The organism is Oceanimonas sp. MB9 (assembly GCF_011319775.1).
GTDB lineage: Bacteria > Pseudomonadota > Gammaproteobacteria > Enterobacterales > Aeromonadaceae > Oceanimonas > Oceanimonas doudoroffii.
Window position 1 is genome coordinate 791073 of sequence record NZ_VFBE01000009.1, and the last position, 113673, is coordinate 904745.

Sequence of the window (113673 nt, forward strand, 5' to 3'; positions counted from 1 at the left end):
CACAGACCCGGTCAGCTCTCCGGCGGCGAGCGCCAGCGGGTGGCCATTGCCCGGGCCCTGGTGAACAACCCTCGGCTGGTGCTGGCCGATGAGCCCACCGGCAACCTGGATGCCCACAGCGCGGCGGATGTGTTTGAACTGCTGGCGGAGCTGCAGAGCGAGCTGGGCACCGGCCTGGTGGTGGTCACCCATGATCTGGCGCTGGCCGGGCGGCTGAATCGGCAGACCCGGCTGGTGGATGGCCACCTGGAGGAGCAGTGATGTTTCGGCCGTTACCGGTTTACCTGGGCTGGCGTTTTAGCCGGGCGCGGCGGCGCAACCGCTTTATTTCCTTTATTTCGGTGGCGTCCATTCTTGGCATTGCCATTGGCGTGAGCGCGCTGATCCTGGGGCTGTCGGCCATGAACGGCTTTCAGCGTGAGCTGGAAAGCCGCATTCTGTCGGTGTTGCCCCATGGCCAGCTGTATGCCGCCGATGGCCCACTGACCGGCTGGCAAGGCATGCAGTCCAGCCTTGAAGCCGCCCCCGGTGTGCAGGCAGTGGCACCCTTTGTGCCGCTGGAAGGCCTGTTGAGCCGGGGCTCTACCCTAAAGGCGGTGCAGCTGCAGGGCGTGGATCCCGAGCGGGAGATGCGCATTTCGGCGCTGGGGCCCTATCTGGACGGCGGCAACCTGGACGCACTCAAACCCGGCGAACGGGGCATTATTCTGGGGCAGGCCATAGCCGACAAGCTCAGCCTGCAGGTGGGGGATACGGTGTCACTGCTGTTGCCGTCGCCCGGCGAGCAGGGCTTTGGTTCGCCCCGCCGTCATGCCTTTACCCTGGTGGGAGTGTTGCGCCTGGGCGGCCAGCTCGACACCGTGCTGGGTTACACCCACATTCGGGACGCCCAGGAGCTGCGCGAGCTGGACGACAGGGTCAGTGGCTTTCATTTAAAGGTCGATGACGTGCTGCGTGCCGACCGCATCAGCTTTGATGCGGCCATGCCGTTGCCGGCGGGCTTTTACGTGAACAGCTGGATGAACAGTCAGGGCAATATCTACCGGGACATTCAGCTGGTGCGCACCCTGATGATAGTGGTGCTGCTGCTGGTGATGGCGGTGGCCAGCTTTAATATCGTCTCTACCCTGGTGATGGCGGTGAACGAGAAGAAGGGTGACATCGCTATTCTCAAGACCATGGGGGCCGGCCCCTGGCAGATCCGTGGCGCCTTTGTGGTGCAGGGCATGCTGAACGGCGTGGTGGGCGTGTTGGCGGGCGGCCTGCTTGGCGCGCTGCTGGCCAACCGGCTGTCGGGGCTGGTGGCAGGCTTTGAGCGCCTCACCGGCCACCGCGTGCTCAATCCCGAGGTGTATTTTATCGACTTTATTCCCACCGAGTTCCACTGGGCGGATCTCTGGCTGGTGACCGGCTCGGCCCTGGTGCTGATCTTTATCGCCACCCTTTACCCCGCCTGGCGCGCAGGACGACTGCTGCCCCGCCAACTGCTGGGTGAGGCGTAACACATAGGACGTAGGTTGGAATGAGCGGAGCGAATTCCAACATGCCGCAGCCGCCTTTGTGTTGGGATTCGCTGCGCTCATCGCCAACCTAAGGCACTCCAGAGCTCCGTTCACGGCTCTCGCCGTTATCTCGCTCCCACGCTTCGGCGTGGGAGTGTATACCTGAGCAGAAAGGTTCAGATCAGATAGGCATTCCCACGCAGCATGGGAACGAGTGGCTCTTGGGCAACATGAAGCCCGGGCAGCTCGTCTGCATTAGCGCCAAAGACATCTGCGTCATCCAAAGCAGCACCTATGCACTGACCTTTTACTCCAACACCTCACGGCTCGCGCCGCTGATGACGCCTTAGCCACGCCAGTTGTACCTTCCAGCGCCAGCCCAGCCGGGTGATCACCCAGCCCAGGGCGGCGGACGCCAGGGCCAGCAGCAGGCATCCGGTGAACAGCGGCAGGGCCACGGCCAGGGCTTCCTGCTCCAGCGACAGGGCGTCGGAAAGCTCCACATCGGGCTGGCCCAGCAACTGCAGGCCGAGCCGGTAGGCAAAATAAAACATGGGGGCAATGGTGAGCGGGTTGTTGACCCACACCATGGCAATGGCCAGTGGCAGGTAGCCACGCATCAGCAGGGCCAGGGCAATGGCCACCAGGGTATGCATGGGCAGCGGCAGCCAGGCGGCAAAGAGGCCGGCGGCCACCGCCACGGCGGCGGAATGGCGGTTACAGAACCAGTAGTCGGGGTCGAGCAGGCGCTCGCCAAACAGTCGCAGCATTCGATGCTGGCGCAGGGTCTCCTGACTGGGCATTTTGCCCCGAACCCATTGGCGCAGCATCAGCGCCCCTGACGCCGTCGTTTCCACTGGCGCGATACCGACCAGCGCCACAGCGCGTGGATCAGCATATAGCCAATGGCCGAACTCACCAGTCCCAGCACCAGGCTGCCCACCAGAAAAGGGGGACCGGCGGTGGTCATGGCATCGGCCAGCCAGCTCAGGCTGACTTCAAAATGTTCGTAATGGGGCGGCCGGTTGAGCAGGAAGGAGCCCAGCCGGTAGGCGAAATAAAACATGGGGGGCATGGTCAGCGGGTTGGTAAACCACACCAGCACCGCCGACAGCGGCAGGTTCACTCTGAACAGCATGGCACCGCCGGCGGCCACCACCATCTGAAAGGGAATGGGCAGCCAGGCACAAAACAGGCCCACCGCAAAGGCGCCGGCGGCCGAATGGCGGTTCAGGTGCCAGAGGTTGGTGTCGTGCAGCCGGTTGCCAAACAGGCTCAGGTATTTGTGGTTTCTGATGGCCCCGTGTTCGGGCATCAGGCGTTTCAGGATCTTTCTTGGCATCTGCTCCAGGTCCGCAATACTTACCGGATGGACAAGCGGCTGTTCTTCTTCTGCGCCGGTGTCTCCAGCACCCTGTTGTGGCCCTGGTTACCGGCCCGGGATGCGTGGTTACCGCTGGCGATAATCGGTGTTATCTGCTGGCACTCCCGACCCGCACTGGCCGGCTGGTTGCTGGGATTTGTCTGGGTATTGTGTGTCAGTCACTGGCAGTTGGCCTGGCTTCAGTTACCTGGGGTGGGCGAACGCAGTCAGATCATCATGGGCAGTGTAGTCGAGGTTCAGCCCCGGCACGACGGCACCAGCCGGCTGATTGTCGGCCTGACCCACCTCGATGGTCAAGCACTTTTGCCCGCGCCGCGGGTATTGCTGAGCTGGTACGGCAGTGCGCCGGCACCGTCCCGGGGCGACGGTTTGAGTGCCGTCACCCATCTGTATGTGCCCCATGCCCTGTCCAATCCGGGCAGTTTCAATAGTGCCCGCTGGCTGTTGGGGCAGGGCATTACCGCGCGGGGTTATCTTACCGGCACCCTCACTCACCAGCCGGCCGCCATCGGTGCCCGGGATCGCCTGCTGGCCCGTTTTGACAAGGCCACTCAGGGGCTGTCGGCCCGGCCCTGGCTGCGAGCCCTGAGCTTTGGCGAGCGTGGTGAGCTACGCCCGAGCGACTGGAACATGCTGCGGGACCTTGGGGTCAGCCATTTGTTTGCCATTTCCGGGCTACACATTGGTCTGGTGGCGGGGTTGGGCTGGTTGGCCGCGCGTTGGTGCGGCCATACCACCGCCGGCCTGCTGGTCGCCCTGATGCTGGCCACGGGCTATGCCTGGCTGGCCGGGTTTGGCGTGGCCACCCAGCGGGCCCTGCTGATGCTGGTGATCTGGCTGGGATTGATGGCCTGGGGGCGATTGTGGAGTGGCCGGCGCATTTTGTTGCTGACCATGACCCTGTTGTTGCTGGTGAACCCCTGGCTGGCCCTGAATCAGGGCTTCTGGTTGTCGGCGGGGGCGGTGGCGGCCCTGTTGTTGTTGGCGGCGGGCCTGCGCCGCCAAGGGTTATTCCGGCTGCAAATCGGGCTGGGACTGGTGTTGCTGCCCCTGGTGATGGGACTGTTTGGCGGCCTGAGCTGGCTGTCGGTGCCGGTGAACGTGGTGCTGATTCCGCTGTTTTCACTGCTGTTGATTCCGCTGTTATTGCTGGGCTGTGGCCTGCTGTTATTGAGTCCTGTGGTGGCGGCGCCGGTATTCGGCGTGCTGAACGGGCTCTTTGGGCCGCTGATGGGCGGGTTGCACTGGCTGGCCGCCCAGGCGTCGCCCTGGATGGTGCTGCCGGCCTTTGCTCAGGCCGTGGTGTGGCTGGCGTTGTTGCTGCCCCTGCTGGCGTTGCTGCCTCAAGCCCGTTCCCTCGGGCTGGCCCTGGGCTGGCTGGCGCTGTTGTGGCTCTGGCCCGGGCCGGCCTGGCAGGTGCGGGTACTGGATGTGGGGCAGGGGTTGTCGGTGCTGGTGACCCAGGGCCAGCGGGCGTTGTTGTATGACACCGGCAACCGTTTTCGCTCGGGGTTCAACATGGCGGACGGGGTGATTTTGCCGTTGTTTCACCGGCTGGGCATCGATGCGCTGGACTACCTGGTGATCAGCCATGACGACAGTGATCACAGCGCCAACCGCGATTACCTGGCCACACAAATGCCGGTGCGCCACCGCTGGGGAGCCTGGCCCCGGGGCATGCCCTGCCGGGCCGGCCAACAGCGGCAGTGGGGCCGGCTCACCCTGCGCATGCTGTGGCCGGTCACGCCGGGCGGGCACCGCAATAACGACTCCTGCGTGCTGCATATTTCCGACGGCGTGCTGTCGGTGCTGCTCACCGGCGATATTGAACAGGCCGCCGAGCACGGCTTGCTGGCCCGCCGTGTGCCGCTCAAGGCTCAACTGTTGCTGAGCCCTCATCACGGCAGCCGCAGCTCGTCGCACCAGGGGTTTATTACGGCGGTGGCGCCGGACTGGGTGGTGCATACCGCCGGTTTCGCCAATCGCTGGGGCTTTCCGGCCCCGGAGGTGGTGGCCCGCTATCGGCAGGCGGGCGTGACCCAAGTGGTGACCGGCGAACAGGGGCTGATCCACCTGGTTGCAAATGGGCCCAGCTGGCGGCGAGTGGGCCATGACCGGCCCGGTCCCTGGTATCATCGGCTGGCCGCCTGGCGTGAAACTGGCGGGATCCAACCCAAGCCGTTAGAATAGCGCCTCGTTTTTTACGGCAGAGACCTTATGTCCCAAGACGCACACTCCTCATCCTGGCCGGTGCTCAAGCGCCTGCTGGCCTATGTAAAGGAGCGCAAGCTCGGCCTGGTGGCGGCCATTATCGGCATGGCCGGCTATGCCGCCGTCGATACCACCTTTGTCTATTCCATCAAGCCGCTGATCGACGATGGCCTGACCGGTGACAATCCGGCGGTGCTCAAGTGGATGCCGTTTTTCGTGATTGGCATCGTATTCCTGCGTGGCCTCTGTACCTTTCTCTCGGGATACTGCATGGCCTGGGTGGGCAACCATGTGGTGATGTCCCTGCAGCAGCAGGTGTTCGACAAGCTGATGGCCATGCCGGTGGCGTTTTTTGACAAGCACAACACCGGCAACCTGCTGTCCAAGGTGACCTACGACGCTTCCCAGGTGTCGTCGGCGGCCAGCTCCACCCTGGTTACCCTGGTGCGTGAAGGCGCCACCGTTATCGGCCTGCTGGGCCTGATGTTCTATCACTCCTGGCAGCTGTCGCTGATTTTCTTTGTGGTCGGCCCCGTGGTGGGCGTCATGATAGCGGTGATCAGCCGTCGTTTTCGCCGCATCAGCAAGGGCATGCAGGCGGCCATGGGCAACATCACCAGCAGCACCGAGCAGATGCTCAAGGGCCACAAGGAAGTGCTGATGTTCAACGGCCAGCAAGTGGAAAGCGGCCGCTTCTTCAAGGTGAGCAACAAGGTACGCCAGCAGAACATGAAAATGGTGGCCGCCGATGCCGTGGGCACCCCCCTGGTGCAGGTGATCGCCTCCACCGCCCTGGCCATTCTGCTGTATGTGGCCAGCTTTGACGGCATGCAGGAGCAGTTGACCCCGGGCACCTTTACCGTGATCGTCACCTCCATGATGATGCTGATGCGTCCGCTCAAGAGCCTGACTCAGATCAACGGCCCCTATCAGCGCGGCATTGCCGCCTGCCAGAGCCTGTTTGAGCTGCTCGACAGCGACGCCGAGCCCGATAACGGCACTCGGCCACTGCAGCGGGCCCAGGGCCAAATAGAGTTCGACAAGGTCACCTTCCGTTACCCCACCAAGGAAGCGGCGGCACTCAAGGACGTCAGCTTCATCCTGGAGCCGGGCAAGACCATTGCCCTGGTGGGCCGCTCCGGCTCGGGCAAGAGCACCATTGCCAGCCTGCTCACCCGTTTCTACGACATTCATGACGGCGAAATTCGCCTCGACGGCGTCAATATTCAGGATTACAAGCTGAGTGATCTGCGTCGCCAGTTCGCCCTGGTGTCCCAGCATGTGCACCTGTTCAACGACACCATTGCCAATAACATCGCCTATGCCGCCCAGGGGCAGTACAGCCGCGAGCAAATCGAGGCGGCGGCGAAGGTGGCCTACGCCGATGAGTTCATCAGCAAGCTGGAGCAGGGGTATGACACCGTGATTGGTGAAAACGGCGCCAGCCTGTCCGGCGGCCAGCGCCAGCGCATCGCCATTGCCCGGGCGTTGCTGCGCAATGCGCCCCTGCTGATCCTGGATGAAGCCACTTCGGCGCTGGATACCGAGTCCGAGCGCCACATTCAGGCGGCGCTGGATGAGCTGCGCAAGGACAGGACCGCCCTGGTGATTGCCCACCGGCTGTCCACCATCGAAAATGCCGACGAGATCCTGGTGATCGACGAAGGCCGTATCGTGGAGCGCGGCAACCATGCCGAGCTGATGGCGCGCAATGGTGCCTACGCCCAGCTCAGAAGCATTCAGTTCGGCGACGCCTGATGCAGGCCTGGTACCGGGGGGCGACTTGGTTGTGGTTGCTGTGGCCGTTCAGCCTGTTGTTCGGGCTGGTAAGCGCCCTGCGCCGGCGGCTGTTTGCCCTTGGCATCAAGCGTGCCTGGCGGGCGCCGGTGCCGGTGATCGTGGTGGGCAACCTGACCGTGGGCGGCAACGGCAAGACCCCCATGGTGATCTGGCTGGTGGAATGGCTGCGGAAGCAGGGTTATAACCCCGGTGTGATCAGCCGGGGTTATGGCGGCAACAGTGACCACTATCCGCTGGTGCTGAGCAACACGACCAGGGCAGAGCAGGCCGGGGACGAGCCGGTGCTTATCTTCAAACGGACCGGCTGCCCCGTGGTGGTGGGGCCGAAACGGGCCGAGGCGGCGGCAACCCTTGCCGGCCTGGGGGCCGACATCATCATCAGCGACGACGGCCTGCAGCACTATGCGCTGGCCCGCGATATCGAGCTGGTGGTGGTGGACGGCAAGCGTCGCTTTGGCAATGGCAGGCTGCTGCCCATGGGGCCGCTGCGAGAAGGAAAATGGCGCCTCGCTAGCGTGGATGCGGTGATCAATAACGGCGGTCCCGGTGACGCCGGCGAATATGCCATGACCCTGGCTCCCGGCGAATTGCAGCCGGTGAGCGCAACCGGCGAGCCGCCGGCGCCGGGGACGCGGGTGCACGCCATGGCCGGCATTGGTCATCCCCCCCGTTTTTTTACCACCCTGAATGAGCAGGGTTTTATACTGGACAAACAGCTGGCGCTGGCCGACCACAAGGCGGTCAGCCCGGCGCAGCTGGCGGGGCTTGCAGATGCCCCCCTGCTGATGACCGAGAAGGACGCGGTCAAGTGGCCCGGTGGCCACGACAACGGCTGGTATTTGCCGGTAAATGCGTGCCTGCCAACCGAATTTGAACACATGCTGTCAAGCAGACTGAAGGAGCTGAATCATGGCGATTGACGCCAAACTGGTGGAAATCATTGCCTGCCCGGTGTGCAAGGGCAAGCTGCAACTGGATCGGGAGCACAACGAGCTGGTGTGTCGTTTTGACCGTCTGGCCTACCCGATCACCGAAAACATACCGGTGCTGCTGGAAAACCGCGCCCGCAAGCTGGATCTGGACGAGCTGCCGGGATGAGTTTTATCGTCGTTATTCCCGCCCGCATGCAGTCTACCCGGCTGCCGGGCAAGCCCCTGGCCGACATTCACGGCAAGCCGATGATTCGCTGGGTGGCCGAGCAGGCGCTGAAAAGCGGTGCACACAGAGTGGTGGTGGCCACCGATGATCGGCGCATTCAGGACGCCCTGGCCGAGTGCAAGGTGGAGGTGTGCCTGACCGGCACTCACCACGAGTCGGGCACCGAACGGCTGGCGGAAGTGGTGGAGCAGCTGCAACTTGCGGCCGATGACATCGTGGTTAACGTGCAGGGTGACGAGCCCTTGCTGCCGCCGGCGCTGGTGGATCAGGTGGCCGGCCTGCTGGCCGCCAGCGATGCGCCCATGGCCACCCTGGCCACGCCGCTGCAGAATGCCGAAGAGCTTACTGATCCCAATGTGGTCAAGGTGGTGCACAGCCTGCACGGTCAGGCGCTGTACTTCAGTCGGGCGGCCATTCCCTTTGACCGGGACGGTATGGGTGAAGACAAGCCCAGCCTGGATCACTGCCTGCGCCATATCGGCATCTATGCTTATCGGGCGGGCTTTATTCGCCGCTACGTCGCGCTGCCGGCGGGGCCGCTGGAGCAGCTGGAAAAGCTGGAGCAGCTCAGGGTGCTCTGGCATGGCGAGCGCATCGCCCTGGGCGTGGCCGGTGAAGTGCCCCCGGCGGGTGTTGATACCCCGGCGGATCTGGAGGCGGTACGCCGGCGGCTGGCTCGAGGCTGATTTCGTCAGCTTGCTTTGCACACTAAATTAACTGCAAAAAAAAAGTTAAACGGGTACATTGCCCCGTAAACGGGACGGCGATGCCGTCCTCACAAGGAAACGTTCGAGGAAAAGTATGATTACCCTGGGTGAATACATCGTCAAGACACAGTCCGAACACCCCAGCGCCACCGGTGAGCTGACATCGCTGCTGTCATCCATTCGTCGCGCCGCCAAAATCGTTAACCGCGAAATCAACCGGGCCGGCCTGGTCACCGACATTATCGGTGGCAGCAACGGCAGCGAAAACGTGCAGGGGGAAGTGCAGCAGAAGCTGGATGTGTTCGCCAATGACAAGTTCAAGGCGGCCCTGGAAGCCCGGGGAGAGGTGTGCGGCATTGCCTCGGAAGAGGAAGATTACTTCGTCTGCTTCGACAGCGCCAAGCGCAGCGACGCCAAATACGTGGTGCTGATGGACCCGCTCGACGGCTCCTCCAATATCGACGTGAACGTGTCCGTGGGCACCATTTTCTCCATCTACCGTCGCGTCAGCGAGCCGGGCACTCCCGTGGTTATGGAAGACTTTCTGCAGCCGGGGGTAAACCAGGTGGCCGCCGGCTACGTAGTGTACGGCTCTTCCACCATGCTGGTGTACACCACCGGTAACGGCGTGCACGGTTTCACCTATGATCCGTCCCTGGGCTCCTTCTGTCTGTCCCACGAGAACATTCGTATTCCCGAGGAAGGCAAAATCTACTCCATCAACGAGGGCAACTACATCAAGTTCCCTGAAGGGGTGAAGAAGTACCTCAAGTACTGCCAGGAGCAGGACGAAACCACCAAGCGCCCCTACACCTCGCGCTATATCGGCTCTCTGGTGTCCGACTTTCACCGCAATATGCTCAAGGGCGGCATTTACATCTACCCGTCCGGCACCAGTGCCCCCAACGGCAAGCTGCGCCTGCTGTACGAGTGCAACCCCCTGGCGTTCCTGGCCGAGCAGGCCGGCGGCAAGGCCTCTGACGGTTTTCAGCGCATCATGGAGATAAAGCCCACCGAGCTGCATCAGCGCACCCCGTACTTTGTGGGCTCCACCGCCATGGTGGAAAAGGCCGAAAGCTTTATGACCAAGTTTTCTTCCCCGGCCAAGTAATCACGGCTGAATGAAAAAAGGCGCTTCGGCGCCTTTTTTGTTTTCTTGCATTCATCACCTGGCGGTGAGCAGGCATAAAAAAGGCCGGCATATGCCGGCCTTTTCACAGGGTGCGCAAGGGTTACTTGTCGGCCACCTGGGTCTTGAACTCGCGCTCGGCGGCGCCGGTGTACAGCTGGCGCGGACGGCCGATCTTCTGCTTGGGATCGGACATCATCTCGTTCCAGTGTGACATCCAGCCCACGGTGCGAGCCAGGGCGAAAATCACGGTGAACATGCTGGTGGGAATGCCGATGGCCTTCAGAATGATACCGGAGTAGAAGTCCACGTTCGGGTACAGCTTGCGCTCCACGAAGTATTCGTCGGACAGCGCGATGCGCTCCAGCTCCATGGCCACGTCCAGCAGCGGATCTTCAATCTTGAGATCGTCCAGCACTTCGTGACAGGTTTCACGCATGACCTTGGCACGGGGATCGAAGTTCTTGTATACCCGGTGACCAAAGCCCATCAGACGGAAGGGGTCGTCCTTGTCCTTGGCGCGCTCGATAAACTCGGGGATACGATCCACGGAGCCGATCTCTTCCAGCATGCGCAGGCAGGCCTCGTTGGCGCCGCCGTGAGCCGGTCCCCACAGGGACGCGATGCCCGCCGCAATACAGGCGAACGGGTTGGCACCACTGGAGCCGGACAGACGCACGGTGGAGGTGGAGGCGTTCTGCTCATGATCCGCATGCAGGGTAAAGATGCGGTCCATGGCTTTTTCCACCACGGGGTTGACCTTGTAGTCTTCACAGGGCACGGCAAACATCATTTGCAGGAAGTTGCCGGCGTAGCTCAGCTCGTTGCGCGGATACACGAACGGCTGACCCACGGAGTATTTGTACGCCATGGCGGAAATGGTCGGCAGCTTGGCGATCAGGCGCTGGGCGGCCAGTTCGCGATGCTTAGGATCATTGATATCCATGGGGTCGTGGTAGAAGGCCGACAGGCCGGCGATCACACCACAGACGATGGCCATGGGGTGGGCGTCGCGGCGGTAGCCCTTGAAGAAGGAGGACAGCTGCTCGTGCACCATGGTGTGGCGCATGATGTCGCGGCTGAACTGCTCATACTGTTTGGCGGTAGGGGCTTCGCCGTATAACAGCAGATAGCATACTTCCAGGTAGCTGGCGTCCTGGGCAAGTTGCTCGATGGGGTAACCCCGATGCAGCAACACACCCTTATCACCGTCGATGTAGGTGATCTCGGACTGGCAGGAAGCGGTTGCCAGGAAGCCGGGGTCATAAGTGAAATAACCGTGTGAGCCGAGGGTACTGATATCGATCACATCATAGCCAGCGGTGCCGGAGGCGATAGGAAGCTCGATGGGTTCCTTGCCGGGCAGATGCAGAGTGGCCTTTTGGTCAGCCATAGCACGTCTCCTTTGCTTTTATAATTAGGCCCATGGATTAGGCGCTTATGCAGGGAACAGTCGTCATTTTAACTGTTCCGGCCTCCATGGTGCCGACATATTGAAAACTAAAGCGGTGAGCAATGTCAATTTTACCGCTGGCGGGCAACACTTGGTTAACCCCGTTGTGCGATCAACTTTACAGAATTGGCAATTGATTCAGGTGCTTCGTTGTATTTGTTGATTCCCTCCTTATACTGGCTTCCCGAGGGTATAAGGACGCAGTTGTGGCCAGGCCGCAGTCGTACTGCTTTCGCTGTTTCAGCCTGCCGCGGGCGGAGCAGCAAAAGCAGCTTGTTCTCGGTAGTGACCTCAGTCCGTATATCCGGGTAATGTCTGTCAAAACAATAACTAACGTGCTCAATCGAGCTAGTGGGCAAGACTGTGACTAAAAAACAGAGACCTGTAAACCTCGACCTACGGACTATTCGCCAGCCCGTTGCCGCCATCTCTTCCATTCTCCACCGGGTATCCGGCGTAATCACCCTGTTTGCGCTGGCCATTCTGCTGTGGCTGCTCAGCGAGTCGCTCTCGTCCGAGCAGGGCTTTAACGCCGTGGTGGAAATCATGGATGGCTTCTTTGTCGGCTTCATCCTCTGGGGTGTGCTGACCGCATTGGCCTACCACATTGTAGGCGGCATTCGCCACCTCATTATGGATCTGGGCTATTGCGAGGAGCTTGAATCGGGAGCGCTGAGTGCCAAGGTGGCATTTGGTGTGACCATCGTTCTGTCACTGCTGGCGGGGGTACTGGTATGGTAACCAATTCTGCATCCTTTGGTCGTAGCGGCGTGCATGATTTCCTGCTGCTGCGTGCGACTGCTGTCATCCTGACCCTGTACACCCTGTATCTGGTCGGCTTTATCGCCTTTAACGACATCACATACGCCAGCTGGACCGGCTTTTTTGAAGGCACCTTCACTCGGGTGTTTACCCTGCTGGCCCTGTTCAGCGTGCTGATGCACGGCTGGATTGGCGCCTGGCAGGTGCTGTCGGACTACGTCAAGCCGGCACTGTGGCGGGGCCTCGCCCAGTTCGCCGTGGTGGTATTGCTGCTGTCCTATCTGCTGACCGGTATCGTTGTTTTGTGGGGTGTTTAAGGTGACTATTGCTATTCGAGAATTCGACGCCGTGGTAATCGGCGCCGGCGGTGCCGGCATGCGCGCCGCCCTTCAGATTGCTGAATCGGGCAAGAGCTGTGCGCTGTTGTCCAAGGTATTTCCGACCCGTTCTCATACCGTGTCCGCTCAAGGGGGCATCACGGTTGCGCTGGGCAATGCCCACGACGACAACTGGGAATGGCACATGTACGACACCGTCAAGGGCTCCGACTACATCGGTGACCAGGACGCCATTGAATTTATGTGCCAGACCGGCCCCGAAGCCATTCTGGAGCTGGAAAAAATGGGTCTGCCGTTCTCCCGTTTCGACAACGGCAAGGTCTATCAGCGCCCCTTCGGCGGCCAGTCCAAGGCCTTTGGTGGCGAGCAGGCGGCCCGCACCGCGGCGGCTTCTGACCGTACCGGTCACGCCCTGCTGCACACCCTGTACCAGCAAAACGTCAAGCACAAGACCACGGTATTTTCCGAGTGGTACGCACTGGATCTGGTGAAGAACCAGGACGGCGACGTGGTGGGTTGTACCGCCATCGACATCGAAACCGGTGAAGTGGTCTACTTCAAGGCCAAGGCCACCATTCTGGCTACCGGCGGTGCCGGTCGTATCTTCCAGTCCACCACCAACGCCCACATCAACACCGGTGACGGTGTCGGTATGGCGCTGCGTGCCGGCGTGCCGGTACAGGACATGGAAATGTGGCAGTTCCACCCCACCGGTATCGCCGGCGCCGGCGTACTGGTAACCGAAGGTTGCCGGGGTGAGGGCGGTTACCTGCTGAACAAGGACGGCGAGCGCTTTATGGAGCGTTATGCCCCCAACGCCAAGGACCTGGCCGGTCGTGACGTGGTGGCCCGCTCCATGATGATCGAAATCCGCGAAGGCCGCGGCTGTGATGGCCCCTGGGGTCCGCACATCAAGCTGAAGCTGGATCACCTGGGTCAGGACGTGCTGGAAAGCCGCCTGCCGGGCATCTGCGAGCTGTCTCGCACCTTTGCCCACGTCGATCCGGTGAAAGAGCCGATTCCGGTTATTCCTACCTGTCACTACATGATGGGCGGCATTCCCACCAACGTTCACGGCCAGGCCCTGAAGCAGGATGCCAATGGCAACGACGTGCCGGTGAAAGGCCTGTTCGCTGTGGGTGAGATCGCCTGTGTATCCGTACACGGTGCCAACCGCCTGGGCGGCAACTCGCTGCTCGACCTGGTGGTATTCGGTCGTGCCGTGGGTCGCCACCTGAACGAAGCCCTGAACCAGCTGGGTGACAGCCGTGCGGCTTCCGAGTCCGATCTGGAAGAGTCCCTGTCCCGCTACAACCGCTGGGAAAGCACTCGCAACGGCGAAGACCCGGTACAAATCAAGAAAGACCTGCAGCGCTGCATGCAGAACAACTTCTCCGTATTCCGGGAAGGCGATGCCATGGCGTCCGGTCTGGCTGAACTGAAGGAAATTCGCGAGCGGCTGAAGTCTGCCCGTCTGGATGACACCAGCCGTGACTTCAACACCCAGCGCATCGAGTGTCTGGAGCTCGATAACCTGATGGAAACCGCCTACGCCACCGCCGTGGCCGCGAACTTCCGGACCGAAAGCCGTGGTGCCCATACCCGTTTCGACTTCCCTGACCGGGATGACGCAAACTGGCTGTGCCACTCGTTGTACAACCCCGAGTCCGAGTCCATGAGCCGTCGTGAAGTGAACATGGCGCCGGTGACTCGTGAAGCGTTTCCGCCGAAAGTGCGGACCTACTAAGGGGAGGGGAGTGAAGATGCAAGTAACTGTTTCCGTATATCGTTACAATCCCGAGACCGACGCCAAGCCCTACATGAAAGACTATCGGATGGATATTCCCGAAGGCTCTGACATGATGGTGCTCGATGCCCTGCTGCAGCTCAAGGAGCAGGAGCCAAGCCTGGCGTTCCGTCGCTCCTGCCGTGAAGGTGTGTGCGGCTCGGACGGCCTCAACATGAACGGCAAGAATGGCCTGGCCTGTATCACCCCGTTGTCCGACCTGCTCGGCAAGGACAACAAGGTGGTGATTCGCCCGCTGCCCGGCCTGCCTGTGGTGCGTGATCTGGTGGTCGACATGACCCAGTTCTACACCCAGTGGGAGAAGGTCAAGCCCTTCCTCATTGCCGAAGACAAACAACCGCCGGCGAGGGAGCGCCTGCAGTCACCGGAAGAACGGTCCAAGCTGGATGGGCTGTATGAGTGCATTCTGTGCGCCTGCTGCTCCACCTCTTGCCCGTCCTTCTGGTGGAACCCGGACAAGTTCATCGGCCCGGCCGGCCTGCTGGCCGCCTATCGCTGGCTTATCGACAGCCGCGATACCGCCACCGATGAGCGCTTGTCCAATCTGGATGACGCCTTCAGCGTGTTCCGCTGCCACGGCATCATGAACTGCGTAAACGTGTGTCCCAAGGGCCTGAACCCCACCAAGGCCATTGGTAACATCAAGTCCATGCTGCTGAAACGGGCAGTGTAACCGTCCCGACTAACAGCCCGCCGCCCGCAAGGGCGGCATTTGACTCGACGACCAGAACGACAGTAGCCCTGTCGCGAAGTTAAAAAGGGATAATGATGCACAATGGCGTAATGCAAGCCTGGCTGGACTCTTCTCACCTGGCCGGTGCCAATGCGACCTATGTAGAAGACCTGTACGAGGCCTACCTGGCCGATCCCGACTCCGTATCCGACGAATGGCGCACCGTGTTTGACGGCCTGCCAGCCGCCGAGGCCCCGGTGCAGGATCAGCCCCATTCACAGGTAAGGGACTATTTCCGTCGCCTCGCCAAGGATACCTCCCGCTATGCCACCCCGGTGAGCGATCCGCATACCGATGCCAAACAGGTCAAGGTGTTGCAGCTTATCAACGCCTATCGTTTTCGCGGCCATCAGAACGCCCGGCTCGATCCGCTTGATCTGTGGAACCGTGAAACCGTAGCCGAACTGGATCCGGCTTTTCACAACCTGACCGGTGCCGATCTCGACGCCACCTTCAACGTGGGCTCCTATGCCATCGGCACCGAGACCATGAAGCTGAAGGATCTGGTTACGGCGCTGAAAAAAACCTACTGCGGCTCCGTGGGTGCGGAATACATGCACATCACCAGCACCGAGGAAAAGCGCTGGATTCAGAGCCGGCTTGAGCCTGTGGTGGGTGAACCTCAGTACAGCACCGAAGACAAGCAACGCTTCCTCGACAGCCTGACTGCCGCCGAAGGCCTGGAAAAATACCTGGGTGCCAAGTTCCCAGGCGCCAAGCGTTTCTCCCTGGAAGGCGGCGACGCCCTGATCCCCATGACCAAGGAACTGATTCGCCGTTTCGGTGAAAAGGGCGGTCGTGAAGTGGTGATCGGCATGGCCCACCGGGGCCGTCTGAACATGCTGGTCAACGTGCTGGGTAAACGCCCGCAAGACCTGTTTGATGCCTTTGCCGGCAAGCATGACACCAACAGCTCCGGTGACGTGAAATACCACATGGGCTTCAGCTCCGACTTTGACACCCCGGGTGGTCCGGTTCACCTGGCGCTGGCGTTTAACCCGTCACACCTGGAAATCGTCAACCCTGTGGTCATGGGCTCGGTGCGCGCGCGGATGGATCGGCTTGAGAACCCGGACGGCCGTCAGGTACTGCCGATCACCATTCACGGCGACTCGGCCTTTATCGGCCAGGGCGTGGTGGCTGAAACCTTTAATATGTCGCTGACCCGGGGCTACGGGGTGGGCGGCACCGTGCGTATCGTGATCAACAACCAGGTTGGCTTTACTACCTCCAACCCGCGCGATACCCGTTCTACCGAATACTGTACCGACATCGCCAAGATGGTGCAGGCGCCGATTTTCCACGTGAACGCGGATGATCCGGAAGCCGTGGTACAGGTGACTCAGCTGGCACTGGACTTCCGTAACGAGTTCGGTCGCGACGTGGTGATCGATCTGGTGTGTTACCGTCGTCATGGTCACAACGAGGCCGACGAGCCGAGCGCTACCCAGCCGCTGATGTACCAGAAGATCAAGAAGCACCCCACGCCGCGCAAGATTTACGCGGACAAGCTGATTGACAAGGGCACGGTGTCGGCAGAAGAAGTCACCTCCATGATCAACGAATACCGCGACGCCCTGGATCACGGTGAGTGTGTGGTCAAGGAATGGCGGCCGATGCAGAAGCATTCCGTCGACTGGTCACCCTATCTGGGTCACGAGTGGGACATGGCCTGGGACTCTACCTATGGTATGGACAGGCTCAAGGATCTGGCAGACCGGCTGACCCGTTATCCGGAAACCCACACCCTGCAGCGCCAGGTGTCCAAGATTTATGAAGACCGCAAGCGCATGGCTCGGGGCGAGAAGCTGGCGGACTGGGGTTTTGCCGAGACACTGGCTTACGCCACCCTGTGTGACAACGGTTACGAAGTGCGTCTCACCGGTCAGGATTCCGGCCGGGGTACCTTCTTCCACCGCCATGCGGTATTGCACAACCAGAACGATGCCAGCATCTATACCCCGCTGTGCTACCTGTCGGAAGATCAGGGTCAGTTCCAGGTATACGACTCGGTACTGAGCGAAGAAGCGGTCATGGCCTTTGAATATGGTTACGCCACCGCCGAGCCCGTGGGTCTCACCGTCTGGGAAGCCCAGTTCGGTGACTTCGCCAACGGTGCCCAGGTGGTGATCGACCAGTTCCTCGCCGCCGGCGAGCAGAAATGGGGCCGCATGTGCGGTTTGACCCTGCTGCTGCCTCATGGCTACGAAGGCCAGGGCCCCGAGCACTCCAGTGCCCGCCTTGAGCGCTATCTGCAGCTGTGCGCCGAGCACAACATGCAGGTGTGTGTGCCCACCACGCCGGCCCAGGTGTTCCACATGCTGCGTCGCCAGGTGCTGCGCCCCATGCGTCGCCCGCTGGTGGTGATGACGCCGAAGTCGCTGCTGCGCCATCCGCTGGCCGTTTCCGAGCTGGAAACCCTGGCCAACGGCACCTTCCAGAACGCCATCGGCGAAATTGATGATCTGGATCCCAAAGGCGTCAAGCGTGTGATTCTTTGTGCCGGCAAGGTGTATTACGATTTGCTCGAAGCGCGTCGCAAGAACGAACAGACCGATGTGGCCATCATTCGGATCGAGCAGCTGTACCCGTTCCCTCAGGAAGAGGTTGCCGCAATTCTGGCCGACTACCAGCACGTGCAGGACTTCGTCTGGTGTCAGGAAGAGCCGCAAAACCAGGGCGCCTGGTACTGCAGCCAGCATCATTTCCGGGCTGCCATTCCGGAAGGCGCCAAACTGAGCTACGCCGGCCGTGAAGCCTCTGCTTCTCCGGCAGTGGGTCACCCCTCGGTTCACTTACAACAACAAAAGGCGTTGGTGGAAGACGCACTGACGTTGACCAAAGCTTAATGCACTAAGGACATATTGATGAGCATCGAAATCAAGGTTCCCGACCTCCCCGAATCCGTTGCCGACGCCACTATCGCCACCTGGCACAAGCAGCCTGGCGACAGCGTAGAGCGCGACGAAGTGATCGTCGATATCGAAACCGACAAGGTGGTACTGGAAGTACCGGCCCCCGAGGCCGGTATTCTGGAAGCCATTATGGAAGACGCCGGCGCCACCGTGCTGGGCCAGCAGGTGATTGGCAAGCTCAAGCAGGGCGCCAAGGCCGGCGAAGAGACCAAGGAAAAGCCCGCCGCCACCAATGGTGAAGCCAAGACCGAGGCCAAGGCTGACGCCGCCGACAGCGACGATCTGAGCCCGGCGGTACGCCGCCTGGTGGCCGAGCACAACATTGATGTGAGCAAGCTGTCCGGCTCCGGCAAGGGCGGCCGCATCACCAAGGAAGACGTGGAAGCCTTTATCAAGGGCGCCGGTCAGGCCAAGACCGCCGACAAGCCGGCGGCAGCCAAGGCCGAAGCGCCGCTGGTGCCTGCCGGCGCGCGCGAAGAGAAGCGTGTTCCCATGACCCGTCTGCGCAAGCGCGTGGCCGAGCGTCTGCTGGAAGCCAAGAACACCACCGCCATGCTGACCACCTTCAATGAGGTCAACATGAAGCCGATCATGGAACTGCGCAAGCAGTATCAGGACATCTTTGAGAAACGCCACGGCATTCGCCTGGGCTTTATGTCCTTCTACGTGAAGGCGGTAGTGGAGTCACTCAAGCGTTACCCGGAAGTGAACGCCTCCATCGATGGTAGCGATATCGTTTACCACAACTACTTTGATGTCAGCATCGCCGTGTCCACGCCTCGTGGCCTGGTTACCCCGGTACTGCGCGATTGTGATCGCCTGAGCCTGGCCGACATCGAGAAGAGCATCAAGGATCTGGCCATCAAGGGCCGTGATGGCAAGCTGACCGTGGATGACATGACCGGCGGTAACTTCACCATCACCAATGGTGGTGTGTTCGGCTCCTTGATGTCTACCCCCATCATCAACCCGCCGCAAAGCGCCATTCTGGGTATGCACAAAATCCAGGATCGTCCCATGGCGGTAGACGGCAAGGTGGAAATCCTGCCGATGATGTACCTGGCTCTGTCTTACGATCACCGTCTGATCGACGGCCGCGAGTCGGTTGGCTTCCTGGTGTCCATCAAGGAGCTGTTGGAAGACCCGACCCGTCTGCTGCTGGACGTGTAAGCCAACAATAACTAAAAAAGGGCGGGCTGGTTCCCGCCCTTATTATGCCCTGAACCCAACACAACAACGGAAACACAACATGAATTTGCATGAATATCAGGCAAAACAGCTGTTCGCCGAATACGGTCTGCCCGTATCCGAAGGCTACGCATGTGACAACCCGCAGGAAGCGGTAGAGGCGGCCAGCAAGATCGGCGGCAACATGTGGGTGGTTAAATGTCAGGTCCATGCCGGTGGTCGCGGCAAGGCAGGCGGCGTCAAGCTGGCCAAGAGCAAGGAAGAGATCCGCGAGTTCGCGGAGCATTGGCTGGGCAAGAATCTGGTAACCTACCAGACCGACGCTAAGGGACAACCGGTCGCCAAGATCCTGGTGGAATCCTGTACTGACATCGACAAAGAACTCTACCTGGGCGCGGTTGTTGACCGTGGTACCCGTCGTGTGGTGTTCATGGCATCAACCGAAGGTGGCGTGGAAATTGAGAAGGTGGCCGAAGAGACCCCCGAACTCATCCACAAGGCTGCCATCGATCCTCTGGTGGGCCCGCAGCCCTACCAGGGTCGTGAACTGGCATTCAAACTGGGCCTGAAAGGCGACCAGATCAAGCAGTTCACCAAAATTTTCCTCGGTCTGGGACAGATGTTCCTGGACTACGATTTCGCCCTGCTCGAAATCAACCCCCTGGTGATCACCGAGGCCGGCAACCTGCATTGCCTGGACGGCAAGATCAACATCGACTCCAACGCCCTCTACCGTCAGCCCAAGCTGCGTGAGATGCACGATCCGTCCCAGGACGACGCCCGTGAAGCCCACGCCGCCAAGTGGGAGCTGAACTACGTGGCGCTGGACGGCAACATCGGCTGCATGGTTAACGGCGCCGGTCTGGCCATGGGTACCATGGACATCGTCAACCTGCACGGCGGTTCTCCCGCCAACTTCCTGGACGTGGGCGGTGGCGCCACCAAGGAGCGGGTAACCGAAGCGTTCAAGATTATTCTCTCCGACAGCAATGTCAAAGCGGTGCTGGTGAACATTTTCGGCGGCATTGTACGCTGTGACATGATCGCCGAAGGCATTATCGGTGCGGTGAAGGAAGTGGGCGTGAAAGTGCCCGTGGTGGTGCGTCTGGAAGGCAACAATGCCGAAGCCGGCACCGCCAAGCTGGACGAGTCCGGCCTCAACATCATCGCCGCCACCAGCCTGACCGATGCCGCGGTTCAGGTCGTCAACGCCGCACAGGGGAAATAACAGCATGAGCATTCTGATCAACAAAGACACCAAGGTCATCTGCCAGGGCTTCACTGGCGGTCAGGGTACCTTCCACTCCGAGCAAGCCATTGAGTACGGTACGCAAATGGTCGGCGGCGTGTCCCCGGGCAAGGGCGGCACTACCCATCTGGGTCTGCCGGTGTTCAACACCGTGCGCGAAGCCGTGGAAGCCACCGGCGCCACCGCTACCGTGATCTACGTACCGGCTGCCTTCTGCAAGGACGCCATTCTGGAAGCCATTGACGCCGGCATTGAGCTGATCGTGACCATCACCGAGGGCATTCCTACCCTCGACATGCTGGACGTGAAAGTGAAGCTGGACGAAGCCGGCGTGCGCATGATCGGCCCCAACTGCCCCGGCGTGATCACCCCCGACGAGTGCAAGATCGGCATCATGCCCGGCCATATTCACAAGAAGGGCAAGGTGGGCATCGTGTCCCGCTCCGGCACCCTGACTTATGAAGCGGTCAAGCAGACCACCGACGAAGGCTTTGGCCAGTCCAGCTGTGTGGGCATCGGCGGCGACCCCATTCCTGGCTCCAACTTCATCGATATTCTGAAGCTGTTCCAGGAAGATCCGGAAACCGAAGCCATCGTGATGATCGGTGAAATCGGCGGCACCGCCGAAGAAGAAGCCGCCGCCTTCATCAAGGCCAACGTCACCAAGCCGGTGGTGTCCTACATTGCCGGTGTGACCGCCCCCCCGGGCAAGCGCATGGGCCATGCCGGCGCCATTATCTCCGGCGGCAAGGGCACCGCTGACGAAAAGTTTGTCGCCCTGCAGGACGCCGGTGTGAAAACCGTACGCTCCCTGGCCGACATCGGCTCCGCCCTGCGCGAAGTCACCGGCTGGTAAAATGCCCCCGGCGACAGCGTGAAGCCGAACAAGGAGCCGTAAGGCTCCTTTTTTTTGCCTGCCTGCGAGCGTTGCCTCATTCCTTTATTCTGTTACTTCCCTGAGTCCGTTGCACCTGTCACACAACGGCCGCCGGTCATGGTGGAAACCGCCGGGGCAGTGAGCTTTGGTGAGCTTTCCGGCTGTGTATTTTGTTAGCATCGTCCGCTACCAACCCCAAGGGGGAAAGTGGCCCCGGTGCGGTTCAATATTGCGGAAGACGGTACGGTGAGGTTCTCCAGCTCGCGGCCAGAACCTCCGCCGCCACGGAAGCGGTGGCAGCCATCGTCAGCCGAAACCAGAAAATAACCCAGGACGTGATGACCACCATAGGTGAGATCCAGTCCTGCTTCGATACGGCTGGTTAGCATATTTCGCTGGAAAATGTGAGGTTTGATGCGCTATTGTCCGGAGCAAGGCGGGTTGTCTGCGCGGTTGAACAGGTGGGGTAGCATGCTTCCTGGTTTTTCAGTTATCGCCGACAGCCCATGTTTTAAGCGAGGGGCAAGGCCCTTTCCCCGGCACACAACCTTTTTAGCGGTGGCTGATTAAGATGCTTGCAAGCAGTTACAACCAGATACTGGTGCTGTGCTCCGTGGTCGTCGCCATTTTGGCCTCCTACACCGCATTGAACATGGCCGGCAGGGTATCCAGCTCATCGGGCAGGGGGGCCCGACTGTGGCTGGTGGGTGGCTCTTTTGTCATGGGCTTTGGCATCTGGTCCATGCACTTTATCGGCATGCTCGCATTCCGCCTGCCGATTGCGCTCGGCTATGACGTGGCCATTACCCTGCTGTCACTGGTGATAGCCATCGTGTCTTCCGCGTTTGCGCTGCATTTGGTCAGTCAGGAGTCACTGCCCTGGCCCCGGCTGGTGGTCGGCGGCATCATCATGGGGCTGGGTATTGCCAGCATGCATTATTCCGGCATGGAAGCCATGCTGATGACGCCGCGCATTGTGTATGATCCCTGGATATTTGCGTTGTCGGTGTTGGTGGCCATTCTGGCTTCCCTGGGCGCCCTGTGGCTGGGATTCAGCCTGCGCAAGCAAACCAACGCCAGCTTTACCCGCCTGGGCGCAGCCATGGTGATGGGCTGCGCCATTGTGGGAATGCACTATACCGGGATGGCAGCCTCGCGTTTTCCGCTGAACAGTTTTTGTGGCGCCGCCAACAGTGGCATCGACAACAAATGGCTGGCGGTGCTGGTCATTATTGTCAGCATGGCGGTGTTTGCCATTGCCCTGATCGTGTCCATGCTCGATGTGCGCACCAACAAGCTGGCCAGCTCCCTTGATGAGGCCAATAACGAGCTGATCAAGCTGGCGCTGCATGACAACCTGACCATGTTGCCAAACCGTATTCTGCTCAATGATCGCATTGACCAGGCCATATATCGCGCCGAGCGCAAGAAGGGCGGGTTCGCGATTCTTTTTCTCGACCTGGATGGCTTCAAGGCCGTCAATGACATGCACGGCCATCATGTGGGCGACCTGCTGCTAAGGGAGATTGCCCACCGCCTGAGTGCGATCAAGCGTGAGGAAGACACCATCGCCAGGCTGGGCGGGGACGAGTTTGTCTTGCTGATGGAGCCGGATTCACCGGAAAACTCGGCGGTGCTGGCGCAGCGCCTGATCGACACCATTGAGCAACCCTGTGAAATCGCCAACCTGCTGTTGCATGTGTCGGTCAGCATCGGTATCGCCATTTATCCGCAGGACGGACACAGCGGGCACGAGCTGATGGTTAACGCCGACGCCGCCATGTATCACGTCAAAAAACAGGGCCGCAATGGCTATCGTTTCTTTGAACGCAGAATGAATGCCGAGGTGCACCTGCAGATGCAGCTCAAGCAGGATTTGCGCCTGGCCATTCAGCGTCACGAGTTTGTGCTGCATTATCAACCCAAGGTAAAGGCGCCGGATGGCCCTGTTTCGGGCATGGAGGCCCTGTTGCGCTGGCATCACCCCCAGCACGGTTTGTTGTCTCCGGATCGCTTTCTGCCCCTGGCGGAAAGCTCGGGCATGATCATCGAAATCGGCAACTGGGTACTTGATCAGGCCTGCCGGCAGATAAAAGTCTGGAGTGAGCTTGGCCACGAAGAGCTGACCGTGGCGGTGAACTTGTCGACGGTGCAACTGGGCAGCAGCAGCCTGGTGAATGAGGTACGCCTGGCACTGGAGCGCCATGCACTGCCGCCGTCCCGGCTGGTTCTGGAAATTACCGAGTCCACGGCCATGGGCGATGCGGAGGAGAGCTTCAGCGTGTTGAACCGGTTGTCTGCGCTGGGCGTGTCCATTTCCATCGATGACTTCGGCTCCGGCTATTCCAGCCTGCTCTACCTCAAGCGGTTGCCGGCCAATGAGCTGAAAATAGACAGGGGATTTGTGCGGGAGCTGAAGCGGGGCAGTGATGACGAAGCCATAGTTCGGGCCGTGATTGCCCTGGGAAAAACGCTCAATATGAAGGTGGTGGCCGAAGGAGTGGAAACCCGAGAGCAACAGGCATTGCTGGCCGAGCTCGGCTGTCATTCCCTGCAGGGCTATTTACTGGGCAGGCCTTCGGCCCCCGAGACGCTGGTGCTGGGTAATTCGGGATCAGGGGAGAGTGCCGGGGCGTTAGCGGCACCTTCTCATACCGTAACGGTTGTTAATCGGGAGGAGCAACCGGTTGCTGGATAACGCTTTTCTTTGCCTTTGGTGCTGGTTAGAATTCCTGCCCATTTCCATTCGGCAAGAAAGGATCCTTCATGGCAACGACGCCCTCGGCAGGTCGGCCGGGAAGACAATATTTGCCAGCGATATGGCGGCGAATATTGTTCGTTGTCATGCTGAGCTGCCCCTCTTTTTTTATTCACGCCGAGGCGTCCTTCCACCAGGGTGACTGTGTCAACCTGTGTTACCAGATTGAACAACTCCATGTCGATTATTTGCCGACGGCCCCGCTTACTTTATCCCAAATAAGGGCGCTGCCGGCGTCTCCGCTAACATTGCCATGGTCGGCCGGCTTTACTTCGCAGCCGGCCTTTTTTCTTTTGACCTTGCACACCGAACGGGATCATCTTCAACAGATTATTGAGGTGTCACCGACCTTTCTCGAAAAGGTAACGCTGCGCCCATTGCTTGCAAGGCCAGGGGCAAAGCACGAACAATATATTGAACAAACTCAGGGCCTCGATGTTGCCGCCGGCGGGAATCATCAGGTATTCAGGCACGCCGCCTTTGATGTACGCCTTGCTGGCGCAGGAGAGCACCATTTTTTGCTGACCCTGGACAGCCGTTCCGCCAAGGCCCTGCAGTTGTCGTTCTACACGCAGGAAGCCTATTACCAGAAAGACATTACTTCGGCCATTGGCTTTATGCTGCTGTATGGCTCCCTGGGCATGATGGTACTGATTACGCTGCTGACCGGCCTGGTGCTGCGGGAAAGTGTGTATCTGGTGTATTCGCTTTATGTTCTGGCAAGCAGCTGCATTCATTTTATTGCGCAGGGCTGGGCGAAATACCTGGGATTCTGGTTTGAGTCGGTGCCTCAGCTGGATGTCATGGCATTGATGATGATGCTTACCCTGGTGTCTGGCATTGAGCTGATCCGTATTACCAATCTTCATATTCATTACCCACGGTTATGGCGATGGCTGCGCGCCGGCGGCCTGATAATGGTCGCCGGGCTGCTGTGCCTGCTGTGGGCCGGTCATTACTCCCTGGTGTCGGCCAGTCTGCAGGTTGTCTTTCTGCTGCTAATCCTCTTTATGACCTTGATGACGGCCGTGCTTTCTTTTAAGGGGGAAAGGGCGGCGCAAATATATCTGCTGGCCTTTGTGGCGCACAATGTTTCCTCGGTGATTCGAATTCTGGCCAGTTTTGGTGTGGTGTCACTGGGAGCCTTTTCGCTGTTTGCAATCAATGTCACCATCGTGATCCATGCTTTGCTTATTTATCTGGCGGTACTGGCCCGCGTAAAGCACCTGAAGGCGGACTCCGTCCGCCTTGAAAAAATGGATATCAAACTGAAATTTGAGATGCGGTTGCGAGAACTGCAGGCCCGTTTTTTCAAGCTGCTGACGCATGATTTCAGGATGCCGGTCAGCGTTATCGGGCACGCGCTGGAACAAGACGATGCGGGCAAGCCCGAAAGCATGCGCGTGATTCGGCATCAGTTCTTTCGGCTGGAACAGCTGATCGATCAATATGTCGATATGCATTTCAAACTTGATGTCGCCAGGGATGACGGTGCACCAACGGATATTGCCGATGTCCTTGAGGCCGTGGTTGCCCATTATCAGTTTGCCAGCGACCGTCATGAAATAAGCCTGACGCCGGTTTCCGCGCTGCCCTGTCGCCTCAATGCCGGCATAATGGAAATGATCGTCGGCAACCTGATCAGTAACGTCATCAGGCATGCCCCTGAGGGCACCCATTGCGAGGTCCGTGGCTGGCAGGAAAAGGACCAGTTGTTGATTCAGGTATGTGACGACGGGCCGGGCATTCAACGACTCAACAAGGGGGTGGGCCTGACCCTGACATGGGAAGCGGTGGAGTCTCTTGACGGGCAGATTGAATTTTTTTATTCCCCTGACAGCGGCAATACCTTTGTGCTGCGGTTTTGTGAGGCTATCGTCACAAACAGCCTGTCTCAATCGGAACAGCCAATGATAGGATCCGTTACCTGAATCAGGTCCATTTCGGCGGATACCATGAATATACTGGTTGTTGAAGACGACGCAGACTGGAGCCAGATCCTGAGTGATACGCTGGAAGCGGCCGGCTACGCCGTATCAGTCTGTCATTCCTTGCAGGCTTTGTGGCACAACCTCAATCATGTCACGCCCCATGCCATTGTGCTGGATGCCCGGCTACCCGACGGTTGCGGCATTGAGGCGCTTACGGCGATCAGAAGGCGCTTGCCGTTTACCGGCATCATCATGCTAACCGGCATGGTGCAGCGCCAGTTTCGCGTAAAGGGCTTACTGGACGGGGCGGATTGCTACCTGACCAAACCCGTGATGGCCGATGAAGTGCTGGCCAATTTGTGTGCCGTGCTGCGGCGGTCATCCGTTACTCCGAAGACGGAAAACATGCCGGCGCTGTCCATCGGCCGCCAGTGCCTGTTCGTGCCCGACGGTGGCGAAATCGCCCTCACACCCCAGGAGTTCAGCGTGCTCAGGGAGCTAATACGGCAACCCTTGAATCCGGTCAGCAAGGGACACCTGATAGCTTCGCTTGGCTACAGCGATTACGAATACGACGGCCACCGGCTGGAAACCCTGATGTATCGCCTCAGGCGCAAGCTGAAGCGCATTGGCAGCGAGCTCAGCATCAAGGCCGTTTATGGCAAGGGCTATCATATCAATCTGCCGGTGACCTTGGTGGCCTGAGCACCGCCGTCAGCCCAGCCGCCAGCTGTGGTAGCGGGCCAGCCAGGCCAGCAGCCGCTCGGGGGCATGGGCCCGTTTCCACTCGCCGGCGGCATACTTGTTGGCTTCTGCCAGGGTGGGGTAGACGTGAATGGTACCCAGTATTTTGTTGAGGCCAAGGTTGTGCTTCATGGCGAGCACGTATTCCGCCAGCAGCTCACCGGCGTGTTCGGCCACTATGGTCACGCCCAGAATGCGGTCCCGGCCGGGCTCGGTGAGCACCTTGATAAAGCCCTGCTCGGCGCCGTCGGTAATGGCCCTGTCGAGCTCCTCCAGGTCAAAGCGGGTGACGTCAAAGGCCAGGCCTCGTTGCTTGGCCTCTTGCTCATTCAGGCCCACCCGGGCCACCTCCGGATCGACAAAGGTACACCAGGGAATAACCCGGTAATCCACGGCAAAGCGTTTGAACTGGCCAAACAGGGCGTTCACGCTGGCATACCAGGCCATGTGGGCGGCGGTGTGGGTGAACTGATAGGGGCCGGCCACATCGCCGGCGGCGTAAATATTGGGATACAGGGTTTCCAGGTATTCATTGGTGTCTATGGTGCGCTCGGCGGGAATGCCCAGTTCCTGCAGGCCGTACCCCGCCAGCCGGGCGCGGCGGCCCAGGGCCAGCAGCAGTGTGTCAGCATCAATCTCGATGGCACTGTCGTCCTGCCGAGCATGCAGCCGCATTCCGGTACCGTTGGTTTCAACATGGTCCACATCACATCCGGTCAGCACCTGCACGCCGTCGGCGACAAGGGTACGTTTCACCCATTCGCTCACTTCCGAGTCTTCCTTTGGCATCAGCCGCGCATTGCGCTGCACCAGGACAACCCTTGAGCCCAGCCGGGCAAAGGCCTGGGCCAGTTCGCAGCCGATGGGGCCGCCGCCCAGCACCAGCAGCCGTGCCGGCGGCGTTTCCCGCTCACGCATGGCCTGCCACAGGGTATCGCTGGTGAGGTAGTTCACCTCTTTCAGGCCCGGCAGATTTGGCACCAGCGGCTCGGCGCCGGCGGCGATAATGATGCTGCGGCTGCTGAGCCGCTGCGTCTGGCCTTCGGCGGTGATGATCTCCACCGTCCAGGGATCGACCAGCCTGCCGTAGCCTTTGACCACCTCCACGCCAAGAGCGGTATATCGCTCCACGCTGTCGTGAGGCGCCACCTTGTCGATAATGCGCCCAACGCGGGCCATGACTCGTGTAAAGCTGAAACTGGGCTCGCCGGCGTTCAGGCCGTAACGGTCGGCATGGCGCAGCTGGTGGGCCACTCGTGCGCTTTTTATCAACGCCTTGCTGGGCACGCAGCCGGTGTTGAGGCAATCACCGCCCATGTCGCCGGCTTCAATCAGGGTGACCCTGGCCTTGACCGTGGCGGCGATATAGGAGCTGACCAGGCCGGCGGCACCGGCACCGATGACGATCAGGTTGCGATCGAAGCGCCGGGGTGGGGTATGGCCTTTCAGGGCCCGGTGGCGCCGTACCCGTTGTAGCACCAGACGGGCCAGCCAGGGGAACAGCCCCAGCAGGGCAAAGGATCCCAGCAGCATGGGCGAGAGAATGTCGCCGGGCTGCTCAATGGCGGCCAGCTGGGTCCCGGCATTCACATACACCAGGGTGCCGGGCAACATGCCGAGCTGGCTGACCCAGTAAAAGGTGCGAATGGCCAGGGGGGTGAGCCCCATTACCAGGTTGATCACAAAAAATGGAAACACCGGCACCAGCCTGAGGGTAAAAAGGTAAAAGGCACCGTCTTTTTCAATGCCTCTGTTAATGGCCTGTAGCCGGTTGCCAAAGCGTCCCTGCACCTGTTCACGCAACAGAAAGCGTGCCACCAGAAAAGCCAGGGTGGCGCCGAGGCTGGAGGCGAACGATACCAGCACCAGCCCCTCAACAATACCGAACAGGGCACCGGCAGCCAGGGTCATGACGGCGGCGCCGGGCAGTGATAACGCCGCCATCAGCACATAGAGCAGGAAAAAGCCGCCGGCCATCAGCCAGGGTGATTCGGCACGCACGCCGGCAATGGCGGCCTGGTGTTGCTTGAGCGCATCCAGGGTGAGCCAGCGATCCAGATCCAGGATGAAAAAGGCGAGTATCAGCAGCACAACCAGTGCCAGCAACAGTATTTTTTTCATGGTTGGATTTCCTTAAGCCCGTTTACCGTGCAGTCGAAGCGGAGGGCCGAATTCTTACGGCTAGACTTGATACTAGTCGTTTGTTTTACCGGGGAGAGATCATGCGCACACGCCTAGCCTGGAGTCTGGCCGGCCTGCTGGCGCTGTTGCCCATCGCCGGCCTGCTGGTGCTGATCAAACTCGCCCAGTTCGGTGCCATGGCCGAGGTCGCCGAAAACATGGTGATACCGCCGGAGCGGGTCACCGCCATGGCGGTGCGCGAGCATCAATGGCAGCCGCAGGTAACGGCGGTGGGCACGGTGTCAACGCTGCAGGGGGCGGTGCTGCGCACCGAGGCCGAGGGCGTGGTGGCCGAGGTGGCCTTTGCCCCGGGGGCCAGGGTTGAGGCCGGTGAGGTGTTGCTGCGCCTGAATGACGACATTGAACAGGCGCAGCTGCAGGAGGCCGCCGCAGCCGCCGAGCTGGCGCGACTGTCGTTGCGCCGGGCCCGGGCGCTGCGGCAAAGCGGCAGCCTGGCCCAGGGGGAGCTCGACGAGGCCGAAAGCCGTTACCGCCAGGCCCGCGCCCGCCAACGGCTGATCGAGGCGCAGATTGCCAAAAAAATGCTGCGCGCGCCCTTTGCCGGCCGGCTCGGCATTCGCCGCACCAGCCCCGGCCAGTTTCTCGACAAGGGCACTCCTGTGGTGTCGTTGCAACGCCTGGATTCGGTACTGGTGGACTTTTCCCTGCCGCAGCAGCGTCTGGCGGGGCTGCGCATCGGGCTGCCGGTGGCGATCACCGCCGATGCCTGGCCCGGCATGACCTTTGAAGGCAAGGTCAGCGCCTTTGATCCCGAACTGGATGCCGTCAGTCGCAGCGTGCGGGTGCAGGCCAGCCTGAGCAATCCCGATGAGCGTTTGCGTCCGGGCATGTTCGTGCAGCTGACCATGGCCCAGCCGCCGGTGCAGTCACTCCTGCTGGTGCCGCTTACGGCGGTGATCCACGGTCCCGAGGGCGATGCGGTGCTGGTGATTGAACGCGGCGACGGCGATGGGGCTGTGCTGCGCCACCAGCCGGTGCGGCTGGGACGGCGGCTGGGGGATTTTGTGGCGTTGAGCGAGGGGGTCAGCGCCGGCGAGCGGGTGGTGTCATCCGGTGTGTTCAAGCTGTTCCCCGGCATGGCGGTGGAAGTCGACAACCGGCTGGCGCCGGACTTCTCCCTTGATCCGCAACCGGACAACAGCTGATGCCCGCCTTTACCGACTTGTTCGTGCGACGCCCGGTGCTGGCCCTGGTGGTCAGCCTGATCATCGTGATTGCCGGGGCCCAGGCCTGGTGGTCGCTCAGCGTACGCCAATATCCCGAAAGCGAGAACGCCTCGGTGATCGTGGCCACCCCTTACGTGGGTGCCAGTGCCGAAGTGGTGCGCGGCTTTGTCACCACTGCCATTGAAGGGGCCATCGCGTCTGCCGACGGCATTGATTATGTGGAGTCCAAGAGTCTGCTGGGCCTGTCCCTGGTCACCGCCCGGCTCAAGCTCAACTACCCGCCCACCCAGGCCCTGGCCGACATTACCGCCAAGGTCAACGAGGTACGCAACCAGTTGCCCGCCGAGGCCGAGGTGCCCGCCATCAGCGTGCAGTCGGCAGACTCCGAGTTTGCCGCCGCCTATCTGAGTTTTTCTTCCGAGCGGCTGTCCCAGAGCGAGATTACCGACTATCTGGTGCGCATGGTGCAGCCCAGGCTGGCGGCCTTGCCCGGGGTGCAGCGGGCCGAGATCTTCGGCGCCCGCACCTTTGCCATGCGGGTGTGGCTGCAACCCGAGCGGCTGGCGGCCCTGGGCATCAGCCCCGCCGAGGTGAGCCAGGCCCTGGCCGCCAACAATTTTCTGTCGGCGGTGGGCAGCACCAAGGGCGCCCTGGTGCAGGTCTATCTCACCGCCAACACCGATCTGCACCGCCCCGAGCAATTTCGGCAACTGGTGGTCAGGGCCAGTGGTGACACCCTGGTGCGGCTGGAAGACGTGGCCCGGGTGGAGCTGGGGGCGGAAGACTACGACACCGAGGTTAGCTTCAACGGCCAGACGGCGGTGTTTATGGGGATCTTTCCGCTGCCCAATACCAATGTGATCGAGGTGATTGCCGGGGTGCGCGCCGATCTCGCCAGCCTCAAGGCGGATCTGCCCGCCGGCATGGCGGCGGAAATTGGCTACGATGCCTCGGAATACGTGGACAACGCCATTCGTGAGGTGGTCGGCACCCTGATGGAAACCCTGCTGATTGTGGTGGCGGTGATCTTTGTATTTCTCGGCTCCTGGCGCTCGGTGCTGGTGCCGGTGGTGGCCATTCCGGTGTCCCTTATCGGCGCCGTGTTTCTGATGCAGCTGTTTGGTTTTACCCTCAACCTGCTCACCCTGCTGGCCATCGTGCTGTCGGTAGGACTGGTGGTGGACGACGCCATCGTCATGGTGGAAAACGTGGAGCGGCACTTGCGGGAAGGCCGTACGCCAAAGGAAGCGGCGCTCATCGGCGCTCGGGAGCTGATGGGGCCGGTGATCGCCATGACCATGACCCTGGCGGCGGTGTACATTCCCGTGGGACTGCAGGGTGGGTTGACCGGCTCGCTGTTTCGGGAATTTGCCCTCACCCTGGCGGGGGCGGTGATCATCTCCGGCCTGGTGGCGCTGACCCTGTCGCCCACCATGAGCGCGGCCCTGCTGAAAAGCGCCGAGCGTGAAGAACGGGGCCTCACCGGACGGGTCAACCACGCCTTTGACCGGCTGCGACTGGCCTATGGTCGCTGGCTGGCGCAGGTATTGGCCCGGCGCACGGCGGTGTATGTGCTCTGGGGCGGCCTGGGGCTGCTGGTGGTGCCCATGTACCTGTTTTCTCCCAGGGAGCTGGCGCCGCTGGAGGATCAGGGCTTTATGTTCGGCATCGTCAACAACGCCGCCAACGCTTCGGCGGATCAGAAGGTACATTTTGGTCGGGCGGCAGAGCGCGTGTTTCTCGAGGCGCCGGAGCGGGCGCTGACCTTTCAGATTTTGTTGTCGCCCTCGGATCCCTTTGCCGCCGCCCTGGGGGTGGGCGGCTTCAGCGGCATGGTGGTCAAACCCTGGGATCAGCGCACACGCAGCATTCGCGAGATGGTGCCGGAGATACAATCGGGCATGAACGCCATTCCCGGTTTGCAGGTGTTTGTGGCCCAGCCTCCGGCCTTGCCCGGCGGCAGCAACTTTCCGGTGGAGTTTGTGATCACCTCCACCGACGAGCCCGCCGACATGCTGGTTTATGCCCGGCAATTGCAGCAGGCGGCCATGGAGAGCGGACTGTTTTACTTTCCGCCGGAGATCGATCTGAAAATCGACCAGCCCCAGACCGAGATCGTGCTCGACTACCAGAAGCTGGCGGCACTGGGGCTCACCCAGCGCCAGGTGGGCCTGGATCTGGGGGCGGCCCTGGGGGGCAACTACGTCAACCGTTTCAATATTGACGGTCGCGCCTACAAGGTCATTCCGCAACTGGTGCGGGCCGAGCGGCTCAACCCGGAGCAGCTGGGTGATATTTACCTGCGCGGGCCGGGTGCGCAGCTGGTGCCGTTGTCGGCCATCGCACGGCTTGAAAACAGCACGGTGCCGCGCTCCCTCAATCGCTTTCAGCAGCTTAACGCCATCAAGCTTTCGGGCCTGACCGGGAGGCTGGACGAAGGCCTGGCGGCGCTGGAAAACGCGGCCCGCGAACTGCTGCCGGCGGATTACACCATCAACTACACCGGCGAATCCCGTCAGCTGCGCACCGAAGGGGGCAAGTTTCTGCCGGCGCTGGGGCTGGCCATCGTGATGATTTTTCTGGTGCTGGCGGTGCAGTTCAACTCCTTTCGCGATCCCCTGGTGATCCTGCTGGGCTCGGTGCCCCTGGCGATGTTTGGCGCGCTTATTTTTACGGTGCTGAAAATGCCCAACCCGGATCTGCCGTTCTGGACCGACGGCTGGACCACTACCCTGAACATCTATGCTCAGGTAGGGCTGGTTACCCTGGTGGGACTGGTGGCCAAGAACGGCATTCTGATCGTGGAATTCGCCAACGGCCTGCAGCGCCAGGGCCGGGCCAAGGCCGAGGCCATCGAGCAGGCGGCCATGACCCGACTGCGGCCGGTGCTGATGACCTCGGCCGCCACCGTGGCCGGGCACTTTCCGCTGATCCTGGTGGACGGGCCCGGCGCGGCAGCCCGCAACGCCATCGGCCTGGTGCTGGTGGGGGGCATGGCCATCGGCACCTTCTTCACCCTGTTTGTGGTGCCCTCGCTTTACCTGCTGCTGGCGCGCCGGCACGGCGGCGCCAAGGAGGCATAATGATGGATTTCAAAGGAGCCAGCACGGCCCTGGTGCTGGCCGGTGGCGGCAGTCTGGGCGCGGTACAGGTGGGCATGCTGCAGGCGCTGCTGGAGCACGGTTTTCGCGCCGACATGGTGGTGGGAGCCTCGGTGGGGGCCATTAACGGCGCCTATTTCGCCGCCCGGCCGCACCGGCGCGGGGTTGAAGAGCTGGCCGACATCTGGCTGGCGCTGCGCAGTGAAGACGTGTTTCCCATTCATACCTTCAGCGCGCTCAAGTCATTGCTGCTGGGGCAGAACCACCTGGTGCAGGCCGACGCCCTGGGTCATCTGCTCGAGCGCCGCTTGCCGGTGAGCCGCATTGAGGACACCGAACTGCCCCTGCACATTGTGGCCACCGAGCTGCTTACCGGGCAGGAAACCGTGCTGTCGAACGGACCACTGCTTGAGGCCTTGCTGGCCAGCGCCGCCATTCCGGTGGTGTATCCGCACCGGGAGATCGCGGGCAAGGCACTGGTGGACGGCAGTGTGGCCAGCAACACCCCCATCGCCAGCGCCGTGGCACTGGGGGCGGAGCGGCTGGTGGTGCTGCCCACCGGGTTTGGCTGTGCCTGCCCGGCGGTGCCGGCGACCATGGCCTCGCTGGCCCTGCATACCCTTAACCTGCTCAGCATGTGGCAACTGGTGCGTGACGTGGAGCACTATCAGGACAGGGCCGACATTCATGTGGTGGCGCCGCTGTGCCCGCAGGCGGTGTCGGTGTTTGACTTCTCGGTGACCGCCGGGCTACTGCGCCGGGCCCGGCTGCACACCCAGCGCTGGTTGCGGGAAGGGGGCATGGCTCACCGGGGCGTGCCCGAGAGCCTGCGGCCCCACCAGCATGGCGACGGCATGTAATAAACCCAGGGGCGAAGGCGACTACTGAAGCAGGTGGCCTCGTCGCGACGCCGACCGCCAAATCGGCGTCCAGTTACATGGCAAGCAAGACAAGGAGTCAGTCATGGTTGAATTTCCCGTTATCGCCCTGGTGGTCATGCTGGCTGGCGTAGGCCTGCTGAGCCTGATGCTGGCCCCCAGGGTGCGCACCGCCGAGGGCTTTTTTGCCGGACAGAACGAACAGGGTGGGGCGCCAGGGTTGCTGACCCTGGTGTTTTCCCAGGTTACTACCTGGATCTTTGCCCGCTCCCTGCTCAACGCCGCCATTCTTGGTTATTTCTACGGCGTGGCCGGGGCCCTGGCCTACAGCGCCTATTACGGCTCATTTCTTACCGGCTGGTTGATTGTGGACCGGCTGCGTTATCGCTACGGGGCCCACAACATTCAGGGCTTTCTTGCCGCGCGCTTTGGCCGGGTGGGAGTGAGTTGCTACAACCTGCTGATCTCGTTGCGGCTGCTCAGTGAGGTATTTGCCAACCTGCTGGTGGTGGGCATGGTGTTTGGTCTGGCCGGCAGCCAGGCCCACACCGTCGCCATGGTGGCGGTGGCCGGGCTGACCCTGCTCTATTCCATGAGCGGCGGGCTGCGGGCCTCGCTGCGCACCGATGTGCTGCAAATGGGGTTGTTGCTGGTGCTGATCGCGTTGCTCACCCTGCAAGCGCTTATGCATCCCTTGTTCAGCTGGCCGGCGGTGCTGGCCAGCAGTCCGGAGTGGACCAGCCCGGGCTGGATCTTACTGGCGGTGGCGCTGCTGCAGGTGCTGAGTTACCCGCTGCACGATCCGGTGATGATGGACAGGGGCTTTCTCGCCGACCGAGGCACCACCCGGCGCAGCTTTATTCATGCCTTCTGGCTGTCGGCCCTGTTGATCCTGGCCTTTGGTCTGCTGGGGGTCTTTGCCGGGCTGCAGGCCACCGATGGAGAGGAATTGCTGCCCGCCCTGCAGCGCCTGCTGGGCACCCATGCCATGCTGCTGCTGGGACTGGCGCTGGTGATCTCGGCCGCTTCTACCCTGGACTCTACCCTGGCCAGCGCCGCCAAGCTGATGGTGATGGACATGGGGCTGGGCCGGCCCACCGCCGGCAGTGGCCGGCTGGCCATGGCCGGCTTTGCCCTGGGTGGCCTGGTGCTGGTGTTTACCGGCAGCCAGGACCTGTTTGACGCGGTGGCGGTGAGCGGCACCGCGTCGCTGGCACTGACGCCGCTGATCCTGTTCTGCATTCTGGGTGGACGCGAGGTGGCGCGCTGGAGCTTTGTGCTGACCTTTGTCCTGGCGGTGGCCGGCGCCGCGCTGTATTTCCTGGAAAAAGGCGGCCATGTCAGCCTGATTGGCCCGTGGTTTGGCGTGGAGCACAGCTACGCCAAGTTGCTGGTGATCACCCTGGTGATACTGGCCGCCGGTCTGTTGAGCTTTTTTCTTGGGCTCAAGCCCCGCGCCCCCGCGGCGCACACGGCGGGGAATTCCGAAGATCCCAACACCTGATCCGTCGGGGCGGTCGATCTCTTTGGCGCGGGCTGCTCTGTTCGGTTACCCTGCGGGACTCAGATGCAAGGAGTTCCGCCATGGCCAACCTGTTTCATTCACTGCCCACGAGCCTGCCCGAAGAGCGGTTTGACGAGCTGCTGCGCACCCCTGATGTGCGCATCGAGCGCATTTTGTCCCGTGGTCACAGCTCGCCCGCGGAAGGCTGGTACGATCAAGCCGAAGACGAATGGGTGCTGGTGCTCTCCGGCAGCGGTACCCTGGAGTTTGAGGATGGCCGCCGGCAGCGGCTTGAGCCCGGCGATCACCTGCATATACCCGCCCATCAAAAGCACCGCGTCAGCCATACCGCCCCCGATGAGATCACCCTCTGGCTGGCGGTGTTTTTTCCTGCCAAACACTGAGGAGCCAGGATATGCAACCACAGCAGCCGGTCATTACCCTGGCGCCCATCGCATCACACCAGGATACCGCCATTGCCCAAATCATTCGCACCGTGGGCGCCGAATTCGGCGCCGTGGGCGAAGGGTTCGGCCCCGGGGACGCGGAAGTGCAGTGCATGAGCCGGCATTACACCGCCGAGCGCAACAGCCGCTACCTGGTGGCGGAGATGAACGGTCGAGTGGTGGGCGGGGCCGGACTGGCGCCGCTGAGAAACGACTCGAAAATCTGCGAGCTGAAAAAACTGTTCTTGCTGCCCGAGGCCCGGGGCCACGGCATTGGCCGGCGGCTCGCCGTGGCCTGTCTGGACTTTGCCCGGGAGCGGGGGTTTTCGTCCTGTTATCTCGACACCCTGAGCAGCATGACCGACGCCATTGGCCTTTATGAACGGTTGGGTTTTCGTCACCTCGATCAGCCGCTGCTGGCCTCTGAACACGGTGGCTGCGACGTCTGGATGTTAAAGGCGCTGTAATTGCCCAAGGGCGAGCCGGGGCAGGGATGTGTGGTTTGAGATTCGAATGCCATTGTCTTTCATGGTGGGGCGCTATAGGGTGAACAAGCCCCATATCGAGACGGAAAAGGAAGGCCCATGTCACCACGCCACGCGCTTGTGCACCAGCTTGGAATACCTTACCCCCTAATTCAGGCCCCGATGGCGGGGGTGTCCACGCCCGAGCTTGCCGCCGCCGTGTCCAACGCCGGTGGTCTCGGCTCCCTCGGTATCGGTGCCAGCTCGGTGAGTGAGGCCCGTCGCCAGATTGAACAGACGCAACGACTTACCGACAGGCCATTCAACGTGAATGTCTTCTGCCATGCGCCGGCCCGCCGCAATGCGTCACTCGAAGCCGACTGGCTGGCGTATTTGACGCCGCTTTTTGCCGAGCAGGGGATAGAGCCGCCGGCCCGGCTGGAAGAAATTTATACCAGTTTCAATCACAACCGGCCCATGCAGGATTTGCTGGTGGAGTTGCGTCCGGCCGTGGTGAGTTTTCACTTCGGCCTGCCCGCTGCGCAACTGCTCGACCGGCTGCACGATGCCGGGGTGATCACCCTGGCCAGTGCCACCAGTCTGGAAGAAGCCCGGCAAATTGATGCCGCCGGCATTCACGGCATTGTGGCCCAGGGCATAGAGGCTGGCGGGCACAGGGGCATTTTTGACCCCGATGCTTCCGACTCGCAATGGACGACCGCCGAGCTGGTGGCCTTGCTGGCTGAGAAATGTCGTGGGCCGGTGATCGCCGCCGGCGGCATCATGGATGGCCAGGACATGCAAAGCATGCTGGCCTTGGGCGCCGCGGCGGTGCAGCTGGGTACCGCCTTTGTGGCCTGCCCGGAATCGGCGGCCAGTGCCGCCTACCGGCGGCAATTGCTCGAGGCCAGCGAGAACCAGACCCGGCTGACCCGCACCCTTTCCGGTCGTCCGGCGCGAGGGCTGGCTAACCGCTTTATCCGCTATGCGGAATCGGCCGGGGCGCCAGCTCCGCCCGACTATCCGGTGGCCTATGACGCGGCCAAGCGGCTGCATGGCGCCGCTGTGGTCCGGGGCTGCTATGACTTCGCCGCCCACTGGGCGGGTCAGGGCGCGGCGCGGGCGAGGGCCATGCCGGCGGCCGAACTGGTGGCCAGCCTGGTGCAAGAGGCGCGATGGCAGCCTTGAGCACGCCCGTATTCTGGCGGGATGCGCGCATGCCGCAGGTAGAGCTGCGCCGTAGCGATGACGGGCGCGCTGTCGGTTACGCGGCTCACAGTCACCCCCAATGGTCCCTGGGTGCCATTACTGCAGGTGAAAGCAGCTTTTTGTATCGCCAGGCCCGTTATCGTGTCGCTGCCGGCAATCTGGTATTGATGAACCCGGACTGGGTGCATGCCTGTAATCCCGTTGAGGGCAAGCCCTGGGCCTACTACATGATGTATGTGGATACCGCCTGGCTGACCCGGCTTCGGGCTGACAACGGTCTGCTGCCTGATCGAGACTGGCGGGACATCAGCACCGCCGTGGTGGCCGAGCGTCGCTGGTTTGATGGCTATTTGCGGTTAGCCGCCTGTCTGCAGAGCCCCCGGCTGCCGTTGCTGCAAAAGCAGACGGCGCTGGTGGAATATCTGGAAAGCCTGATGCAGCATCTGGCAGGACATTCGGTGCCGTATCCAGCGCCGGTGCCGAAAAGGCTGCGCCAGTTGGCCGATTACCTTGACGCCCACAGCCTTGAAGAGGTGTCACTCGATGAGCTGTGCTGCCAGTGCGGCTACAGCGCCGGCCATCTGGTGCGTGTGTTCAGGCAGCACTTTGGCATTACGCCCCATGCCTACCTGCTCAACCGACGGGTCCAGCATGGCCAGCGGCAACTGAAGGCGGGTGTGCCTATCGCCGAGGTGGCACTCAATATGGGGTTTTCCGATCAGGCGCATTTTCAGCGTACCTTCAAGCGACTGGTGGCCGCCACGCCGGCTCAGTATCGCAGTAAGTAGAGGCCACTGGCGGCCAGCATCAGGGCCATCAGCCGGTTCAGCACGGTCAGCCAGCGGGCGCTGGAGATATGGCGGCGCAGGCCGCTGCCCAGCCACAGCCAGCACATCAGCGAACACCAGCAGATAGGCAGATAGAGCAGGGCGAACAGCCCGGTTTGCGCCAGGCTGCCATCGGTATAAACGGCGATGCCGGAAGCCGATGCCAGCCAGGCCTTGGGATTGAGCCATTGCATCAGGGCTCCTGTCAGCAAGCCCGGGGCCACCCTGGCATCGCTGGCGGGCAGGTTACTTGAGGCGGTAGCCAGCTTAATGCTCATGTAAAGCAGAAAGCCGACACCGGCCCAGTGCAGCCACTGCATCAGGCCTGGCTGTTCCTGCAACACACCATGCAACCCCAGCCCAATGGCCAGAAACAGCACGACGAACCCCAGGGTGGCGCCGGTAACCAGGAGCAGCCCGCGTGCTAACGGCTGATGCAGGCCGCTGCTCAGACACAGCAGATTGACGGGACCGGGGGAGATGGAGGCGGCCAGTGCGAACAGCGACATGGGCCAAATCAGGGAAAGGGTCATGGATACTCCTGGCATACTGGTTGAAAGCCGGGCCAGTGTGCAGGAGTGCTGCAGGGAAATATTGAACGAAATTGATATGGCAAAGCACCGGGCGGCAGACGCCCGGTGTCTTTACAGATCGTAGGGTTCGACGGTGACGCCTTCCAGCGAATAGGCCGCGTCGGCAATGTCATGGCTGGCACTTACCGTGCTCAGGGTGCCGGTTACCCAGACCGCATCCCACAGGTCGTCCACTTTGGCGCCCTTGGGATAGTTGACGTAGACAATCTGGTTGGTGGGCGGTGGCGGCACGTGAATGCAGGCGCCGAAATAGGGCACCAGAAAGAACTGGGTGATCTTTTCGCTGTCGCCTTCCAGCGGCACCACAAAACCGGGTAACCGAATCTTTTTGCCATTGAGTGCCGGCACCACTTTGCCCACCGGCTGAAGGGGAATGGCGAGTTCGTCGTCGTGATCCACCTCGGGAAAGGGGGGCGGGTTCAGCTGCTCTTCCAGCGGGATCAGATCATCCCACTCGGTCAGCTGGTAGTCATCGGCCAGGGCGGGGCCGGCCAGCAGTGCCAGCCCCATCAGTGCGTGTGTCAGTTTCACTGCTTGATACTCATACCGTCGTTAAGGGAATAGCGAAAGGCCTGGGCCGCCGGCAGCAGGCCGGTAATTATGCCCGCTCCCCAGATGGCCGCCAGCAGGCGCCACTCATCCATGGTTGGCAGCCCCGGCGTCAGCAGCAGCCCGTAATGGGCCTGCAGCAGGGGCGCGGCCGCCAGCAGAATGCCGTAGAGTATCAACAGTCCCAGGCCAATGCCAAGCAGGGTAAGCAGGGCTGCCTCCAGGGTGAGCAGGGCAAACAGATGTCGTGGCCCGGCACCCAGGGCGCGCAAAATGGCCAGTTCCCGGCGCCGGGCAGAGAGCCCGGCCAGCAGGGTGGTGAGCATGCCCAGCAGGCCGGCCACCACCACAAACAGGGCAATAAAGGCAATGGCCTGCTCCGCCAGGCTCATCATGCTCCACAACTCATGCAGGGCGGCGCCGGGCAGAATGGCCGACAGCGGCTCGGCCCGGTAATTGTTGATGCTGCGCTGCAGGCCAAAGGCCAGCACCCGGTTTTCCAGCCCCACCAGAAAGGCGGTGATGGCTTCGGGTTCAAGGCTGGCCTGGCGGGCCTCGGTCGGGGTCAGTTGTTGCGTCTGGCGGCCACTTTGCCACCCCAGGTGAATGGCTTCGAGCCCATCCAGGCGAATATGCACGGTTCTGTCTACCGGCGTGCCGGTGGGAGCGAGAATGCCCACCAGGGTAAAGGGCAGATCGTCGTGCAGGCTGAACGAGGTGTTGCCGGCGCCGTGGGCGATGATCAGCTCGTCGCCCAGTTGGTAGCCGAGCTGTCGTGCCACCTCGGCACCGATCACCGCCTCAAAGGTGTCGGTAAAGGGGCGTCCGTTGGCGAGCTCAAGGGATTGCTGCCGGCCATAGGCGTAATGACGAAAATAGTCTTCACTGGTGCCCAGCACCCGGTAACCCTGGTGGGAGTCGCCCAACGACAGCGGTACCGTCCAGGCCACGCCCTTTTGCTGGCGAATGCGCTGGTAGGACTCCCAGCTGATGTTGTTGGTGGGGTTGCCGATGCGAAACACCGAATACAGCAACAGGTTTATCTGCCCGGAGCGGGCGCCCACGATCAGATCGGTGCCCGAAATGGTGCGGGCAAAGCTGTCTTTCAGCTCGGTGCGCACCTTGTTGACGCCCACCAGCAGCAGCACGCTGATGGCAATGGCCAGCACCGTCAGGCCGGCGGTCAGCCGGCGTGACCACAAACTTTTAAAGGCCAGGCTCAGCATGAGGTTGCTCCGTTCAGTGCCTTGAGGGATTCCACTCGGGAAAACAACGGCTCCAGGCCGGTATCGTGGCTGACAAACACCAGGCCGCTGCCCTGATGGTCGCATTCGGCAAACAGCAGCGCCATAAAGGCGGCGCGACTGTCGGCGTCCAGCGCCGAGGTGGGCTCATCGGCAATGACCAGCTCGGGGCGACCGATCAGGGCCCGGGCGGCGGCCACCCGCTGCTGCTGGCCGATGCTGAGCTGATGCACCGGCTGTTGCCACAGCGCGTCGGGCAGTTGCAGGGCCGCGAGCAGGCGTTTGGCTTCCTGCTCGGCGGGGGCGGTCAGCCGCCGGCGCTTGTACCGTGAAAAGGTCAGCGCGGCGGTCACGTTTTCCACTACAGAGAGAAAGGGCAGCAGGTTGAACTGCTGAAAGATATAACCCAGGTGATCGGCCCGAAAACGGTCCCGCTTGTGTGCCGACAGGGCACCCAGATCCTGCTCGAGAATGTGCAGCGATCCGCGGGGGGCGGCGTGAATGCCCGCCAGCAGGCCAAGCAGGGTGCTCTTGCCGCTGCCGCTTGGGCCCTTGATAAAGAGCCGTTCGCCCGGCGCCAGGGTCAGCTCGCCAATATTGAGCAGGGCGGGCTGGCCGGGCCAGGCGAAATACAGATTGCGAATGGCGATCAACGGAGTCATGTTACCAGCTGGCCTGGGCTTGGTCCGGGGTCAGGGTGGCGGCCACCTGACCGGTTGGCAGAATGCCCTGCAGCTCAATGCGGGTAAAGCTGGGGAACTGTTCAAACAGGCTTACCTCGATGCCGGACAGCGCATCGGGCTGGCTGCACTGGTAGTGATAACTCAGGCTGATGTCCTTGTGGCCATGTTCGCCATCATGTTCATCATCATGGTGATGCTTGTGTTCGCCATCATGGTCGGCATGGTCGTCGTGGTGGTGTTCATCGCCGTTGGCATGGGCGACGTCGGTCAGGGTGCAGCCGGCGGTGGGGGTCAGGCTGAACAGCGCGGCGCCATCCCGGGCCTTGTTTATGGCGTGATCAAAGGCGGCCTTGTCTTCGCTGGTAGTGGGATTATGTTCAAAACCCACAATGTCGGCGGCGGGGGCAAACAGCTCCAGCACCAGGTGATTGCCGTCCTGAGCCAGGTTGAGTTGGCCAAAGCCATGCTCGTGCACACCCAGCTGGGTGTTGGCGGCCAGGGTAAGGGGCAGTACGGCAACGGCCAGGGCCAGGGGTTTAAGATTCATTCGATTCTCCGGTAGGCTAAATTTGTTATGTTATAACGAATCTTCGCCTTGGCTGTAAAGGTGCGCGGGCTGCTCGCGCATAAAGTCGATAAAGGCCTGCTCGGCCCGGGACAGTTGCCGCTCGGCGGGCCAGGCCAGACACAGGTCGAGAAAATAGGGCGTTTCAAAGGAGATGGGCACCAGATCATCGTCGTTTTCCACCGCCATGCGCAAAAACGAGGTCACCGCAAAGCCCTGTCGCACCACCGCCTTGAGCAGGGGGATCAGGTTGCTCTCAAAGCCGATGCGTGGCCGAATATTGCGCTGTCGGGCCATGTCGTCAATGTATTCCCGGTGGTGAAAGCCGTGATGAAACAACGCCAGCTCCTCCTGCAAAAAATCATCGAGGGCAAGGCGTTGGTGCCGGGCAAAGGGGTGATCCTTCGCCACCACCGCCACCATTTCTTCCCGCAGCAGGGGCTGGCTGCACAGGCCGGCGGGCAGATCTGCCGTCAGCGCAATACCGAGCCCGAGCCGACCGGTCAGCAACTTTGCCTGCAGGCTCTGGGTGCCGGCTTCTTCAACCACAATGTTCAGCCCCGCATAGCGATGCTTAAAGGCCATTAGCAGTGGTGGAAAATAAAACGTGCCCAGCATGCTGGGAATGCCAATGGTCACTTCACCGGCGTTGAGATCATGTAGCGCCGTCATATCCTGCTCGGCCAGTGCCAGGGCGCCCAGAATACGCTCGGCATGCTCGTGCAGGCGCTCGCCTTCGGTGGTGAGGTGAAGCCGGCCCTGACGGCGTTCAAACAGGGTTAGTCCCAGCTGGTGCTCCAGCTTCTTGATGGTCATGGTGACCGCCGGCTGAGCCAGGTGCAGCTGCTCGGCGGCCCGCGTGATGTTGCCGGTGTGGGCCACGGCGGCAAACTGACGCAACCAGCGCGGATCAATCATAACGTGACCTTATGAAATTAATAATTTTAATGTATTTAACTTATTTTCTGCTTCGGCGTAAGGTCAATACAGGAATTTTCCCGGAGCCCTGCCATGACCGATCTGAATACCGCCCTCTGGTGGCGAGCCACCCTGGCCCTGGGACTGGGCTCGGTGCTGGTGTTCGTCAACCTCTACGTGGCCCAGCCATTGCTGCCCTGGCTGGCGCGGGACTTTTCGCTGTCGGCGCTGGGGGCTGGCTGGGCACTGTCGGCGTCTACCCTGGGACTGGCGGCAGGCCTGTTGTTCTGGGCGCGCATCGCCGACCGCCTGGGTCGCCGTCGCGTGATGCTGGGTACCCTGCTGGTGGCCCTGTTGCTGGGGTTGAGCCTGGCCTGGGCGCCGGGATTTGTCAGCCTGGTGTTGTTGCGTGGATTGCAGGGATTTTTTCTGGCGGGCCTGCCGGCCACGGCGGTGGCCTACATGGGGGAAGAATTTACCCCCAGGGCGCTGGTGACCAGCATTGGCATTTACATTGCCGCCAACTCCCTCGGCGGTATTGCCGGGCGGGTGTTTGGCGGGCTGGTGGCCGAGCTGGCCGGGCACTGGCAGGCCAGCTTTTTGTTGCTGAGCGGCATCAGCCTGCTGTTGTGGGGACTGTTGCCCCGGCTGTTGCCCCCGTCCCGTTGCTTTGTGCCGGCACCAAAGGGGCAGGGTAGTGCCGCCCTGCTGGCTCATGTGCGAAATCCCCTGCTGTGGCCGGTATATCTGGTGGGCGGGCTCAATTTTATGGTGTTCCTCAATCAGTACACCTATGTGGCCTTTCACTTGTCGGCACCGCCCATTGCCCTGGCGCCGGCGGCCCTGGGGTTGCTGTTCCTGACCTACCTGACCGGCACCCTGGCGTCCGGCGTAAGCGGTGTTCTGGTTCGCAGGTTTGGTTTGTGCAATACCCTGCTGGGGGCCATCGGCATCATGGCGCTGGGCAGCCTGGGGCTGCTCAGCGAACGGTTGCCGGTGATCATCGCTTCGCTGCTGATAGACAGCTTTGCCTTTTTCCTGTCTCATGCCTGTGCCAGCAGCTGGGTAGGGCGCAGCGTGACTCAGGACAGGGCGCTGGCATCCTCCCTTTATCTGGTGTTTTACTACGCCGGTGCCAGCCTGGGCGGTCTTTATCTCTATCCCTTTTGGCTGGCGGCAGGCTTGCCCGGTGTCACCCTGGGCCTGATTGCGGTTATGACGGTGACCGGCTTCCTGGCCTGGCGGCTGAGGGGCCATGAACGGCGAGAGATGGCCAGTACGCTTCAGTAGCCTGGAATGAGCCTTGGCGAATGTCAGCCTGCCGCAGGCTCCTTGGTGGCGGAATTCACATCGTTGATTGCCAACCGATTAGTTATGCCAACATACATATATGTCTCACCCTTCGCGCGTCTGCCGCTGAAAATATCCACTCGGCACGGGCACCACCAGCCCGTTGGTTATTTCATGGGCAATGGTGTCGGCCAGAGACCGGCGGTGAAACTTAACCTGCAACGGAGGCAGGGAAAGGGTGAGCTCATCGGGCAGGCCCTTTTGCTCAAAGGGCACCTGCGGGTAGGTTTCAAGCAGGGCGGTGAGGTTGGGCACCACGATTTCCCCATGTTCCAGTCCGGTTGAGTGGCGTTTACCCGCTTTGGGGGCGGCCAGCTCCAGGCAGGGTACGGGGCCAAAGGGGCTGGCCAGCGGCCGGTGCAGGGCATAGGTGATAATGGGCCGACCGCCGATCATGCCTTCCACCAGCACTTGGCCATGGGCCGATAACCTGTCTTTCAGACTGATATATTCGTCATTGCTGGCGGCGCGGTAGCAGAGGTGATCCATGGGGCCCAGGGTTGCGGGCAGGCCATGGTCGGCCAGGCCGTTGGCCAGCTCGGCAAAGAAGGCGTCGGTATTGCCCAGCAGGGCATGGAGGGAAGGCATGGGGCTTACCATTTGCGTTTGGGCTCAAACAGCATGTCGAGCTCGGACTTTTCGTTTTCCTGCTCTTCCTTTTGCTGAACCGCCTGGAGTTGTTTGGTGTCGAGATCCCTCAGCCATTCCTGCAGGGTTTCTTCTACCTGCATCAGCTGTTCGTCCTTGTCGGGCAGATCCCGCAGTATCTTCTGACCCTTTTCCAGCATCTGCCGGGCGAGGGCGGTCTCGCGATTGCCGATGGCCATGCGAATGCGTTTGAGCAGGTTGGAGAGGTTAATCTTGAGTTGCAGCAGCTCCAGCCGGCGGTCTTCCAGCACAAAGGCCTGGGTGCCTACCTTGCCCCTGTTGTGCTCCAGCCTCACCACGTGGCGCAGGCGCTTGACCAGTTTGAGCATGTGCAGGGCCTGCTGATCCGAGTCGGGCTGCTTGAAAGAGCCCTGCACCGGCGGGTAATTCTCCTTTGCCTCGGTCAGCTGCTGGCGCACGCTGTTCAGGCGGGCCTGATACTGGGCGTTGCCTGGGTCGGCCTCGGCCATGGCGCGCAGGCAATGGTGGATGCGCTGGTACAACAACAGAACCAGGGCCCGGCTGAAGGGCAGCTGGCCGGCATTGAGCAACAGCTCCTCGGTTTCACTGATAATCTGGCTGTTTCGCAGCAGCAGGCTGCGCTTTTCCGCCGTCTGCTTCTGGCGGTATTGCTGCAGTATGTTGTACACGATCACAAGAAACAGCAGGGCGCCTATGGTTATCAGTACCAGGGTCAGGATCATCGGCAAACGGCTCGCTTAAAATGAGTCAGCGTGAATGGAAATGTTACCCCACTGGTGAGGCTTTGGCTAACGCCGTCCGTTAATAAACGGAGTTGATTCAGTTCGTTAGCACCGCATTAATATTCCCGAACGACACCAATGCAGAGGATCTTTTGCCAAGGTCTGATAGTATTTACACAAGTCACCAAGAATCTGGACCACCATGAAACTTCAGCAGTTGCGCTACATCGTCGAAGTTGCCAACCATAATCTCAATGTTTCCGCCACCGCCGAGAGCCTTTACACCTCCCAGCCCGGTATCAGCAAGCAGGTGCGCATGCTTGAAGACGAGCTGGGCATTCAGGTATTTGAACGCAGCGGCAAGCACCTGACCCAAATCACCCCGGCCGGCCGTGATATTATTCGCATCGCCGGCGAGATCCTCGGCAAGGTGGAAAGCATCAAGGCCGTGGCCAGCCAGCACACCCACCCGGATCAGGGCTCGCTCAATATTTCCACCACCCATACCCAGGCCCGTTATGCCCTGCCCGAGGTGATCAAGGGCTTTATTGAACGCTACCCCAGGGTGTCGCTGCACATGCATCAGGGCACACCGGTGCAGATCAGCGAGTCGGTGTCCAAGGGCTCCTCCGACTTTGCCATCGCCACCGAGGCCATGCATTTGTATCAGGACTTGATCATGCTGCCCTGTTACCACTGGAACCGCTGCATTCTGGTGCCCAAGGATCATCCCCTGGCCACCATCAGCAAGCCCAGTATCGCCGACATTGCCGGCTTTCCGCTGGTAACCTATGTGTTTGGTTTTACCGGTCGCTCCCAGCTCGATGTGGCCTTTAATCGGGCCGGCTACGAGCCGCGGGTAGTGTTTACCGCCACCGACGCCGATGTGATCAAGACCTATGTGCGCCTGGGGATTGGCATCGGCGTGCTCGCCAGCATGGCGGTAGATCCGAAGGAAGACAGCGATCTGGTGGCGATCGACGCCGGTCACCTGTTCGCGCCCAGCACCACCAAAATCGGTTTTCGCAAGGGCACCTTCCTGCGCAGCTACATGTACGACTTTATGGAACGCTTTGCTCCCCACCTGACCCGGGAGCGGGTCGACAAGGCCATTACCCTGAAATCCCCCGACGACATCGAAAAGCTGTTTGAGGATGTCGAACTGCCCATGCGCTGAACCCCTTCGGGGAGCTGTAAGCGGTCAGAAGTAGGTTGTGATGAGCGTAGCGAATCGCAACACGAAGGCGGCGGTGAAATGTTGGAATTCGCTGCGCTCATTGCCAACCTACAGCCCTCGGAGGCCGGAATGACAACAAAAAGGCCTGCAGGCACGGTATTGTGCCTGCAGGCCCTTCGTTCGGTTTAAAGCTGACAGCTGGGGTTATTCCCCGAGTCCCTGGCCGGCGTCTTTTTTGGCGATCAGTTCGATCTTGTAGCCATCCGGGTCTTCCACAAAGGCAATCACGGTAGTGCCGCCCTTGACCGGGCCCGGCTCGCGGGTAACCTTGCCGCCGGCGGCGCGGATCTGCTCGCACATGCCGACAATGTCTTCCGCCTCAATGGCGATATGGCCGTAGGCGTTGCCCAGATCGTAGTGTTCGGTGCCCCAGTTGTAGGTCAGCTCCAGTACCGCTTCGTCTTTCTCGTCGCCGTAGCCGACAAAGGCCAGGGTGTATTCATATTCGGTGTTTTCGCTGGTGCGCAGCAGTTTCATGCCCATGATGTCGGTATAAAAGGCGATGGACTTGTCCAGGTTACCCACTCGCAGCATGGTGTGCAGAATACGCATGATCATTGCTCCCGTTATTGTTCGGTTAATGTAAAAGGGCACGCCGGGGCGTGCTTATTCTCCCGCCGGGTATTGCTTGTCCTTGAATTCGCACAAATCCTCGATCACGCAGGCGCCACAGCGGGGCTTGCGTGCGGTGCAGACATAACGGCCGTGCAGAATAAACCAGTGGTGCACGTCGAGTTTGAACTCGGCGGGCACCCACCTCAGCAGTTTTTGCTCCACTTCGTCCACGTTCTTGCCGGGGGCAAAACGGGTGCGGTTGGCCAGCCGGAAAATATGGGTGTCCACGGCAATGGTGGGCCAGCCAAAGGCAGTGTTGAGCACCACGTTGGCGGTTTTGCGGCCCACGCCGGGCAGGGCTTCCAGGGCTTCGCGATTTTCCGGCACCTCGCCGCCGTGCTTGTCCAGCAGTATGGCACAGGTCTTGATGACGTTTTCGGCCTTGGAATTGAACAGGCCGATGGTCTTGATATGCGCCTTCACCCCGTCCACGCCCAGGGCCAGCATGGCCGCCGGGGTGGGGCCGGCGGCAAACAGCCCAATGGTGGCCTTGTTTACGCTCACATCGGTGGCCTGGGCCGAGAGCAGCACCGCAATCAGCAGTTCAAAGGGGTTGTTAAAGTTGAGCTCGGTGGTCGGGTGCGGGTTTTCCGCCCGCAGCCGTTCCAGAATTTGCCGGCGTTTTTCCATGTTCATAGTGAGGTTACTCGTGCTCGGGTGACTTCGGCCTTGGGAGCGGGAGCGCGGCGGGCCGCCAGCCGGCCGTCGAGCCAGTTTTTGGCGGCGATCAGCAGGCCGAGGCCAATAAAGGCGCCCGGGGGCAGAATGGCCAGCAAAAAGCCGTTGTCCAGGTGCAGCACGTCCATACGCAAGCCTGCGGCCCAGTCGCCCAGCAGCAGCTCGGCGCCGTCAAACAGGGTGCCCATGCCCAGCAGTTCACGCAGGCCGCCCAGCACCAGCAACACGGCGGTAAAGCCAAGGCCCATCATCAGGCCGTCCAGCGCCGCCAGGGGGGCACTGTTTTTTGAAGCAAAGGCTTCGGCCCGGCCGATGATCACGCAGTTGGTGACGATCAGCGGAATAAAGATACCCAGCGACTGATACAGGCCATAGGTAAAGGCGTTCATCAGCAACTGCACACAGGTCACCAGGCTGGCAATAATCATCACATAGATGGGAATGCGCACCTCGCTCGGCACCCACTGGCGCACCAGTGACACGCTGAGGTTGGAGCCCACCAGTACCAGCAGGGTGGCAATGCCAAGCCCCAGGGCGTTGGTCAGGGTATTGGTCACCGCCAGCACCGGGCATAACCCGAGGATTTGCACCAGTGCCGGGTTGTTGCCCCACAGGCCCTGGCGAATAATGTCTTTGTGTTGCTCGTTCATATCTGTTCTCCGCAGCGAGGCGCCTCGCTCAGCAGGCCGGGCTGTTCATTCACCAGCAGCAGCACTCTGCGCACCGCGCCTACCACGGCCCGGGGGGTAATGGTGGCGCCGGTAAAGGCGTCGAACTGGCCGCCGTCGTTGCGCACCGCCCAGCGTGGGTCCTCGGCGCCGTTCAGCTGCTGGCCGTCAAAGTCGAGCAGCCAGTCGGATTTTTTCAGCTCGATTTTGTCGCCCAGACCCGGGGTTTCGTTGTGGTTGAGCACGCGTACACCGGAAAGGGTGCCGTCGGCGTTCACGCCCACCACCAGCTTGATTTCACCACTGTAACCGTCGGGGGCAATGGCCTCAATGGCATGGCCCTGCACTTCGCCGTCCTTGACGGCGGTAAACGCCGGCAGAGGAGAGGCGCTGCCCAGGTATTGCGTGCTTTCCACCAGCACGCAATGTTCATACAACGGCTCGTCGTGGGTATGTGCCGGCAGCAGCTCATTCAGCACCGCCAGCAGCTGGGCCTGCTCCTGCTCGATAATGGTGTTGCGGGTCAGGCTGTTGGTCACCGCCACCAGGGCGGTACACACCAGGGCGAAGGCGGCCAGCACCAGGCCGTTTTTGCGCATCGTCTCCAGCATCAGCGGCGGACTCCGTAGGTGGCGGGTTTGGTCAGGCTGTCGATCATCGGCACCGTCAGGTTGGCCAGCAGCACCGCAAAGGCGATGGCGTCGGGATAGCCGCCAAAGGTGCGAATGAGGTATACCAGCAGGCCAATCAAGGCGCCGTAAACCAACCGGCCCTTGAAGGTGGTGGACGCCGACACCGGATCGGTGGCGATAAAGAAGGCCCCCAGCATGGTGGCGCCGGAAAACAGCTGCATCAGCGGGCCGGCGGTGGTGTCGGGCGAGATCATAAAGCCCAGCAGGCTGAGTACCGCCAGGGTTCCCAGCATGGCCACCGGAATGGGCCAGCTGATGAGCCGCAGGCGCAGCAGGGCCAGACCGCCGGCCAGGTAGGCCAGGTTAACCCATTGCCAGCCGATGCCGGCCAGGCCGCCAAAAATGGGCTGCTGCAGCATCTCGCCGGCGGTATGCCCCTGGGTAAAGCCGGTTTTCAGGGTGTCGAGGGGGGTGGCCATGGTGGTGCCATCTGCCAGCTCCCGCAGTTGATGGGGGCTGAAGCCATCCAGGGTAAAGCCGGTAAAAATGGCCGACAGGCTGTCGGCCAGCCCCGGCGGATATTGCTGCAGCTCCAGCGGCGGCAGCCAGCTGGTCATGGGCAACGGAAACGACACCAGCAACAGCACATAGGCCACCATGGCCGGGTTGAACAGGTTCTGGCCCAGGCCGCCATAAAGTTGCTTGGCCACGATAATGCCAAAGGCGGTGCCGATCACCACCAGCCACCAGGGGGCCAGCGGCGGAATGGCAATGCCGATAAGCAGGGCGGTAAGCAGAGCCGAGTTGTCGCGTAAAATGCCCAGGGGACGTTGACGCAGCTTGAGCACCAGGCCCTCGGCGGCGTAGGCGGTGAGCACGGCCAGGGCAATCTGCACCAGGCTGCCCCAGCCAAAAAACCACCACTGCACGGCAATGCCCGGCAGCAGGCAGTAGCAAACCCGGCGCATCAGCGCATTGGTGCTGAGGGGGGCGTGATCATGGGGTGAACTGCTGATGTGAAAACCCATTAGGACTCGTCTTCCGGTTCTGATTGGTTGGACGCCGCGGCACGTCGCGCCTTGGCCTTGGCCACGGCGGCACGAATGGCGGCCTTTTTGTCGTCATCGGCGGGCGCGTCCTTGCCCTCGACCTGCTCTGATTCCTTGGCGGCTTTGCGCGCCTTGGCGCGGGCAATGGCGGCCGCTACTGCGGCTTTCTTGTCGTCGACGGGGGCGTCGGCTTCGGCCGGTTCATTTTGCTCGGCCTGCTGTGCCGCCTTGCGGGCCTTGGCACGAGCGACGGCGGCAGCCACCGCGGCCTTTTTGTCGTCGGCGGGGGCGTCGGCCTCGGCCGGTTCGCTTTGCTCGGCCTGCTGTGCCGCCTTGCGGGCCTTGGCACGAGCGACGGCGGCGGCCACCGCGGCCTTTTTATCGTCGACGGGGGCGTCGGCTTCGGCCGGTTCATTTTGCTCGGCCTGCTGTGCCGCCTTGCGGGCCTTGGCGCGGGCGACGGCGGCAGCCACCGCGGCCTTTTTATCGTCGACAGGGGCGTCTGTCTCTGCGGGTTCGCCTTGCTCTGCCTGCTGTGCCGCCTTACGGGCCTTGGCGCGGGCTACCGCAGCGGCCACGGCCGATTTTTTATCGTCGGCGGCAGCGCTGGCCGGCACCTCGCTGCCGGTGTCGGTCTGGGCGGCCTTGCGCGCCTTGGCCCGGGCGATAGCAGCGGCTACCGCAGAGGATTTGTCATCGGTCGCCGGTGCCGCGGCAACGGCTGCCTTGCGCTCCCGGTTGCGACGGGCTTCTTCCTTGCGGGCGGCGCGGGCGGCGGCCATGTCGTCGGTGCTTTCAGCCTGCTGGCGGGCCTTGACCCGGGCCAGGGCAGCCGCCACCGGATCTTCGCCACCGGCGGCCGCCTGTTCGGCCATGCGCGCCTTGCGTTCGGCGGCGGCCTTTTGCTGGCGCTCCTGACGTTCCACCTTTTCCCGTTCCAGCCGGGCCTGGCGGGCCTCAAAGCGTTTCTTGGCGTGCTCGGCCAGCTCCGCTTCCCGCTGGGCCTGACGAATGTCGGCCTTGGCTACCCGGTAATACTGCACCAGCGGGATCTGGCTGGGGCATACCCAGGCGCAGGCGCCGCACTCAATACAGTCGAACAGGTTGTGGCTGTTGAGCTTGTCGTGTTCATTGGCCCTGGCATGCCAGTACAACTGCTGGGGCAGCAGGCTGGCCGGGCAGGCATCGGCACACTGGCTGCAGCGAATACAGGGCTGCTCTTCCACCGGCGGCGACAGCTCATGCTGGCTGGGCGCCAGCACACAGTTGCTGCCCTTGATCACCGGGGCGGCGGCGGTATGCAGGGTAAAGCCCATCATGGGGCCGCCCATGATCACCCTGGGCTCGGGGCCGGGGGTAAAACCAAAGCGCTTGAGCAGGTAGCGCACCGGGGTGCCAATGCGTACCCAGGCATTGCACTTTTCCGCAAAACATTCGCCGGCAATGGTGACCACCCGCTGGATCAGCGGCTCGTCGTCGATCACCGCGCGTTTCACTGCAAAGGCGGTGCCCACGTTCTGCACCACAATGCCAATGTCGGCGGGCAGGCCGTTGTGGGGCACCTGCTGGCCGGTAATGATTTCAATCAGCTGCTTTTCACCGCCAGAGGGGTATTTGGTGGGCACGGGCACCACCAGTACCTGCTCGCTGGTATTGGCTTCACGGAGCGCGGCCAGGGCCTCGGGCTTGTTGTCTTCCACCGCAATTACGGTCAGCCCGGGCTGCACAATCTGGCGCAAAATGGCCACGCCGTGAAGAATGTCACCGGCGTGCTCGCGCATCAGCCGGTCGTCGGCGCTGATATAGGGTTCGCACTCCACGGCATTGATGATCAGGGTTTCAATGGCCTTTTTGCGCGGGCGCAGTTTGACGTGGGCCGGAAAGCCGGCGCCGCCCAGGCCGGTGATGCCGGACTCATGAATGCGTTCCAGCAGTACGTCGGCGCCGAGGGCCTCGATATCGCTCATGGGAAAGCGCGGGCGCCATTCGTCCTTGCCGTCGGGGGCGACAATGACGCACTCGCCATCCAGTCCGGACGGATGACACAACGGGCGGTGCTCAATGGCGACAACGGTGCCCGAGGTGGGGGCATGCACCGGAATCATCATGGGGTTGTCGGCGTCGGTCAGGCGCTCGCCCTTGAGCACCCGGGAGCCCACCTTGACCCGCAGTCGGGCGGGCTGGCCGATATGCTGGCGAATTTGCAGCACCAGCTCGTCGGGCAGGCCGGCGTCGACGATGGGGTTGATATTGGCCGGCGCCTTGCGCTCGGGCGGATGAATGCCGCCATGAAAGTCGTGCAGTTTGCCTGCCTGAAGATTCGCTAACAGCGACATTTAATTTACCTGCTTGATGGCAATGGGCTCGAGCTGCCATTTCCAGTTGTCGGGGGTAACCTTCACCGGCACCATTTCAATACAGTCGGTGGGGCAGGGATCCACGCACAGATCACAGCCGGTACACTCACTGACAATCACGGTGTGCAGCGCCTTGGTGGAGCCGACAATGGCGTCCACCGGGCAGGCCTGAATACACTTGGTGCAGCCAATGCACATGTCTTCGTGAATAAAGGCGATCTTTTTCACCGGCTCGGCGGCTTCCTCGCCCATGGCCTGGGGCTCGACCCCCATGAGATCGGCCATTTTGCGCATGGTGGCGTCGCCGCCGGGCACACATTTGTTGATGTCGTCCCCGTTGGCCACGGCCTCGGCATAGGGACGGCAGCCGGGATAGCCGCACTGGCCGCACTGGGTTTGCGGCAGCAGTTCGTCGAGCTGCTCGACGATGGGATCCGACTCCACGCGAAAACGCACGGCGGCAAAACCGAGCACCAGCCCGAAGATCAGTGCCAGCAGCGCCAGCACAACAATGGCGATAAGAATGTGTGTCATCTCAGAACCTGACCAGTCCGGTAAAGCCCATAAAGGCCAGCGACATCAGGCCGGCGGTGATCATGGCCAGCGCCGGGCCGCGAAAGGGGGCGGGCACATCGGCACCGGCCAGGCGCTCGCGCATGGCGGCAAACAGCACCAATACCAGGGAAAAGCCCAGCGCCGCGCCAAAGCCGTAAACCAGGCTCTGCATAAAGTTGTGCTGCTCGTTGATGTTGAGCAGGGCCACACCCAGCACGGCGCAGTTGGTGGTGATCAGTGGCAGAAAGATGCCCAGCAGGCGATACAGGGTGGGGCTGGTTTTGTGCACCACCATTTCGGTGAACTGCACCACCACGGCGATCACCAGAATGAACGACAGGGTGCGCAGGTAGAGCAGATCCAGCGGCATCAGTATGTACTGGTTCACCAGATAGGAGCAGGCGGCGGCCAGGGTCAGCACAAAGGTGGTGGCCAGGCCCATGCCAATGGCGGTTTCCAGCTTGCCCGACACCCCCATAAAGGGACACAGGCCAAGAAACTTCACCAGAACGAAGTTGTTGACCAGCACGGTGCCGACAAACAGCAGCAGGTATTCAGACATGATCACTCGGCAATCCAGAAAGACGGCCGGTATTATCGGACTTTATGCCTCGTTTAACAATGGCGGTGGCCCGCAGTTTCAGGTCAAGGTATTGATTAACATACCGATCACGGCAAGGGTACAGAGCGACAACGAGCCATAATGCATGACCGGGCGCGACACCAGGTGCAGGCTGCGCACCGCCACCCAGTTGCCCAGCAGGGCGGCGGGGGCCAGGGGCAGGGCCATCTCCAGGTGCGCCTGGGTCAGAAAACCACCGGTGGTCAGGGCCCCCACCGACATCAGGGTAGACACCACAAAAAAGCCCGCCAGGTTGGCACGAATGCGGTGCATGTCGGCGCCGTGCATCACCAGCACCATGGGCGGGCCGCCTATGGTGGTGCTGGTGCCCATCACCCCGGAGAGAAACCCCCCCAGGGCCATATTGGCCTTGGTCATGGGCAGGGCCACGTCTTTCAGCCGCACCACCACGCCCAGCATGATGGTGATGGCAATCAGCACCGCCAGCCACTTGATGGGCAGCACCATCAGCAGCCATACCCCCACGGCACTGCCGGGTACGCGCGCCAGCAGCGCCGGCGCCAGCAGGTTGAGCTCCAGCCCCTTGCGAAAACGCCAGCCGTTCACCAGGCACATGACCAGCAGCACCAGCATCAGCGGGCCGGGTACCAGGGCGGGATCCAGATAAAACAGAATGGGGGCGGCCACCACCGCCATGCCAAAGCCAATGGCGGTCTGCACATAGGCGCCGGTGAAGCAGGCCAGGGCGGCCAGAACAAGAGTGAAAGTGTCCACTTGGGTCATGGTTGGCTCGGCAAAAATAAGGGAATGGGGCCATTATGGCCATTGCCTGTGACAATCAGAAGCCGAATCGGCGCTGGTATTATCAATAATGTGGGCTGGCACCAAATACGGTCGGTAATGTGTGCGGAGTTACCAGATATTCGTCATGCCCGCGAAGGCGGGCATCCAGGGGCAGGCGCCGCTGTTGTCTGAAAATTATACGCTGGTTTGAATACGGCGCTGGCTGTGAAATGGACTCCCGCCTTCGCGGGAGTGACGTTGTAACTCAGAACAGCGTGTTCGACAGCTGATACATTTCTTCGTTGAACGGACGGCGCAGGTGCTTGATGCAGTCGATGATATCGTGGTGCACGATATGGTTGTTCTGCAGCCCCATGCAGCGCCCGCCCAGGCCTTCCAGCAGCAGCTCCACGGCGTGGGCGCCCATGCGGCTGGCCATGATGCGATCCGCCGCCGTGGGCGTGCCGCCGCGCTGAATGTGACCCAGAATGGTGGCGCGGGTGTCCCGGCCGGTGGCGGCCTGAATGTCCTTTGCAAGCTGATTGACGTCGCAGACGTTTTCGCAGATGGCCACAATGGCGTGCTTTTTGCCTTTGGCCACCCCTTCGTGGATCTGCTGGATCAGCTCGTGCTGATCAAAGGCTACCTCGGGCACGATCACGTATTCCGCGCCCCCGGCCACGGCGGCAGAGGAGGTGAGATCGCCACAGTGGCGGCCCATGATCTCCACCACCGAAATGCGGTTGTGCGAGCTGCAGGTATCGCGCAGCCGGTCAATGGCTTCCACCGCCACGTTGAGGGCGGTATCAAAGCCAATGGTGTAGTCGGTGCCGGCAATGTCGTTGTCGATGGTGCCGGGAATGCCGATGCAGGGAAAGCCCATCTCGGTCAGCCGCATGGCGCCCATGTAGGAGCCGTCGCCGCCGATCACCACCAGGCCGTCGATGCCGTGCTTTTTCAGGTTCTGCACCGCCTCGACCCGAACCGCTTCTTCCTTGAATTCGGGAAAGCGGGCTGAGCCCAGAAAGGTGCCACCCCGAGTGATCACGTCCGACACACTATGGCGGTCGAGGGGAACTATCTGATCCTGATGCAGCCCCGCATACCCGTTCTGAATGCCAAACACCTCCAGCCCGTGATGCAGGCCGGCACGCACCACGGCGCGAATGGCGGCGTTCATGCCGGGGGCATCACCGCCGCTGGTGAGCACACCAATTCGTTTGATCATATAGTTCCTCGCTTTCATTCCGTCATGCAGGCGTTGCCCACAGAATGTTGGAATTCGTGCCTCATTCCAACCTACCAGGACCGGCGTAGGTTGGCGATGAGCGCAGCGAATTCACAACATTCGAACCTTATGCGCCGGCGCGAATAATGGCGGCAAACTCGTCGGCCTTCAGCGCCGCGCCGCCCACCAGGGCACCGTCGATGTCTTCCATGGCGAACAGGCCGGCGGCGCTGTCACCCTTGACCGAACCACCGTACAGAATCTGCACGCCGGCGGCCACATTGGCGTTCTGTTTGGCCAGAAAGGCGCGAATGGCACTGTGCACACCCTGCGCAATCTCGGGAGTGGCGGTTTTGCCGGTGCCAATGGCCCATACCGGCTCATAGGCAATCACGCTGCGGCCCAGGGCCTCGATGCCACACTGATCGATCACCGCCTGCAGCTGGCGTTCAACCACTTCTTGAGTCTCACCCGCTTCAAACTGCTCCAGGGTTTCGCCAATGCACAGCACCGGCACCAGCGCCTGCTCGAGCACGGCGGCGAACTTGGCGGCCACCACCGCATCGGACTCGCCGTGCAGGGTGCGGCGCTCGCTGTGGCCCACCAGCACGTATTTCACGCCGAATTCCTTGTACATGGCCGGGGCGTTCTCGCCGGTAAAGGCGCCGCTGTTGTGCACGTCGGCGTCCTGGGCGCCCAGGGCGATGGCACTGCCGGCGAGTTCTGCTTCGGCCTGGCCGAGGAACAGCACCGGCGGGCACACCGCCACGGCTACCTTGTCGCTTTCGGCGGCGGGGGCCTTGAGGGCAGAAATCAGCTCGCTCACCATGGCCTTGCTGCCGTTGAGCTTCCAGTTACCCATTACCAGAGTCTGTCGCATAAGTGGTTTCCTTTCAGTCAAATGGGGGCATTATAGGGATTCGGCCCGCGCCAAACCACGAGGCGGGCCAAAGTTTGATGTAATTTTTCAACCAAGTCGGCTCATTGTCCACCCAGGCGCATCCACAACCGGCCCAGGTATTCGTGCCAGGCCAGCTCGCTGCGCTCCAGATAGCGGGCCCGCGGCAAATAGGTATAAAGCGGCAGGGTGCCGGCGCTTTCCCTGGCCTGATGATCTATGGGAGCGGGAACGGGATGCTCCCCTTCGGCGGCAAACAGCGCCATGGCACGGGGCAGGTGGCTGGCCGAACTCACCAGCACCGCCCGGCGGCCGGCGATCAATGGCGCGATGGCGGCGGCTTCCTCGGCGGTGTCCTTGGGCTCGGGCAGCATCACGATGCGAGTGGCCTCAATACCAAAGGCTTGCGCCACTTCGCCATAAAGCTCGGCGCTGGAGCGGCCTTCGCCACCGGCATAGCCGCTGACAATCAGCCGGGCCTCGGGGTGGGCATGAGCCAGCCTGATCCCTTCGCTGATGCGCGCCAGGGCGGCATTGCCCAGCTGGCTTAACAACGGCAGGCGCGGATCGGCGACCTGGGCCGCCCCCAGCACGATAATGTCATCCACCGGTCCGGTGCCCGCCTCAAAGGGGGCATAGGTGCTTTCCAGCGGAGCCATCAGCGCGTTGGCCACGGGCCGCGTGCCGAGCAGCACTAATGCCAGAAACGGCAGTGCAACCAAGAGTATTCCACTGCGTTTATGGCGCATCAGCAGCAGGATCACACCAAACAACGCCAAAAAAAGCAGCAGGGGCAGGGGTAAAAGCAGGCTTCCCAGCCATTTTTTCGCCAAAAAGAGGAAGGGCATGCACTCTCGCATTTGTTAACCGTAGCGGTTGTGCCAGAATAGCCTTCTTCTTTATCACAAGAAACACCGGTTTTGACGCGTAACACCAGCTTCGACGGCAAAAGCCGCACCTTTTCCCGCAATATCTATGGCACCACCAAGGGGCAAATTCGCCTGCGGGTGCTGACGCGGGATCTGGCCGAATGGCTGCCCGTTTCATCGCGCCCGTTGCGCATTCTGGACGCCGGCGGCGGCTTTGGCCCCGTCTCTCAGCGCCTGGCCGCCGAGGGCCACCGTGTGGTGTTGTGTGATCTGTCGGCGGAAATGCTGAATGAAGCGCGCGAGCAGATCGCCGAAAAAGGCCTGAGTGCGCACTTCGATTTTATTCACGGCCCCATTCAGTCGTTAACCGTCGCCGATATCGGCCAATTTGACCTTGTGTTGTGCCACGCCGTGCTGGAGTGGGTGGAAGATCAGGCCAGCCTGCTGGCCGGCCTGAATGCGCTGCTACAACCCGACGGCCACCTGTCGCTGATGTATTACAACCGCGACGGCCTGCTTTACCACAGCCTGGTAAAAGGCAACTTTGATTACGTGCACGCCAACCTGGTCAGAAAACGACGCCAGAAACTGACGCCGGGCTGGCCCTGCCGGCCTGCTCAGGTAGACGGCTGGCTGAGTGAGCTCGGCTTTGTTATAACCGGGCGCAGTGGCGTGCGGGTATTTCACGATTACATGTCGAACGTGCACGGGCCCTTTCCCACCGAGGAAGAAATGATTGAGATGGAGCTGGCCCACTCCCGCACCGAGCCCTTTATGCACCTGGGGCGTTATATGCATGTCTTTGCGCGGAAGGGGGAATAAGGCCGTCAAAAAGCCGTCATGCCCGCGCAGGCGGGCATCCAGGGCGGACGATGCCGGGGGGCGGGCTTTTTGCACCGGACTGACAGCCGGAGTGGCCTGCAGCATGGACTCCCGCCTGCGCGGGAGTGACGAAACTATTGCCGTAGGTTGGCGATGAGCGCAGCGAATCCCAACAATAAGGCAACGCCGGGATCTGCGGAATGGACTCCCGCCTTCGCGGGAGTGACAAATAGCAAAAAACACGCGCCGCCGGGCCTCTGACCGGGCGGCATTCAAAGTGAAGAGAGCAACACCATGACGGAAATGTCCCGCACCCTGCCGGACTGGATCGGCTGGGTCAGAGAGGAAAACCTGGGGCTGAATCTGCCGCCCGACCGGCTGGCCTTTTTGCTGGCGGCGCATATCTTTGGTCGGGGCGGTGAGCAGCCGCAGCTGTCCGAGGCCGAGCTGCACCACGCCTTTGGTTATGTCAGCAAGGGTTTTGAGCAGGCCGACGACACTCAGGTCAGCCGGGCCAACAACGCCATTAACGATCTGGTGCGCCAGCGCCTGCTGAGCCGCTTTCAGGGCGACGGCGGTGAGGGGGAAAGCCTTTATCGCCTGACCCGGCTGGGGCTGGCCATTGTGGAGTTCTTTGCCGCCCAGCGGGAAGTGAGCCAAATCAAGCTGTCGCTGTTGCTGGAGCACATCGGCCAGGAGCTGGACAAGGTCGCCGAGGCCATTGCCGCCAACCCCGACGAGCAGGGTTGGGCCCAGAACGTGGAAGGCCGGCTCAAATATTCCGTGGCCGAGCAGCTGGCGCGCATCGACGATACCCAGCGCACCATGGATGAGCAGCAAAACGCGGTCAAGGCCAACATCGCCGCCCTGCTCAACAAGAACTGGCACGAGGCCATTCATGCCTGTGAACAGCTGCTGCGGGAAACCGGTGTGACCCTGCGCGAACTGCAAGACACCCTCGACCAGGCCGGTCACGGCCTGCAACAAAGCCTGCTCAATATTGAAGAGCAGTTGCAGCAAAGCCCGCGCGGCGCCGAGGTGGCGATATTGTGCCAGCAGCTGCAGGCCCGGCTCGACGCCATTATTCACTGGGGCAGCCAGTGTATTGAGCTCTGGTCCCGTTACGACCGCCACGTGCACCGCTTTATTCGCACCGCCATCGACATGGACAAAAACCGCGCCTTCAGCCAGCGGCTGCGCGAGTCCATTCGCCACTTTGAACACCACAACTGGCGGCTGCGGGTGAGCCAGACCCTGCCGCTGCTGGAGCTGCGCGATGAAACCATGGCCGCCTACGCCGAGGAAGTGACCGGCGAGCTGCCGGTGGAGCTGGAATATCAGGACATGACCGACGTGGCCGCCGAGCTCTCTGGGCGCATTCGGCAGCACCTTGAAGTGTTTTCCACCGCCGGCAAGCCGCTGGATCTGGCCGGAGTGCTGCGCGATTACCTGAACGATTACCCTCATTACCAGCACTTTGACATTGCGCGCCTGCTGATTGACGAAGCGGTCAAGCTCGGCCATGCCGACGGCGAACTTGCGGGCGCGCCCATGCCCGACTGGCAACCCATTAATGCCCACGGGGCCAAGGTACAAGCACATGTTATCGACCAATACTGAACAGGCCCTGGACTCAAGACTGGTTCAGGCCATTGCCAACCCGCTGTTTCCCGCCCTCGACAACCAGCTGCGCGCGGGCCGGCACATTACCGCCGACGAGCTGGAGCAGCATTCGCTGCTGCAGGAATACTACGCCGAGCTGGACGCTTTTTATCAGCGCTACCAGGCCGAACTGGTGCGCGCCCCCGAGGGCTTTTATTACCTGCGACCGCGCTCCACCAGTGAGCTGGGCACCTCCATTCTCTCCGAGCTGGAAATGCTGGTGGGCAAGGTGCTGTGCTACCTCTACCTGAGCCCGGACCGGCTGATCAACGAAGGGGTGTTCTCCGTTGACGATCTGCAGGAAGAGATTCTGACCCTGTCCAACGAGCAGGCGCTGTTGCGCATGGTGAACCAGCGCGCCGGCGGCAGTGATCTCGACAAGCGCAAGCTGGCCGACAAGCTCAAAAGCGCCATTCGCCGGCTCAAGCGCATTGGCATGGTGAGCAGTGTGGGCAGCCAGGACAAATTCCGTATTACCGAAGCGGTGTTCCGCTTTGCCGCCGACGTGCGCAGCGACGAAGACCCCCGCGAGCTGCAGCTGCGCATGATCAGGGAAGGCGAAGCCGTGGCCGGCACCCATGCCGATATGACCGCCAATGAACACCAGGACGAGCAGGAGAACGAGCAGTGAGTGTGACCCGAGGCAAGTTTCAATCCCTGACCATGGTCAACTGGAACGGCTTTTTCGCCCGCACCTTTGATCTGGACCAGCTGGTAACCACGCTGTCCGGTGGCAATGGCGCCGGCAAGTCGACCACCATGGCGGCCTTTATTGCCGCGCTTATTCCCGATCTCAGCCTGCTGCACTTTCGCAACACCACCGAAGCGGGCAGCCAGTCGGGCAGCCGCGACAAGGGCCTGTATGGCAAGCTGCAACGGGGCCACTGCTACTCGCTGATTGAGGTGACCACCTCACAACAGGAGCGGGTATGGTTTGGCGTGCACCTGGAGCAGGTGGCCAACCGCGACAACAAGGTCAATATGGTGCCCTTTGCCCTGCAGGGAGTGGCCGAGGGCGCGGCGCCCACCGAGCTGCTGCTGCAACGCCTGCAAGACGGCCGCGGTCAGGTGCGCTCGCTCAACGAGCTGAAGGCCGCCGCCGTGAATGCCGGCCTGCGCTTTGCCCGTTTCAATACGGTGAGCGAGTATCACAACTTTTTGTTCGACATGGGCGTGACCCCGCGCAAGCTGAAAGATCAGCGCGACCGGGTGAAGTTCTACCGCCTGATTGAAGCCTCGCTCTACGGTGGTATTTCCAGCACCATCAGCCGCAGCCTGAAAGACTATCTGCTGCCGGAGAACGCCGGCATTCGCAAGGCTTTTACCGACATGGAGGCGGCGATCTTTGAAAACCGCCGGACACTTGAGTCGATTCGCGAAACCCAGCGCCAGCGGGATCTGTTCCGCCAGCTGATCACCGAAACCACCCATTACGCCGCCGCCGACTATGTGCGCAACAGCGCCGAAAAGCAGCGGCTGTCGGATCTCGCCCTGTCGGCCCGCAAGGCCCTGGCGGAAGAGCGCCGCATTCTGGCCGAAGAAAAGGCCCGGCTGATTTATCTGGCCGATGAATACGAGCATCTGCAGGCCAAGGAGCGCATGCTGACCGACGAGCTGGATATTGCGTCTGAGCATCTGGCCAAGGTGCTGAGCGGGGTCAAGCTTAATGAGAAAATTCAGGCCTATCAGCTGGAGCTGGACGAGCTGGAAGAAAAGCTCGCCATTCAGGAAGAAATGCTGGCCGAGCTGCAGGACGAACATCAGCAGGCCCAGGACGCCCGCACCGAGGCCGACGCCGAGGTAGACAGCCTGAAGAGCCAGCTGGCGGATTATCAGCAGGCGCTGGACACGCAACAAACCCGGGCTATTCAGTATCGCCAGGCTCGCCAGGCGCTGGAAGACGTGCGCGCCCGCTGCGAGCTGCCCGGGCTTGAGCCCGAGCAGGCGAAAGAACAAGAGCTGCGTCATCAGCAACGCGAGCAGGAACTGACCCAAACCGTGCTGGAGCAACGCCAGCAGCTGAGTCTGGCCGAAGCCGCCCGGGCTCAGTATGACCAGGCGCTGGCGCTGCTGGAAGCCGTGGCCGGCCCGGTGGATCGGGCCGCCGCCTACGGCAAGGCCACCCAGCTGATAGAGCAGGGCCGGGAACACCAGAGCCTGCTCGGCCGGGAAGAGGGCATTCGCCGCAGCCTGAAAGACGCCGAGCAGGCCGAGGCCCGGCTGCACAAGGTGCGCGAGTTGCAAGGGGAGCTTGCCCGCCACAACCGCCGCGTGCACAGCGAAGACGAGCTTGAGCTGCAACTGGCCGAAGTGGAAGAGCAAAAGGCCGAGGCCGAAGAACAGCTGGCCGAATGTGCCGAGGCCCAGCGCCAGCTGCAGTCCGCCGAAGGCCAGCTGGCGCCGCGCATTAAAGCATTGAAGGCTCAGGCCCCGGCCTGGCACAAGGCCCAGCAGGCGCTGGAGCGGTTGCGGGAGCTGGCGAACAAGCCGCTCACCGACAGCAGTGAAATCACCACCGCCATGCAGCAGGCCCTGCGCGATGAGCATCAGGCCGAGCAGACCAAGCAGCAGGCGCTGGCCGCCAAACAGCGCCTGGAGCAGCACATTCGTGTGCTGAGCGGCGGCAGCGATGCCTCTCCCGAGCTGGTGTCTTTGTGCGAGCACCTGGGCGGCACTTTGCTGTGCGAGGTGTATGACGACATTGCGGTGGAAGACGCCCCTTACTATGAGGCACTGTACGGCCCGGCTCGCAACGCCATTGTGGTGGCGGATCCGGAAGCCGCGCTGGAAAAACTGCAGGCGCTGGAAAGCTGCCCAACCGACGTGTATCTCATTCAGGGCAACCCCGACGCCTTTGATGAAGACCTGCTGCAGGCCACCGAGCTAGAAGGGGCCGTGTATGTGCAAAACGGCGAGCGCCAGCTGCGCTATTCCCGTTTTCCTGCCGTGCCGCTGTTTGGCCGCGCCGCCCGGGAGGCCCAGGTGGAAAAGCTGCGCGACGAGCTTGAAGCTGAGAGCGCCCGTTATGCCGAGGCCGCTTTTGCCCAGCAAAAACACAGCCGGCTCTATCATCAGCTGAGCGACTTTGTCAGTGACGGCTTGCAACAGGCCTTTGCCCCCAGCCCGGAAGAATTGCTGGCGGAGCTGGCCGAGCAACAAAGTGAGCTGGAGCAGGAGCGGGCGGTGCTTGCCGAGCAGCGCAGTCAGTGGGCCAGCAAGGTGGACAGCCTGCGCGAGCAGCAGGGTTTGTTGCACAAGCTGCTGCCGCTGGCGTCTTTGCTGGCCGACGACGGCGTGGCCGAACGGCTGCAAAGCGCCAAGGCCGATGCCGACAAACTCACCGAGGCCCGCAACTTTATGGCCGCCCACGGCCAGCGCCTGGGCCGGCTGGCCGAGCAGGTGCAGGTGCTGCGCCAGGATCCCGCCGGTTTTGACGCCCTGAAGGCCGCCACCGAGCAGGCCGAAAGCGATCTGGCCGAAGCTCGGGCCCGCACCTATGCGCTTAACCAGCTGGTGGCACGGCTGCCGCACCTGGCCTATGCCGATGCCGAGCAGCTGCTGAGCCAGAGCTCCGCCATGAACGACAGCCTCAAGGCCAAGCTGGCCCAGGCGGAAGAAGCCCGCCGCAAGGCCGGCCTGCGTGCCGAGCAGCTTTCCGGCCGAGTAAGCGACGCCCTGCAGGCGCGCACCGCCCTGGTAACCGGCCGCGATGCCCGCAACCGCACCCTGGGCGAGTTCCGCGAGGAGCTGGCGGCCCTGGGCATTGCGCTTGCCGACGACATGGAGCAAAAGGCCCGGGACGCCAAGCGCGAGGTGGAAAACGAGCTGGTGCAGACCCGCAACAAGCGCAGCCAGACCGAGGCCCAGCGCCAGGTGACCAAGCGCGAAATCGACTCCCTCAGTCAGCGTCTGTCCAAAGACGGTCAGGGCTATTTTGCCGCCCGCAAGGCGCTGGTGGCCCACAAGGCCAACTGGTCGAAGGTGGAGCGGCTGGCACGGGAGCACGATGTGGAGCGCCGGCTCAAGCGGCCGGAGCTGGCTTATCTCGATGCCGACGAGCTGCGCTCCATGTCCGACAAGGCGCTGGGTACCCTGCGGGTGGCGGTGGAGCACGACGAAGAGCTGCGTGATGCCCTGCGCCTTTCCGAGGGCAACCGCAACACCCTGCAAAAGGTGCAGTTCTACATTCTGGTGTTCCGTCACCTCAAGGCGCGCATTCGCCACGACATTATTCGCGCCGACGATCCGGTGGAAGCGCTGGAAGAAATGGAAGTGGAGCTGGCGCGCCTGGCCGACGAGCTCACCCTGCGCGAAGGCCAGCTGTCGCTGTCTTCCGTGGAAGTAGCCGCCAAGATCAACACCATTATTCGTCGGGAGCAGACCCGCATTCGCCAGCTCAACCAGGGCCTGCAGAACATTCGCTTTGGTCTGGTGGCGGGCGTGCGCCTGAACGTGAACATTCGCGACACCTACCAGCGCCTGCTGGATGCGTTAAGCGACCCGGAAGGCCGCCATCAGGACTTGTTCAGCAGCAAGGAGCTCAGTTTCTCCGAGGCCATGGGCAAGCTGTATCAGCGCCTGAACCCCGAGCTGGAGCGGGGCGATCGCAGCCCGCAGGTGCTGGGCCAGGCCCTGCTCGACTACCGCAACTACCTGGAGCTGGACATTGAAGTGCAGCGCGGTGCCGACGGCTGGCTGCGGGCCGAAAGCGGCGCCCTCTCTACCGGTGAGGCTATTGGCACCGGCCAGGCCATTCTGCTGATGGTGCTGCAAAGCTGGGAAGAAGAAGCCCGCCACCTGCGCGGCCGCGATGTGCTGCCTTGCCGGTTGCTGTTCCTCGACGAGGCCGCGCGCCTCGACGCCCGCTCCATTGCCACTTTGTTCGAGCTGTGCGAGCGCCAGGACATGCAGCTGCTGATTGCCGCCCCGGAAAACATCAGCCCGGAAAAAGGCACTACCTACAAGCTGATCCGCAAGGTGCACGGCAACCAGGAGCATGTGCATGTAGTGGGCCTGCGCGGCTTTGCGGGGGAGGCGGCGTAACACCGCCTTCGTTATTCAGCGCGTTTTCTTTCTGTCGTCCGCGCGTCTTCTTGTTGTCATCCCCGCGAAGGAACGTCATCCTCGCGAAGGCGGGGACGGGGATCCAGAGCAAACGACACCAAGCCAACCAAAACGCCCGCAATTGCGGGCGTTTTCATATCTTCGTCATTCACCCCGTCTTTCTGTCATCAACCGCGTCTCACTTTCGTCACCCCGAACCTTCCTTTGTCACCCCCGAACTTTCCTTTTGTCATCCCCGAACTTTCCTTTGTCATCCCCGCGAAGGCGGGGATCCAGAACAGACGGCTCCAAACCGACCTCATTCTGCACACAAGTGTGCAACAGGGCGCCTTTTATCCAAAAAGCCACGCAAAAACGCCATCCTGCAAAAGTTCCATTTGAATTCTTTCTTTCGGCAGGCACAATAACCGCTTCCATTCCAGCCAACGTCCAGTGGCCCGGTCGCCCGCAAGACCAGGGCGGTAGCGTGGCAGCAGAAAACACTGATGTTTTGCACAGTGTATTGCCGGGCTTGAGGGATTCATGCGCACTATCCACCCGCCTATGCGCGTGTACAGCAAAGCGGGCGTAAAAAACGCCTGTTATCTGAGTGGCTTATGGCAGGGGAGCGTAGATAGTGCGCAAGCGGCCGTTGATAACGAGCATGCGTGTTTTTGCTCATCGCCAAGATGCTGCGTGTTAGATTAATTTCAATTTTATCAATAAGTTAAGAGTGAAAGGTGAGTGGGCGTGTTGGAAGAAATATGCGCATGCTCATTATTATAATGTTAGATGCAAGGAGTACTAAATGACCCTAAGTAGGGATTCGATTGAATGGGCAATTAACTTTGTATCTGATCACTCTGATGGCGATCTGTTTCCGAAAATAGTTGAAATCGGTGCGATAAAAAGCAAAGCGGAAGAATTCATTGGAGCTGTTGAGAATAAAAATCTTACTGACTTCCCGCCAAAGTCTTGCCGACGATTTATTGTACCTAAAGATGAAATATCTTATAGACAAGCCACACAATTACATCCACAGGACTCACTACTTCTTTCAGCATTAATTCACCAGTATGGACAGGGAATTGAAAGCCGCAGACTTAACAATGATAAGGTTTTTAGTTATCGATTTAAGCCTACAGTCGATGATGGTCTATATGGTAATAAGAATGCATGGAATGACTTTTGGAAAAAGGCTGATATCCTTTCCCGCTCTTCCAATGTGGTGTTGTATCTAGATATTGCCGATTTTTACAATCAAATCTATCACCATACTGTCGAGAATCAATTAATAGAGTCTGGATTTCCGAATCAAGCGATTAAATGGGTGATATCCCTATTGGAGTCCACTACGGCTGGCGTATCTAGAGGCGTACCAATAGGACCACACCCAATACATCTGATTGCAGAAGCAACGCTCATACCTGTAGATAATAGTTTGGATACGAGTGGGTTTAATTTTATCCGATATGCAGACGACATTCTTATTTTTTGCAGTTCTGAAAAAGAAGCCAAATCAACTCTGGCTACAGTAGCCGCTGTATTGGACCGTCAGCAGCGGCTAATGCTGCAACGGCATAAAACTAAAATATATTCTCCGGGTGAATTTAGAGAGCTCTGCCGCGACATGATCGAAGATCGTCCTATTGATAGAGATGAGGCGCGATTGCTAGGGATTATAAGAAAATACACGGGAGGAAACCCTTATCAAGGAATATCATATAATTCCATTTCTCCAGACGATTGGTCTCAGTTTTCTCAGGAAATAGTGGGCAAGATTATTCGAGAATACTTGAGTAAAGATGACGTCGATTACATACGACTTAGGTGGTTCTATCGGAGGCTTGCTCAAGTTGGTCATCCTGGGGCCATAGATGTATCACTCGAAAATTTGGACTCCTTAGGGCCTTGTTTTGCGAATATCTGTTTCTACATATCCTCAATACAAAGTATTGAGCCGGAACGATGGAAAGATATAGGTGGTAAGTTGTTGCTTCTGTTAGAGGCCGAAGAAGTTAAAAATAATGAATTTTTTAGGCTTTCAATACTAAGCCTGTTTTCAAGAAATGAATTTATCAATCATTTTTCTCATCTGGCAAAGGTTTTCGGTATGTCAGACTCCTTTGCTAGAAGAGAAATTATGCTTTCAGCCTACCAAAATAAAGCTTTTGATTGGCTTCGTGAACATAAGGAATCTTTTGGCAACATGGATCCTTGGCAAAAAATGGCATTTATATACTGTGCCTCTGCTTTACCAAAAGACGAGAAAAAATATTTTATTAATAGGCATGCCTACCATGGTCCATTTGAAGATATTTTGTCAAAGTGGGCAAAAAGCATCTAACAAAGCGCTGCTGTCGGACAAATTTTCCGCTGCGCTCCAAATTTGCCGCAGAGCGCGGCGTTATACGTATTAGTTCAGAGGAAGTGTTATGCAGTTATTTTTCCATGATGTTGGCTTAAAAGGAGCTAATGCAGATTTTCCCAAAACTGTCTTTGGTGAAGTCGCTGTTTCCGACATCGTCGAACATTGTCCACCTCATCTACAAGCAGAAATAGAAGATAAGCTTCTAGCTGAGTTTCCCGATGGCTGGTGTAACGTCTGGGGAGTTCCTGATGGCGCCAAGAGTGTTATTCGTCAACTTAAAGTTGACGATGTCATGCTTTTAATTAAGACCACTGGTGGTGATGGTGAAATGCCTGCTCTTTGTCATGTAAAAGGCTTTTGGAAAGAGCAGCTTTTAGACCTTTCAAACTTTTTGTGGGGAAGTAGTCATTTCCCCTACGTGTTCTTTTTCAAAACTCAGCGTATCGAACTGACTTGGACCCAGTTCAAGAAAGATGTTCAATATATGCCTAACTTTCGACCGTCAGGAAATGTTTATCGTGTGAAAAGCGATCGACTTGAACACTTTGGTGGTTCAGGAGGCTATGTCAGTCATCTTTTACAAAAATCATATGTAATCGATGATTTAGGTGACTATGAAATTCGAGAGAACTCACCAGAGCTGGAGTATGCTGAGGGCGAACGGCAGGTACGTGAAGCTTCGTATTTCAAGCGTAATTCTAAGTTAGTAAAAGACGCAAAAGCCGAGTTTGGTTTTATATGCCAGGTTTGTGATTTTGATTTCGAGTCAGTGTATGGAAAAGAATTAGGCGCTGGTTTTATCGAGTGCCATCATAAGAACCCTCTACACGAAAAAGATGAGAACTACATCAGTACATTAAATGACGTTTGTGTGGTTTGTTCAAATTGTCACCGTATGCTTCATCGCACTAAGCCAGCAATGAAACCTGAAATTCTAAAAGCAAAGCTGCTCAAAAAATACGTATAATATAATGTTAGGCATAAGGAAAATTGATGCAAGTCTGGAGATTGGTAGCGCACCATGAAGAATCTCAAAAAGCTCTATCAAAAATGATTGATATTGGGCGAATTGCGATCGGTTGGTCAAATATAGGCGACATAAGAGACTTGGCGCCTAAAAATAGTAGTGAAATTGCAGCTAAGTTGAAAAGTATTCAGCCTGATGTTGAAAATGCCAATATGGCAGGGCCAAGTCTTTGGAATCTTTTTTCAGAAGTAGAGATTGGCGATCAAGTCATAGTTACCGCAAATAAAAAACGAGAATGCGTTTTTACTATAACTGGGCCGTATCTATTTGATCCGAATAATTCTATTCTCGGTTATTCACACCAAAGGCAAGCCGCGCTCACAAACATTGATCCCGACAAGTTATGGCAAGCGTCTGAAGGAAAGGTAGCTGAAGGAGAAAGTGTCAGATGGACATTAGTTAAGTGCCAAGGCACAAAAAAATCTTCTGATATTGTCTACTTTGAAGGGAAAAGATATTCCGTTACATCTACAGCAATTGAGCGTGACAGATCTGCCCGAGATAAATGTATCAATCACTTCGGCTGTAGGTGTGAAGTATGTAAAATTAATTTCGAAGATGTGTACGGAAATATTGGGCGTAACTATATCCATGTGCATCATCGAGTTGATTTAGCACATAGTAATGGTGAACATATTATAAATCCTGAGACTGATTTAGTTCCTCTTTGCCCTAATTGCCATGCAATGATTCATACAGAGAAGCCTGCTATGTCAGTAGAGAAACTAAAGTCAATCTACGCAGCTAATTATGCCTAACAAGTTGCTTAAACGGAAAAATAACAGTTGGCCATCGCTTCGCGATTATAGCCAATTATTATTTTTCGCTTAGCAAAGCGTTATGCATTTTCTTGGAGTTTAGATGAAAGAAAAAGTAGTAGATTTGGCTGTAGGTAACGGTGAACTGATATTTGATTCTCTACTTGAAAATGGTTTGCTTAAGGATATTCCGTTGCTGGGGAATGCCGTAAAAGTATTGCAACTCAAAGGAGATGTAACGAACTACTTGTTTGCCAAGAAATTAGAGGCTTTCCTTGTCAAGTTGAAAAGCAGCCATATCGTTGAAATCGATGTTGGAATCGAAAATAGAAAGCAGCTTCAAAAGATTAGTAGTGATCTAGTATTCATCCTAGAAAGAGTTAGCAATGTAGATAAGTCGAAATGGATAGCGCAGGCAGTTATTGGTCTTGTTGAAAGGCGTTACTGTCTAGATACTTTCGAGCGTCTGGTATATACAATCGAGCGTTTTAGTCCCACTCTGAAAAGCACCTTAGATGTTTGGTATTTGCCAAGAGATTACAGCAATGGAAAAGGGTATGCTTTTGCTTTTGATGGTGACCATCCCGAAGAACTGGCTAATCTTGGCTTACTAAGACGTAAGTACGAAGCTAAGGTGACAAACGATGGTAAAATCCCAGTTACTTTCGAGGCATGCAATCTTGGCCAGCAGTTGTGGTATGTGATTGAAAATGCATAACAAAGCGTTTAAGACAGATTCCCAACGCTTGGCGTTTTTCATTCCATCGTTGGGTTTCGTGTTTACGGTGGTCTGGTTAAGTTTTGTGGTAGAGTTGCTCACTACTTAACGCGGCGTTATGCATAATCCGAATTTAAAGTTGAAACTGATTGGAGAGTGAATCTTGACATACAACGCGCAAGTTCATCGGATTCTCATTGCTAGTCCTGGTGATGTTGAAAAAGAAAGGAACCAAATTAGTAATACCATTAATGACTGGAACTGTATTCATTCAGAGTCCCATGGAAAAGTCCTTTTGCCTGTAAGATGGGAAACTCATGCAAAACCGGGGGCTGGTAGAGCGCAAGAGCTAATTAATGAGCAGCTCGTTAAAAAATGCGACATCCTAATCGGAGTGTTCTGGACGCGACTTGGCTCCCCTACAGGTGAATATGCCAGTGGAACTGTAGAAGAAATTGAAGAGTTCTTGTCTGCTGGGAAAACAGTTATGCTGTATTTTTCAAATAAAGACATGCCCTCCAATACAGATATCGACCAGCTGGTTCTTCTTAGAGAATTTAAGAAGAAAATGCAGGGAAGATGTTTGTTCTTCGAATACAATGACTTGATCGAACTAAAGGATTTGGTTAATAGGCATATTTCTCTTGAAATAAGTGGTGAAAAATCTGAGCAAGTAGATCACGTTGTCTCGCAGCCGGTAAAAAACAAAACCGTAGTCAGCGAAGAAATATACTTCGAAGACTATGAAAAAAACGGACAGGTGAAGTCTTTTTTAGTAAAAGGAAGCACCCAGCGTATAAAGGAAGAGTTAAGGCAACTAGGTGGTAAGTGGAACCGATCTTTAGAAGGATGGATCTTTCCCAAAAAGAACGAAGATGAAATTCGGCAATCTCTTCGAGAGTTCCTGTAGCCTCAAATGCATAACAAAGCGTTCAACTTCAGCCCTGCGGGCTCGGATCTCCAAACTGCTACGCAGTTTTCCGGCCCGTTAACGCGGCGTTAGGCAGCAAACACAGGAGATCGCATGCTTTCCAATACAGTAATAAAGAGTGTGGCAGTCTGGTTTCTTGTTGCTATAGCTGGAGGCCTGCTTGCCGGGTGGGGTTATGCTGTAAAGACGTCTTGGCAAAATGAATCTCGTCTTAGCAGCATGTCAGATGATCTAAAGGGCATCAAAAGAGCGTTGATCCGCATCTCATTAAAAACCAGCCCAAACGACCCATCTATTGCTGAGGATTTGCTGTCTGGCACTCCTCTGCAGAAAGGCATTGAATATTTCACAGTTGGAAAATTTCCTGCCGCATACGCCACGTGGAAAAATGCTGCTGCAACAGGAGATGGTGACTCAGCATTCGCAATTGCAACTGCGACTGCCGAACTTCAGGAAAAGCTCAAAGATCCAAAGCTTGCGCCATCAGAGCGCAGTTTAGTGCAAGCGGCGCTTCGCTCCGCGCCAGAAGTAATTGAACTAAACGGGAAATTCATTATTAAGCCTAGTAACTAGGTATTTGCAGCCGAACAAATGGTTCAAGTCGTTTGTTTAGCTCACTCGGGGCCGGCTAAAGCCGGCCCCTTAACCAAACGTTAGGCGGAACTATGTACACAGATCGCATACAAATCCTGAAATCCAAACTCGATGAGCTGCTGAGCGCAAATCCTGTTCCGTATTTGAATCTCACTGAAAGCCAGCTTCCAAAAAAAGGGGGGGTATATCTAATATCGGCACAGGTAGCTGGTAAAAACAGACCCTACTACGTTGGCCGGGCCTCTACGCTTGCACGTCGGCTATATACAAACCACCTAATGGGAAATGCCTCTACCGCTAGGCTTAAAAAATACATGGTTGAATCAGGTGAGGCTGCAAGCATGGAGGCTGCCAAGGAGTTCCTTAGACAAAACTGCTCCATCCAATGGGTCTTCGAAGACGAGTACCGCAACAGGGGGGCACTTGAAGGGTTTTTCACAAGTGTTCTATTTCCTAAGTATGGAATCGCTCCCGAGGGTAAAAGTGCCTAACAAGGCGGTCAAGGTCGCTCCCACTGGTCGCTGGACGCGCCTCAAGCGGCGCGCCCCTTACTTTTAACGTTATGTTTTTTCGCTCGGAGTTAGCATGTTAGATGCCAATAATTTTGATAGGCTACAAGCTTTAATTAGCTTGAAATCTCGATGCCTATATTGGGCTGAGTTCTGTAAATACACATCTAAAAGCACTTTCTTTTCTGACTTCAACGATGAAATTAATATGCCATTAATTTACATATTGAATGATGAGTTCACTAATATAAGTGGTAGAGATGAAATAGGTTTATTAATACGTAAATGCACTGATAACAACAAATACTTTGATTATTTAGAAATAAATAATTCTAACTACGATCATGAGCTAGTCCACAAAGATTTACAGGATATTTATGTCTGGCAAACAGACAATCAAAATCACATGGCTATAACTCGTTTTATTGTTAGTGCATTTTCTGTTTTCGAATTTTGGGTATGCAAATCGTATGACATAATAAAAAGTAGCTATAAAAGCAAAAATTCCAAAATGAAAAAATTGGAATCACAACTTGAAAAATACATTGAATCTTATAATGCTAACGATAGTGAAGCGTTAGAGAAGATAAAAAATGAAATTTTTACTAAAACAAATTCATATGTATCGTCAAGAGAAAAAATTGACTTCGTCTTATCTAAGATAGAGTTTGTTAATTTAAAGGATGAAAAAAAACGAGATAAGGCAAAAGAGCTAGTGGCGTTTTTGTTTAACTTCAGAAATACAATACACAATGTCATGGTTAACAAGTCTGGAAAAGATTTTCAAATTGAAGCTAATGGAGCAACGGTTGAGCTATTGAATGGTCGTTCTCCTAACTACGAAAATTATGCTAAATTTATCCATTCAATGCATTTTCTTGTTGATCTGTATAGCGATTTATTTATGCATTTAAGTGAAAATATCCCTAATTTTCATGAGTTCACTAATGAGTTTTAGCGAAAGGTAGTTGTTAGATAGCAAACATAACAAGCTGCTGAATTAAGATTCTGTAGTTTCCCCGTTTTAGTGGACACCTCAGTCAAACGAAGACGAGGTGAGAAATGCCAGCGTACAAGAACCAGAAGAAGACTCGGCAATACACGAATGAATTCAAGGTCAGAGCTGTTAGGCTGACGCACCTAAGCGGAGCAAGTGTGAAGGGAGTGGCGGAGTCTCTGGACATTCATCCCTTCATGTTGTCACGATGGCGTAAAGAGTATCGAGAAGGAAAGATCGTGGCTGACAAACGCAGGAAAGCTGAGAGTAAGCCGAAGGTCCTGAGCGAAAACGAACGGATCCGAAAGCTGGAAAAGCGGGTCGCTGAGCTGAAGGAGGAAAATGACCTGCTAAAAAAGTGGCAACGGTTTCTCGCGGAGGAACGCAAGCGCGGTTCCGGTTCGTAGCTCAGCACCGTGCTCACTATGGTGTACGTTGTTTGTGTCGCTTTCTGAAGGTGTCTGCCAGTGGCTTTTATGCTTGGCTGCAATGTAAAACGAGCCAGCGTGACCAGGCCAATGCGGAGCTGATAGAGCAAATAAAACGGGTTTTCACTGCCAGCAGAGAAACTTATGGAAGCCCGAGGGTGCATCAAGCCCTGAAGCGAGAAGGCATCCATGTTGGCAGAAAGCGTGTTGCACGACTGATGCGGGAAGCCGGGTTGAAAGCGCGCGTCGCCCGAGTTTATCGCAAGGTGGCTGGTCTGCACCATTTTTATCAAAAATCGGTAAACCTACGTAAAGACCTGCCAAAGCCGACTGCTCCCAATCAACATTGGGCAGCCGATCTGACCTACATCCGAGTCGGTTCTCGCTGGCTGTACCTTGCCGCTGTCATCGACCTGTATTCTCGACGTGTCGTGGGATGGTCACTGGGTAAGCGTAAAACGGTATCTCTTACGCAAGCATCTCTGCAGATGGCGCTGAGAAACCGCCGGCCGGAGCCAGGACTGATCTTCCATACGGATCGTGGAGTTGAGTATCGTGCTCATGAGTTACAGCGGTTGCTAAAACGACACGGGATCAGAGCCAGTACAAATCGGCCCGGTATGTGTACTGACAACGCGGAGATGGAATCGTTTTTCCATACCCTGAAGGGTGAGTTAATCAAAGAAAACCGCTTTTATGGTGAGATGCACCTGCGAGATAAACTGGCCGGATACATCCAGCATTTTTATAATCGATTTCGACTGCACTCAAGTCTAAATTATATGAGCCCAGTCGAGTATGAAGCCCTGGTGGTGTAGTTGAAGAGCGTGTCCGATTTATCGGGGGAAGATCATTCGCCAAAGCAGTCATGCCAATTGCGGAGCAATTCGCCCGCCTGCCTTTGGCTCACTTATTAGCAGAGCGTTAAGCACTTTTAGAGAATATTGGGATGAGAAAGACAGATAAGAAGATAGACAATGCCATCAGGGTTGCATTGACCGAGGCGTGTGAGGTGGCGCAAGATGAATCTGAGGGATTCATGTGGTTAACACATTTCGTGAACTATAACTCTTTCCCCGGGTCGCTCTCCGTGGTTTGTGTTTACGACACAAATGCACATTTAGCCAAGGCAAACCTGGACGGCATGCGATCTCTCATCAAAAAGAAACTCGCATCAATCAACATAGATATCAAAGATATACGACGACATGTTAGCTTTGATACCGAAGAAAAATGCAAGATTGAAAATGATGGAAAATGGCAAGAGCGCCTACAGGCTTAAACCGTAGCCAAGGCGCTTTGGTGACTCTGCATCACTATGCTGTGCCATCAAGCCTGATAGTGGCTCAGAAACAGCGCCGCGGTGCGCTCGGCCAGTTCATGGCGTTCACGGGCATCAAGCAGGGGCGCCACCTGCAGCAGCTGGGGCCAGAAACAGTTGCCCTTGATCAGGTTTTGAAGCTGCTGGCCGGCAATGTTGCGGTCCAGCTCGCGCAGTCGCCCGTCTGCCGATGCGGCCTTTAACCAGCGGGCAATGCCGGTTTCGTTGGCCGACAGCTTTTCTACCTGCTGGCGTATTGCCTCCGGCTGATGAAAGAAATGCTCAAACGCCACGCGGTTCAGCTCGATATATTCACGGCTGCAAATGGCCCCAATTTCCGACTCGAGCAGCTTGCTGAGCTGGGGCTGCAGCTCGGCTGCGGCGTCATATTCTTCCCCCGCACACAGCGTGGCCTGCTGCCAAAGCTCGGTCATCAGCGCCATGATCAGCGCTTCTTTGCTGGCGAAGTGGTTATACACGGTGCGCTTGGAGACTTCCGCCAGTGCCGCCAGCTCGTCCATGCTGGTGTTGTGCACGCCTTTCTCCTGAAACGCTCGCTGGGCCGCCTGCAGAATGGCCCGGCGCTTGAGTTCGCTTCGTGTTGGCTTTTTCTCGTTCATTTCACACTCGGTTGTTCAGGGTGGTTCATCACCGAAGTCACGATTTTACACTAGTGAGTTTACTTTTTCTCACTCACTTAATAAACTACACCGTGTAGTTTACTTTTGTGTTTGAATATGAAGTCACGCTGGTTGATCATGGCAGGGGGAGTCGTTATGGCCGTTAGTCTGTTAAAGGGCTGCTCAACGGAGCAACAGAAGTTCTACAACGCGGGCATGAGCCGCAGTGCCGAAAACAGCAGCCTGTGGGAGGTGGCCAAAATGTACTGGCGCACCGAGCGGGTGGCGCCCCGGCCAACGGCCACCTTGCCGCTGCGCAATATTCCCGCCGCGGAGCTGGCCGAGCCGTCGCCCGAGGCCAGGGTATACCGGCTGGGGCATTCCAGCGTGCTTATTCAGCTGGACGGGCAAACCATATTGACCGATCCGGTGTTCAGCGAGCGCGCCTCGCCGGTGCAGTGGATGGGCCCCAAACGTTTTCATCCGCTGCCCCTTGAGCTCTCGGCCTTGCCGCCCATTGCGGCCGTGGTGATCAGCCATGACCATTACGACCATCTGGACAAGGCCAGCATTCTTGCCCTGAATGACAAGGTCGCGCACTTTCTGGTGCCGCTGAGAGTGGGCAACCACCTGCGCCGCTGGGGCGTTGATGATGACAAAATCATAGAGCTGGACTGGTGGCAGTCTCATTCCCTGGGGAGCATTACCTTTACCGCCACCCCGGCGCAGCATTTTTCCGGCCGAGGCCTGAGAGACAAGGATCACACCCTGTGGGCCGGCTGGGCCATTGCGGGGCAAGCAGCCAATCTCTTTTTCAGCGGTGACAGCGGCTATTTCGACGGCTTTCGCGACATTGGCGAGCGCCTTGGTCCGTTCGATCTCACCCTGATCGAAACCGGCGCCTACAACCAACTCTGGAGCAGCATTCACATGCTGCCCGAGCAAAGTGTGCAGGCGCATATCGACTTGCGTGGCGAGGTGATGCTGCCCATTCACAACAGCACTTTTGATCTGGCGTTGCACGACTGGTTTGAGCCGCTGGAGCGGGCCACGGCGGCCGGGTGGGACCGCAATGTGCGCGTGGTCACGCCGATGATCGGCGCCGCGGTCAGGGTGCACAATCCGCAGGTGACCGGGTTTTGGTGGCAGACCGACGTGGCAACCGAACTGGCCAATGAGGGTGAGGCGCGCGCCGAGGTTCGTTAATATGCCGGCGCCACATAAGAAGGACGGGCTGATGATCGAAACGGAACGACTGCTGCTTACACCGGTAACGGCGGACGACGTGGACATTTACACCACCTTGTTCACCTGCGCTGAAATGCGTGGCCAGGCTTTATGACACAGACCACCTGATCACCATATCGACCCGCTCTTGCAGATAACCACTGCGGGGAACTGCTCGTCACCTCATCAGTAAACTTGGGAACAAATCGGTTAAGCTAAGGCTTCGAGTGAGACACGGAAGGAATCCATCATGAAAATCAAACCGTTGAGCGCCCTGTTGGCCCTGGTTTTTCTGGCGTCGGGCGGTGCCAAGCTGGCCGGTCTTGAGTTTGAAGTGGCGGCGTTCGCGCGTTGGGGCTATCCGTCCTGGTTTATGTATTTCACCGGCGTGGTTGAGGTGGCCGGCGGCATTGGCCTGCTGATTGGCCGTGTTGCCGCGCTGGCCGCGGCCAGCATGGTGCTGGTGATGATCGGTGCCGTTACCACCCATGTGATCCATGCAGAGTGGGGCACCCTGGTGGTGGCCACGGTGATTCTGGTGCTGGCCATCCTGCGGGCCTGGTTGGGTCGCAACGACCTCTTTGCCCTGTTGCAGCGCAGATAACTTCTTTTCAGCCACGAGGTACGCTTCATGCACAAGGCATTGCTGTTACTCTCCTGCGGCCTGTTCGCCGGCTGCACCAATGTCGCCAGCGATCGGGTGCAATATCTGCACCCCAATCAGGCGGAGGGTTATCACTCCGCCAGGGTGTTTGAGCTGGCAAGGGAACATCTGGCCGGCAACGGCTATCACTGCGAGCTCAACGGTGCGCATTTTGCCTCCTGCGCCAAGATCACGCGGGATTCCAGCCTGCACAGCACGCGGGTCATCATCAGACTGGAGCGGGAGCATGACGAGGGCAATAGCGTTCTGTTGCTGGCGTCACGCTGGGATGAAGGCTTAATTCCCAGCGAATTTATTTCCAACCGCTTTGAAAGCGAAGATCTGGCAAGGCTGTGTCAGCACCTTGCCAGCAGGCACATCGCCACCTGCAAGGAAACGCCTTCATAAACGGCCGGGACCTGATTGATTTTTTGCTCGAAAAAACGGCATTTTTGGGGTGATTGTTCGCGTTCTTTGTGCCTTCGCCTCAAGCCCCGATTAATCCACTCGAAAAGTCGGGGAATTGCCGTTAACATATTCGCCAAATTATTTTGAAGAAGAAGCAAGTCATGTCTTTACCTCCTTGCCCCCAGTGCAACTCCGAATACGTATACCAGGATCAGCAGCAGCTTATTTGCCCCGAGTGTGGTCATGAGTGGAATCCGGCAGAGGTGGCCGCCGAAGATGCGCCCCTCACCGCCAAGGATGCCAACGGCACGTTGCTGCAGGAAGGCGACAAAATCACCGTGGCCAAGGATCTCAAGGTAAAGGGCAGCTCCATGGTGATTAAAATTGGCACCAAGGCGGTGATCCGCCGCATTGTCGACGGCAAGGATCACGAGCTGGACTGCAAGGTAGACGGCGCCGGCGAGATGATGGTGACCGCCGCCTTTGTGAAAAAGGCCTAAGCCCTGCCGGGCTGCCTGAAAAGGTGGCCCGTTTTTCTATGAAAAAGATCCTTGTCAGCGCCTGTTTAATGGGCGCACCGGTGCGCTACAACGGCAAAAGCCTGGGGTTGCAGCCCGATGATCTGGCCTGGCTGCAACGGCATTTCGCCATTAAAACCCTGTGCCCTGAGGTGGCGGGCGGCTTGCCCACACCCAGGGCGCCCGCCGAAATTGCCGGCGGCGAGGGGGCCGATGTGCTCTTGGGCTCCGCCCGCATCGTGGACAACACCGGTGCCGATCAAACCAACGCCTTTGTGCGTGGCGCCGAGCAAACCCTGGCGTTTTGTCGCCAGCACGACATTGGCCATGCCATTCTGGCGGAAGCCAGCCCTTCCTGTGGCAGCAACATCATTTATAACGGCCACTTCAGCGGTGAGAAAGTCGCCGGGCAGGGCGTGACCGCCGCCTTGCTGCGCCGCCATGGCATTGTGGTGGTCAGCCAGCACAACATCGCCGTGCTCAAGGCCGGGCGCTAACGCCATCAATACTCCGGCTGGTTATCGGGTTACTGCTCCCGCGATGAGCGGCGCCTGGGACTGAGCTTTTCCATATGGGTGCGCAGTTGCAGGGCCAGTTGCTCCACGGCCTCGTTGGTTCGCCGCGGGCTGCGGTGCAGGGCCAGCTCTACCATGGGCAGCGCCGGCAAGCCTTCTTCCACCCCAAGCTGGCGCATGCCCGGCTCCAGCATGGACGGGGTCAGGGCGGTAATGGCCAATCCCGACTTCACCGCGGCCGACAGCCCCGACAGGGTGGTGCTGGTATAGGCGATGCGCCAGTCAATGGCGGCGGCATCCAGGCTGGCCAGGGTGTGTTCGCGAAAAATGCACACGCCGCGCTGGGTCACCGCCAGGGGCAGGGGTGAGCGGCGGCGCGTGTTGTGACCGGCACCACCCACCCACACCATGGGCTCCCGGCGCAGCACCTCGCCGCCGGGGCTGCGGGGTTGGCGCGTGGTAATGGCCAGATCCAGGGCATCAGTTTTTATTTGCTGGATCAAGTCCACACTCAGGCCGCAATGCACTTCCAGCTCCACGTCGGGAAAGCGGCTTTCAAACTCGCTCAGCGCCTCGGGCAGGTAACCCAGGTAGTCTTCCGGCACCCCCAGGCGCACCACGCCGGCCAGGCGTTGTTGCAGTATGTCCTGCCAGGCCAGGGAGTTCTGGCGCAGCATTTGTCGGGCATGCACCAGCAAGCGTTCGCCCACAACGGTGGGCACGGTGAGTTGATGCTGGCGCTGCAGCAGGGGGCGTTCAAGCACGCTTTCCAGGCGTTTGATGTGGGCACTGACGGTTGATTGCGCCAAATGCAGATGGCTGGCGGCGGCGGTAAAGCCGCCCTTGTCGGCCACGGTAACAAAGGTGTTCAACAATACCAGGTCGAGGGGGCGATAGGTTGCGGGCATGGCTATTACGTTTCGTGATGGATGTATCAGGACTCTTCGTTTCCTTGATGGATGTGGTTTGGTCAGAATGCCCGTTTTAACACAAGTCAGGGGTTTTCCACTTCTCCCGCCTTCGAACAACTGAACGCATTCAGCCGACAGGTACATCATGAACGACACCTATTATCAACCACAAGCGAGCCGCACATCCGATGCTGCTGCCGAGAGCATTCCATCGCCCGACGGGCATTCCAATCTTATCAACACCGATTATACCATTGGCCAGGACAACATTACTTCCGGCTTCTGGGGATTAAAGGTCGACCTGCACAGCCAGGTGTTTGCCTGGTCGTCGCTGGTAATCCTGGCCTTTGTCACCATTACCCTGGCACTGCCCGATGTGATGGGGCCATTTTTCGGCGGCATTCGCAGTTACCTCACCAGCAACCTGAGCTGGGCCTTTATGCTCTCCACCAATGTATTTGTGGTGCTGGCCATTGCCTTGATCTTCTCGCCCCTTGGCAGAGTGCGGCTGGGCGGCACCAAGGCCACGCCCGATTTCAGCTATCCCGGTTGGTTTGCCATGCTGTTTGCCGCCGGCATGGGGGTGGGGCTGATGTTTTACTGCGTGTCCGAGCCGCTGACCTACTTCAACGATCTACGCTCCGGCACTACGGGCCCGCTGGGTCAGCAGTTGAGCACAGATGAAGACGCCAAAGCCCTGGGCATGGCCGCCACCATCTTTCACTGGGGCATGCACCCCTGGGCCACCTACGCCATTATCGCCCTGGCCCTGGCGCTGTTTTCCTTCAACAAGGGCTTGCCGCTGACCATGCGCTCGGTGTTTTACCCGGTATTGGGTGAACGGGTATGGGGCTGGCCGGGCCATGTGGTTGACGTGCTGGCGGTGTTTGCCACCCTGTTCGGTTTGGCCACGTCCCTGGGGCTGGGCGCCTCTCAGGCCTCGGCCGGGTTGAATGCCCTCTTTGGTGTGCCCAACACCAGCACTACTATGGTGTTGCTGGTTCTGGGTATTACCGCAGTGACCCTGGTGTCGGTGATTGCCGGGGTTGAGAAAGGGGTGCGCCGGGTGTCTCAGGTCAACATGATGCTGGCCATTGTGCTGATGCTGTTTGTGCTGGTCATGGGGCCAACACTGCTGATTGTGACCGGTGCCGCCGACAACCTGATGAACTACCTTCAGGAATTGCCGGTGCTGGCCAACCCCTTTGGCCGTGAAGATGACGCCTTTATTCATGGCTGGACCGCCTTTTACTGGGCCTGGTGGATCAGCTGGTCACCCTTTGTGGGCATGTTTATTGCGCGGGTCTCTCGTGGACGCACCGTGCGCGAGTTTCTGATTGCGGTGCTGCTGGTGCCGACCCTGGTGTCGGTGATCTGGATGAGCACCTTTGGTGAAACTGCGCTCTGGCAGCTGTCTCAGGGCTACGAAGGCGCCAACAATGCGGCACTGGAGCTGCAGCTGTTTGCCATGCTCAAGGAGCTGCCCCTGGCCTCGATTACGTCACTGGTGGGCATCGTGCTGGTGATGGTGTTCTTTATTACCTCATCGGACTCCGGCTCTCTGGTGATCGACTCCATCACCTCGGGCGGCAAGGTGTCATCGCCGCGCACCCAGCGCATTTTCTGGGTGATGGTGGAGGCAGCCATTGCCATCGCATTGTTGCTGGGCGGTGGCCTCACGGCCCTGCAGGCGGCGGTACTGATCACTGGTGTGCCCTTTATGCTGGTGGTGCTCACCTCCGGTTACTCCGTGGTGCAGGGCCTGCGCAGCGAGCCTCGCGTGTAGCACCGGCCAGGGCGATTGCCGCGCCGTTTGGCGAGCCCATGCACGATTAACATCCTCCGCCCGTGGCGGGGGATTTTTTTATGCTGCAAACCGAGGGAAACACGCCCTGTTTCTGTCGTCAGTCTCAATGACGGCAATACCTTCTTGGCCATGTTTGTTTAAGTATTGTACTTGCCCGCTTCAGGCGAATCCTTTAGCATGCCGAACCTGACTTAATGGTCAACAATTGTTCTACAGTTTAGGTCTCACCCTGCCGTTAACAATAGGGTCTAAGGAATTCTCGCCTGGAGCCGGCATGCACAAGTTCAAGTTAACCACCATTCTTATCGCCTTTGTGGCGCTGTCGCTGGCGTTGCTGACGCTGGTGTCCACCCTGATCAACGTCAATCGTTTCTCTGGCCTTTATTATGGCCAGACCGAAACCGAATACCTGCCCAACAGCGTGGGCCGGGTGGCGGAGCAGGTGCGCGCCGAGTTGCTGCCGGCCATGCTGCTGTCCGACAGCCTGGCGGACAACGGCCTGGTGCATGACTGGATGCGGGAAGGCGAGAATGCCTCGCCCATGCACGGCCGTGTGCTGCAGTATTTCAACGAGCAGCGGGCGCAAACCGGCGCGTCCACCCTGTTCTGGGTGTCGGGCGAGAGCAACACCTATTACACCGACGCCGGCGTGTTCAAACACATTTCTCCCTCGGATCCGCTGGACCGCTGGTATTACGACTTTATCAACGGCGATGCGCAGCGGGTGTTGAACCTGGACCCGGATGAGCGCACCGGCAAGCTCACCCTGTTTGTGAACTCGGTGGTGGAAATAGACGGCCGGCGAGTGGGCGCCGCCGGCATGGGCCAGGACGTGTCGGCCATTGTGGAGCTGGTGGCCAACTACAGCCTGGGTGACAACGGCTATCTGTTTCTGGTGGATGGCAATGGCGTGATCAATGCTCACCCCGATTCCAGCCTGGTGGGCAAGGCAGTGGGTGGGCTGAACGGCTTTTCGCCAGTGAATACGCTGCTGGCCGGTAACCACAGCGGTTTTGAATTCAATCAGGCCGACTTTGCCGGCGAGCAGGTGTATCTGGCGGCGCAGGAAGTGCGTGACACCGGCCTGCGGCTGGTGGCGGTGCTGCCGGCGGCGGAGATCAGCGGCGCCATCAACGCGGCCATTTCATCTTCTGTGGTGGTCAGTGTGCTGCTGGCGCTGGCCTTTATCGTTATCACCGTTCTCTTCGCCCGTGCTTTGGGTCGGGCCATTCGCCGAGTGGGAGACGATCTGCTGGCCATGTCCGGCGACGGCGGCGATCTCACCAAACGCCTCGACGACAGCCACAACAACGAGCTGGGCCACCTGGCCCGGGGCTTTAACGCCATTATCGGTAAGATTCGCGCACTGGTGGCGGAAATTCAGCACACCGAAACCGCCATGAAAACCGGCATTGAGCAACTGGCCCAGCTGGCGGACGACACCTTCAAGGCCACCGAGGTGCAACGCGGCCAGACCGAGCAGGTGGCCACCGCCATTACCGAAATGGGTCAGACCGTCACCGAGGTGTCGGGCATTGCCCAACGAACTGCCAGCGACACCGAGGCGGCGGTGGGTGAGGCCAACCACACCAACCAGAATATGGCCCTTACCACCGAAACCATGGCCCAGCTCAATCGAGTGATGAGCGACATTGAAAACACCATCAACGACTTTGCCGGCCAGGCCGATGCCATCAACTCGGTGGTGGAAGTGATCAACGCCATTTCCGAGCAGACCAACCTGCTGGCGCTGAACGCCGCCATTGAGGCGGCCCGGGCCGGCGAGCAGGGCCGGGGCTTTGCGGTGGTCGCCGACGAGGTACGCAACCTGGCCAAGCGTACTCAGGCCTCGACCCAGGAGATCAGCGAGCAGATTGCCCGGCTGCAGCAAACCGCCCGGCAGTCTACCGCCGCCATTCGGGAAGGTACCGACAACAGCCGGCGGGTGGCCGAAAGCACCGAACAATCGGCCCAGGCCCTGGCCAGCATTCAGCAGCGGTTTGAGGCCATCAGCTCGGGCAGCCATCAGGTGGCGGCGGCCACCGAGGAGCAGGGGGCGGTGGCGGATCACATCAACCAGTCGGCCCATGTGATCTCTGACAGTGCCGCCGGCATTCACAGCAATGCCGAGCAGCAGCTGGCCGCCATCAGCCAGCTGCAACAGCGTGCCGAGCATTTGCGCAGCCTGGTGGGGCAATTCAGGGTGTAATGGTTAAAACTGTTGTTCCATTTACTATTGGTTCCTGGTGTCGACATGGAGTGTCCGATTCACGATAATTCGCTGTTTTAATTCTGAGGTTTGTTGTTGCAGTTATGACTCAATCAGTATCTGTGATCGTTGGGGGGTTACTTCGCTTTCTGTCGGTATCCTTGGGGTTGTTAATGGTACCGGGCGTCGTTTTTGTCGATATCGCATGGCTGAACAACGGACTGTCAGAGTGGGGCGTCACCGAGGGATTGCAAAGCTTACTGATTTTGCTGTCGGCCCTGATTGGTTTTCAGGGCGCGTTATCACGGCCAGAACAACGCAGTTTCCTTATTCTGGTGGCTGGTTTTTTCCTGTGCATGTTTTTTCGGGAGCAGGATCGGCTGCTGGACCTCGTGTTTGATGGCCTCTGGCAGTTGCTGGTTTTTGCCACGGCCACTATCAGCATCGTAATGTCGCTGCGTGACAGGCGCACCCTGATTTCGGCCATGGCTGCGGCCTGTCAATCAGTGGCATTTAGCCATGTGCTCTTCGGGATAGCCCTGTTGTTGTGCTTCAGCCGCGTTTTCGGCACCGGGGCATTGTGGGAAGAGGTGCTGGTCGGCGTCGATGCCGATGTGCTGCACCAGACCAAAACCGTAGTGCAGGAAGGGCTTGAACTTTGCGGTTACTATTTTATTTTTTACGGTAGCCTGATGTTCTGGCTGCAGCATCGTCGGCCCTCAATGGCCACTAAGGCATCGAAAACCCGTGTTGATATGAGGGGGTACTCGGCACAACACGAGCTCAATGCCGGATAATGGCAGTGCTTACCGGCAGTTGCATCAGGCTGCCGGCAGGCGTTAGCCTGCTAGGAAATCGGCAAACACGAAGCCGTCCCGCTCCACCACCTCGCCGGGCGTAATGGCCACCGGCTCCCTGAACAGGGGGCCGTCAAACACGAAGGTATGGAACTCACCGTTCTCTCCGCAAAGATCGGTGCCTTCAGGCAGCCCGGCCAGCACCTCTGCGGTCAGCTCCCGGCCGGCAAATTCTACCGGCACCTTTTTGGGATCCAGGCAGGTAATCACCGCCCGCAGGCCGTGTTTCAACATCTCGTAAGGCAGCTCCCGCGTGGGCGTGTGCCAGATGGGGAATACCGCTTCAATGCCGCTGCCTGCCAGCTGGCTTTCACGGTACTGCCTGACGTCTTCCAGCAACAGATCGCCAAAGCCGAACGCCGCTATACCTTGAGCCTTGGCGTGGGTAATAAATGCGCCCATGCGTTGCTGATAGTCTTCGTTGGTGCAGGGCCATGGCAGGGTAATGATCTCCAGCGGCAGGCCAATGGCGTCTGCCTGCCGGCGCAGCAATTCTGCCCGTACTCCGTGCATGGCAACCCGCTCAAAGGCCTCATTGATCGTGGTAAAAAGGCCCACCACGTCGTAGTCGGGGTGCTGCATCAGCTGGTGCAGGGCCCAGGCGCTGTCTTTGCCGCTACTCCAGGACATTAACAATCTTCGTTTCATGGCGTCGCTATGCTTTATAAAAGGGGCGCCATGGTAGCACGGGCGCAGCGTTCGGCGAGCAGCAGGGCAGGAGGCAGTCATGTTCAAGGTAACGGTAACCGGTGAAAATCAACTGGAGCTGGAGCTCAGCGGCCGGCTCGACAGTGAGGCAATGAAGGCGGCGCTGGATGAGCTGGTCGAGGCAAGCCGATACATGGTGCACGGGCGCATGTTGTATCGCATCGGCGATTTTGAATGGCCTACCCTGGGCGCCATGGGGGTGGAGCTGTCACGGTTACCGGCCCTGTTTGGCATGATACGCCGGTTCGATCGCATTGCCGTGGTGGCGGCAAAGGGCTGGATCCGCTCGGCCAGCAAGCTGGAAGGGGCGCTGATCCCGGGGCTGGAAATTCGCGCCTTTGTGCCCGCCGAAGAAGACCATGCCCGGCAGTGGCTGGCGCAACGAAGTGATTAACGACAACCCCCGGCAGATTGCGGCTTCGGCCGGTTGTGCGCATGCCACCTGCTGGCTAGGCTATGAACTGCCGGCGGAATGATGGTCGCCGGGGCGCTGCCAGGGCGCCTGCTTTCAATCACGACAGGAGGAATCACCCCATGAATGAGAGAGAGCTGTATCAACAAAAGGCCGAAGCCAAGTTGAGCGAATGGAAAGCCGAGCTCGACAAGCTCAAGGCGCAGGCCAGGCAGGCCGATGCCGACACCCGCATTGAACTGAATCGCCAGATAGAAGCCATGGATGCCCAGATTGAACAGGGCGAGAGCAGGATCAGGGAGCTGTCTGAAGCCAGCGAGCAGGGCTGGCAAGAGCTGAAGCAAGGGTTTGAAACTGCTTGGGGCAACCTCAGCGACGCCTTTGACAGGGCCGTCGACCGGTTCAGACACCACCGCTAACGACGCCCTTCTCGCTCACCTAAACCGCACATGCACATGGCGGTGTAGATCACGAAGCCCGGCAGGCCGGGCTTTGTTTTTTGTGGCGTGGCCATGGCATCATAAGGCCCGCATTGATGAATCCGCTGTATTCACAGCATTGTTGGCGAGAAAACATGAAATCACTGAAATACGGCGCCTGCCTGGCCCTGACCCTGTTGCTCACGGCCTGCGATCACGGTTTTGAGGGGGTATACCAGACTCGTGCCAGCTCTTCCAACGCCATGATGGCTCAGCTGATGAGCGATTTTACCGGCCTGGTGGGCAGCGGGAAAATCGTGATTGGTCGCGATTATGTGGAACAAAACGGCGAGCGCACCCGTTTTGACGACATCCTGGTGCGGGAATCGGCGGGCGAGCGTTATCTGGTGTTTGTGCAGGGAGAGCAGGAAGAAGTATGGAAGATTGTGGACGACAATACCCTGATGAAGGGCACCGAGCTGGTGAACGTGATCATGGAGCGGGTGGATGACTGAGGCCGTCCCCAGCCCCTGCATTGGCCTGTGCCGGTTGAACGAGCAACGGTTGTGCATCGGCTGTTATCGCACCGTTGAGGAGATCACCGGCTGGCGCGATCGCAGTGAACATGACAAGGCCGCCATAGTGCGTTGCATCGAAGAGCGTCGGCAACAGCACAACATCTAAAAAAGCAGCCCCTTTTGGGGCTGCTTTTTATTATGGTGTTAGGGCTGGATCAGAAGTTAAGACCCATACCAAAGGTGTAGGCCCAGGCGCCATCGTCGAAGTTGTCTTCGGCGCTGTCGCCACTTTCAAACAGGAACTGATATTCGGCCCGGGCTTGAATAAAGGTGGTGGGCAGCAGGTAATATTTAAGACCCGCTTCCAGGCCGGCGATGCCGGTGTCTTTTACGCCGTCACCGTAAATGCCACCGAGCGAGGCGCCCACAAAGGGCCGGGCCGCATTGTGGCCAAAGTGATAGTCGGCAAAGAGGCGGGTACTGCCGTTCCAGAAGTCATCGCCAATGTCTTCGCCTTCCACGTCGGCGTAGCTGATGCTCTGGCGAATACCGGCCAGGGTACGGTCGGACAAATACCAGCCGTAGTCGCCGGAAATACCAAAGCTGCTGTTATCGAAATCCTTGCTGCTGCTACCGGTACCGGAGAGCGAGAACTCCCGGTCACCTTCGCTTGGACCAATCGCACTGTGACCACCCATGTGAGCGTGAGCCATGGCATAGGCGGGCAGTAAGGTGGCGCCAAGAAGAATGGCCAGCGGCGCTTTTTTTAGCATTTTCATGATAACACCTCGGATTAATCATTGGTTTCAATCAAGCACTTGCAACTCTTCGAATGTACTACGCACCGCACCCTTGCCTGGGCCCGGTGAACGAAGCGTGCCACTGTTTTGCTGTCAATCCATTTTTGTTTTCAATCCTTGCCGTTGCCACGGCCAGCAGGTCCGTAGCACTGGAAGTATAGAAGCCCGTATAAAAAAACGTCGGTTTTTCGACAACCTACCGGTCAATAACTGTCCAATGTGATTCGCTTGGGTCGTAAGCAAACGGGGCTGTATTCCGACGCTGACTGCTATAGTTTCAGCATTCGGGCGGCCGCCCGATCAGGCTCAAAGGAAGGTGCCCTGATGAACGACGCCGACATCGCCTTGTTATGGCAACAGTTTCAGAAAAGCCTGCTGGAAACCGGTAATGCCCTTGGCATCAGCGGGTTTAACTGGCAGGAATGGCTGGTTTATGGCCTGGGTCAGTTGCTGGTCACCCTGATGATAGTGCTGCTGTTTGGCCTGGTGTACTGGATGGGGTGCGCCCTGATGCGCCTGGTGCTGACCCGGCTGGGATACGGTCATGCGCCCTTCCGCACCGGCCGGGTGGTGTTGCGCTATTTGCTGGGGTTGGCCACCCTGGTGGCGATACTGGCCCAGTACGGCGCCGAGGAAGGAGTGATAAAGGGCATGGCCCGGGCCGGGTTGATGGCGCTGGCCTTTTACCTGGTGTGGCAGTTGCTGTCGCGCGGGCTTATTCACCGGCTTTCCCGCCATCATCTCGATTCTTCCCTGGTACAGCTGTGCAAAAACACCCTGTCGGTGTCGCTGATGGCACTGGGTGCCATTACCGTGATGGCCCAGTTCGGTTTTGACGTGCTTTCCATTATTGCCGGTCTGGGCATAGTGGGCATTGCCGTGGGTTTTGCCGCCCAGTCAACCCTGTCGAACTTTATTGCCGGTATCACCCTGCTGATCGAGCGGCCGTTTCGCATTGGCGACTGGGTCAGCATTCATGGCGAAGAGGGCAGGGTGGTGCGCATTGCCTTTCGGACCACCTGGCTGCGTACCCGTGACAACATTTTTACCATGATTCCCAACGACAGCGTGGCTACCTCTGACATTATCAATTACAGCGCAGAGGGCCCCACCCGCATACGCATTCCGGTACACATTGCCTATAAAGACTCGGTTGAGCAGGCTCGCTCGGTGATCATGCCCATCTTGAGTGGCCACCCCATGTCGATCAACAATGACAACCTCAAACCCAGGGTGCAACTGCGGGACATGGCCGACTCTTCGGTGGTCCTCAGTGCCCAGGTGTGGGTCAGTGCCCAGGATGTGGAGGTAAAGGGACGCATTTCCTGCGAGCTGCTCGAAGCCATCAAGCAAGGGCTGGATGACGCTGGCATTGAGATTCCCTTTCCGCACCTGCAACTGCACCTGGATGAAGCCCGAGGGCTGGAGCCGGTGCTTGGACGGCCCGTCCACGGTGATGATGCATCCCGTTCCCAAGGAGCCAATGAATGAGCCCCCTGTTATTTGCCTGTGTGTTGCTGCTGGCCGGGTGTGCCGGCAAGCCGGAAGGCATTAGCCCGGTGTCAGGCTTTGAGTTGAACCGCTATCTGGGCACCTGGCATGAAATTGCTCGGCTTGACCATTCCTTTGAGCGGGGGCTCAGCCGGGTGACTGCCGATTACAGCCTGCGTGACGACGGCGGCGTGCGGGTAATCAACCGGGGTTATGACGCAGCAGCTGGGGAGTGGCGGCAGGCCGAGGGCAAGGCTTATTTCGTGCAAAGCCCCGATCTGGGCCATCTCAAGGTCTCGTTCTTTGGACCGTTTTACGGCGCCTATGTGGTGTTTGAACTGGATGACAATTACCAATATGCCCTGATATCGGGCCCTAGCCGCAATTACCTCTGGCTGCTGGCGCGAACCCCCACCCTGAAGCCCGCCGTGCAACAGCGGCTTATTGCCAAGGCCAGCGAGGCGGGATTTGATACCGACCGGCTGATTTTCGTAAAACAGCAGTAAGGCTTTTTACTAGGGTCGAATGCTGGCCATTATCCTGACTCGCTCGTCCAGTGGCAGTGCCAGAATAAGTGCTTCTCCCGAAGCCGGAAAACGGTTGGTGAGGGCGGTGATATTGACCTGATGACTGACCAGTACCACCGGTAGGCCGGGCTCAATATTAGCCACAAACCGGCGCAATGACCGGGTTTGTTCGGAGCGTCGGCTTCGTCGGGAAAAAAACGAATTCAGCTCGGGGGCGGGAATGACCTCACCCACATTCAGCAGGCGGGCGGTGTCGAGGCTGCGGCAAAACTGACTGCTGTAGACCCGCGCCCGAGTAATGCCGTGCTGACGCAGTCGTTCGCCCCAGGCTTCTGCCTGGGCTCGGCCGCGGGCATCCAGGTTGCGTTGAGTGTTGCAACGACCCAGCACATAACCGGGTGGATCCCCTATGCCGGGGGCATTGGCATGGCGCATTAGCAGCATGGCGCGGCCTTGCTGCAGGGCCTGCCAGGCGTCGTCATCGGTGACGGCCCGGACCGTGCCGGGTAACAGCAGCATGAACAGCAAGTGCAGTATCAACAGGGGCATGGCGTGTCCTTTTCTGTCTGTGGGCAACCGAATAATGGGATTACCATTTTATGCCAACATGCATGTGTCTGTTTAAATAACGTCCGTCCCTTGAGTGTATGGGGTAAATGCCGGTTTGGCGGGAATTTTATCGTGTTGATCAAGGCGTTGCAGTCACTAAGGGAGTGAAGGCAGCTCTATTCCCCGTACCTGATTGCGCCCGGACTGTTTGGCGTCATACAGCTGCTTGTCGGCGGCGTTCAGCAGGGTTTCGGGAGAGTCGCCGGCCTGGGGAATCATTGTGACGGCACCGATACTGATGGTGACCACTGCCGAGGCCGGAGAGTGGGCATGCTCAAGTCCCTGGTCTTGCACGGCGTGGAGCATGGCCCAGGCTCCACGCCGTGCGCCCTCAAATGCAGTATTGGGCAGCAGACAAATAAATTCTTCACCGCCGTAACGGGCCAGCAGGTCGTCCGGACGGCGTATGGTCTCATTAAGTATACCGGCGACCCGAGTCAGGCACCGGTCACCCGCCGGGTGGCCGTAATGATCGTTATAAAGTTTGAAGTGATCCAAATCGATCAGCAACAGCGAAAGTTCGAGCTGCTCTCGCTGGCAACGGCGCCAAGCGGTCAGGAACTGCTCATCAAAGCGGCGGCGGTTGGCGACGCCGGTCAGGCCGTCCACCAGCGCGATGGAGCGCAGCAGATCATTTTGCAGCTTGAGCGCCAGATGGGTTTTGACCCGGGCCATCACCGTGGCCGGATTAATCGGCTTGGTAATAAAGTCGACGGCCCCCGACTCCAGCCCCAGTACTTCATCTTCCGGGGTATTTTTCGCGGTCACAAAAATGACCGGAATGTCCCTGGTTTCCGGCAGGGCCCGAAGCTGACGGCAGACCTGGTGCCCGTTCAGGCCGGGCATGACCACGTCCAGCAGCACCAGATCCGGGTTCTGCTCCCGGCAAATGGTGACTACCTGTTTGGAATCCGTGGTCATCAATACTTCGAATTCGTTGCGAAACACCTCGTGCAGAATACGAATGTTCAGGGGCTGGTCATCGGCAACCAGAATGCGCAGCGGCGCCTGCCGTTTGGGCTGACCGGCCAGCAGAGTGTCAAACATTATACTTCCTCCAGGATATCGCTAACGATACGGCGTGCTGCGACAAAATTGAGTTGTTGTACCTTGGCGATCAGCTCCTTCATGACCGGATCGTCCTGGGGGCGAGACTGGGCGAGGGTATCGACCATGTCGACGGCTCGCATATTGCCGGCATCCAGCAATACCAGCAGGGACTCAAATTGCTGGTGCAGGCTGCCCGACTCCGCCTGAGGGGCCCTTGGAGTATCGGTTTCGTCTGCTTGCTCGCCGTTGGTTACGGCGTCCATCAGGGCCGTATGATTCTGCAAAAGCTGTTGCTCCAGGTTTGCCAGCGTGGCTTCATCGAGCAGGGCAAGGCCCTGAGCACTATTCTTGCGCACGGCACGGTCGAGGGCGGAGAACTTGGCCGACAGGCTCGACAGCCCCATGGTGCCGGTCATGCCTTTCAGAATGTGCAGGCTGGAAGCCACCGCCTGCATGTCCTGACTATCCAGCCCGGCCTTCAGAGCGGAGATCTCCATGCCGGCATTTTCTGCAAAGCCCGACAGCATGCTGAAATAGAGGCGACGATTGTTGCCGAAGCGGCGCAGAATGTTCTCCAGGCTTTCTATCTCGCTGTTCTCACCGCAGGGTGATGCCGGCCGCGCCGCCTGCTCCTGATTCAGGGTCAGTATCACCCTGACCAGTTCATTCAGGTCGATGGGTTTGCCCACATGGGCATTCATGCCGGCTTCCAGGCAGGCCTGTTGATCGGATACGGTGACATTGGCGGTCATGGCCAGTATGGGCAGGTGATGGCAGTCGGCATGCCGGCGAATGCGCCGCGTCGCTTCCAGGCCGTCAATTCCGGGCATCTGCATGTCCATCAGCACCACGTCAAAGGCGCCGGTGTCGTTAAATACCTTGTCGATGCCTTCCTGCCCGTCTTCGGCCTGAGTAACGATGGCGCCTTCACCGACCAGCAGTTCGCACGCCACCTGACGGTTAAAGGCGTTGTCTTCCACCAGCAGTAAGCGAACTCCTTCCAGCCGTCGGTCTTCATCGGCCAGGGGCAGGGTTTTTTCCGGCTCAAAGCGCTGGCCGGCAAGGGCCCGCCCGATGGACTCGTTCAGCTGCAGCGTGGTTACCGGTTTGGTCAGCAGGTCAACAAAGGGCGGATTGGGCTGATTCTGGGTTTCTGCCAGCTCTTCATGGCCATAGGCGGTCAGCATGATGATGGTGACCGGACCGTGACGCTCCTGAATGCGTTTGGCCACCTCCAGGCCACTGAGATCGGGCAGGTGCCAGTCCATCAGGATCAGGTCAAAACGGTGTTGTCGTACTTCGGCCAGGGCTTCTTCTCCATTGGCGGCGCAGTCTACCCGGTAACCCAGTGCACTCAGGGTGTTTTCAAGAATACCGGCGGATACCTCGTTGTCATCCACTACCAGAATGCGGGTATGGGTGTCGGCCGGCATGGGCGTGGCGCCTTTGGCCAGCCCCAGATCCAGGTCAAACCAGAAACGGCTGCCCATGCCTGGAGTGCTCTGCACATGCAGCTTGCTGCCCATCAGGCTGACCAGACGGCGGCAAATCACCAGGCCAAGACCGGAGCCACCATAGCGCCGGGCGGTAGAGGCTTCCGCCTGGGTAAAGCCGTCAAAGATGTGTTCAATTTTTTCGGCGTCAATACCAATGCCGGAGTCAGTTACCGAAAAGCCGAGGCGAACCAGATTTTTCCTGAGCTGGCGCACCTGCACCTTGACCACCACCTCGCCCCGCTCGGTAAATTTGATGGCGTTACCCGCCAGATTGATCAGAATCTGCTGCAGTCTCAGTCGGTCGGCGATAATTTCCCGAGGCAGGGACGAGTCCAGATCGAACATCAGCTCAAGGGGTTTGCCGGCCAGGTTGCCCGCCAGCACGGTGGCCAGGTCCCGTAACATGGCATCCAGCTCGAACTGCACCGGATCCAGTTGCAGCTTGCCCGCTTCTATCTTGGAATAGTCGAGAATGTCGTTGAGCAGCCCCAGCAGCGAGCGACCGGCGGTTTGTGCCTTGGTGATGTAGTCGGACTGCTGCTGGTTGAGCCGTGTTTTCTGCACCAGCATCAGCATGCCCAGTATGGCGTTCATGGGGGTGCGGATTTCATGACTCATGTTGGCCAGAAACTGGGACTTGGCCTGGCTGGCCTCGTCCGCCTGCTGTTTGGAGCGGCGCAGGCTGGTTTCCAGCTCGCGTTGGGCGGTGATATCGAAGTTGATGCCGATGAGCTGCTCGGCGGTTCCTTCGGCATTGCGCATGACCTGGGCCCGGGCCTGGATAAAGCGGATCTGGCCGTCCGGCAACACCAGACGAAACATGGGTTCAAACACATCCTTACCGCCGATGGCGGCCTGCAGGCAGGCGGTGGTGTCCTTTACATCGTCCGGATGCAGCCGGGACAGCCAGTGCTCATAGTTCAGCCCGTGTTCCCGCAACGACATCGACTGCTGATACAGTTCGAACATTCTGTCGTTCCAGGTGAGGGTGTCATCCGCGAGGTTCCAGCGCCAGACTCCCAGTTGCGCTACTTCGGTGGCCATCAGCAGTTCGGTGGTCCGCTGTGCAACCTGAGTCACCTGGGCTTCCAGGTGTCGGTTCAGCTCCAGTATCTTGGCCTCTGCTTCCTTTTGTGGGGTGATGTTGCGTATGGTTTTTGACGAGCCCACCACGGCGCCGGAGCTGTCTCTCAGCGGAGATACCGTGAGTGAAACATTGATCAAATCGCCATTCTTGCAGCAGCGCAGGGTTTCAAAGTGAGGCACGGCCTTGCCGGTTCGTACTCGGGCGAACACCGCCATTTCTTCGGGCCGGCATTCTTCCGGCACCAGCAACTCGGTGGTGGTCTTGCCCAACACCTCGTCGGCGCGAAAACCGAAAATACGCTCCGCACCCTGGTTCCAGGAGGTAATGCGGCCGTCCATCGACTGGCTGATAATGCCGTCCGTTGAGCACTCCACTATGGCGGCCATGCGGGCCTGCTCGGTTTGCACCTGCCGGCGACTGTTGTTACTGAGGTTAAACATGCCGGTAAGGGTAGCCACCAGTACACTGATAAAGCTGCCCAGAAAAAACAGGTTCAGCGGTGAAAACAGGTGCAGCTGTTGCACAAAGGCGGGCTGGATACTGAATCTGGACTGCCACTGGCGACCAAACATGTCAAATTGCACCAGGTGGGTTTGCAGCAGCGAATTTGTGCTACTTCCGGTGTCGTAGAAGGCCTCTTCCCGGCCCGGCTCGGTCACATCCCACAAGGCCAGATGAACGGCATCGGTATCCAGTTGCAGGTCTGCCAGCACCTCCTGCATCAACAAGGGAGCATAACTCCATCCAAAGGCCTTGGCTCGGCGCTCCGCCAGGGTATTTGGGGTATCGCCGCCCTCATAGATGGGCATCAGGATTAGAAACGATTGCAATGGGTTGCCGGTAGCCTGCACCAGGGTGATGGGACCGGTAATGCGCACCTGGCCGGTGGCGATGGCGTCGTCGGCGGCGGTCCGACGGTTCAGCTCGGAACCGATGTCCAGTCCCACGGCTTCATCGTTGCGGTCTACCGGCTCGACATACTGAATAACGTAATGCTCGTACTGGTGAGGGGTAAGCTCCTTGATGCGAAACCCCGGCCAACCATCGGCGCGGGCCGACTCGGTAAACGTCGCGGCGTTTTCCCGGGGAACCCGGCGAATAAAGCCAAACCCCCGGGCGCCGGGAAACTCCTCGACGATATGGCGGGAGCGACTGTAGCGGCGGAACAGCTCCCGGCTGATGCCATGCTGACCGGCGGTCAGTACCGCTCCCCGTGCTCCGGCCAGGCCGAATTGATACAGGGAAAGCCGTTCTCGAACGGCCTGGTTGGCCTGGGCGGCGGCATCGCCCACGGCATCGTCGATGATACGCTGGTTGTTGATGTGCAACTGCCAGGTGGCCAGGGCACTCAGGCACAGCCCGATGATCAAGGTAAGCAGCGTCCAGTGGCTTATCAGTGAACGGCTCAGGCTAAGTGGCATTCAAGGAATCCTTATTGTTGTTATTCATTGCCATGCCTTAATGGTGGTAAAGCCGGCGATGCCCGAGGCGAGTTGCTTGTCCACTTCGTCATGGGGAGCGGGCCGGCAGTAATAAAACCCCTGCATTACGGTACAGCCCAGTTTTATCAGGCCCTGTTCCTGCTCGCGGGTTTCAACCCCTTCGGCAACCAGTTCCAATCCCAGCGCCTTGCTCAGCTTGATAATGGCTTCAATGATCACGGTATCGCTATGATCGACCATCATGCCGCGCACGAAGCTCTGGTCTATCTTGAGCACATCCACCGGAAACATCTTGAGGTAGGCGAGATTGGAATAGCCGGTACCAAAGTCGTCAATGGCGATACGCAGGCCAAGTCGCTTCAGGGCGAGCAGGGCATCCTGGGAACCGTGTTCGCGGGTGGCCAACACTCCCTCGGTGATTTCCAGCTCAACCAGGCCGGGATTGACCCCGGTCTCTTGCAGGACTTCCCTGACATCGGCAATAAAACGGTCATGCTTCAGCTGCACCGCGGAAATATTGACACTGACACAAAGCCGGTGTCCTGCCTGGTGCCAGGCGTGTGCATCCAGGCAGGCGCGATGCAGCACCAGGCGGCCGATGGGAATGATCTGGCCGGTTTTCTCCGCGAGGGGAATAAAGTCAGCAGGGGAAATCAGGTTGCCCTTGTTGTCCCGCCAGCGGATCAGGGCTTCCACACCGATTATTTTCTTTTGACTGGCTTCCACCTTGGGCTGATAGAAAACTTCAAAACCGCCGTGTTTCAGCGCTTCCTGGATCAACCGTTCTTGATGCTGGCGCGCACGCATGCAGGACTCTATTTCCGACGAAAAAAAGCTGTAGCGGTTTCGTCCACCCGCCTTGGCCTGGTACAGGGCGGTCTCGGCATGTTGAAAGATGGACTCGGCATCATTGTTGTCGTCGGGATAGAGGCTGATGCCAATGGTCACGCTGAGCGTATAGGTGCCCGAGTCCATGACAAAGGGCTCGGACAACGCGTTGAGCAGGCGTTGGGCGAAATTACCGACGGCGCCGGCACTGCCGACTTCCGGCAGTAGAATAATAAACTCGTCGCTTCCCGAGCGGCTGACGGTATCCTCAACCCGGGAGCACTCGCTAAGCCGGCCGGCCACCCGTTGCAGCAATTTGTCGCCAACGGCAAGGCCTTCGGCGTCGTTGATCTTGCGAAAGTTATCGAGATCCAGCGTCATCAGCGCCACCCGTCCGTTGTGGCGCCGGGCCTTGTGAATGGCCTGGGAAATACGATCCTGCAGCAGCAGGCGGTTGGGCAGTCCGGTCAGGGCGTCCTGATTGGCCAGGGCCCTGGCCATTTGTTGCAGCCGGACATGATTGCGGATCCGCGCACGGGCAACGGGAACATTGATGGGCTTGGTAAGAAAGTCGACCCCACCCAACTCCAGGGCATGCACCTCATGCTCGGTATTGTGGTGGGCGGTAACAAAAATCATCGCGGTGTTGGCGAGTGAGGCATCGGATTTCAGCGCTTCACACAGCTGAAATCCGTCCATACCGCTCATTTCAATGTCGAGCAGCACCACATCAGGCCTGACCTGCCGGGCAAGCTCAAGGGCCTGCACCCCGTCGGAGGCAAAATGGAGCATACCCAATCCCTTGGCCGCGTCACCCAGTAACTGAATGTCGCTTACCCGATGATCGACGATCAGAATCACCGATTCGTGACAGAGCAAAGATTCATACATCCCATCGTCCTTGATGAAGGTTTGAGCCAATTGAAAATGACAAAAAGTGGCGAAAGACCAATCACGTTATGAATTGAGATTTGACCTCAAACGGCTCCCCGTCAAGGTCGTTTTGTTGAAAGGTTGGAATCGTGCGGGGCAAAAAGCGAAATATGGGTCAGGGGGAGAAGGAAATAGCACACGCCTTCGATAGAGGGCCGAAGGCGTATGGGTGGAGTCAACGCTGGCGTACGAGCTCGGTGGCGATCCCATCGGCCAGTTGTTCCCAGCCGCTGGCCAGGGAACGTACCAGCGCCGGATAGCCATCTGCGCTCAGCGGCGTTTCAATACGAAAGTCTTGTTGCTCCAGCAGTACGCCGGCATGGTTAAGCAGTTGCCATTGCCCTTGAATCAGGGCAATGCCGTCGTAGCGTCCCTGAAAACGATCCAGCCGCAGGCGAAGTTCACGGCCCTCGCCGGCAGTGCTGGTGGCCTGGACTTGGCCTCGAGTCACCACCTGGGCCTGTGGCAGGGCTGAGCTAAGCCGGCGTTGCAGCAGGTGTTGCAGCTGGTTGGGCAGGGCTTCGGCCCACAGGTGACCACGAGCCTGATGCACTTCGAGCTCGTCCAGCTGCATCACAATACCCTCGCCGTCGAGAAAGGTGGCGGTGTCAATAGGAGCCAGGTTTACAATCAGCCGGCTATCGTGTTGACGCGTCGCCGGACTCGCCGGCAACAGGTAGCTGCTGGCGCCGCTGCCGGCGGGGCCGCCACATCCGGCCAGAGTCAGGGCCAGCAGCAAGGGCGCAAGTCGCAGAGGGTTTGAAGAAATGGTGGTCATTGGGCTGCCTTAGGTTGTGGATCTCGAGAGGGTTTGCGATCGAAAATCAGAGCGTTGGGCTGATCGTTAAGGGTTCGAACCACGGGCTGCAGCTCCCGCATCAGCTGTTCCAGCCGCGACAGGGTGCCGGTCAGCTCGCCATAGCCTTCGGATCCCGGGGCAAAGCCCTGCAGGGTATCGCTGAGCTGGCGCAGGGTCTGGTTGACGTTACCGGGCAGGGCCGAGGTGTCTGGGCTGGCCAACAGGGTGTCTACCGAGGCGGCAATCTGGTTCACTTTTTCCATGGTCTGGTGGGTGCTGGCCAGGGTCTGGTTGAGGTTGTCGACCACGGGTTCAATCTCCAGGTTGTTGAGCTTGTCGAGCAGGTTGGAGACCTTCTGTTCAATCTGGGCAAATCCGCCCGTGGTGGTGGGGAACACGCGACGCTCCACAAAGGTCAGGGAGGTATAAGGCTCGGCTTCTTTCTGAAAATTGAGGTCCACGAAAAGGGCGCCGGTCAGCAGGTTGCCGGCCTTGAGCGAGGCGCGCAGTCCATGGCCGAACATGCGATCCAGGCGGGCGTACCAGGCCTTGGTGTCGATAATTTCGGTGGTGTTGTCAAAGCGCTGGGGCTCTATGCGGATCAGCACCGGAATGGCGAAACGACTGAGGGAGTCCGGTTGGGGGGCGGTAAAGTGAAAGGGCACGCTGACCACGGAGCCGATGCGCACGCCCCGATATTCCACCGGGGCGCCGGGTGTCAGGCCGCGCACGGTGTCGTCCACCAGCAACACGTACTCCAGGTACTGGTCATAGCTGCCTTCATTGGCGCTTTCCGCATCGGCAAACAGCATATAGGTGGCGCCGGCCTTGGCCTTGTGACCCATGGCGGTATTCTCGGGCACCCCAAAGGTGACGCCGCCACCCACCAGGGATTCCAGCGAGCCGACATTCACGCGAAAACCCTGAGAGTCCAGGCGCATGTCGATGCCCGAGCTGGTCCAGAAGCGGGTGGTGCTGGTCACCAGCACGTCGTAAGGTGACTGAATGTAAAGCCGGTGACGCATTTCGCGTTTTTCCGGATCAAATTCGCTGTGCTCCACTCGGCCCACGGTGTAGCCCTGGTAGCTGACCGGATCGCCGGTGGACACGGCGTTGCCCACCTGGCTTATCAGGTTGATGCGCAGTCCGGCGGCATCGGGCGGAGCCACCGGCGGCTGCTCCAGCACCTGAAAGCGCCGCTTCGACTGTTCACTGCTGCCTGGCAGCAGTTGTATATAGGCCCCGGAAAGCACGGTGTTGAGTCCGCTGATACCTTCCCGGCCGATGCGCGGCTTGACCACCCAGAAGCGGGTTTCGGCGTTGAGCATGTCTTCCGCCTGGGGGCTCATGCGTGCGGTGATCAGCGCATGTTGCAGATCATCCGACAGTCGCACCTTTTCAACCCGGCCCACTTCCACGTTGCGGGTCTTGATCAGGGTTTTGCCCGCCTCAATGCCCTCGGCGTTGTCCATTACCAGGGTAATGGAAGGCCCGAGCTTGCTCAGGTTGTCATAGATCATCCAGGCGCCGATCAGTACGGCCACCAGGGGCACTATCCAGATCGGCGACAGGGAGCGCTGGGTTCGGCGTTCGGCGCGGGGAGATTCAGACATATTCGGATTCCTTGGCGTTATCGTTGTTATCCTGTCCGGTATCGGTGCCGGCCCAGATACTGCGCTGATCAAACAGCATGGCCGCCAGCATGGTGAGCACCACCACGGCGGCAAAGGCCAGGGCCGCCGGCCCGGGCTCAATGGACATCAGGTTGCCGTTGCGAATAAGGGCTACCAGTATGGCCACCACAAATACGTCCACCATGGACCAGCGGCCCACAAACTCGGTCATGCGGTACAGCCGTATACGGCGCAGGCGATCCAGCTGGTGTTGCTCCCTGCTGACCACACGACACAACCACAATAGCGCCAGTATCTTGCTCACCGGCACCACCACGCTGGCGGTAAAGATAATAAAGGCGATGGGCCAGTCACCGTGCTGCACAAACAGCAGCACGCCACCCAGAATGGTTGAAGGAGAGCTGCTGCCCAGTGAGGTGGTGATCATGATGGGATAGAGGTTGGCCGGCAGGTACATGATCACCGACGCCGCCAGCAGGGCCAGGGTGGCCTGATTGTTGACACCGTGCCAGGGGTGCAGGCGTTCATCGCAACGGCCACAACGGGCCTTGCCGCCATCGTCGGGCAGGCGGTTGATCATGCCACAGGTAGGGCAGCCACACAGGCCTTGCGAACTGGCGGTGTGGCCGGGCTTAGCCTCGGGGGGCGCCATGCTCTGGCGATCGAGAAAAAACCACAGCCAGTCCCGATCCACCGACTGGGTGGTCAGCAGCAGCAACAGGGCAAAGGCGCAAAAGGTCCAGAACGACAAGCCAAGTTCAATGTCGGCCATGCCGATCACCTTGATCAGGCTCACCAGGGTGCCTATCACGAAGACGTCGGCCATCATCCAGGGGGTAACGTGGCGCAGGGTGCGGGCAATCTGGTGGCTGCGGGGCAGGGGACGGCGCAACAGCGCCCCCGCACACAGCCAGCCCAGGCTGCACAGGTAGACCGCGGGCAGAATGATTACCGTCAGCAGCACGCACAGGGCCATCAGCGGCTGGTGCAGCCCCATCAGGGTGGCGGCGCTGTCGGTCAGTTCAATGCGGTTGCCGATGCCACTCAGTTCAAAGCCGATAAAGGGAAAGGCCACCGACAACCCCAGGGCCACCAGGGTTGCCAGCACCAGCGCCAGGGTACGCTCCGCCGGATTGGCATGACGGCGCACCAGGGTGTGGCCGCAACGGGGGCAGTCGGCCTTTTGCCCGACGGCCAGTGGCGGCAGTGCCACCAGCAGATCGCACTCGTGGCACACGCGCAGGCGCCGGCGAGAAACGGGCGCCTGCCGGTGGTGATGCGAGGCTGGCGTAGGACGGGGTGCGCTCAAACAAATGCCCATAAAAGATGAAAGATCAGTCGCTTGATACTACGACAGGTGTGAGGCCCGGATAAAGGCAGATCGTGCTCGCCACAGCAAAATATGAATGATTGTATACATTGATATTAAAAGTTGTTTCAGATTTGCGGCGGGCAGTCGATAACAGGGTTTCTAGGGATCCTGAATAAAGTCGTAGGAGAAAAGGTGTTTCGAAATATCAATATTGGCCTCAGAGCGGCGCTGGCATTTGGCGCCATTGGCGTGCTGATGCTGATTCTGGGGGTGCTCAGCCTGGTGCAGCTTGACAAACTGAACGACCAAATTACCGTGCTGGCCACTCAACGAGTGCCCAGCCTGACTGCGGTGGAAAACATCGACAAGGAATTCTTGCGTATTCGCCTGCACAGCCTGGCCCTGGCCAACTCTGCCGAGCCGGAAAAGCGGGCCGAGTCCCGCGCCAACCTGGAGACCGCCCGGCGGGAGCTGGAGCGCTTTCGCCAGCAATATGATGACTTGGCCCGACTGTCCGCCGCCCGGGAACTGCTGGAGCGCTTTGAGGCGGTAGAAGCCCGTTACTGGCAGGCCCACGGCCGCATCATGCGCCAGGCCGAAGTGGGCGATGTGGTCGGGGCCAACCTGGCATCACGCCAGGAGCTGGCTCCGCTCGCTGAGCAGCTGGCGGAGCTGCTGCATCGCATGAATGGCATTCAGCATCAGCGCATTGATGACACCAACAGCGAAACCGATGCGCTGTTTGCCTTGTCCCGCAATGTCATTATCGCCCTGCTGCTGCTGGCCCTGGCGGGCATGGCGGTGCTGGCCTGGCTGCTTACCCGCAGCATAGTGCTTCCCCTGAACGATGCGGTACGGGTGGCCGAGACCATCGCCAAGGGCGATCTGACCTGCTCCGTGCACGTAAACGGCAAGGATGAGCCGGCACGGCTGCTGACAGCGCTGCGCAATATGCAGCAGAGCCTGCAGCAGACGGTGAAGCTGATCGCCGACTCTTCCCACCAGCTGGCCTCCACCTCGGAAGAGCTGAGCTCGGTGACCGCCGACTCCACCCAGGGACTGCACCGCCAGAATGAGGAGCTGGAGCAGGCGGCTACCGCGGTTACTGAAATGACCACGGCGGTGGAAGAAGTGGCGCGCAACGCCACCACCACCTCTCATGAGTCGGAGCAGGCCGATGAACGTGCCCGCTTTGGTCGGGAACGGGTGTCCACTACCGTCAGCTCCATCGAAGGCCTGGCCGGAGAAATTGGTGACACCATGCAGGAAATCGAATCCCTGGCCGCCCGGGTGAACGACATTACCTCTGTGCTTGACGTGATCCGTGCCATTGCCGATCAGACCAACCTGCTGGCACTGAACGCCGCCATCGAGGCGGCCCGGGCCGGCGAGTCGGGCAGGGGCTTTGCAGTGGTCGCCGACGAGGTGAGGGCGCTGGCCCACCGCACTCAGGAGTCCACCAAGGAAATCGAGCAGATGATTCAGGCGGTGCAGCGCGGCTCCCAGGCGGCGGTGTCGGCCATGCAGAGCAGTAACAGCCGCACCGGCGACACCCTGCACATTGCCCGGGAAGCGGGCGACGCCCTGGTTCAGATCGCCAGCGCCATCGCCGGCATTAACGAGCGCAACCTGGCCATAGCCAGCGCCGCCGAAGAGCAGGCCCATGTGGCCCGCGAAGTAGACAGCAACCTGCTGAACATTCGCGATCTGTCGGCTCAGAGCGCCGCCGGTGCCAGCCAGACCAGCACCTCCAGCCAGGAGCTGGCTCGTCTGGCCGGCGAGCTGCACACCGTGGTCAATCGCTTCGCGATATAGCCTTGGTTCCACCCATAAAAAAGCCCCGCATAGGCGGGGCTTTTGCATTCAGCACAAAGGATTACAGCACGGCGGCAATGCCGTCACACAGGGCGTCGATGTTGGCCTTGGTAATGCCGGCCACGCTGATGCGGCCTGAGCCCACGATGTAGATGCCGAATTCGTCCTTCAGGCGCTCCACCTGCTCCTTGGTCAGGCCGGAGAAGGAGAACATGCCGTTCTGGCGGGCGATAAAGCTGAAGTCGCGGTCAACACCGCGGGCCGCCAGCTTTTCCACGAACAGGGTGCGCATTTCCTGAATGCGGTCACGCATTTCAGCAAGCTCGGCCTGCCAGTCGGCGTAAAGCTCGGGATCGTTGGCAATAATGGCCACCACGTTGGCGCCGTGAGACGGCGGGTTGGAGTAGTTGGCGCGAATGATGCCCTTGACCTGGCTGAAGCTGGTGTTGGCGGTATCGGCATCCTTGGCGACCAGGGTAAAGGCACCCACGCGCTCATTGTAGAGGCCGAAGTTCTTGGAGAAGGAGCTGGCGATCAGCAGCTCGGGGTTGTGCTTGGCAAACAGGCGCAGGCCATAGGCGTCTTCTTCGGTGCCCTGGGCAAAACCCTGGTAGGCGAAGTCGAACATCGGCAGCCAGCCCTTTTCGGCGGACAGCTCGGCAAGCGTTTGCCACTGCTCTGCGGTGGGGTCGATGCCGGTGGGGTTGTGGCAGCAACCGTGGAACAGCACCACGTCACCGGCCTTGGCGTCTTGCAGGCTGGCTAGCATGGCGTCAAAGTCCAGATCCTTGGTTTCGGCGTTGTAGTAGCCATATTCCTTCACTTCCAGGCCGGCGGCGGTAAACACGGCGCGGTGGTTGGCCCAGGTGGGGTTGGAAATCCAGATGGTGTTGGTGTCGAGCTGGCGGGCGATAAATTCGCCGGCGATGCGCAGGGCACCGGTGCCGCCCGGGGCCTGAGCGGTGCGGGCACGCTGCTCGGCGATGATGGCCGCGTCGGCGCCAAACAGCAGCTTCTGCACCACCTGACCATAGGCCTCAATGCCTTCTATGCTGAGATAGTTTTTGGTGGTTTGCTCCTGCACCAGGCGGGCTTCGGCCTTTTTCACGCAGCGCAGTACCGGGGTCTGACCGGCTTCGTCTTTGTAGATACCAACGCCCAGGTTGATTTTGTCGGTACGGGTATCTTTACGGAACGCATCGGTCAGGCCCAGAATGGGGTCGGCCGGTGCAGCAGTGACCTTCTCGAACATAGTCTTGTCAATTCCTTCTTGTAAAAGCGAGTGTGGTCGCCAAGCGACGGCTTTTAGTTATATCACTTGCGCCCTGCCGCTGCCAGCGCGGGCCGCACCAGCAGCCAGTAACTGGCCAGGGCTAACCAGGCGCACAGGCTCATCACCAGGGTCATGGGCAGCGCCGACACCGCATGGCTGGCATTAACCGCAAAGGTGGCCACGGCGCCCAGGCCAAAGCGGGTGGTGCCGGCCAGCGCCGAGGCGGTGCCGGCAGCCTCGGGAAAATGACTGAGCAGGCCGGCCATGGAATTGGCCCCCACCAGGCTGATTTGGGCGATCAGCACCATCACCGCCGGCACCAGTGCCCACAGTCCGCCAAACCCGGTGAAACCACAAAACAGCAGTACCACGGCGGCCAGTGCCGCCGTGGTCAGCCCCGCCTTGAGCAGGCGATCACTGCCAAGCCGGGGCACCAGCCGGCTGTTGCCAAAAGTCAGCACCATCATCAGCACGATATTCATGGCAAACAACAGGCCGTAGTGTTCGGCAGGCACGTCGTAAAGTTCGATATACACCAGTGGCGAGCCCGAAATGAAGGCAAACATGGCAGCGGTGGTCATGGCGCCGCAGCCGATATAGCCCAGCGCCGCCCGGTGGCGCAGTACCCGGCCGTAATTCTGTAGCACCGGCCACAACCGGAATGGCTGGCGATGTTCGGGTTTGAGGGTTTCGGGAATACGCAGGGCCAGTGCCACCGACACCAGGGCACCAATGATGGCCAGCAACACAAAAATGCTGTGCCAGTGCCCCACCAGCAGCAGATAACCACCGACGATGGGGGCGACCAGGGGCGCCAGGGTCATCACCAGGATCACCATGGACATGATGCGGGCGAACATGTCCCGTTCAAACATGTCCCGCAACAGGGCGTTGAGCACCACGGAGCCGGCGGCGCCGCCGATGGCCTGCAGCAGGCGAAAGGCCATCAGGGTTTCAATGCTGTTGGCAAAGGCACAGCCAATACTTGCCAGGGTAAAGAGGCCAAGCCCGCCCAGCATGACCGGCTTGCGTCCGACCGAGTCGGCTAGGGGTCCATAGAGCAGTTGACCGAGGGCAAAGCCCGCCAGAAACACGCTGATGGTCAACTGGGCCTGGGATACGGGTACGTCCAGATCCCGCGCGATGGCAGGCAGGCTGGGCAGATACATGTCGATGGCCAGGGGGGTGAGGCCGGCCAGGCTTGCCAGCAGAAGCAACAGGGAAAACGGCAATGCCATAACGCCATCCAAAAGTTACAAAAGAAACATCAGGCCATGATAGCACCGCCGCCAAGGCCAGTCTCAGGGTTGGTAGGGATAAATGTGCAGCCGGGGAATCAGTGGCTCCCCACCGATGCGCGCGGCGCGCCGCTTTCGGGTTTTCGCCGGCGGGTAGTCGGTGAGGTGGGAAATGGCGGGAACTTCATCCTGACACAATATCAGTGGGAGGTGCGCCTTGAACTGCTGCTGGCGGGGGGACAATGGCTGGCTCCAGCGCACATTGACCATGGGGTGGGTTTTCACCGGCCGGCGCAGGCGCAGCTCTACCCCGGCCGGCAGCCGTTTGACGTCGTAGATTTCCCGGTCGATGCAGGTTTGCCAGGTAGTGGCATCCACCAGCGGGGGAGGGCTTTGCCGGCTTTGCATCAGCTGCGCCACCAGTTTGGTCTTGTCGACTTTCTGAATGATCTGTTTGTTGGCCCAGGTAAAGCCGAGCCTGGACGCGGTATAAGGCAGCAGGGTGAGCTGGCGGTAGACCTGCAGAGTGATAAGACCGGGAAAGGTGTCGTGCACCAGCGTAAATTTTTTGTCTTTGTCGTCCAGTTGCTGCACCAGGGCACGAAAGGCTTGCTTGAGCCGGTTGATGTCGTCGATCAGCGGAGCGATGGCAGCACGGCTGTCGGCCGGTAACAGCACAAAACCGGGCAGGCGATAACTGGCCTTGGCGGAGCAATCGGGCTTGATATGCCAACGGCTGAAACCGATGAGGCTGGCTTTCAACGCCTCTTCACCGGTTAACCGGTGTTCAATGGTAATGTGTTCGAGAGGATCGTGCTCCTTGCCCTGAGCGACCTCGGGCAATTGGTAACAGGTTGCCTGAGTACCGGCATGGGTGCGAAGTTGTTGAGCCAGTTCGCTTATGGCGGATTCCAGCAGGGAGAGGGTATGACGAAGTTCGGCGGCCAGGGTAAACATAATAATCTATTATGCCAACATACAATAATGACTTAATCATAATCTCGATTGGGGAATGTGCAACACCCAAGAAGGGGTCTTCAGGGAAATGAATCGAAATTTAACATAAGTTGATGGTCTGCGTAGATTGAACACAAAAAAAGCCAGGTACAAAATCCGTGTACCTGGCTCAGGGGAATGGCTCATTAACTGAGCCGTGCGCTAGTAGAGACCGCCCGAGGCCGGGCGCCCTCTGTGTAAATTTTAGACTTTAATCGACCTCTCGCCAGCCCATGTGGCTAAAAACACCTACTTACGAGCGGCTTGCAATTGAAGGAAGAGCTGATTACTGTATTTATATACAGATAAAAGGAGTCCGCCATGGCCGTAGAAGTGCAATATCGCGTAGTACGTAACGGAATCGAGAAAATGACCTTTACCAACAAAAAAGAGGCCGATGCCTACGATCGCCTGCTGGAGCTGGCTGAGCATATTGAAACCGTGCTGGAGCAGGGGCCGGTGAACCTTGAAGAAACGGATAGAGAAGCGTTGGCATTGTTTCTGGCCCAGCACCAAGCCGAGCTGACCGGCCCGAAAAAAAAGCCCGCCAGAAAGGCGGACAAGGCTGAAAAAGCCGGCGATGACGCGATCAAGGCCGTCGCCTGATATCTAACAGGCCGTTCACGGCACCTTGTTTTATCACTCGGCACCCGCCCGTAAATCAATAATTTCAGCTGTATAAGGTTCGGTACAGACCCGGCTGCTCCAGCAGCTCGTGGTGAGTGCCGGACTGGCTGATCTTACCATCCTCAAACACGATGACCCTGTCGGCCTGGCGTACCGAGCTCAACCGGTGCGCCACTATCAGGGTGGTGCGATCCTTGAGGAAGCCCGACAGCGCCTGGTGCAGGCGCTGCTCGGTATCGGTATCCAGTGCCGAGGTGGCCTCGTCGAGAATGACGATGGCCGGATCCTTCAGGATCATTCTTGCCACCGCCAGGCGCTGTTGCTGGCCTCCCGAGAGCCGAACGCCCCGTCGGCCAATTTCGGTATCCAGGCCGTTATCCATGGCCGCAATTACGTCATCCAGCTGTGCCACCCTGAGAGCCTGCCAGATGGCTGCGTCGTCGTGATCATCTCCCAGGTTCAGGTTAGCGCGCACGGTATCGTTGAACAATACCGGTTGTTGCAGCACCGTGGCCACGTGTTCCCGTATGGTGGCAAAGCCGATATCGGTGCTGCTGGCACCGCCAAAGCGAATGTCGCCGCTGTTGGCGGGGTAGAGGCCCAGCAGCAACTGAATAAAGGTGGACTTGCCGCCGCCGCTGGCCCCCACCAGGGCGACTTTTTCGCCGGCGCCGATACTGAGACTGATGTCGTCCAGCACACGGCGTTCGCCATCGTAGGAGAAGCTCAGGTTGCGCACCTCCACCGGCAGGGTAGTGCTACCGATAAAGGGGTTGATGCCACCGGCCGGAGCGGGAGCCTCTCCCAGGGCCAGCATGGCGTTGATGCGCCGGCGGGCGGCATCGGCGGCATAGAAGGAATACTGCATGTTGAGCAGCTCCTGTACCGGCCCCATCATGAACCAGAGGTAGCTGAACACCGCGAAAATCTGACCCACGGTCAGGTCTGTGTACAGCACCATGATCATGCCCACGGCGCGAAACAGCTCCACTCCCGATAAAAACAACAGAAAGCTGGCCTTGCCGGCGGCCTCGCTCTTCCAATGATACTCAATGGCGGTATCGCGCACGCCCCTGGCCTTGTCGATGACCCGCAACAGGTAGTGACGTTCACGGTTGGCGGCACGAATTTCCTGAATGCCGTCCAGGGTTTCCACCAGCGCCTGCTGAAACAGCTCAAAGGCCTTGTTTTCATCGCGCTTGAGGTGCTTTACCTTGGAACCCAGGCGGCTGGAAAAGAACACCACCACCGGATTGAGCAACAGAATAAACAGGCCCAGCTGCCAGTTCAGCAGCAACAGCACCACGGCGGTGCCCAGCACGCTCAGCAGGCTTATCAGCAGCCGGCTCAGGGTTTCCCCGAGAAACTTGTCGAGGGTTTCAACGTCGGTGATGTAGTGGGAGCTGACGCTGCCGGCACCCACCGACTCAAAGGCGCGCATGGGGGTGCGCATCAACTGACGGGTAAGGCGGCGGCGGATCTGAAAGGTGATGTGTTTGGCCACATGGGCAAATTGCCGGCCCTGCAATATGTTGAACACCAGGGCCAGCGCGCGCAGCAACAGGGTAACCAGCAGCACCGCCAGAATATAGCCCACGCCGGTCTGCCAGGCCGTGGGTAACAGCGGGTCGAGCCAGGCGATCAGGGTCCCCGGCTGCTCAAGCAACACCTCGTCCACCAGCAGGGGCATCAGCAGCGGCACCGGTACCGCCAGCAGGGTGCCGACAATGGCCAGCAGGTGGGCATTGATCAACAACCGCTTGTGGCGGCGCATCATGCCGGTGATCACCGGCCAGTGCAAACCCTGCTCGTTCGCTTTATTTTTATTCATTCACCACCATCATTGGTTTTCATTTTCCCAAAGGGCAGGTAATTTAGGCCAAAATCACCAACCCTCTGACACCATGAGTGAAAAAAACGCATTTTATCAAAGCCTGACCGCTCAGGCACTGGCGCTGTGCGAAGGCGAACCCAATCGCATTGCCAAACTGGCGAACCTGTCTGCCCTGCTGAACCTGTCCCTGGAAGACATCAACTGGGTGGGCTTTTATCTGCGTGAACAGGACGAGCTGGTGCTGGGTCCGTTCCAGGGCAAGCCCGCCTGTGTCCGCATTCCCATGGGCCGTGGCGTGTGCGGTACCGCCGCCGCCAATGGCGAGGTGCAGCGGGTAGCCGATGTGCACGCCTTTGCCGGCCACATCGCCTGTGACGCCGCCAGCAATTCCGAAATTGTGCTGCCGCTGGGCGAGGGTGACAAGGTCTGGGGCGTGCTTGATATCGACAGCCCCAGCCATGGCAGGTTTGACACCGAGGATGAAGCCGGTCTTTCGGCCCTGGTGCGTGCCGTTCTGCCGCTGCTGTAACAAAGCCGGGGGTCGCTTTTGTCGGTGCGGCCCTTATAATGTGAAGGTTTCAACGGGCGGTGCGCCCACAGCTTTCAAAACCAAGGTAATTCATGGAAAACTCTGAAAAACTGAAAAACAGCAAAGAAGTCATCGCCTACCTGGCCGAGCGCTTTCCCCAGTGTTTTGTGGCGGCCGGCGAAGCCAAGCCGCTCAAGATAGGTATCTTTCAGGATCTGGCCGAGCGCATGGAAGATGACCCCCGGGTCTCACGGACCCTGCTGCGCACCGCCCTGCGCCAGTACACTTCCAGCTGGCGTTACCTGCATGGTCTCAAGGCCGGCATGAGCCGCGTGGACCTGGACGGCAACCCTTGTGGCGAGCTGACCCAGGAACACATCGATCATGCCAAGCAGGCGCTGAAGGAAAGCAAGGAAAAGGTGTTTGGTCCCCGCAAGGAAAAACCCGCCGGCAACAAAAAGCCCCGCCCGCGCGCCAACAAGAAGGTTGACCCCGCGAAACTCGCCGTAGAGCAGAATGTCAAAGTTATGCTGGGTAAGTCTCCGGTACCCGCTACCATTATGGAAGTGACCCGGGACGATGTTCAGGTGCAGCTGAAAACCGGCATGTCGGTTCGCGTCAAGTTCGAACATATAGTTCTCTGAGGAGTAGGGTTTGATCAGTCACGGAATTCGTTTGTCTCTGGTGGCCGCCGGCATGCTGGTCGCCGGGGTTGCCTGGGCGGTGCCGCCGGCCATTGAGGCCGATGCCATCCCCGTTCTGGCACCGGAAAGCCAGCATGCCGCTGCCAGCAAGCGGATTACCGCGCTGTTCACCCGCTCTCATTACAAGCAGTTCATGCTTGACGATGCGTTTTCACAGGCGATTTTTGATCGTTACATCGAAAGCCTGGATTACGGCCGCAACATCTTCACTCAGCAGGACATTCGCCGCTTTGAGCGCTATCGCGACCGGTTTGACGACCTGTTGCGAGCCGGGCGGCTCGATGCCGCCTTTGATATGTTCAACGACAGCCTCAGGCACCGTTACGAGCGCTTGAGTTATGCGCTGTCGCTGCTCGATACGCCCATGACCTTTGATGGTGACGAGGACTATCAGTTTGACCGCACCGAGGCGGACTGGCCCGCGGATCAGCGCGAGCTGGACGAATTGTGGCGCAAGCGGGTCAAGTTTGACGCCCTGAGCCTGGCTCTGGCCGACAAGGACTGGAGCGAGATCAAGGACACCCTGACCAAGCGCTACAACAACGCCATCAAGCGCCTGGCCCAGAGCGAAAGCGAAGACGCCTTTCAGAGCTTTGCCAACGCCTTTGCCCGGGCCATTGAACCCCACACCAGTTACCTGAGCCCTCGCAACGCCGAGCGCTTCGAGACCGAGATGAACCTCTCCCTTGAAGGCATAGGCGCCGTGCTGCAGGCGGAAGACGACTACACCGTTATTCGTTCCCTGGTACCCGGCGGCCCGGCGGCCAAGTCCAGCGAATTGCAGCCCGATGATCGCATCATTGGGGTGGGGCAGGCCGTCGACAAGATCACCGACGTGATCGGCTGGCGGCTCGACGAGGTGGTGGATCTGATCAAGGGTCCCAAGGGCACCAAGGTGTGGTTGCAGATCCAGCGGGGTCAGGCGGTGGCCAACACGCCGCGCATCGTTGAACTGACGCGGGATACCGTGCGTCTGGAAGACAGGGCCGCCAGCGGCAAGGTGCTGGAGGTAAATGATCGCCGCATTGGCGTGATTGAGATTCCCAGTTTCTATGTCAACCTGAGCGTCGACGTGGCCCGGGAAATTGATAAGCTCAAGCAGCAAAAGGTGCAGGGGCTGGTGATCGATCTGCGCGCCAACGGCGGTGGTGCCCTGACCGAAGCTTCGGCGCTCACCGGGTTGTTTATCGACAGCGGCCCTGTGGTGCAGATTCGTGACGGCCTGGGCCGTATTTCGGTGAATGGCGATGATGACGATCGCACCAGCTATGACGGCCCCATGGCGGTGCTGGTGGATCGTTACTCCGCCTCGGCCTCGGAAATTTTTGCCGCCGCCATGAAAGACTATGGCCGGGCGGTGATCCTGGGTGAAAACACCTTTGGCAAAGGCACGGTACAGCAGCATCGCAGTCTGTCGCGTATCTATGATCTGTATGAAAACCCCATGGGCTTTGTGCAGTTCACCATCGCCAAGTTCTATCGCATCAACGGCGGCAGCACTCAGAACCGCGGCGTCAGCCCGGATATTCCGTTCCCCACCGCGGTGGCAGCCGAGGAGACCGGTGAAAGCCTGGAGAAGAACGCGCTGCCCTGGGATCAGATAGAGAGTCTGGACTTTGCCCATGTGCAGGACCTGTCGCCCTTTCTCGGCCAGCTGCGTCAGCGTCATCAGGCCCGTATTGAGCAGGATCCCGAGTTCGCCTATGTGTTTGAAGACATTCGTGAATACCTGAAGCTGAAAGACAAGGACTCGGTGTCACTCAACCTGGCCGAGCGTAAGGCCGAGCTGACCGAGCAGGACGCCAAGTCCCTGGCCCGCCTCAATGACCGCCTGCGTCGGGCCAACCTTGATCCGGTGCAGACCCTGGATGAAGCGCCAAAGGACTTTGAACCCGAAGACAGCTATTTGCTGGAAGCGGCCCGCATTACCGCCGATCTGGCCGACATGCTGGGCTGAGCCATTCTGTTCACGGGGCCGCTCTGGCCCCGTTTTTTCATCACTGTTTCTTTTTCACCTTGCTACGGGATCCACTATGAGCCAAAACCAACCTCAAGTGCAGTATCGCGACGACTACCAGCCGCCCCATTACTGGATTGATACCCTGGATCTGGACATTCAGCTGCATGACAGCGCCACCGAGGTGGTGGCCATCAGCCGAGTGCGCCGCAACGGCGAACACAATGAAGCCCTGGTGCTCGACGGTGAGCAACTGGAGCTGTTGTCGGTGTCGATTAACGGGGTGGAGACCAGCCAATACGAACTGGGAGAGGGCAGCCTGACGTTGCCCCAGGTACCTCAGGAATTCGTGCTGACCATCAAGAATCGCATCAACCCCGCCGCCAACACCGCCCTGGAAGGGCTGTACAAATCCGGGAACGCCTATTGTACCCAGTGCGAGGCGCAAGGGTTTCGGCGCATTACCTTTTATCTGGATCGCCCGGATGTGCTGGCCCGGTTCAGTACCCGCATTACCGCCGATGCCGAGGCCTGCCCCTATTTGCTGTCCAACGGCAACCGGGTCGGTCAGGGCGTGCTCGATGACGGTCGCCACTGGGTGCAATGGCAGGATCCCTTTCCCAAGCCGGCCTATCTGTTTGCCCTGGTGGCCGGAGATTTTGATGTATTGCGCGACCGTTACACCACCCGTAGCGGCCGCGACGTGGCGCTGGAGATCTTTGTCGACAAGGGCAACCTGCACCGTGCCGGCCACGCCATGGACAGCCTCAAGGCATCCATGCGCTGGGACGAGCAGCGCTGTAACCTGGAGTATGATCTCGACATCTACATGATAGTGGCGGTGGATTTCTTCAACATGGGCGCCATGGAAAACAAGGGCCTGAATGTGTTCAACGCCAAGTTCGTGCTGGCCGACGCCCAGACCGCCACCGACGATGATTACCTGGACGTGGAGCGGGTGATCGGTCACGAGTATTTTCATAACTGGACCGGCAACCGGGTGACCTGCCGGGACTGGTTCCAGTTGTCTCTGAAGGAAGGCCTGACGGTATTCCGGGATCAGGAATTCTCCTCCGACCTGGGCTCTCGGACCGTCAACCGCATCGGCAATGTGCGCATCATGCGCGGTCCCCAGTTCGCCGAAGACGCCGGCCCCATGGCCCATCCGATCCGGCCCGATGCGGTGATCGAGATGAACAATTTCTATACCCTCACCGTGTACGAAAAAGGGTCGGAAGTCATTCGCATGCTGCATACCCTGCTCGGCGAGCAGGCATTTCAGGCAGGTCTGGCACTGTATCTGCGGCGTCACGACGGTGAAGCCGCCACCTGTGATGATTTTGTCGCCGCCATGAGTGAAGCCAGCGGCCGGGATCTGACCCGCTTCAAGCGCTGGTATGGCCAGTCCGGCACGCCGGTGCTGACGGTACGGGACAGTTACGACGCCGACAGCGGTCGCTATACCCTGAGTGTGCGCCAGCACACGCCGCCGACCCGGGAGCAGCCGGAAAAACTGCCGCTGCACATTCCCCTGAGCGTGGCACTCTATACCGAGCAGGGTGAGCCGGTTTCCCTGATCCTTGAAGGCCGGCCGGCGGATTCGGTGCTGGATGTGCTTGAAGCCGAGCAGGAGTTCGTGTTTGAACGGGTACCGTCCCGCCCGGTGCCGGCACTGCTGCAGGGCTTCTCTGCACCGGTCAAGCTCGACTATCCCTACAGCGACGAACAGCTCGCCCTGCTGGCCCGGGTCAGTCAGGATGAGTTTGTACGCTGGGACGCGGTGCAGATGCTGATCAACGACACCGTGCGCCGCAACATCGCCCTGCTGCAGCGTCGTCAGACTCCCGTGCTGCCGCGCAGCCTGCTGAATGTATTTCGCAGTACCCTGGA

The 113673-nt window shown here is 59.3% G+C and carries 102 protein-coding genes (2 of these 102 running past the window's edge); 63 read left to right on the forward strand and 39 right to left on the reverse strand.

All coding sequences use genetic code 11. The annotated features are described in order from the left end of the window. Both lolD and lolE read left to right on the forward strand, forming a co-directional pair. Positions 1-261 carry the 3' end of a lipoprotein-releasing ABC transporter ATP-binding protein LolD gene (gene lolD, locus OJHNALOF_RS15025; protein WP_094199182.1) on the forward strand. It extends 420 nt beyond the left edge of the window, so the window shows 261 of its 681 coding nt (coding positions 421-681); the start codon falls outside the window, past its left edge; its stop codon occupies positions 259-261. Next, entirely contained in the window at positions 261-1502 is a 1242-nt protein-coding gene (gene lolE, locus OJHNALOF_RS15030; RefSeq protein ID WP_165662515.1) for a lipoprotein-releasing ABC transporter permease subunit LolE, read from the forward strand. Before lolD ends, lolE begins: the two co-directional genes overlap by 1 nt. 320 nt (positions 1503-1822) lie before the next feature. Here lolE and OJHNALOF_RS15035 read toward each other — a convergent pair whose 3' ends face one another. Both OJHNALOF_RS15035 and OJHNALOF_RS15040 read right to left on the reverse strand, forming a co-directional pair. Next, entirely contained in the window at positions 1823-2332 is a 510-nt protein-coding gene (locus OJHNALOF_RS15035) for a DUF2062 domain-containing protein (protein WP_240919745.1), read from the reverse strand. Next, the gene (locus tag OJHNALOF_RS15040; protein ID WP_094199184.1) at positions 2332-2844 is read right to left on the reverse strand and encodes a DUF2062 domain-containing protein; all 513 of its coding nucleotides are present in this window, start codon (positions 2842-2844) and stop codon (positions 2332-2334) included. The genes OJHNALOF_RS15035 and OJHNALOF_RS15040 overlap by 1 nt, the downstream gene beginning before the upstream one ends. A gap of 27 nt (positions 2845-2871) precedes the next feature. Between OJHNALOF_RS15040 and OJHNALOF_RS15045 the strand changes: the two genes are divergently transcribed. From OJHNALOF_RS15045 to fbp, 6 genes are all read left to right on the forward strand, one after another. Continuing rightward, positions 2872-5076 carry a DNA internalization-related competence protein ComEC/Rec2 gene (locus OJHNALOF_RS15045; protein WP_165662516.1) on the forward strand — a complete coding sequence of 735 codons (2205 nt, stop codon included), beginning with the start codon at positions 2872-2874 and terminating at the stop codon, positions 5074-5076. 27 nt (positions 5077-5103) lie between these two features. Beyond that, positions 5104-6855, forward strand: coding sequence for a lipid A ABC transporter ATP-binding protein/permease MsbA (gene msbA / locus OJHNALOF_RS15050; RefSeq protein WP_165662517.1), 1752 nt, complete (start codon positions 5104-5106; stop codon positions 6853-6855). Next, a complete protein-coding gene (gene lpxK, locus OJHNALOF_RS15055; RefSeq protein ID WP_206063722.1) occupies positions 6855-7817 on the forward strand; it encodes a tetraacyldisaccharide 4'-kinase in 963 nt (320 codons plus the stop codon). The genes msbA and lpxK overlap by 1 nt, the downstream gene beginning before the upstream one ends. Next, positions 7807-7995, forward strand: coding sequence for a Trm112 family protein (locus OJHNALOF_RS15060; protein ID WP_094199188.1), 189 nt, complete (start codon positions 7807-7809; stop codon positions 7993-7995). Before lpxK ends, OJHNALOF_RS15060 begins: the two co-directional genes overlap by 11 nt. Beyond that, positions 7992-8741, forward strand: coding sequence for a 3-deoxy-manno-octulosonate cytidylyltransferase (kdsB, locus tag OJHNALOF_RS15065; protein WP_094199189.1), 750 nt, complete (start codon positions 7992-7994; stop codon positions 8739-8741). The genes OJHNALOF_RS15060 and kdsB overlap by 4 nt, the downstream gene beginning before the upstream one ends. 115 nt (positions 8742-8856) lie before the next feature. Further along, positions 8857-9873 carry a class 1 fructose-bisphosphatase gene (gene fbp, locus OJHNALOF_RS15070; protein WP_094199190.1) on the forward strand — a complete coding sequence of 339 codons (1017 nt, stop codon included), beginning with the start codon at positions 8857-8859 and terminating at the stop codon, positions 9871-9873. A 121-nt stretch (positions 9874-9994) separates the two neighbouring features. Here fbp and OJHNALOF_RS15075 read toward each other — a convergent pair whose 3' ends face one another. Further along, the gene (locus OJHNALOF_RS15075; RefSeq protein ID WP_094199191.1) at positions 9995-11284 is read right to left on the reverse strand and encodes a citrate synthase; all 1290 of its coding nucleotides are present in this window, start codon (positions 11282-11284) and stop codon (positions 9995-9997) included. A 411-nt stretch (positions 11285-11695) separates the two neighbouring features. On the opposite strand from OJHNALOF_RS15075, the gene sdhC reads away from it, so the two are divergent. The 11 genes from sdhC to OJHNALOF_RS15130 all read left to right on the forward strand — a co-directional run bounded on the left by sdhC (position 11696) and on the right by OJHNALOF_RS15130 (position 26607). After that, positions 11696-12085 carry a succinate dehydrogenase cytochrome b556 subunit gene (gene sdhC, locus OJHNALOF_RS15080; protein ID WP_094199192.1) on the forward strand — a complete coding sequence of 130 codons (390 nt, stop codon included), beginning with the start codon at positions 11696-11698 and terminating at the stop codon, positions 12083-12085. Then, a complete protein-coding gene (sdhD, locus tag OJHNALOF_RS15085) occupies positions 12079-12423 on the forward strand; it encodes a succinate dehydrogenase, hydrophobic membrane anchor protein (RefSeq protein ID WP_094199193.1) in 345 nt (114 codons plus the stop codon). The genes sdhC and sdhD overlap by 7 nt, the downstream gene beginning before the upstream one ends. Position 12424: 1 nt before the next feature. After that, a complete protein-coding gene (sdhA, locus tag OJHNALOF_RS15090; protein WP_094200516.1) occupies positions 12425-14191 on the forward strand; it encodes a succinate dehydrogenase flavoprotein subunit in 1767 nt (588 codons plus the stop codon). Between the two features lie 16 nt (positions 14192-14207). After that, a complete protein-coding gene (locus tag OJHNALOF_RS15095; protein ID WP_094200517.1) occupies positions 14208-14924 on the forward strand; it encodes a succinate dehydrogenase iron-sulfur subunit in 717 nt (238 codons plus the stop codon). 95 nt (positions 14925-15019) lie between these two features. Beyond that, positions 15020-17833 (forward strand): 2-oxoglutarate dehydrogenase E1 component, encoded by a 2814-nt coding sequence (gene sucA, locus OJHNALOF_RS15100; RefSeq protein WP_094199194.1) that lies wholly within the window; start codon positions 15020-15022, stop codon positions 17831-17833. Between the two features lie 18 nt (positions 17834-17851). Next, positions 17852-19069, forward strand: a complete 1218-nt coding sequence (gene odhB / locus OJHNALOF_RS15105) for a 2-oxoglutarate dehydrogenase complex dihydrolipoyllysine-residue succinyltransferase (protein WP_094199195.1) — start codon at positions 17852-17854, stop codon at positions 19067-19069. Between the two features lie 79 nt (positions 19070-19148). Then, complete coding sequence (gene sucC, locus OJHNALOF_RS15110) at positions 19149-20315, forward strand: ADP-forming succinate--CoA ligase subunit beta (protein ID WP_094199196.1); 1167 nt, start codon at positions 19149-19151, stop codon at positions 20313-20315. Between the two features lie 4 nt (positions 20316-20319). Beyond that, positions 20320-21192, forward strand: coding sequence for a succinate--CoA ligase subunit alpha (gene sucD, locus OJHNALOF_RS15115; RefSeq protein ID WP_165662518.1), 873 nt, complete (start codon positions 20320-20322; stop codon positions 21190-21192). Between the two features lie 592 nt (positions 21193-21784). After that, on the forward strand, positions 21785-23911 hold the full coding sequence (locus OJHNALOF_RS15120) for a bifunctional diguanylate cyclase/phosphodiesterase (protein ID WP_165662519.1): 2127 nt from the start codon (positions 21785-21787) through the stop codon (positions 23909-23911). A gap of 68 nt (positions 23912-23979) precedes the next feature. Further along, the gene (locus OJHNALOF_RS15125; protein WP_165662520.1) at positions 23980-25902 is read left to right on the forward strand and encodes a sensor histidine kinase; all 1923 of its coding nucleotides are present in this window, start codon (positions 23980-23982) and stop codon (positions 25900-25902) included. 24 nt (positions 25903-25926) lie between these two features. Further along, positions 25927-26607, forward strand: a complete 681-nt coding sequence (locus OJHNALOF_RS15130; protein WP_165662521.1) for a response regulator transcription factor — start codon at positions 25927-25929, stop codon at positions 26605-26607. A 9-nt stretch (positions 26608-26616) separates the two neighbouring features. Here OJHNALOF_RS15130 and OJHNALOF_RS15135 read toward each other — a convergent pair whose 3' ends face one another. Next, positions 26617-28767 (reverse strand): FAD-dependent oxidoreductase, encoded by a 2151-nt coding sequence (locus tag OJHNALOF_RS15135; RefSeq protein ID WP_165662522.1) that lies wholly within the window; start codon positions 28765-28767, stop codon positions 26617-26619. Positions 28768-28868: 101 nt separating this feature from the next. Between OJHNALOF_RS15135 and OJHNALOF_RS15140 the strand changes: the two genes are divergently transcribed. The 8 genes from OJHNALOF_RS15140 (at position 28869) to OJHNALOF_RS15175 (ending at position 38404) form a co-directional block, all read left to right on the forward strand. After that, complete coding sequence (locus tag OJHNALOF_RS15140) at positions 28869-29993, forward strand: efflux RND transporter periplasmic adaptor subunit (protein ID WP_165662523.1); 1125 nt, start codon at positions 28869-28871, stop codon at positions 29991-29993. After that, positions 29993-33097: an efflux RND transporter permease subunit gene (locus tag OJHNALOF_RS15145; protein ID WP_094199202.1), complete on the forward strand. Its 3105-nt coding sequence runs from the start codon at positions 29993-29995 to the stop codon at positions 33095-33097. Before OJHNALOF_RS15140 ends, OJHNALOF_RS15145 begins: the two co-directional genes overlap by 1 nt. Further along, entirely contained in the window at positions 33097-33975 is an 879-nt protein-coding gene (locus OJHNALOF_RS15150; RefSeq protein WP_206063724.1) for a patatin-like phospholipase family protein, read from the forward strand. The genes OJHNALOF_RS15145 and OJHNALOF_RS15150 overlap by 1 nt, the downstream gene beginning before the upstream one ends. A gap of 103 nt (positions 33976-34078) precedes the next feature. Next, positions 34079-35497 (forward strand): sodium:proline symporter, encoded by a 1419-nt coding sequence (locus OJHNALOF_RS15155; RefSeq protein WP_165662524.1) that lies wholly within the window; start codon positions 34079-34081, stop codon positions 35495-35497. An 80-nt stretch (positions 35498-35577) separates the two neighbouring features. After that, the gene (locus OJHNALOF_RS15160) at positions 35578-35901 is read left to right on the forward strand and encodes a cupin domain-containing protein (RefSeq protein WP_094199204.1); all 324 of its coding nucleotides are present in this window, start codon (positions 35578-35580) and stop codon (positions 35899-35901) included. Positions 35902-35912: 11 nt separating this feature from the next. Continuing rightward, positions 35913-36410 carry a GNAT family N-acetyltransferase gene (locus OJHNALOF_RS15165; protein WP_165662525.1) on the forward strand — a complete coding sequence of 166 codons (498 nt, stop codon included), beginning with the start codon at positions 35913-35915 and terminating at the stop codon, positions 36408-36410. Between the two features lie 117 nt (positions 36411-36527). Continuing rightward, positions 36528-37595 (forward strand): nitronate monooxygenase family protein, encoded by a 1068-nt coding sequence (locus OJHNALOF_RS15170; RefSeq protein WP_165662526.1) that lies wholly within the window; start codon positions 36528-36530, stop codon positions 37593-37595. Next, on the forward strand, positions 37583-38404 hold the full coding sequence (locus OJHNALOF_RS15175; protein ID WP_165662527.1) for an AraC family transcriptional regulator: 822 nt from the start codon (positions 37583-37585) through the stop codon (positions 38402-38404). The genes OJHNALOF_RS15170 and OJHNALOF_RS15175 overlap by 13 nt, the downstream gene beginning before the upstream one ends. Here the strand turns inward: OJHNALOF_RS15175 and OJHNALOF_RS15180 are convergent. The 6 genes from OJHNALOF_RS15180 to OJHNALOF_RS15205 all read right to left on the reverse strand — a co-directional run bounded on the left by OJHNALOF_RS15180 (position 38386) and on the right by OJHNALOF_RS15205 (position 42992). Then, positions 38386-38976, reverse strand: a complete 591-nt coding sequence (locus OJHNALOF_RS15180) for a LysE family translocator (RefSeq protein WP_165662528.1) — start codon at positions 38974-38976, stop codon at positions 38386-38388. The two genes, OJHNALOF_RS15175 and OJHNALOF_RS15180, sit on opposite strands and share 19 nt — an antisense overlap. A gap of 111 nt (positions 38977-39087) precedes the next feature. Then, positions 39088-39546, reverse strand: coding sequence for a DUF3299 domain-containing protein (locus OJHNALOF_RS15185; protein ID WP_165662612.1), 459 nt, complete (start codon positions 39544-39546; stop codon positions 39088-39090). Between the two features lie 17 nt (positions 39547-39563). Further along, positions 39564-40811: an ABC transporter permease gene (locus OJHNALOF_RS15190; RefSeq protein WP_165662529.1), complete on the reverse strand. Its 1248-nt coding sequence runs from the start codon at positions 40809-40811 to the stop codon at positions 39564-39566. Next, the gene (locus OJHNALOF_RS15195; protein ID WP_094199210.1) at positions 40805-41491 is read right to left on the reverse strand and encodes an ABC transporter ATP-binding protein; all 687 of its coding nucleotides are present in this window, start codon (positions 41489-41491) and stop codon (positions 40805-40807) included. The genes OJHNALOF_RS15190 and OJHNALOF_RS15195 overlap by 7 nt, the downstream gene beginning before the upstream one ends. A 1-nt stretch (position 41492) precedes the next feature. Continuing rightward, the gene (locus OJHNALOF_RS15200) at positions 41493-42059 is read right to left on the reverse strand and encodes a DUF2796 domain-containing protein (protein ID WP_165662530.1); all 567 of its coding nucleotides are present in this window, start codon (positions 42057-42059) and stop codon (positions 41493-41495) included. Positions 42060-42089: 30 nt separating this feature from the next. Continuing rightward, positions 42090-42992: a LysR family transcriptional regulator gene (locus OJHNALOF_RS15205; protein WP_370462339.1), complete on the reverse strand. Its 903-nt coding sequence runs from the start codon at positions 42990-42992 to the stop codon at positions 42090-42092. A 96-nt stretch (positions 42993-43088) separates the two neighbouring features. On the opposite strand from OJHNALOF_RS15205, the gene OJHNALOF_RS15210 reads away from it, so the two are divergent. Then, positions 43089-44285 (forward strand): MFS transporter, encoded by a 1197-nt coding sequence (locus OJHNALOF_RS15210; protein ID WP_165662532.1) that lies wholly within the window; start codon positions 43089-43091, stop codon positions 44283-44285. A 105-nt stretch (positions 44286-44390) separates the two neighbouring features. Here OJHNALOF_RS15210 and OJHNALOF_RS15215 read toward each other — a convergent pair whose 3' ends face one another. Beyond that, positions 44391-44933 (reverse strand): VOC family protein, encoded by a 543-nt coding sequence (locus OJHNALOF_RS15215; RefSeq protein ID WP_240919746.1) that lies wholly within the window; start codon positions 44931-44933, stop codon positions 44391-44393. A 5-nt stretch (positions 44934-44938) separates the two neighbouring features. Beyond that, positions 44939-45697, reverse strand: a complete 759-nt coding sequence (locus OJHNALOF_RS15220; RefSeq protein ID WP_094199215.1) for a DNA repair ATPase — start codon at positions 45695-45697, stop codon at positions 44939-44941. Between the two features lie 202 nt (positions 45698-45899). On the opposite strand from OJHNALOF_RS15220, the gene cysB reads away from it, so the two are divergent. Continuing rightward, entirely contained in the window at positions 45900-46874 is a 975-nt protein-coding gene (gene cysB, locus OJHNALOF_RS15225) for an HTH-type transcriptional regulator CysB (protein WP_094199216.1), read from the forward strand. A 204-nt stretch (positions 46875-47078) separates the two neighbouring features. Here cysB and gloA read toward each other — a convergent pair whose 3' ends face one another. From gloA to elyC, 12 genes are all read right to left on the reverse strand, one after another. After that, on the reverse strand, positions 47079-47486 hold the full coding sequence (gloA, locus tag OJHNALOF_RS15230) for a lactoylglutathione lyase (protein ID WP_094199217.1): 408 nt from the start codon (positions 47484-47486) through the stop codon (positions 47079-47081). A 54-nt stretch (positions 47487-47540) separates the two neighbouring features. Then, the gene (gene nth / locus OJHNALOF_RS15235; protein ID WP_094199218.1) at positions 47541-48185 is read right to left on the reverse strand and encodes an endonuclease III; all 645 of its coding nucleotides are present in this window, start codon (positions 48183-48185) and stop codon (positions 47541-47543) included. After that, positions 48182-48877, reverse strand: coding sequence for an electron transport complex subunit E (locus OJHNALOF_RS15240; RefSeq protein ID WP_094199219.1), 696 nt, complete (start codon positions 48875-48877; stop codon positions 48182-48184). The genes nth and OJHNALOF_RS15240 overlap by 4 nt, the downstream gene beginning before the upstream one ends. Next, entirely contained in the window at positions 48874-49506 is a 633-nt protein-coding gene (gene rsxG / locus OJHNALOF_RS15245; protein ID WP_165662534.1) for an electron transport complex subunit RsxG, read from the reverse strand. The genes OJHNALOF_RS15240 and rsxG overlap by 4 nt, the downstream gene beginning before the upstream one ends. Then, positions 49506-50555 (reverse strand): electron transport complex subunit RsxD, encoded by a 1050-nt coding sequence (gene rsxD, locus OJHNALOF_RS15250; RefSeq protein ID WP_094199221.1) that lies wholly within the window; start codon positions 50553-50555, stop codon positions 49506-49508. Before rsxD ends, rsxG begins: the two co-directional genes overlap by 1 nt. Further along, a complete protein-coding gene (gene rsxC / locus OJHNALOF_RS15255; RefSeq protein ID WP_165662535.1) occupies positions 50555-52912 on the reverse strand; it encodes an electron transport complex subunit RsxC in 2358 nt (785 codons plus the stop codon). Before rsxC ends, rsxD begins: the two co-directional genes overlap by 1 nt. After that, positions 52913-53467: an electron transport complex subunit RsxB gene (rsxB, locus tag OJHNALOF_RS15260; protein WP_165662536.1), complete on the reverse strand. Its 555-nt coding sequence runs from the start codon at positions 53465-53467 to the stop codon at positions 52913-52915. It abuts the gene before it with no gap. A gap of 1 nt (position 53468) precedes the next feature. Continuing rightward, complete coding sequence (gene rsxA / locus OJHNALOF_RS15265) at positions 53469-54050, reverse strand: electron transport complex subunit RsxA (protein ID WP_094200521.1); 582 nt, start codon at positions 54048-54050, stop codon at positions 53469-53471. 78 nt (positions 54051-54128) lie between these two features. After that, complete coding sequence (locus tag OJHNALOF_RS15270; RefSeq protein WP_094199224.1) at positions 54129-54854, reverse strand: sulfite exporter TauE/SafE family protein; 726 nt, start codon at positions 54852-54854, stop codon at positions 54129-54131. 265 nt (positions 54855-55119) lie between these two features. Next, positions 55120-56082, reverse strand: a complete 963-nt coding sequence (gene pfkA / locus OJHNALOF_RS15275) for a 6-phosphofructokinase (RefSeq protein WP_094199225.1) — start codon at positions 56080-56082, stop codon at positions 55120-55122. A 127-nt stretch (positions 56083-56209) separates the two neighbouring features. Then, complete coding sequence (tpiA, locus tag OJHNALOF_RS15280) at positions 56210-56962, reverse strand: triose-phosphate isomerase (protein WP_165662537.1); 753 nt, start codon at positions 56960-56962, stop codon at positions 56210-56212. Positions 56963-57063: 101 nt separating this feature from the next. Next, positions 57064-57840, reverse strand: coding sequence for an envelope biogenesis factor ElyC (gene elyC / locus OJHNALOF_RS15285; RefSeq protein ID WP_370462333.1), 777 nt, complete (start codon positions 57838-57840; stop codon positions 57064-57066). Between the two features lie 60 nt (positions 57841-57900). Here elyC and OJHNALOF_RS15290 point away from each other — a divergent pair, with 60 nt between their 5' ends. The 14 genes from OJHNALOF_RS15290 (at position 57901) to OJHNALOF_RS15355 (ending at position 74991) form a co-directional block, all read left to right on the forward strand. Continuing rightward, positions 57901-58671: a methyltransferase domain-containing protein gene (locus OJHNALOF_RS15290; protein WP_165662538.1), complete on the forward strand. Its 771-nt coding sequence runs from the start codon at positions 57901-57903 to the stop codon at positions 58669-58671. A gap of 294 nt (positions 58672-58965) precedes the next feature. Next, positions 58966-60291 carry a chromosome partition protein MukF gene (gene mukF / locus OJHNALOF_RS15295; RefSeq protein WP_165662539.1) on the forward strand — a complete coding sequence of 442 codons (1326 nt, stop codon included), beginning with the start codon at positions 58966-58968 and terminating at the stop codon, positions 60289-60291. Continuing rightward, a complete protein-coding gene (mukE, locus tag OJHNALOF_RS15300) occupies positions 60272-60964 on the forward strand; it encodes a chromosome partition protein MukE (RefSeq protein WP_165662540.1) in 693 nt (230 codons plus the stop codon). Before mukF ends, mukE begins: the two co-directional genes overlap by 20 nt. Beyond that, entirely contained in the window at positions 60961-65376 is a 4416-nt protein-coding gene (gene mukB / locus OJHNALOF_RS15305) for a chromosome partition protein MukB (RefSeq protein ID WP_165662541.1), read from the forward strand. Before mukE ends, mukB begins: the two co-directional genes overlap by 4 nt. 808 nt (positions 65377-66184) lie before the next feature. Then, positions 66185-67723 carry an RNA-directed DNA polymerase gene (locus OJHNALOF_RS15310; RefSeq protein WP_165662542.1) on the forward strand — a complete coding sequence of 513 codons (1539 nt, stop codon included), beginning with the start codon at positions 66185-66187 and terminating at the stop codon, positions 67721-67723. Positions 67724-67811: 88 nt separating this feature from the next. Further along, a complete protein-coding gene (locus OJHNALOF_RS15315) occupies positions 67812-68714 on the forward strand; it encodes an HNH endonuclease (protein WP_165662543.1) in 903 nt (300 codons plus the stop codon). 26 nt (positions 68715-68740) lie between these two features. After that, the gene (locus OJHNALOF_RS15320; RefSeq protein WP_165662544.1) at positions 68741-69532 is read left to right on the forward strand and encodes an HNH endonuclease; all 792 of its coding nucleotides are present in this window, start codon (positions 68741-68743) and stop codon (positions 69530-69532) included. A 103-nt stretch (positions 69533-69635) separates the two neighbouring features. Then, entirely contained in the window at positions 69636-70250 is a 615-nt protein-coding gene (locus OJHNALOF_RS15325) for a hypothetical protein (protein ID WP_165662545.1), read from the forward strand. 163 nt (positions 70251-70413) lie between these two features. Next, the gene (locus OJHNALOF_RS15330) at positions 70414-71160 is read left to right on the forward strand and encodes a DUF4062 domain-containing protein (RefSeq protein WP_165662546.1); all 747 of its coding nucleotides are present in this window, start codon (positions 70414-70416) and stop codon (positions 71158-71160) included. A gap of 114 nt (positions 71161-71274) precedes the next feature. After that, positions 71275-71754: a hypothetical protein gene (locus OJHNALOF_RS15335; RefSeq protein WP_165662547.1), complete on the forward strand. Its 480-nt coding sequence runs from the start codon at positions 71275-71277 to the stop codon at positions 71752-71754. Positions 71755-71846: 92 nt separating this feature from the next. After that, complete coding sequence (locus OJHNALOF_RS15340) at positions 71847-72266, forward strand: GIY-YIG nuclease family protein (protein ID WP_165662548.1); 420 nt, start codon at positions 71847-71849, stop codon at positions 72264-72266. 94 nt (positions 72267-72360) lie between these two features. After that, complete coding sequence (locus tag OJHNALOF_RS15345; protein WP_165662549.1) at positions 72361-73242, forward strand: hypothetical protein; 882 nt, start codon at positions 72361-72363, stop codon at positions 73240-73242. A 104-nt stretch (positions 73243-73346) separates the two neighbouring features. Beyond that, positions 73347-74527, forward strand: a protein-coding gene (locus OJHNALOF_RS15350) for an IS3 family transposase (RefSeq protein WP_370462334.1) whose coding sequence is annotated in 2 segments (ribosomal slippage) — positions 73347-73640 and positions 73643-74527 — 1179 coding nt in all. Because the reading frame shifts where the segments join, the coding sequence is not laid out codon by codon here. Positions 74528-74658: 131 nt separating this feature from the next. Next, a complete protein-coding gene (locus OJHNALOF_RS15355) occupies positions 74659-74991 on the forward strand; it encodes a hypothetical protein (RefSeq protein ID WP_165662551.1) in 333 nt (110 codons plus the stop codon). Between the two features lie 47 nt (positions 74992-75038). Here the strand turns inward: OJHNALOF_RS15355 and OJHNALOF_RS15360 are convergent, their stop codons facing one another. Continuing rightward, on the reverse strand, positions 75039-75650 hold the full coding sequence (locus OJHNALOF_RS15360) for a TetR/AcrR family transcriptional regulator (RefSeq protein WP_165662552.1): 612 nt from the start codon (positions 75648-75650) through the stop codon (positions 75039-75041). 156 nt (positions 75651-75806) lie between these two features. Between OJHNALOF_RS15360 and OJHNALOF_RS15365 the strand changes: the two genes are divergently transcribed. The 5 genes from OJHNALOF_RS15365 to OJHNALOF_RS15390 all read left to right on the forward strand — a co-directional run bounded on the left by OJHNALOF_RS15365 (position 75807) and on the right by OJHNALOF_RS15390 (position 78943). After that, the gene (locus OJHNALOF_RS15365; protein ID WP_206063725.1) at positions 75807-76856 is read left to right on the forward strand and encodes an MBL fold metallo-hydrolase; all 1050 of its coding nucleotides are present in this window, start codon (positions 75807-75809) and stop codon (positions 76854-76856) included. A 271-nt stretch (positions 76857-77127) separates the two neighbouring features. Further along, the gene (locus tag OJHNALOF_RS15375; protein WP_165662554.1) at positions 77128-77481 is read left to right on the forward strand and encodes a DoxX family protein; all 354 of its coding nucleotides are present in this window, start codon (positions 77128-77130) and stop codon (positions 77479-77481) included. Between the two features lie 27 nt (positions 77482-77508). Further along, a complete protein-coding gene (locus OJHNALOF_RS15380; RefSeq protein ID WP_165662555.1) occupies positions 77509-77928 on the forward strand; it encodes a hypothetical protein in 420 nt (139 codons plus the stop codon). Positions 77929-78089: 161 nt separating this feature from the next. Further along, a complete protein-coding gene (locus OJHNALOF_RS15385; protein ID WP_094199243.1) occupies positions 78090-78428 on the forward strand; it encodes a zinc ribbon domain-containing protein YjdM in 339 nt (112 codons plus the stop codon). A 38-nt stretch (positions 78429-78466) separates the two neighbouring features. Continuing rightward, on the forward strand, positions 78467-78943 hold the full coding sequence (locus OJHNALOF_RS15390) for a DUF523 domain-containing protein (RefSeq protein WP_165662556.1): 477 nt from the start codon (positions 78467-78469) through the stop codon (positions 78941-78943). 29 nt (positions 78944-78972) lie between these two features. Here OJHNALOF_RS15390 and OJHNALOF_RS15395 read toward each other — a convergent pair whose 3' ends face one another. Beyond that, a complete protein-coding gene (locus OJHNALOF_RS15395) occupies positions 78973-79869 on the reverse strand; it encodes a LysR substrate-binding domain-containing protein (protein ID WP_094199245.1) in 897 nt (298 codons plus the stop codon). A gap of 148 nt (positions 79870-80017) precedes the next feature. Here OJHNALOF_RS15395 and OJHNALOF_RS15400 point away from each other — a divergent pair, with 148 nt between their 5' ends. From OJHNALOF_RS15400 to OJHNALOF_RS15410, 3 genes are all read left to right on the forward strand, one after another. Further along, complete coding sequence (locus tag OJHNALOF_RS15400) at positions 80018-81658, forward strand: BCCT family transporter (protein ID WP_165662557.1); 1641 nt, start codon at positions 80018-80020, stop codon at positions 81656-81658. 295 nt (positions 81659-81953) lie between these two features. Then, positions 81954-83888 carry a methyl-accepting chemotaxis protein gene (locus tag OJHNALOF_RS15405; RefSeq protein ID WP_165662558.1) on the forward strand — a complete coding sequence of 645 codons (1935 nt, stop codon included), beginning with the start codon at positions 81954-81956 and terminating at the stop codon, positions 83886-83888. Between the two features lie 104 nt (positions 83889-83992). Further along, positions 83993-84685, forward strand: coding sequence for a hypothetical protein (locus OJHNALOF_RS15410; RefSeq protein ID WP_165662559.1), 693 nt, complete (start codon positions 83993-83995; stop codon positions 84683-84685). Positions 84686-84727: 42 nt separating this feature from the next. Here OJHNALOF_RS15410 and OJHNALOF_RS15415 read toward each other — a convergent pair whose 3' ends face one another. After that, on the reverse strand, positions 84728-85393 hold the full coding sequence (locus tag OJHNALOF_RS15415; RefSeq protein ID WP_165662560.1) for an adenine nucleotide alpha hydrolase: 666 nt from the start codon (positions 85391-85393) through the stop codon (positions 84728-84730). Between the two features lie 79 nt (positions 85394-85472). Between OJHNALOF_RS15415 and OJHNALOF_RS15420 the strand changes: the two genes are divergently transcribed. From OJHNALOF_RS15420 to OJHNALOF_RS15435, 4 genes are all read left to right on the forward strand, one after another. After that, positions 85473-85847 carry an STAS/SEC14 domain-containing protein gene (locus tag OJHNALOF_RS15420; RefSeq protein WP_094199250.1) on the forward strand — a complete coding sequence of 125 codons (375 nt, stop codon included), beginning with the start codon at positions 85473-85475 and terminating at the stop codon, positions 85845-85847. 140 nt (positions 85848-85987) lie between these two features. Then, positions 85988-86284, forward strand: a complete 297-nt coding sequence (locus tag OJHNALOF_RS15425) for a coiled coil domain-containing protein (protein ID WP_165662561.1) — start codon at positions 85988-85990, stop codon at positions 86282-86284. A gap of 155 nt (positions 86285-86439) precedes the next feature. Beyond that, positions 86440-86799, forward strand: coding sequence for a hypothetical protein (locus OJHNALOF_RS15430; RefSeq protein ID WP_094200522.1), 360 nt, complete (start codon positions 86440-86442; stop codon positions 86797-86799). After that, entirely contained in the window at positions 86792-86968 is a 177-nt protein-coding gene (locus OJHNALOF_RS15435) for a DUF1289 domain-containing protein (RefSeq protein WP_165662562.1), read from the forward strand. The genes OJHNALOF_RS15430 and OJHNALOF_RS15435 overlap by 8 nt, the downstream gene beginning before the upstream one ends. A 49-nt stretch (positions 86969-87017) precedes the next feature. Here OJHNALOF_RS15435 and OJHNALOF_RS15440 read toward each other — a convergent pair whose 3' ends face one another. Next, a complete protein-coding gene (locus OJHNALOF_RS15440) occupies positions 87018-87581 on the reverse strand; it encodes an OmpA family protein (protein ID WP_165662563.1) in 564 nt (187 codons plus the stop codon). Positions 87582-87926: 345 nt separating this feature from the next. Between OJHNALOF_RS15440 and OJHNALOF_RS15445 the strand changes: the two genes are divergently transcribed. Next, positions 87927-89093 carry a mechanosensitive ion channel family protein gene (locus OJHNALOF_RS15445; RefSeq protein WP_165662564.1) on the forward strand — a complete coding sequence of 389 codons (1167 nt, stop codon included), beginning with the start codon at positions 87927-87929 and terminating at the stop codon, positions 89091-89093. Continuing rightward, positions 89090-89599, forward strand: coding sequence for a lipocalin family protein (locus tag OJHNALOF_RS15450; protein WP_165662565.1), 510 nt, complete (start codon positions 89090-89092; stop codon positions 89597-89599). The genes OJHNALOF_RS15445 and OJHNALOF_RS15450 overlap by 4 nt, the downstream gene beginning before the upstream one ends. A gap of 9 nt (positions 89600-89608) precedes the next feature. Here the strand turns inward: OJHNALOF_RS15450 and OJHNALOF_RS15455 are convergent, their stop codons facing one another. From OJHNALOF_RS15455 to OJHNALOF_RS15485, 7 genes are all read right to left on the reverse strand, one after another. Further along, on the reverse strand, positions 89609-90169 hold the full coding sequence (locus tag OJHNALOF_RS15455; RefSeq protein ID WP_165662566.1) for a histidine phosphatase family protein: 561 nt from the start codon (positions 90167-90169) through the stop codon (positions 89609-89611). 156 nt (positions 90170-90325) lie between these two features. Beyond that, positions 90326-91276: a diguanylate cyclase domain-containing protein gene (locus tag OJHNALOF_RS15460; RefSeq protein WP_165662567.1), complete on the reverse strand. Its 951-nt coding sequence runs from the start codon at positions 91274-91276 to the stop codon at positions 90326-90328. Further along, entirely contained in the window at positions 91276-95283 is a 4008-nt protein-coding gene (locus OJHNALOF_RS15465) for a CHASE domain-containing protein (protein WP_165662568.1), read from the reverse strand. Before OJHNALOF_RS15465 ends, OJHNALOF_RS15460 begins: the two co-directional genes overlap by 1 nt. 24 nt (positions 95284-95307) lie before the next feature. Beyond that, positions 95308-97023 (reverse strand): bifunctional diguanylate cyclase/phosphodiesterase, encoded by a 1716-nt coding sequence (locus OJHNALOF_RS15470; protein ID WP_094199259.1) that lies wholly within the window; start codon positions 97021-97023, stop codon positions 95308-95310. 217 nt (positions 97024-97240) lie between these two features. Then, positions 97241-97843 (reverse strand): membrane integrity-associated transporter subunit PqiC, encoded by a 603-nt coding sequence (locus tag OJHNALOF_RS15475; RefSeq protein ID WP_165662569.1) that lies wholly within the window; start codon positions 97841-97843, stop codon positions 97241-97243. Then, positions 97840-99477 (reverse strand): intermembrane transport protein PqiB, encoded by a 1638-nt coding sequence (gene pqiB / locus OJHNALOF_RS15480; RefSeq protein ID WP_165662570.1) that lies wholly within the window; start codon positions 99475-99477, stop codon positions 97840-97842. The genes OJHNALOF_RS15475 and pqiB overlap by 4 nt, the downstream gene beginning before the upstream one ends. Next, entirely contained in the window at positions 99470-100735 is a 1266-nt protein-coding gene (locus tag OJHNALOF_RS15485) for a PqiA/YebS family transporter subunit (protein ID WP_370462335.1), read from the reverse strand. The genes pqiB and OJHNALOF_RS15485 overlap by 8 nt, the downstream gene beginning before the upstream one ends. Positions 100736-101002: 267 nt before the next feature. On the opposite strand from OJHNALOF_RS15485, the gene OJHNALOF_RS15490 reads away from it, so the two are divergent. Next, the gene (locus OJHNALOF_RS15490; protein WP_370462336.1) at positions 101003-102625 is read left to right on the forward strand and encodes a methyl-accepting chemotaxis protein; all 1623 of its coding nucleotides are present in this window, start codon (positions 101003-101005) and stop codon (positions 102623-102625) included. Between the two features lie 61 nt (positions 102626-102686). Here the strand turns inward: OJHNALOF_RS15490 and OJHNALOF_RS15495 are convergent, their stop codons facing one another. The 3 genes from OJHNALOF_RS15495 to OJHNALOF_RS15505 all read right to left on the reverse strand — a co-directional run bounded on the left by OJHNALOF_RS15495 (position 102687) and on the right by OJHNALOF_RS15505 (position 106093). Beyond that, positions 102687-103877, reverse strand: a complete 1191-nt coding sequence (locus OJHNALOF_RS15495) for an amino acid aminotransferase (protein ID WP_094199263.1) — start codon at positions 103875-103877, stop codon at positions 102687-102689. A 62-nt stretch (positions 103878-103939) separates the two neighbouring features. Continuing rightward, a complete protein-coding gene (locus tag OJHNALOF_RS15500; protein ID WP_094199264.1) occupies positions 103940-105136 on the reverse strand; it encodes a Bcr/CflA family multidrug efflux MFS transporter in 1197 nt (398 codons plus the stop codon). A gap of 63 nt (positions 105137-105199) precedes the next feature. After that, positions 105200-106093: a DNA replication terminus site-binding protein gene (locus tag OJHNALOF_RS15505; RefSeq protein WP_165662572.1), complete on the reverse strand. Its 894-nt coding sequence runs from the start codon at positions 106091-106093 to the stop codon at positions 105200-105202. A gap of 360 nt (positions 106094-106453) precedes the next feature. Between OJHNALOF_RS15505 and OJHNALOF_RS15510 the strand changes: the two genes are divergently transcribed. Further along, a complete protein-coding gene (locus tag OJHNALOF_RS15510) occupies positions 106454-106738 on the forward strand; it encodes a YebG family protein (protein ID WP_094199266.1) in 285 nt (94 codons plus the stop codon). A 64-nt stretch (positions 106739-106802) separates the two neighbouring features. Here OJHNALOF_RS15510 and OJHNALOF_RS15515 read toward each other — a convergent pair whose 3' ends face one another. After that, a complete protein-coding gene (locus OJHNALOF_RS15515; protein ID WP_165662573.1) occupies positions 106803-108590 on the reverse strand; it encodes an ABC transporter ATP-binding protein in 1788 nt (595 codons plus the stop codon). 73 nt (positions 108591-108663) lie between these two features. Here OJHNALOF_RS15515 and OJHNALOF_RS15520 point away from each other — a divergent pair, with 73 nt between their 5' ends. The 4 genes from OJHNALOF_RS15520 to pepN all read left to right on the forward strand — a co-directional run. Then, positions 108664-109122 (forward strand): GAF domain-containing protein, encoded by a 459-nt coding sequence (locus OJHNALOF_RS15520; protein WP_165662574.1) that lies wholly within the window; start codon positions 108664-108666, stop codon positions 109120-109122. Between the two features lie 92 nt (positions 109123-109214). Beyond that, positions 109215-109766, forward strand: coding sequence for an RNA chaperone ProQ (gene proQ / locus OJHNALOF_RS15525; RefSeq protein ID WP_094199269.1), 552 nt, complete (start codon positions 109215-109217; stop codon positions 109764-109766). Positions 109767-109776: 10 nt separating this feature from the next. Continuing rightward, positions 109777-111783: a carboxy terminal-processing peptidase gene (prc, locus tag OJHNALOF_RS15530; protein ID WP_094199270.1), complete on the forward strand. Its 2007-nt coding sequence runs from the start codon at positions 109777-109779 to the stop codon at positions 111781-111783. A gap of 76 nt (positions 111784-111859) precedes the next feature. Continuing rightward, on the forward strand, positions 111860-113673 hold the 5' portion of the coding sequence (gene pepN / locus OJHNALOF_RS15535; RefSeq protein WP_165662575.1) for an aminopeptidase N. The gene runs 793 nt beyond the window's last position; 1814 of the gene's 2607 nt are visible here — the first part of the coding sequence; its start codon is at positions 111860-111862; the stop codon falls past the right edge of the window.

What these genes read in the sequence shown, in the direction of transcription:
- kdsB (WP_094199189.1), top strand. Translation starts at nt 7,992, where the DNA reads ATGAGTTTTATCGTCGTTATTCCCGCCCGCATGCAGTCTACCCGGCTG.
- OJHNALOF_RS15060 (WP_094199188.1), top strand. Translation starts at nt 7,807, where the DNA reads ATGGCGATTGACGCCAAACTGGTGGAAATCATTGCCTGCCCGGTGTGC.
- elyC (WP_370462333.1), bottom strand. Translation starts at nt 57,840, where the DNA reads ATGCGAGAGTGCATGCCCTTCCTCTTTTTGGCGAAAAAATGGCTGGGA.
- OJHNALOF_RS15410 (WP_165662559.1), top strand. Translation starts at nt 83,993, where the DNA reads ATGACTCAATCAGTATCTGTGATCGTTGGGGGGTTACTTCGCTTTCTG.
- msbA (WP_165662517.1), top strand. Translation starts at nt 5,104, where the DNA reads ATGTCCCAAGACGCACACTCCTCATCCTGGCCGGTGCTCAAGCGCCTG.
- OJHNALOF_RS15175 (WP_165662527.1), top strand. Translation starts at nt 37,583, where the DNA reads ATGGCAGCCTTGAGCACGCCCGTATTCTGGCGGGATGCGCGCATGCCG.
- OJHNALOF_RS15405 (WP_165662558.1), top strand. Translation starts at nt 81,954, where the DNA reads ATGCACAAGTTCAAGTTAACCACCATTCTTATCGCCTTTGTGGCGCTG.
- OJHNALOF_RS15310 (WP_165662542.1), top strand. Translation starts at nt 66,185, where the DNA reads ATGACCCTAAGTAGGGATTCGATTGAATGGGCAATTAACTTTGTATCT.
- rsxC (WP_165662535.1), bottom strand. Translation starts at nt 52,912, where the DNA reads ATGTCGCTGTTAGCGAATCTTCAGGCAGGCAAACTGCACGACTTTCAT.
- OJHNALOF_RS15200 (WP_165662530.1), bottom strand. Translation starts at nt 42,059, where the DNA reads ATGAATCTTAAACCCCTGGCCCTGGCCGTTGCCGTACTGCCCCTTACC.
- mukE (WP_165662540.1), top strand. Translation starts at nt 60,272, where the DNA reads ATGTTATCGACCAATACTGAACAGGCCCTGGACTCAAGACTGGTTCAG.
- OJHNALOF_RS15075 (WP_094199191.1), bottom strand. Translation starts at nt 11,284, where the DNA reads ATGGCTGACCAAAAGGCCACTCTGCATCTGCCCGGCAAGGAACCCATC.
- OJHNALOF_RS15185 (WP_165662612.1), bottom strand. Translation starts at nt 39,546, where the DNA reads ATGGGGCTGGCACTGCTGGCCGGCCCCGCCCTGGCCGATGACTACCAG.
- lpxK (WP_206063722.1), top strand. Translation starts at nt 6,855, where the DNA reads ATGCAGGCCTGGTACCGGGGGGCGACTTGGTTGTGGTTGCTGTGGCCG.
- rsxB (WP_165662536.1), bottom strand. Translation starts at nt 53,467, where the DNA reads ATGACACACATTCTTATCGCCATTGTTGTGCTGGCGCTGCTGGCACTG.
- OJHNALOF_RS15170 (WP_165662526.1), top strand. Translation starts at nt 36,528, where the DNA reads ATGTCACCACGCCACGCGCTTGTGCACCAGCTTGGAATACCTTACCCC.
- OJHNALOF_RS15390 (WP_165662556.1), top strand. Translation starts at nt 78,467, where the DNA reads ATGAAAAAGATCCTTGTCAGCGCCTGTTTAATGGGCGCACCGGTGCGC.
- OJHNALOF_RS15155 (WP_165662524.1), top strand. Translation starts at nt 34,079, where the DNA reads ATGGTTGAATTTCCCGTTATCGCCCTGGTGGTCATGCTGGCTGGCGTA.
- OJHNALOF_RS15145 (WP_094199202.1), top strand. Translation starts at nt 29,993, where the DNA reads ATGCCCGCCTTTACCGACTTGTTCGTGCGACGCCCGGTGCTGGCCCTG.
- sucA (WP_094199194.1), top strand. Translation starts at nt 15,020, where the DNA reads ATGCACAATGGCGTAATGCAAGCCTGGCTGGACTCTTCTCACCTGGCC.
- OJHNALOF_RS15095 (WP_094200517.1), top strand. Translation starts at nt 14,208, where the DNA reads ATGCAAGTAACTGTTTCCGTATATCGTTACAATCCCGAGACCGACGCC.
- proQ (WP_094199269.1), top strand. Translation starts at nt 109,215, where the DNA reads ATGGAAAACTCTGAAAAACTGAAAAACAGCAAAGAAGTCATCGCCTAC.
- OJHNALOF_RS15220 (WP_094199215.1), bottom strand. Translation starts at nt 45,697, where the DNA reads ATGATCCTGACCCTGGTACTGATAACCATAGGCGCCCTGCTGTTTCTT.
- OJHNALOF_RS15165 (WP_165662525.1), top strand. Translation starts at nt 35,913, where the DNA reads ATGCAACCACAGCAGCCGGTCATTACCCTGGCGCCCATCGCATCACAC.
- lolE (WP_165662515.1), top strand. Translation starts at nt 261, where the DNA reads ATGTTTCGGCCGTTACCGGTTTACCTGGGCTGGCGTTTTAGCCGGGCG.
- sdhD (WP_094199193.1), top strand. Translation starts at nt 12,079, where the DNA reads ATGGTAACCAATTCTGCATCCTTTGGTCGTAGCGGCGTGCATGATTTC.
- OJHNALOF_RS15355 (WP_165662551.1), top strand. Translation starts at nt 74,659, where the DNA reads ATGAGAAAGACAGATAAGAAGATAGACAATGCCATCAGGGTTGCATTG.
- pqiB (WP_165662570.1), bottom strand. Translation starts at nt 99,477, where the DNA reads ATGTCTGAATCTCCCCGCGCCGAACGCCGAACCCAGCGCTCCCTGTCG.
- OJHNALOF_RS15215 (WP_240919746.1), bottom strand. Translation starts at nt 44,933, where the DNA reads ATGCCTTCCCTCCATGCCCTGCTGGGCAATACCGACGCCTTCTTTGCC.
- OJHNALOF_RS15460 (WP_165662567.1), bottom strand. Translation starts at nt 91,276, where the DNA reads ATGTTTGACACTCTGCTGGCCGGTCAGCCCAAACGGCAGGCGCCGCTG.
- OJHNALOF_RS15380 (WP_165662555.1), top strand. Translation starts at nt 77,509, where the DNA reads ATGCACAAGGCATTGCTGTTACTCTCCTGCGGCCTGTTCGCCGGCTGC.
- OJHNALOF_RS15335 (WP_165662547.1), top strand. Translation starts at nt 71,275, where the DNA reads ATGCTTTCCAATACAGTAATAAAGAGTGTGGCAGTCTGGTTTCTTGTT.
- OJHNALOF_RS15130 (WP_165662521.1), top strand. Translation starts at nt 25,927, where the DNA reads ATGAATATACTGGTTGTTGAAGACGACGCAGACTGGAGCCAGATCCTG.
- sucD (WP_165662518.1), top strand. Translation starts at nt 20,320, where the DNA reads ATGAGCATTCTGATCAACAAAGACACCAAGGTCATCTGCCAGGGCTTC.
- OJHNALOF_RS15135 (WP_165662522.1), bottom strand. Translation starts at nt 28,767, where the DNA reads ATGAAAAAAATACTGTTGCTGGCACTGGTTGTGCTGCTGATACTCGCC.
- OJHNALOF_RS15240 (WP_094199219.1), bottom strand. Translation starts at nt 48,877, where the DNA reads ATGAACGAGCAACACAAAGACATTATTCGCCAGGGCCTGTGGGGCAAC.
- OJHNALOF_RS15180 (WP_165662528.1), bottom strand. Translation starts at nt 38,976, where the DNA reads ATGACCCTTTCCCTGATTTGGCCCATGTCGCTGTTCGCACTGGCCGCC.
- fbp (WP_094199190.1), top strand. Translation starts at nt 8,857, where the DNA reads ATGATTACCCTGGGTGAATACATCGTCAAGACACAGTCCGAACACCCC.
- sucC (WP_094199196.1), top strand. Translation starts at nt 19,149, where the DNA reads ATGAATTTGCATGAATATCAGGCAAAACAGCTGTTCGCCGAATACGGT.
- rsxA (WP_094200521.1), bottom strand. Translation starts at nt 54,050, where the DNA reads ATGTCTGAATACCTGCTGCTGTTTGTCGGCACCGTGCTGGTCAACAAC.
- OJHNALOF_RS15515 (WP_165662573.1), bottom strand. Translation starts at nt 108,590, where the DNA reads ATGAATAAAAATAAAGCGAACGAGCAGGGTTTGCACTGGCCGGTGATC.
- OJHNALOF_RS15450 (WP_165662565.1), top strand. Translation starts at nt 89,090, where the DNA reads ATGAGCCCCCTGTTATTTGCCTGTGTGTTGCTGCTGGCCGGGTGTGCC.
- OJHNALOF_RS15125 (WP_165662520.1), top strand. Translation starts at nt 23,980, where the DNA reads ATGGCAACGACGCCCTCGGCAGGTCGGCCGGGAAGACAATATTTGCCA.
- rsxD (WP_094199221.1), bottom strand. Translation starts at nt 50,555, where the DNA reads ATGGGTTTTCACATCAGCAGTTCACCCCATGATCACGCCCCCCTCAGC.
- pfkA (WP_094199225.1), bottom strand. Translation starts at nt 56,082, where the DNA reads ATGATCAAACGAATTGGTGTGCTCACCAGCGGCGGTGATGCCCCCGGC.
- OJHNALOF_RS15445 (WP_165662564.1), top strand. Translation starts at nt 87,927, where the DNA reads ATGAACGACGCCGACATCGCCTTGTTATGGCAACAGTTTCAGAAAAGC.
- OJHNALOF_RS15190 (WP_165662529.1), bottom strand. Translation starts at nt 40,811, where the DNA reads ATGCTGAGCCTGGCCTTTAAAAGTTTGTGGTCACGCCGGCTGACCGCC.
- OJHNALOF_RS15140 (WP_165662523.1), top strand. Translation starts at nt 28,869, where the DNA reads ATGCGCACACGCCTAGCCTGGAGTCTGGCCGGCCTGCTGGCGCTGTTG.
- OJHNALOF_RS15415 (WP_165662560.1), bottom strand. Translation starts at nt 85,393, where the DNA reads ATGAAACGAAGATTGTTAATGTCCTGGAGTAGCGGCAAAGACAGCGCC.
- OJHNALOF_RS15395 (WP_094199245.1), bottom strand. Translation starts at nt 79,869, where the DNA reads ATGCCCGCAACCTATCGCCCCCTCGACCTGGTATTGTTGAACACCTTT.
- OJHNALOF_RS15430 (WP_094200522.1), top strand. Translation starts at nt 86,440, where the DNA reads ATGAAATCACTGAAATACGGCGCCTGCCTGGCCCTGACCCTGTTGCTC.
- OJHNALOF_RS15325 (WP_165662545.1), top strand. Translation starts at nt 69,636, where the DNA reads ATGAAAGAAAAAGTAGTAGATTTGGCTGTAGGTAACGGTGAACTGATA.
- OJHNALOF_RS15520 (WP_165662574.1), top strand. Translation starts at nt 108,664, where the DNA reads ATGAGTGAAAAAAACGCATTTTATCAAAGCCTGACCGCTCAGGCACTG.
- OJHNALOF_RS15360 (WP_165662552.1), bottom strand. Translation starts at nt 75,650, where the DNA reads ATGAACGAGAAAAAGCCAACACGAAGCGAACTCAAGCGCCGGGCCATT.
- OJHNALOF_RS15320 (WP_165662544.1), top strand. Translation starts at nt 68,741, where the DNA reads ATGCAAGTCTGGAGATTGGTAGCGCACCATGAAGAATCTCAAAAAGCT.
- OJHNALOF_RS15340 (WP_165662548.1), top strand. Translation starts at nt 71,847, where the DNA reads ATGTACACAGATCGCATACAAATCCTGAAATCCAAACTCGATGAGCTG.
- OJHNALOF_RS15210 (WP_165662532.1), top strand. Translation starts at nt 43,089, where the DNA reads ATGACCGATCTGAATACCGCCCTCTGGTGGCGAGCCACCCTGGCCCTG.
- OJHNALOF_RS15315 (WP_165662543.1), top strand. Translation starts at nt 67,812, where the DNA reads ATGCAGTTATTTTTCCATGATGTTGGCTTAAAAGGAGCTAATGCAGAT.
- OJHNALOF_RS15500 (WP_094199264.1), bottom strand. Translation starts at nt 105,136, where the DNA reads ATGGCATTGCCGTTTTCCCTGTTGCTTCTGCTGGCAAGCCTGGCCGGC.
- OJHNALOF_RS15375 (WP_165662554.1), top strand. Translation starts at nt 77,128, where the DNA reads ATGAAAATCAAACCGTTGAGCGCCCTGTTGGCCCTGGTTTTTCTGGCG.
- OJHNALOF_RS15270 (WP_094199224.1), bottom strand. Translation starts at nt 54,854, where the DNA reads ATGACCCAAGTGGACACTTTCACTCTTGTTCTGGCCGCCCTGGCCTGC.
- rsxG (WP_165662534.1), bottom strand. Translation starts at nt 49,506, where the DNA reads ATGCTGGAGACGATGCGCAAAAACGGCCTGGTGCTGGCCGCCTTCGCC.
- OJHNALOF_RS15385 (WP_094199243.1), top strand. Translation starts at nt 78,090, where the DNA reads ATGTCTTTACCTCCTTGCCCCCAGTGCAACTCCGAATACGTATACCAG.
- OJHNALOF_RS15470 (WP_094199259.1), bottom strand. Translation starts at nt 97,023, where the DNA reads ATGTATGAATCTTTGCTCTGTCACGAATCGGTGATTCTGATCGTCGAT.
- OJHNALOF_RS15495 (WP_094199263.1), bottom strand. Translation starts at nt 103,877, where the DNA reads ATGTTCGAGAAGGTCACTGCTGCACCGGCCGACCCCATTCTGGGCCTG.
- OJHNALOF_RS15195 (WP_094199210.1), bottom strand. Translation starts at nt 41,491, where the DNA reads ATGACTCCGTTGATCGCCATTCGCAATCTGTATTTCGCCTGGCCCGGC.
- OJHNALOF_RS15440 (WP_165662563.1), bottom strand. Translation starts at nt 87,581, where the DNA reads ATGAAAATGCTAAAAAAAGCGCCGCTGGCCATTCTTCTTGGCGCCACC.
- OJHNALOF_RS15455 (WP_165662566.1), bottom strand. Translation starts at nt 90,169, where the DNA reads ATGCCCCTGTTGATACTGCACTTGCTGTTCATGCTGCTGTTACCCGGC.
- OJHNALOF_RS15435 (WP_165662562.1), top strand. Translation starts at nt 86,792, where the DNA reads ATGACTGAGGCCGTCCCCAGCCCCTGCATTGGCCTGTGCCGGTTGAAC.
- OJHNALOF_RS15035 (WP_240919745.1), bottom strand. Translation starts at nt 2,332, where the DNA reads ATGCTGCGCCAATGGGTTCGGGGCAAAATGCCCAGTCAGGAGACCCTG.
- OJHNALOF_RS15365 (WP_206063725.1), top strand. Translation starts at nt 75,807, where the DNA reads ATGGCCGTTAGTCTGTTAAAGGGCTGCTCAACGGAGCAACAGAAGTTC.
- OJHNALOF_RS15510 (WP_094199266.1), top strand. Translation starts at nt 106,454, where the DNA reads ATGGCCGTAGAAGTGCAATATCGCGTAGTACGTAACGGAATCGAGAAA.
- gloA (WP_094199217.1), bottom strand. Translation starts at nt 47,486, where the DNA reads ATGCGTATTCTGCACACCATGCTGCGAGTGGGTAACCTGGACAAGTCC.
- nth (WP_094199218.1), bottom strand. Translation starts at nt 48,185, where the DNA reads ATGAACATGGAAAAACGCCGGCAAATTCTGGAACGGCTGCGGGCGGAA.
- OJHNALOF_RS15400 (WP_165662557.1), top strand. Translation starts at nt 80,018, where the DNA reads ATGAACGACACCTATTATCAACCACAAGCGAGCCGCACATCCGATGCT.
- OJHNALOF_RS15120 (WP_165662519.1), top strand. Translation starts at nt 21,785, where the DNA reads ATGCTTGCAAGCAGTTACAACCAGATACTGGTGCTGTGCTCCGTGGTC.
- OJHNALOF_RS15420 (WP_094199250.1), top strand. Translation starts at nt 85,473, where the DNA reads ATGTTCAAGGTAACGGTAACCGGTGAAAATCAACTGGAGCTGGAGCTC.
- OJHNALOF_RS15345 (WP_165662549.1), top strand. Translation starts at nt 72,361, where the DNA reads ATGTTAGATGCCAATAATTTTGATAGGCTACAAGCTTTAATTAGCTTG.
- OJHNALOF_RS15040 (WP_094199184.1), bottom strand. Translation starts at nt 2,844, where the DNA reads ATGCCAAGAAAGATCCTGAAACGCCTGATGCCCGAACACGGGGCCATC.
- OJHNALOF_RS15475 (WP_165662569.1), bottom strand. Translation starts at nt 97,843, where the DNA reads ATGACCACCATTTCTTCAAACCCTCTGCGACTTGCGCCCTTGCTGCTG.
- cysB (WP_094199216.1), top strand. Translation starts at nt 45,900, where the DNA reads ATGAAACTTCAGCAGTTGCGCTACATCGTCGAAGTTGCCAACCATAAT.
- OJHNALOF_RS15150 (WP_206063724.1), top strand. Translation starts at nt 33,097, where the DNA reads ATGATGGATTTCAAAGGAGCCAGCACGGCCCTGGTGCTGGCCGGTGGC.
- mukF (WP_165662539.1), top strand. Translation starts at nt 58,966, where the DNA reads ATGACGGAAATGTCCCGCACCCTGCCGGACTGGATCGGCTGGGTCAGA.
- OJHNALOF_RS15505 (WP_165662572.1), bottom strand. Translation starts at nt 106,093, where the DNA reads ATGTTTACCCTGGCCGCCGAACTTCGTCATACCCTCTCCCTGCTGGAA.
- odhB (WP_094199195.1), top strand. Translation starts at nt 17,852, where the DNA reads ATGAGCATCGAAATCAAGGTTCCCGACCTCCCCGAATCCGTTGCCGAC.
- OJHNALOF_RS15425 (WP_165662561.1), top strand. Translation starts at nt 85,988, where the DNA reads ATGAATGAGAGAGAGCTGTATCAACAAAAGGCCGAAGCCAAGTTGAGC.
- OJHNALOF_RS15045 (WP_165662516.1), top strand. Translation starts at nt 2,872, where the DNA reads ATGGACAAGCGGCTGTTCTTCTTCTGCGCCGGTGTCTCCAGCACCCTG.
- tpiA (WP_165662537.1), bottom strand. Translation starts at nt 56,962, where the DNA reads ATGCGACAGACTCTGGTAATGGGTAACTGGAAGCTCAACGGCAGCAAG.
- OJHNALOF_RS15160 (WP_094199204.1), top strand. Translation starts at nt 35,578, where the DNA reads ATGGCCAACCTGTTTCATTCACTGCCCACGAGCCTGCCCGAAGAGCGG.
- OJHNALOF_RS15465 (WP_165662568.1), bottom strand. Translation starts at nt 95,283, where the DNA reads ATGCCACTTAGCCTGAGCCGTTCACTGATAAGCCACTGGACGCTGCTT.